Consider the following 87,325-nt stretch of genomic DNA (forward strand, 5'->3'; position numbering starts at 1 on the left):
AGGCGGCTGGGCCTCGCTTGCCATTGCCGCAGTGATCGTGATGACCATGTGGACTTGGATAAGAGGCAGCAGGTATCTATTCGACAAGACGCGCAGGAACCAGATTCCGCTCGATTTCCTTGCGGGCAATCTGTTGAAGAAGAAACCGCAGCTGGTGTCCGGTACGGCCGTGTTCCTGACCAGCGATCCCGCCAGTGCGCCGACCGCGTTGATGCACAGCCTGAAGCACTACAAGGCGCTGCACGAACAGAACGTCATCCTCTCTGTGGTGACGGCGCAGCAGCCCGTGGTGCCCGACAGCGACCGGATCAAGATGGAAACGATCAATGAGCTATTCATGCGCGTGACACTGACCTTCGGCTACATGGAACAGCCTAACATCCCGCGTGCGCTGGCGATCTGCCGCAAGCAGGGTTGGAAGTTCGACATCATGACGACCTCCTTCTTCCTCTCGCGTCGCTCGCTCAAGGCGTCACCCAACTCCGGCATGCCGGTGTGGCAGGACAAGCTGTTCATCGGCTTGGCGCGCACGGCCGCCGACGCGACGGAGTATTTCCAGATCCCGACCGGACGTGTGGTCGAGATCGGAACGCAAGTGGCCGTTTAGGTATGCCCGGTTAAGCAGAATCAATCGGCATTTCGCGAGCCGGTGAATGCCTGACCGGACGGAGGCCACGATGCTTGCGCAAAACTGGGGTCCGGTTCCAGGTCCGAAGCTTCCGGCCCCGAAAGCCGTCCTTTACGCCTGCGATCATTTCCGTTCCGCATTGTCTTGCCGACCCACCAGTCGAGATGCGCTGAAACGACCTCGCCGGCCAGCAACTTATCATTTGAACGTAATCGATGTGCCGCAAGTCCGACCTTCATTCTTCAGTTCACAGGCTAGCGTTGCCAAAATCGGCGTGCCGCCTAACCGGCGCCGCACCGTGACTTGTCAGGATGCTATGCAGGCGCGAGGCAGAAGCTGGCTCGAGGCCGCCGGCCTGGTGCTGGTCCGGCAGCGGCCGGGCTCGGCCAAAGGCTTCATGTTCCTCTGGAGGATGAGACGGGGTGCGGCAAACGTCGTCGTCTGGGTCAAGATCTCTCGAGAAATTCCGGCGCGTGCTTCTTGCTTCGGCCATGCTCGGCGTCCGCGGACGCGTCCGGGGGAAGAGGAGGTGGTGCACCTCTTCACCCACGAGCTGACCGATCTGTCGGCTGGGCTGGCCAGCGTGGGAAACCGCAAGACGCCGTTTCCGTTGCCGCACGGCCGAGGGACGAGGCTCATCACGGCGGATCGGGCATCGATCCGCGCGGCATGCCGAAGGGCGCGACATCGTCGATGCAGTATGACCATATCGACCCTATCAAGTTCAAGACGCGTAACTTCCGGTAGCGCTTCCGGAGGCCACTTCAGCAGCATGTTGTGCACACTTTTGTCGGACCCTGTTAACTGCCGATTGGCAGCAGGTCACCCCGTGCCGGATCCCAAATGTCGTCGCTCTCAAGCGCAACGACTGCCCGCACCTTTTTAAGTCAGCGAGCACCTCCACCGCCGGACGCCGCCACGTTTCCTGAGCCGCGGCGTAACGGGTGTATTTGTGACTGTCCGGCTCAAACCACTTCAACGATTCCAAAGTAGCCATGGCGTCGCCCTTGCGGCTGCGCGTGATGCGAATGATCGTGATCCCATCCTCAGCGCTCGCGTCGAATGGAGACACGCTGCCAACGCTTCATCTGCTCTACCCCATCTTTGTTCCAAGGCGGTCGGATCATCTCAATGAGCCCTGCCTCGGGGTGGCCAAAGCATGCATATTTATCGTTCGGCCCCGCATCGAATTATCATCTGCGATGTGGGACTCGATCTTGGGTTGGCGACGGCTTCGCTCCGGGAGTAGACGTCGGACCACTGATAAGTGCCGGACCTTCTTCACAAATTTCTCGGCGGACTCATCGTGAACGCTCGATTGGACGTAAATGCGGTTCGCGGAAACGCAGGTCTGGCCGGCATTGCGGAACTTCGCCTGGACCGCACCCTTTGTGGAAGGCGCTTAGATCGGAGGGCGTTACGCTAGTCAGGCTCCCTTGGGCGGTCTCGAATACGGATGCGTGCCGTAGATTCCGCGCCGCCAGGCCAGCTCGGCGATCGCATGAGGTTCGCGCTCATTGGCAATGATTTCGGAGAGAAGCTGGGCGCGTATGCGGTCGAAAAGTGCTGGTGTAGCCGGCTGCGGGTCCCGCCACCGAGAATGTCGGCCAGCAGTCGAGCGCCGCGGCCTCGCACCAGGGACCGCCCATGAATGACTCATGCGAGGCGTCTCAAGGCTGTCCGCGATCCAGCGCCAGATCTCCGCCTCGCCCGAGACGCGCAGAGCTGGCCGGTTGTGCAGGAGCCGTAGGCAATATCCGCCTTCCTCGTTCGGATGGGTAACGCTTGCGATACGGAGTCTTGACTTTGGGAGTCGCTCTGTGACATTACCTATATAAAGGTCGAAAGAAGGCGATATGGATCATGCATAGGTCACAGAGACCCGAATGAAGGCAACGTATAAACGCACCTATTCGCGCTACGCGATGGAAGCGCTTGGCCTTTTCGGTAAGACCATCCGGCTTGGCCGGATGCAGCACCGGTTAACCGCACAGGAGTTAGCCGAGAGAATCGGTGTTTCACGCAGCACCCTGCAGCGCATCGAGAAGGGCGATCCCAAAGTCGAAATCGGACTGATGTTCGAAGCTGCTGCCATTGTCGGTGTGAAGCTGTTCGATGCCGACGGCAATGGCATCACAGCCCTCACAGGCCGCATGGACGATCGCATCGCGCTGCTGCCGAAGCACGTCTACAAGGCCGGCAAGCAGATCGTCGATGAGTTCTAAGGTCCCCAAGTACGACGAAGCCTATGTCTGGGTCTGGCTGCCGGGCGAGACCGCGCCGGTTGTCGCCGGGCGGCTATATGCCCATGACGGACTCGTCAGCTTCAACTATGGCAGGAGCTTTCGTGAACTGGGAAGCGCGATCCCGCTTTATCTCCCGGAACTGCCCCTGAAGGCAGGCGAATTGCCTTTGCTTCCTGGCCTAACCATGCCGGGATGCATCCGCGATGCTGCCCCTGATGCCTGGGGACGACGGGTTATCCTAAACCGCAAATTCGGTGTGAAGGGCGATGAAATCGCGCGGCTCGATATTTCAGAACTGACGTTCTTGCTGGAATCAGGCTCGGACCGCATCGGCGCGCTCGATTTTCAGTTTTCGCCCATGCATTACGAGCCGCGCGCACTGGCCAATGCCACTCTCGAAGAGCTTGTCCAATCGGCGGAGCGGGTAGAGAAAGGTATTCCGCTCACCCCCGAATTAGATCAGGCGCTGCATCACGGCAGCTCGATCGGCGGCGCAAGGCCAAAGGCGCTGATCGAGGATGACGCCGTCAAGCATGTCGCGAAATTTTCCTCGTCTGCCGACCTTTACAGCGTCGTCAAAGGAGAATTCATAGCCATGCGGCTTGCCGCCTTGTGCGGCATCAGAGCGGCATCCGTCTCGCTCGTTCGCGCCGCAGGCAACGACGTGTTGCTCGTCGAGCGATTCGACCGGATCAAGGTCACGGGCGGCTGGCAACGCAAATCCATGGTCTCAGCGCTGACGATGCTCGCGCTCGATGAGATGATGGCGCGTTACGCCAGCTACCAGGATTTGGCGGAGATCATTCGCCACCGATTCACCGCGCCGTCGGAAACTCTGCGCGAGTTGTTCAGCCGCATTGTCTTCAACATACTTTGCGGCAACACCGACGATCATGCCCGCAACCATGCGGCATTCTGGGACGGGGCTAAGCTCACCCTCACGCCTGCGTACGATATTTGTCCGCAGGCCCGCAGTGGCCAGGAGGCCAGCCAGGCCATGCTCATCAGCGGCAATAACCGCATGAGCCGGATAGCGTCCTGCCTTGAAGCGGCGCATCACTTCCTGCTCAGCGCGCCGGAAGCTCTTGCGATTGTTGAAGGCCAGCTCCGATGCATTGCGGAGAATTGGCCGCGTGTCAGCGAGGAAGCTACGCTATCCGGCATAGATCGCAATCTGTTCTGGGGCCGACAGTTCCTCAATCCCTACGCTTTTACGGCGCTGGAAGGAAGCGCCGACGTTCTCCGCGCTCTGGCTGACGAACTACGCAACAGTGTTCACGCCTGATCCGGCGCTGGATTTCGGACAAGCTCGGCAAGCGCAAGACGCCACAATATGGACAACCCTTGCCGTGCCAGGACGAAGATTGAACAAACGGCTCTTCAACAGTGACAACGTGCACTGCGGAGAGATGTTGAGCTGACACCGCAAAAGCCCAAGACGCGCGACTTCCCGCGATACAACTCCACATAACTGAGCGTCTACAAGCGGTGCAGCCAGCCAAACATCCAGCCATCAAAGCGATGATCGTCTGATCTTTTGCCGATGACATCACGTCGGGGAAGACTTGTTCGAGCGCTTGCCGCTTCATATCGATACCGGCCTGGGCGTAGCGCATCGTTAGTTCAGCCCGAGTGGCCTGGCCATCGACTGATGGTGGCGATGTCAACACCCGCCTTGACGAGGTGGATGCCGTCGTGTCCCGCAAAGGGCGATGATGGATGCTTTTTTCCCCCAGGGTGGTTCCTTCGCCCGCAGCCATGTGTGCGCAGCAAGTATCGAACCCCGAACCGGGTGAGCAGTGTGGGGCGGTCGTTGCTTTGCTCGGCGGGACAGGGCGATACCAGACGAAGGTCACAATCGAAGATTCAGGATCCCTGAACTCGGGCATCCGTATTGAACATCAGCGAAAACAGAGCGTAATCCCGCTGTCCAGAAGGCGTGCGGCGGTCGATACGCGCCAGGACGCTCTTGATTTCCGGGCTCATCGAGATATTCGACAGGTGCCACCCACGCGCCCTCTTGAAGGGAAGTGTCACCACCAGTTGCAGCGTATCCATATATTCGGGGTGCTCCGAAATCAGGAACCGCGCAAAGGCATGCATCGCCGCCAGCCTTGCATTGCGGGTCGCAACTGCCACGCTCGACCTCAAGTGATGTGAGAAAGCTGCCCATCCTGTCGGTATTGATGTCGGAGACCGCTTCTTTCAAGAATATCTTCCCGCTCTCCCGCGGCATGAGCCCGTGGCATGCTTCGGCCCAATGCTGTGGATTGATGTTTTTTCATGCCACAACCTCGCTGACGAGACCGCCGAAAGCCCCTTCAAAGCGGTCGGTGGCGATCTCTCGCAGCTTTGGAAGGTAGTGCATTGATTTTTCGTGGAATGGGGACCCTGTTTAAAGGGTGATTTTCGTCCAAACGGGACCCTTTAACGATGGGGTCATCAAGATGCCTCCGGCTTGATCGGAGGCATTTGTGTTTTGGATGTTGGTTTTAGAGACGATTGCAAAACGTCGGCTGTCGCTGGTCCAGGGGAAGTCGATCAAGGCGATCTGCCGTGAGCTGAAGATCTCGCGCAAGGTGGTGCGCAAGGTCCTGCGTTCTGAGCAGACGGAGTTCCGCTACGAGCGCAAGCACCAGCCCTATCCCCGCATGGGAGCTCGGCGTGAGACGCGGGACCGGCTGCTGTCGGCGAATGCGGCCAAGCCGCAGCGGGAGCGGCTGCCGGTCGCTTCGACGGCTTCCATTGCATTCCCCCGTCGGTGTCGAAGACCTGCACGGTGCGCTTCGACAACAACAAATACTCGGTGCTGTCGAGTGCCGTCGGTCGGCCCGTCGAGATCCATGCTTATGTCGATCGGATCGCATCCGCCAGAGGATGGCGTGGTCGTGGGAGAACACGTTCGCTCCTTTGGCCGCAACGAGGTCGTCTACGATCCCTGGCACACGGCGCGCGCCGTTCCTTAGCTGGGTCGTGCGGTCGGCAATGGAGAAGGTGCGGCGCAGCTCAAGGCGGTTGATGACGTCGACCGGCAGATGGTGTTGATCCTCACCTGGGTGCTGACCGACGGATTGAGCGCGGTCGAGGCCGCCTGTCAGGAAGCCATCGAGCACGGTGCATCGTCGGCGCCGGTGATCCTCAACATCCTGGCCCGCAGCCGCGATCCGGCGCCGGGCACGATCCTTTCCATTCCCCAAGCGCTGAAGCTAGCTCACGAGCGGTCGCCGACTGCACCCGCTATGACAGTCTCAGGAGGACAAACAGCCATGGAACGCACCGAGGTACTGGAACTGATGGGAGCGCTGAAGCTCTACGGAATGCGCAGAGCCTATGACGAGATCATGGGCGCGTCGCCATCAAGCGACGGCACGAGCCGCCCAGGATTGTCGGTGATCTCTTGCAGGCCGAGATATCGGAGAAGCAGGCCCGCTCCATCAAATACCAGTTCGCTGTCGCCAAGTTGCCGCTGGCCAAGGACATCGACGACTTCGACTTCGCCGACACGCCGGTCACCCCCTGATGCGCGATCTCGCCCGGCCGCGCCTTCGTCGCCGATCAGCGCAACATCGTCCTGGTCGGCCGCCTTCACGGGTCACCCAACTCGCGCGGAAGGTCGACCGCATTGCGACGGGCGCGTGTCGACTTCCCAACAATGTCAGACAGGAGACGCAACGCTATCGGAGCGATCGCATTGCCCGAAACGATTTTCCCAGTTGGCACGACAATTGCGGTCCTATGCGCAAAAGCAAACTAGACCTGAGAGCCGCACCGCATGAATGTAGCCTCCCAATATCTGCCGCTTGTGGCGCATCACGAAGCCGGGCACGCGGTGGCCGCCATCGTTTTGCACCGTCAGACGTTCGACGACGACCGTGAACTCCCTGCTTTCTCAAGTGTTAGTATTTACCCCGACGTCGGTGACGGAGAGTGCGGTGGTGTTGTCGAAGGCGCGGGTTTTTATTCAGCGCAAGGATTCACCTCGAAGCGAAAGCCGATTTTCGAGGACGATATGGATCGATGTTTGGAACGCGATGATGCGATCCGGGAGATAGTTGCGTGTCTGGCAGGTCCTTTTGCAGAATCCGCATTCGAAGGCTATCTGGACCCGCGCGATATGGCGATGAATGCGTCCGATGGGAATGAGGGGAGCAGCGACTACGCGGATGCCAAGCGAATCTATGGTGAGTTGCGGTTCCTGATGCCGCGCCGCCCCGATTGGGGGCGGATCGAAGATTGCACGGCCCGGCTAGTACTCGATCACTGGTCGGCCATCGAAGCATTGGCCGCGCATTTGCTGGTCAAGCATGATCTCCAATTCGATGAGGCTCTGACGATTGTTGCGCCGCATCTTCCGCCCATGCCAGCAGCTACGCCGCCAGAGCGTCATCCGCAGCCTGCTTGATCAGCCATTCGATGTGATTTGACCACATCTGCAACACCTCGCGCTTCTCCTTGACGTTGCTATAGAGATTGTAGATTTCGCCAATGTCTGTCAAGGACGCCCCCTTGTGATTCAGTATGTGCTCGATGACGTGTGGCAATACCTGCCGCCTGCCGAGATTTGTCGCGAGCGTCCTGCGCAGATCGTGAAGGGTCCAGTTCTCCAAAGCCACCCCGTCAGTATTGACCTTGCCGTCTAGAGCCTTCTTGCCCTTCGCGTAGCCTGAGAAGTGGCTTCTTTCGTTGCCCCTCGCAGGGAAAAAAACGTGTCATTGGTCTTCGGTACCGTCTGGGGGACCGACACCGCCAGTGTGGACAGCGGAATAAGCGTAGGCTCTTCGTTCTTCGTGCGGTCACCCGATAGTTCCATGTTCCGGCTTCAAGGTTGAGGACCAACGCATCGCGGCAACTTCCGTACGCCTCTGTCCGGTCAGAATGAGCAGCTTGACGATGGAGCCGAACGAATAGCCGATATCGCCCGGTTCGGGCTCACAGCCCGTTCATATAGCCGCCAGTTCGGCATCGTTCACCACTCGCTTGCGCTTGACGATCGGGGCCGGATCCGGATTTTCCAATCCCTCGCGGGGAAACCGCGGATGAGCCGTTGCGGCGGTTTGCGACACCAGTTGAAAATGCCCGCATACACCAGAAGGCCGTGTTAGCCGCTTGCGGGTGACCCCCGGCGACGATCTTCTTGGTGATGTTAGCAATGTCGGTGTCGATCACATGGTGGATAGAGCGACTCCCGAGGGCAGGCACAAGATACCGGTTCAGGCTGGCCTCGACCAGTGCGGTGTTTTGAGGGTCGTTACTCGGCGGCCTGGAGGTGACCGCCATCGCCGTCCTCGGTATCGTCAGCGCTGATATGCGCCTGATCGGCAAGGAAGGCTGGCAGTTCCGATGGAGCTATGCTGGAATTTGGGTGACGAGGCTGATCAAGCGGCGCTCTGCGGCTTCGTTTCGATGACCTGGATTCCGTCCAGGAACCTGGCACCTGCGATGAGTTTCGGCAACTGATTTTGTCCTTTCAATCGTCGCCACTTCCTGGCCGCGGCCAACAGCTTGAAGACCATCAGCTGGGCGGTTTTCGAGGATAGCGAGCCCTTGGTACGCACCGTGCGATAGCGAACGGTTGCAAAGACGCTTTCGATGGGATTGGACGTTCGCAGATGATCCCAGTGTTGGGCGGGGAAATCGTAGAGCGCCAGCGACGCAATATGATCTTTCGTCAGGCAGTCGACCGCCTTGGCATACGCCTCGGCCTCCATCTCGATCGCATGCGCAAGCAATTTGCGCGCGCCGCTGCGAAGTACATCCGTCAGGGTATCATCGATTTCGTCGGGCTGACGAAGGCGAACAATGTGTTGATAGTCTCGTTCATGGCGTATCACTCTCCTTGAGAGGTACTGGCAGGCTTCATCACCCGCCTCGATACGCCGCTCTCCTCAAGCCGCCATCATCCAGTTTCCGCCATGGCTCCCCCTGATTGATCCGCTTCACCTGTGCAACTGCACAGGCTGCCCTAGCGGGGAGATTGGCCTCCAATGGCGAAAACTTGCCGCAGGAGACCCTCCGATGACCGTGCCTATGGCGCCGCCGCTACGACAACTTGCCGACAAGCAGCGTGCGATCCACTGCCGCGCTACTGCGCCTTCAAGGGACGTCTGGATCGCGACGCAGGAGCCGATGACCGTTACGGAATCAATTCCAGGTCGCGCTGGCCGTCGCTGTGCCCGTTCGACGGTCTGGTGGCAATTTGGGCACATCTTCTGTCGCCGACAGTGGCGATGGCTGACGCTTCAACGAAACGGGGTCTTCGACGTCTGCTGCCTTCGCCGATGCTTTGCGAAGTGGCATAATGTTTCGACGCACGCAGGCGCGGGCAGGGGATGTCAGTCATGAATCTCCTGACTGGCGCGGATCAGGCCGATTGGCGGGATGAAAGATCATACGACTACACCGCTGGCCTGACGCTGCGGGAGTGGGCTTGGGAGTTCTTACGCCGCAATCCAGCGTTCCAGCGCGATCTGACCGCTGCGCGCCAGCATTGCAAGACTTGGTCTCTCCAATCCTTTCTCGATATGGTCGCGTCGGCCGGCGACCTGTCACGCTGGGGTGTTCTGTTTCGCGGAGTCTTGTGGCCGCGCTTCGGTCGTATTCTGGTGTCCGCTCTGGTGCGTCCATGTGCTGCCGGTCATTGCGGAACGGTTGCCTGCCTCGTCGCCGACACCGCCGTTCGAACTCTCGGCATTGCCCTGTCGTGCAACCGTCCTGCTGGCGCCCGACAAGAGCCAGCATGTTCTTCTTCGCAATGCGGACCACGCGCTGCAGCTTGCCGTCTCGGGCGCGAATATCCTCCACCCTGTTTGCCTGCATACGCAAGCCATCTGGCCCGCGGTGCTTTTAAAGCATCGACTGAGGGGACTGGAGTGCCTCAATGCTCTCAGTCTAGGGCAACAGTTGCCCCCCCGCTTGTTTGCGCCGGAAAAGCGCGGCGTCCGTTTGTCCTTCGTTCTTCGTGCGCTCGACGGTTCGCTCGCCGGAGCACCTCATCGCGAGCTCGCCGAAGTTCTCATCGGTCAACGGCGCGTCCATGCCGACTGGGCGGATCCTCGCGATCATCTGCGCGACCGCATCCGTCGGGCCGTCTCGCGTGGCCGCGCGCTCATGAATGGTGGCTACAGAGATTTCCTAATTTGAAAAGCGACAGTCCGCGCTGTGCGTCGGTGGATGAACGTTCGCTCGCAGCTGTACCCGTCACCAACAGTTCGCCCGCCGACAGGACTGAATGGCGCCTTGCAAGTGCGCTCTGGTCTAGCTTGTCGATGCCGAAATGAGATGGGCGAGGGTGGTTCATTATAGGGCCGGCCTCGACCTGGACGCACATCATTGGTCGGAAAGCGGCGTGCACCGCAATGTCGCCATAGCAGCCAAGATCCTTTGAGTCCGGACCTGCAGTCCTGTTGGACCGGCGGGTGCAACAATATGGAGGGATTTGAGGCCTCACACCGTTCCCTGGTCGACAGCTCGGTCAGACATAGCACCCACCGCTTGATTATGGAAATGGTGTGCCTGGAGTGCAGCGAGTAGCGGCTTGCTGCGCACTGTCCTAAGAATAGCAGTCATGACCCGTCTGGGGGTCTGCAACACGACGATTCAACCGCTTGGGCATTGTCGCATATCCCACAATGTAGAATGCGCAACAGGGCAAAAGCTGATCCATCGGCGGTTTATCAATGCTTTTTGGCTTGGCACGGCACATGCAACGCAATCGGCAAAAGGCGCACGAACTGAGTGGCCCATCGGCCCTAGGAGCGCTGACTTATGCCCTCCCAAGGCATGTCCGGCCCGGCAGCGAGCTCAGTCTCCTGCCGGGCATCCGTGTTTCAGGTCAACGGCGTTTGGAACTTCCAATTAGGTGGCGGCATTGACCGCAGGCCGCCCCCCGGTGGGGCGGAGAGACAGTGCAGCAGGTTTCAAATCCCGCCCATGCAAAGATATTTCATTTCCAGATAGTCCTCGAGGCCATGACGGGAACCCTCCCGCCCGATGCCGGATTGTTTGATCCCGCCAAACGGTGCCGCCTCCGAGGACATGCGTCCCGTGTTGATGCCAACCATGCCATATTCCAGAGCCTCTGCCACACGCCAGACCCGCTTCAGGTTTGAGGCATAGAAGTATGCGGCGAGGCCGTAGATCGTGTCATTGGCCTCGCGCACGACCTGATCCGCATCGTTGAAGCGAATGATCGGCGCGAGCGGCCCGAATGTCTCCTCTTGCGCGACTGCCATGACGCTGGAAATCTCGGTGAGGACCGTGGGTTCGAAAAACGTGCCATTCTTGCCGATACGCTGGCCCCCGCATCGTATTGTGCCGCCTTTCGCAATGGCATCTGCGATGTGAGACTCGATCTTGGCCAGAGCATGCTTGTCGATGAGCGGTCCGATGTCCACTCCGGCATCGAATCCGTCGCCAACCGACAAGTGCCGGATTCTTTCCACGAATTTCTTGACGAACTCATCGTGAACGCTCGATTGGACGTAAATGCGGTTCGCGGAAACGCAGGTCTGGCCGGCATTGCGGAACTTCGCCTGGACCGCACCGTCAACAGCACCGTCAATGTCGGCATCATCGAAGATGATGAAAGGTGCATTGCCGCCGAGTTCAAGGCTGACCTTCTTGATCTGGTCAGAGCACTGACGCATCAGCAGCCGTCCGACCTCGGTCGAACCGGTGAAGCTGATCTTTCGAATCTTGGAATTGGTGCAGAGTTCACGGCCCACGCGATCACCTTCGGACGCATAGATCAGGTTGACCACGCCATCGGGAAAGCCGGCCTGATGGGCGAGGGCGAACATTGCGCCAGCCACGAGCGGCGTCTGTTCAGCGGGCTTGAGCACGATTGTGCAGCCCGCAGCCAAGGCCGGCGAGATTTTGCGCGCCACCATGGAGGCCGGGAAATTCCATGGCGTGATCGTGCCAACAACGCCGATGGGCTGCTTGATCACTAGCATTCGGCGGTCTGTCGAGGGTGCCGAGATCGTCTCGCCATAGACGCGATTGGCCTCCTCGGCATACCATTGCAGATACGCCGCCGCATGCGATACCTCTGAAATGGCTTCGGCAAGCGGCTTGCCCATTTCCGCAGTCAGAATCGCGGCGAGATCGCCTGCATGGTCGATGATCAGCTGATGCCATCGCCAAAGAACGTCGCTACGTTCTCGGGCCGTCAACGCGGCCCATCCCGACTGCGCAACATAGGCCTTGTCTACCGCAGCACGTGTCTCCTCCACGCCCATATCGGGAAGCTCTGCCAAAACTTCGCCGGTCGACGGATTGACGACCTCGAACGTCTTATTGCCAACTGGTCTGCCGAGTGCCGGCAGGCGGTCGATGGCTCCAAACAGGTGCGGGGATTTCAGACGGCGGATCATCGGCAGGCACAGGGGCAATACCGGATTCCTCCTCAACGCAGCGAACATCCAGGTCGACAGGCCGTCAGTGTGTATTCTGCACCAGTGGGTTCGTCGTAGGGCCTCGGCAAAGCAGCTGGTAGACCACGCTAGCCCGATGAAAAGACAGCAGTTTCGTTAGTTTGAGTGCCCGCGGTTCGTCAATTGATGGATTAAGCAGTCGGATGTTTGCTTCATCCACCATGCCTGCTGGTGGCATGCGACGGAATTCTGCAAAAAGGCGGCATACATGCTGAGGAGCGCCATTTCGGCGAGAGGCCGCCGGACCGCCAATGCCGCGCAAGGTCGGCGAAAACGACTCCGCGCGTCTGCATGATCTGCTTGGCCCACGGGCCTCCACATTCGCTCTTCCCACGAGAAGCCCCGATGAAGAAGGAAGGTGAGATGAGTTTCTTTACTCATCCTTGCCGCCCAGCGGCGGGCCGACCACCAAAATGGCGGGCTCGGCCGAAAGCAGCTTTTTGGCCGCCGCCTTGACCTGTTTGAGCGTCACCCGACCGATGCTGCGGGCGCGACGCTGGTTGTAGTCGACGTCGGCCTTGTGAATCTGCAAATCCAGGAGCCGGTCTGCAATCGAGCGGGTCGAGCCCAGTTGGTCGATGGCATAGGCGCCGATCAGGTGCTTCTTCGACGCCTTGAGCTCGGCCCCGGTCGGTCCTTGCTGCGCCATCTGCTTTACCACATCTCGCACGATGCTCAGTGTTTGGGCAGCGCAGTCCGAGCGTGTCTCTGTCGTAACCAGAAGCGAGTCAAGGGTTAGTTCAGAGCTGACGTGATAGGCAAGGCCGCGTTTTTGACGTACCTCCTCGTAAAGGCGGGAAGTCAAGTATGAGCCGCCAAGGATGTCGTTCAGCAGCACGGCCGCGTAGAAATCCGGCGCGCTAGGCTTCACGCCAGGCCAGGCCAACGTCAGCGAAGTCTGCGGCAGGTCGTAGTTCTCCTCCACCAGTTGACCGAGTTTCGGCGCGACATCGTAGACGGGGACGAGGGTTTGTTGCTCAGGCAAATCACCAAACAGCTGGTCAAGCCTTTCCCTCAACGTGTTCGCGTCAATGTCACCCACCACGGCAATATGGAGCCCGTCGCGAGCGAAAATGGCCTGGTGGAAGGCGCGGAGGTCGGACGGCGTGATGCCGGGCAGGCTCTCTTTTGTGCCTTCTCCCAGCCTTGAACAAGGATGCGCGCCATAGATCGCGCGCAGCCATTTGCGCTGAGCGATGGCGTTAGGGTCTCGCTCGCTGCCGACGATGCGGGAGACAATCTCGGCGCGGACGCGATCGATCGGCCCCTGGTCGAAGCGCGGCGCGTTCAGCGCGAGCCGAAGCAGGCCGAACGCCGCGTCCTGCTTTTTGGAAAGCATGCACACCGATCCGTAGATGTCGTCGCTTTGCGCGTCCAAACTCATTTCGGCGCCGGCATGGTCGAGCTTCACCTGGAAGGCATCGCTGTCGTAATGGCCAGCGCCTTCGATGAACAGGCCGGCCATCAGTTTGGCCATCCCCTCCTTCCCGACCGGGTCCTGCTTGGTGCCGCCCTTGAAGGCAAAGCCGATGTTGACGATTTCCACTGTGTGGTCCTCCACCAGCCAGGCGATGATGCCCTTTTCGGACTTCACCTCCTGGATGTTCATCGCAGCATGGGGCCGAGCGCCGAGCGTCATCTCTTGATTCTGCGTCTTGGGCAAGAGATAGCCCGTGGTCGAACGGTCGAACGCGAGATAGCGGGCGGCAACTGCTTTGATTTGCTCGGGGGTAACCTTGCGGATGCGATTCGGCCGTTCCTCGACATCCTTCACGGTACCGCCGGTGGCCAGCGTCGAGCCGTAGATGCTGGCGAGCCAGTCCAGGTTGTCTTCCGCAAAGATCATATTGCGCAAATAGTGGTCCTTGGCCTTGCCTAGTTCCTCGTTGCTGACACCATCCTCGGCAATGCGGGCGACTTCGGCAGCGGCCGCCGCTTCGAGATCAGCCAGCTTGGCATCGCCGCGCGGTGCGCCATAGATGGCGAACTTGGTGTCGTCGAGCATAGTGCCCTGGAAATAGACGCGGGCGCTGGAAGCGATACCTTGCTGGACAGCGAGCGCCTGGTAGAGCCGGCCGCGGTTACCGCCGCCGAGAATTTCGGCCAGCAGGTCGAGCGCTTCGGCCTCGCCCGGCTTGGCGGTGTGGTAGGACGGCACCACCCACTGCGTCGAAAAACTGGGCACGCTGACGCGGGCGTCTGAGAGCGTGACGGTGCGCCTGGTGTTCTGCTCGGGCTCAACCGGCCGGATGCGCGGCGGCAGGTCAGGTCCACGCGCCACCTTGCCATAGGTCTTTTCGGCCAGCGCCCGCACCGTGTCCGGTTCGACATCGCCGGCCACGATCAGCACGGAGTTGTTGGGCCAATAGTACTTTTCATAGAAGGCGGTGGCGTCGACGCGGTTCAGCTGCTCGATCTCCTGCATCCAGCCGATGATCGGGATGCGATAGGGCTGGTTCTGCCACAGCGTCGCGTCGATCTCCTCATGGAGCACGTCCTGCGGGTTGGTGTCGGTGCTTGAGCGGCGCTCCTCGATGACCACGTCGCGCTCGGTCTTGACGACATCGTCGGTCAGGATGAGGTTTCGCATTCGGTCGGCCTCGAAGCTCATCATCAGCTCGAGCGCCGACGGCGCCACTGTCTGATAGAAGGCGGTGTAGTCGGAGGAGGTGAAGGCATTTTGCGAGCCGCCGATCTCGAACACTGCGCGGTCGAATTCGCCGGCCGCATGGTTGGTCGTCGCCTTGAACATCAGATGCTCGAAAAAATGGGCAATGCCGGATTTGCCCGGCGGCTCGTCGGCGCTGCCGATCTTGTACCACACCATGTGGGTGACGATCGGCGCCCGGTGGTTGGGAATGACGACCACCTCCATGCCGTTGTCGAGCACGAAATCCCTCGCCTTGCCGTCCTCCCATGCGACGGGGATCGGAGCCGTCCCCGCGCCGACCAACTCGGACGCAACGGACGTCCTGCGAAGCCCATGAGTGCGGGGCTTGCTTGGTAGTTCTGATAGGGAGAGTGGGGTTATGGGCTGCGTTCCTGGCAAAGTGATCTGTTCCTCATTTTGAAGGATCTATGTCTCCCGAACGCCTATTGGGAGAAAGTGGATCGGCACGCGACGCCGAGCCACATGAGCCGTCAGCGTGTTGCTGGGCCTGACGCGAGCCTCATCTTTGGATGCGTCCGGGAAACTTTCGGCATGGTGAGGCCATGGGAAGTCTGCTCGTTATCCATTGGGTGTTTGCGGATACCTGAGCATGCCCCGTGCCAAGTAAGAAAGCCCCGATTCGCAAGGTTTGATCCAACCTTGATACTTGCGATATCCGACATTGTCGGGCATCCGACAGAAAGCGCCTTTCGCCGGCGCGCCGGCTATGACGCTCGCCTCCTCCGGCGTGACGACGATCCTTTGGCGGGCGCCGCGCACACCGATCTGCCCGCCTATCAGCACCGCGACATCGAAGGACAGCGCGATCGTGACTGGATGGGTCTTACGCAAACATGCAGCAGTGCCACCGCGATCAGGACTTCATCCGCCCCACAAAGACCCGAGCGCGAGGGACGACGTGTAAGGCAACATGTCATCCTCGATAATGATGCCGCGCATAAAGAGGTAAGGTCCCTCGTCGTACCGGCGAGCCCCTTCGCTGGGTCTCGCGAGGGTCTGGTTTGCGAACGTCGACCGACAGCATCACGGCATGGGCGGCCCCATCGGTAGGCAAGCATTGACCGTGCCATCAGCGTTGAGGCAGCGCAGAGCCCAATTTCCCGGTGCCAGCCGGTACGTTGGAGCTTCAACTGTGGCCAGCCAAGCGGGCCGAGGCCGTGAAACTCCTGATACCCTGGACCGTCCGGATTGCAACGCACGACGCCTCGGTCTCGCGCCAACGTCCATTGACGCTCAGCGAAGCATCATGCGGACGAGCTGGGAAAGCTTGGCCGGGCCGGCGCCTTCCCAGGCGCATGGGACGCGCGACGACCCATGTGGACCTTGGATTTCACTACGCACTTACGCTGCTTTGGCCTTGTCAGCAGCCTGAGCATAAAGCGTGCTCAGCTTTCAGGGCGAGCCTCTTTCATGTTGATAGCATCTGTCGTCATTCAGGATCGCCCCATTTTCGCATGCCGCTTGCAGCTTTCAGACTGTTGTCAGCCAGGGCCGCCATAAAGGGTCTCGTTTAACGCATTCGGGAGGCTTCATGACTCGACCACATTAATTTCGGGCGGTTCGCCGGCGCTCCGAATGGCACTTAACACCAGATCCTCTCCAAACCCGTGATGATCCAAGAGGAAAACGAAAAATCCCTAAATCAGAAAAAAGCACCGATACGGTCGGCTCCAGGCTGATGAAATTGCGGTCTCACTGGCCACGCACGATACTTGCGATGGCGATGGCCATTGCAAAGGCCGGTCAAGCACCCAAGACGCTGACAAGCACGCCTCCGACCAAAGCTCGATCGTTGGCAGCCTTTCTAGCCGTATACTTGGGGCATTTTGGGACGGCGATCCGGACGCCGATTAAAACCTGCCGGTCGTCTAAATGGAATGGTTGGTCCGGGTCCTTACTGGACCTGCGCCAACCCGATCGGGCCGGCGCACAGGGGCACCCAGACAATTGGACACGTCGCCTTTGCGCGGCGGCTTGCACTTTCTCGGATGGCCTTTTTTCTCCCCGGGCGAAATCGAGCGAGCGGTGAGGCGGAGCCTTCGATTTTGCCGATCATGTCGTGTCGCTTCGATCGAACTGCTCAGACGATGATAGCGGCATTGATTGCCGCGGCCGAAATGCGTTGTGTGAAGTACGATTTCTACGCCGTATACATACTGCCGTACAGTTCGCCCTGTCAGCAGCCTTGCCAGCAATCCGCCCTGTGTCCAACTGTCGTCGAATTCACCGGTGTCATTGAGGAATTCGTATGATCGCCTCGAAACCATCATTGCGACCGCGGGCGGGCGACGCAAGCTCTAGACTGCCACCGATCCGCTGGATAACCATGTTAGCGATATGTAGACCAAGGCCTGAGCCCGCAGCAGGAGTAGCACCACGACTAAATCGCTTTGTAAGCCCTTCGAGGTCGGGGAGGGGCACCACCGGTCCGGCGTTTGCAATAGCGATGGTTCCATCAGTTTGGACGGAAACTGTTGTCGGAACAGTGGGCAGTCCATGTATCAGCGCATTCTCGATCAGGTTACGAAGGAGGATCCCAAACGCATCGACATCCACTTTGCGCATCAAAGTGGTGCAGCCGTCGACGTTAAGATGCAGGCGTCCGGCATATTGCGGCTTTTTCCTCAGGTCGTCGATTTCCAGCCGAACCGATCGGACAAGATCGATCGCGTGATCCGCCATGCCAACCCCCGATTCGGCTTGAGCGAGCTGAAGCACTTTTTCGACAAGGCGGCCAAGGCTCGACAGCGCTTGCTCGATGCCGCGCGCACGCATTTTGGCCGACCCATTGGGAAGCTCGGCCACTAATCTCTGCATCTGAGCGATTGAACCTGCGATCGGCGTGCGCAGTTCATGCGCACTGTTTGCGGCGAACTCGCGTTCGGCCTCGAGAGCCGCCCGCAGACGATCGAGAAGCCGATTGACGGATGCCGCGATTGGAGCCAACTCTGCCGGGAAATCGCCCAAGTCCATTGGTGACAGATTGCCGCCGTCGCGCGATCCGATCTGCTGTCGCAGTACCTCGATTGGCCGCAGCGAGCGCCGGATCACGATCCACCAAACAGCTAAGCTAAAGGGCAGGAGCACGAGTGTCGGAAGGAAGACAAAAAGTGCGCCCTTCGCGATTGTGGTACGGCGGCCATCAAGCGGTTCGGCCAACTGATGATACACGCCGTCTTGGATCTCCTCTGTGTAGACGCGGTAATCAGCGTTTCCCCAAAAGCCGTTACTCAGGGGAGCATCAGGGAAGGGCTGCTGACCCTCTTCCGGTTCAGAAATAAGCACTACCCCGTACTTATTAATAACCTGCTCACGATAGGTCCAGTACTTTTTATAAGTTGGCAAGTGGTTATTGTATTGATCAACGTGTTTTCCATTCAAGACCTTGATCAGCTCTGGTTGTCTGTACTTTGCGTTCGCCTGGAGCAAGTCATCCGAACTTTCGTTTACATTATTGCAAAAAATGAACGCAGCAATGGTTGGGGCGGCGATCCAAACCAGGAGCGTTGCCCCGCCTAACCACGATATCAGCTTTCTCGTCATGCTGTTCGAGTTCGTCATGTGACCACGAGCCTGTATCCGGAGCCACGCACGGTTGCTATTCTATCCCCGCCGATCTTCTTGCGGAGCCGGCTGACATAAACCTCCACTGTGTTGCTCTCGAACTCCGAATTGAATGAATAAAGCGCGTGCTCGATCCTCCCCTTTGAAACGACCGAACCGGGCCGGCGTAGAAGGCAGTCGAGCACCGCCCATTCGCGTCCAGACAGGTGGACCTCCTGCCCGTCGCGGAAGAGGCGTCGCTCGGCTGCCTGTATGGAAAGCGTCCCAACCGAAAATTGCGGCTCCGGAAAATGCCCTTGGCGACGTGCCACTGCACGGATGCGTGCCGAGAGTTCCCCCAGATCGAACGGCTTGACCAAATAGTCGTCGGCGCCAGCGTTGAGCCCCTCGATGCGATGCGAAATCCGATCGCGGGCTGTCAGAATGATGACCGGCGTTGTATCAAGCCCCTTGATCAGCTCCCGCAGATAGTCGATGCCATTGCCGTCCGGCAGGTGAACGTCGAGCAAAATAACGTCGTAGCCGGCCACAGCTGCATGACCGCGCGCTCCGGACAGGCCCTCGGCCCAGTCGACCGCGTGGCCACCAGCCACCAAATGATCGTGCACAGCACTTCTAAGGTCGTCGTCGTCTTCAATGAGCAGTATTCGCATCAGGCTGCCGAGCTCCGGTATGAGGGCAAGGCTCCTGCCTTATTGATCGAAGCTGACAGTAGGCTGAACCGGCGCCAGCGAATATCTGGGGGCTTCAGGCTGCTGTCAGCTACAATTGCAAGAAAGGGGTCGTTAACAAAGCCAAACGAAGAGGCCTTATGAAACCCCTCCTGATCTCGGCACTTTTGCTCAATGTGACCACCGGCGGCTGTACACTGGTTGGCGGGCAATTCGACGTGGCGGTCAACGAATGGCAGCCGCGCCACGCGTCAATGTCCAGGCTTGAAACTGACAGGTGTCTTAAATACGAGGGCACCGTAGCGGGTGCCTCCAGTTATCGAACAGTGCCTAGCAGGTCAGAAGTGCACTTTGACCATAGGGGTCGTCCGTATTTTCGGCGCTCGCGAACAGAGTCGACGGTCAATCGATGCGCCACTGCCAGAGTCTGGAACGGTCAAGTGTTTGTTATCCCCCGTCCGGGCCATATTCTCTGCCGAGGACCAAGAAGGCCCTATTTTCGGTGCCCACGAACAGAGCCAACGGTCAATCGATGCGCCACTGCCAGGGTCTGGAACGGTCAAGTGTTTGTGATCCCCTGTCCCGGCCGTGTTCTCTGCCGAACTCGCCCTTGTAGTCGGCACACCAAAGATCGTTAGGGCGACAGCCGTTTGAAAGTGGTGTCCCCGTCGCCCTGTTGCGCCTGCGCTTGCGGCGCTCGACCATGCCGTGGCGGTCGAGCACGGCATGCACGGTCGAGATCGCGGGCCGGTGCACATCCGGATACAGCCGGGCCAGCCGCTCGCGTATCTTCGGCGCACCCCATGTCGGCTTGTCTTGCTTGAGGCGCACAATCAGCTTCTCGATTTGAAACGGAAGCTGATTGGCGTGGCGATAGGGCCGCCGCGATCGGTCCGTCAGCCCCTCCAGGCCGCTGTCGTTGTAGCGCGTGAGGATCTTGTAGCCGGTCTTGCGCGAGATATCGAACTCCCGGCAAAGCACCGCCATCTTCTCGCCGTCCAGCAGCCGGGCGACGAACTTCAGCCGCTCTTCCATGACGTTACACTCCTTCCAAGGCACCTTGCTCTCCTTGCAAAGGGCCGAAAGTGTAACCCATCTATCCGGAATGAACTGTCACCCATCTCTCGGGAAGGGCAGTCATGGCCAAGGCAACTGGAAGCCGAATTTTCTTTTAGAGTATGAATCAGCGCCGTCTGCCGAAAAGCGCGTCCACGATCTTCCCTTTTGAAACGACCGTGCAGGGCTGGGGCAGACGGTAGTCGAGCACCGCCCATCCGCGTCAAGTCAGGTAGACCTCCTGCCCGTCGCGGAAGAGGCGTCGCTCGGCTGCCTGTATGGAAAGCGTCCCAACCGAAAATTGCGGCTCCGGAAAATGCCCATGGCGACGTGCCACTGCATGGATACGCGCTGAGAGTTCCCCCAGATCGAACGGCTTGACCAAATAGTCGTCGGCTCCAGCGTTGAAGCCCTCGATGCGATGCGAAATCCGATCGCAGGCTGTCAGAATGATGACCGGTGCCGATTCAAGTTCCTTGATCAGCTCCCGCAGATAGTCGATCCCATTGCCGTCCGGCAGGTGAACGTCGAGCAAAATAAGGTCGTAGCCGACCACAGCTCCATAATCGCGCGCTTCGGACAGGTTCTTGGCCCAGTCGACCGCGTGGCCACCAGCCACCAAATGATCGTGCATAGCACTTCCAAGGTCCTTATCGTCTTCAGTGAGCAGTATTCGCATCATGCTGCCGAGCTCCGGTATGAGGGCAAGGCTCCCATCTTATTGGTCGAAGCTGACAATAGGCTGAACCGGCGGCAGCGAATTATTTGGGGAGCTTTCAGGCTGCTGTCAGCTACAACTTGCAAGAAAGGGGTCGTTAACAAAGCCAAACGAAGAGCCCCTATGAAACCCGTCCTGACCTCGGCACTTTTGCTCAATGTGACCCCCGGCGGCTGCATCAGCAAATTGATTTGGGAAACAGGCGCGCCGGTTCTAACGACCGACGCAGGCCGAGGTCTGGAACAGCTGGACCAGCGAACGGCGTCTTCGGTTTTTCAGGCAACAGCCACATGGAAGAATATGATTGGCTCGACCATGCGCCGAGCTTTGTCGAACGGATTGGTCGCGGGCGCACCACCACAGATTATGGCAGGTTTACGCCCTGGCCTTGACACCCGGGGTGATCGTCACCGGCGGAGCCGCGGCGTACTGATCGGATATCCAACGTCGCTGAGTCTCTCGTCGGTGCAGTGGATCTCTCGGCTTAGCCATCATGCAAAAAACGACGGTTCCGCGACACCACTTTTCAGGTCCGTGACACAGGCTTTGTGAGCCGATCTGTTGTTCTTACCCCAGGCTAATGGCTGAACAGCTCTGCCGCCGGCTCGATGCGCCAGATGGCGCGATGTTTTGAACCCTTTCACGAGGCGACGGCAGCAGCCGACCGGCTCTCCTATCGCGGCTCCCGCGATCCACACACCCAACAAGGGAATCTACCATGGTAATGAAGGCACCGGTTGCCGACGCTAGGAATGGGTCGGTAGTAGATCGGCTGGTCGGCATCGACCTCGCTCGGGGCCTGGCTGTCTTCGGGATGTATGCCGCCCATCTCGGTCCCGACCCCGGCGAAGGAGGACTAGTCGGGTTTCTGATGGAACTAACCCATGGGCGGCCGTCGGCCCTGTTTGCCGTATTGGCCGGTTTTTCAATCCTCCTGATTACAGGTCGCAAGGCGCCGAAGTCGGGGATAGCCGGTAGACAGGCCATCGCCAGAGTCGCAATTCGTGCCCTTGTTTTGCTCGCGCTTGGCTCAATCCTGGGCTGCCTCGGTACCCAGGTCGAAGTCATCCTAGAATACTACGGAATTTGCTTCTTGTTGGTATTGCCGCTCCATCGGCTCAGCGCATATCAGCTGGGCTTGATCGCTGCCGCTACGGCATTAGTTCTCCCGCAAGTCCGTTCCTCCCTTCTGTCGGTTGCCCCCAACCTCCTCGACCCGGTCTTCAACCTCATGGTCAACGGCTACTATCCCGCGGTGACCTGGGTTCCTTTCCTCATTGCTGGCATGGCCATCGCGCGCCTTAATCTTAATACGCTAGCAGCGCATTGGCGCCTTGGTCTGGCGGGGGTCGGGCTGGCCGTGTTGGGCCATGGGGGATCCTTGCTCGCGCTGAGTTCCCGCGCTTTGACTGAAACCTCCTTGTGGTGGTCTGACGTTGACGGCGCTTTTGAGCCTTCCAAGTCGTCATTTATAGTCAAGTCGTCATGGATAGCCGCACCTCATAGCGAAACGACGCTTTCGATCGTGGGCAGCACCGGTTGCGCAATGATCATCTTGGCGGCTTGCATGCTCGCTGTGGATGCGCTCCCGCGTCTGCGAAAGCTGGTCTGGCCAATAATCGCAGTCGGCTCGATGTCTTTGACGGCCTATGTGCTGCACATTGCGGGAATAGCCTATCTTATGAAGATAAACATTTTCAAAGACGAGAGCCTGTCCACGCTCTTTGGCTTCGTTGTGGTTATCAGCACTTTTGCGGTGCTTTGGCTGCGCGTCTTCCAGCGAGGACCGATGGAAGTACTGATGGGTAGGGTCGCAGATCTCGCGCGTCACATCCGCTGAGCACCGCCGCGCCCCGGCCTCCCGATCACATTACGGACAAGGTGGGGCTTTGTCCAAAGCTTGTTCGCGGCAGGGGAGGGTACTTCCTCCCACCCTGCCGCCTTGTTGATGGAAGCTAAAACGGTCGCGCAGGCGCTAGAGTTGCATCGGCATAATCAGCTTAAACTCGCGAAGTTAAACCCGCGGTTGGTCTATCTCGGCCCGCCTCACCTGAAAGGCTAAGGTATCCGTTTCGGTCAAGGGTTTTAGGGGCCATTTTCGCTGCGCCTTGAGGAGAGCGTTTGCTAGGATGAGGAGCTTTCGCAACAAGATGATGACCTTTGCGGGTTTGCCTGCCGCCTTTAGCGCCTGGTATTTTGCCTTGAGGTCGGGGTTGAAGCGCAGGGCGAAGGCCGGGCATGTAGAGGGCCTGGCGAACATTGGCCCGGCCGCCCCGGATGAAGGCGCGGCCGCTCCATTTTGCCGAGGCCGGCGAGGCTTGCGGCCTTTGGTTCCGAGTTCCGGCATGTCGATGGTGAGTGTGCAGGCGGTGGCATCCGATGCGCCATATGCTGGTCAGGATTTCGCGGCGCTGGACAGCGTCGGGATCGGCTTTCATGAGGGTAAGCATCGTCTGATCGATATCGCTGAGTTCACGTGGATCTGCTTCCAGCCACTCGTTGTTGTGGCGCCTGAGCAAGGCAAGCGGTCAAGGTCTGGCTCTGGTGCTGGCTGCGGTGCGATCCCCGCACGGGCCAGGTGCCGATCGTGTCGACGATCCACCTCGCCGCAACCAGAGAGCTGCTACTCTCTTCCGCTGTTCATTCTGGCCTCTTCGCAATGAATGTCATAAAATCACCTGTCGCAATTAATGGTTTTTGATTTGGCTCCAACAGCTGGCAGATATCGCCTAGAGTTCCGCAGAGAGCGTCGAAAGTTTTGGCCGCCTTCTTCCGCAGCCGCGCCTTGAGTTTTGAGCAGACCTGTCTTGATCGGGTTGAGATCGGGCGAGCATGGCGGCAGGATCAGGAGCCAGTGCCCCTTTGGCCAACCAGTGGGCGGCGCGTACCTTGCCGACAATCTGGGGTTCCGAACCCGACAGTTGGTTTTCAACCCGACAGTGGCCCGCCTCAGAGCAGGCTACCGCCCTTCGGAGCAGGCAGAAGCTAATCGAGGTTCGCGGGTTCCGGTTTGAATGTGCAGGTCGCTGCGCGCCTGATCTTTCGGTCTGGCGGCACATGACAAAAACCCTCATTTTGGCCGACGATACCCGGTCAGGAGCGGGTATCGCAGTCGAGAAGCGACCCGAGCACGTCCACAAGATGGGCCGAGTTTGCAAGGTGTGTCATTGTTTCTGTCAACGTTCGAGCGACAGCGCACGACGAAACGTCTGGCATACGCCTCGTCTGGCACGCGCCTCGCATATGTTGCAGTTGCTGCTGGAGATCAGGCGATCGAGTGGGCCTTGCAATTTTCCGATTTTGCTGCGCCTAAAGTCTCGTGTACAAATCAGGCTGGCGTGAATGGCCTGCCTAAGTTGCGACTTATTACAAAGGAATGGATATGGCGACTGGAACGGTGAAGTGGTTCAACAGCACGAAGGGTTTTGGTTTTATTCAGCCTGACAACGGCGGTCAGGATGTCTTTGTCCACATTTCCGCTGTTGAACGAGCGGGCCTGTCGACCCTTAATGAGGGCCAGAAGATCAACTACGAGGTGGAACAGGATCGCCGCACGGGAAAGTCCTCTGCAGGCAGCCTCAGCAAGGCTGGCTAACGGTCCGGGAAAGCCTTGGCAAGGTTCGTCATCGCCGGAACGCATTGACGGCTCGAAACCCGGGCCGGAGCATGCAAGTTAATGCCGCGGCAGGGATTGCTGGAGCCATCATGAATTACTCTGGAAATGAGGCTCTTGGACGGGAAAGGCGGGGCTCATCCCCGCCCTTTGATTCCGCGCAGATTGGGCCTACGGCTGCTGCGCGTCCGAACGACTGTTGATACGGATTTAGGCTGCGACCTTCTTGCGGGTCCGTTTCGCCGGCGCCGTGGCTGGGGCTTCCGGCTCTTTCGGTTTGCGGCCGAGTCCCATGGTCTTGGCCAAGGCGGAGCGCGCAGCGGCGTAATTCGGCGCCACCATGGGATAATCCGACGGCAGACCCCATTTGGCGCGATATTCGTCTGGGGTCAGACCATAGTGCGTCGCCAGATGGCGCTTTAGCGATTTGAATTTCTTGCCGTCTTCAAGGCTAATGATGTAGTCCGGTTCGATCGACTTTTTGATCGGGACAGCAGGTTTTTTTACAGGCACAGGCTCTTCTGCCGGTATGAGTCCAGCCGTGCCGTTTAGAGCCCCGTGCACTTGGGCGATCAGGGCAGGAAGCTCCCCCGCCGGGACGGGGTTGTTGGAGACGTAGGCTGATACAACATCGGCAGTGAGCTCGATGAGGATGTCGGTCTTGTGGGGTTCTTCTGTCATAAACTTCTCCGGGCAGCTTGAAACACAGTTGGGCGAAGTGTCGCTACATAGTGGCGGTTGCCGCTGAAAGCAAATGGATCGACGGGTGCGCTGCTCCTCCACCATTGAAGTCTCGGCGACGCATCCCGTCATCGTCCATCGCTAAAGGCAGCGTATTGAATTATGGGAGCGGTCGCGCCCGCCCCACCATAGCGATACAGCAAGACAATCAAAAAAGCCGGTCTTTGCTTGGCCCCAAATCTTTTCTCCTTTCGTGAACGCTGAGCTGCCAAGCTGCTACAGTTCACCTCGCGGGGCAACCGTGCACAACACAGGAGTCGCCCGAGCGATACATTCTTCACTTGCCGCTTATCAGCGCTGGTGATTGCACTTTGCAGCCTGCATCCGGACCCGCAGCGCTCACGCTGTTGGTTTTGCGCCTGCAGGCGTCGGAAGTCGGATCGCCGCAGCTAATTTCCTCAGGCGGACGAATTCAACAAATCGATTGTTTGGATCGAAGGCATCCACACCATCGATGCCTCTAGAATAGGATCCAGCTACAATCACCGTGCTGTAATGGCAGGGACGGCCAGCACAAGCGCGACACGATCCGGCGGGTCCATCGCTGCGTTACGTATTCATGGCTACTGCATCGGGCGCCCGGTCGACCGCCTTAAGCCAGGTCGCCGCATTGCGAGACGGTGACCGGCGAGGGAGAGGGCGCTCTGGCAACGAAGCGAGGCGGGTGGCCTTGCGGGTGGCCGCGTGATGTCATCCGGCTCTCCTGCCGATCTCTGCCGGCCAGATCTGGAGCAACTGTTTTGCATAGATATGGCTCTCTTCAGGGGGCCATCTATGATGGGAGCCGAGCGCGTGTTCGAGCCGGGGAACAGGCTGCGCATGCACTGTGCCCACCTATTGCGATCGTGCTAACCTTGGTTGTTCGGACTTGCCGTTAAAGGCAAGCGACAGATTGAAGTTATGCTGCACCATCTGATTGCCTGGCTCGTTTTCGAGAGCTCGCCGATACAGGGCCTGTGCCGCGTCATGCCGCCCCTCAATGTCCAAAATCACGCCCTTCGCATTCAATGCACGTACGTTTCCTGGGGCTGCAACCAAGACGCTGTCGAGCACCTCAACCGCTTCGTGCGGGCGCTTCTGGCCCACCAAGGCATTTGTAAGTCGTATCGCCGCATCAACATTGTCCGGGTGCTGCTTCACCTCATCCCGCAAAGCCCGCTCTTGAACATCCTGACCAACTTCGCGCAAAATGCGTTCGCGCATAGCCGGATCGATTTGATCGGCGCTGAGCAACTCGGGGGAAGATGTCTCCTGCACGGAAAGAGCCGGCTTTTGCCAGCTGGCGCAACCGCCCAAAGGCAGAATGGCGAGTACGGCAAAAAGAAGTGAGTTCCGGCGCAGAAACATAGGCGATGGAGAAACTGTATTACTATTCATGTTATCTCTCAGTTATCGGGGAGGCGCGTGGCGTTCAGTTAGGAAAGGTGGGACTACTCTAACAATCCGCTGTTCGATCCGTGCGGGAGTGTGACGGATCCTGCGGGGCGAATTGTAAAGTCGGAGGCGAGGTCTTGATAAGACAGCACGGCGAGATCAACCCCGTTTCGCGTCAGAAAGCCGCGGACGAAACGTCGGACATCCATTGACGTCAACAGAATAGGGCGGGTTTGACCCGGTTCTGCGTTCGAAAGGACCTGACGTATCTGTGATAGCATCGCTTCGCTTTGCCGATCCTCCAGTGCGAGATAGGGGCCTGCATCCGAATCTCGAACCGCGCCACGCATCACATCCTCGCTCTCGCGCTCGACGACCAAGGCGGACACGATGCCCTCCGTGTTGGCATGGCGGTGGCAGATCTGTCGCTTCAAACCAGAACGGACATATTCCGTCAGCAGGGCAACGTTTTGCTCACGCTCGCTCCATTCGGCCAATGCCTCCAACACGAGACGGGTGTGGCGGATTGGGATACCTTCCTCCAGGAGGCGGCGCAGAACATCGGCAATCCGAGGAATCGGCGTCGTGCGTAGCACCTCTTTCACAAGCTCAGAATATTCCTGCTCCATTCGGCCCAGGAAATGTCGGGTCTCTTGGATGCCCACCAATCGCGGTGCGTAGCGGGTCAACGCTGCATGGGCGCGCAAGGCGAGGAGTTCGCCGGGAGCCCTATGCTCCGTGCCGGCGCCCGTAAGGGCCTTTGCAGGGGTATGTTCAACCGGGAGTCTGTCCGTTTTCGGCTCACGTCTAAGGGGGACACCGCTCGAGTCGACGTGCGCTACATCGGCTCGGAGCGTCATCTGGTTTGGATCTAAGGCGTCCTGTTCGACTGGCACGCCCTCGACATCAATCCGGAATTGCGATGCAGGCAGCTGCTCGTCAACCAAGACAGGGATGCGAGGAACGATAATGCCCAGATCGGCTGTGACCAGGAGCGAAACGCGCCCAATATGTTTTTGCAATTCGGCTTGATCGACCGCCTGCATAAGATCTGGCGCTAGAAAAAATGCGATCGGGAATTCCTTCGCAGGCGCGGCTTGCTTAGGCTCCGCTGCAGTTCCACCTTTCGCATCGGCAGTGCCGGCGCCCAGCACATCAGCCTTGACAATGCTTACCGCAGCGAACACTGCGGCCAGCATCAGAAAGACGGGGAGGGGAAACCCAGGAACGAACCCCATTACAACCAGGACGCCGGCCGCCAGTCGCAAGGCTCGAGTGCTGGCCGTGAGCTGACTGACCATTTCGGTACCGAGGTTGATCCTCGCCGTCCCAGTCACACGGGTGACGATGGTCGCCGCAGTAATGGAGAGCAGAAGGGCCGGAATCTGCGATATCAATGCATCGCCTATCGTCAGCAGAGTATAGTGATGCAGTACCTCGCCGAAGGACATGCCCTTGGAGAGCAGGCCGATCGAAATTCCACCCAGCATGTTGATGCAGATAACCACCAGCCCGGCGATGGAATCGCCCTTCACAAATTTCATCGCGCCGTCCATCGCGCCATAGAGTTGGCTTTCCTTCTCCAATTCGGCGCGCCGCCGGCGGGATTCGTTGGCATCGATGTGGCCGTTGCGTAGCTCTGCGTCGACCGCCATTTGCTTGCCCGGCAGAGCATCCAGCGTGAAACGCGCCGCCACTTCTGCCACCCGTTCGGCACCCTTCGCGAGGACCATGAATTGCACCATGGTGACGACCAGAAATATGACGAAACCCACCACGATATTGCCTGAAATGACGAAATCGCCAAAAGTATGAATAATGCTGCCGGCCTCCCCCTCGGCCAGGATCAGTCGCGTCGTTGCGACCGTGAGCGCGAGACGGAATACAGTGGAAATCAAAATAACGCCGGGCAAAGAGGAAAAATCAAGTGGAGTACTGACATACAGGGCAACCATCATCAGCAGTATGGCCAACCCCATATTGAATCCTATCAGGGCGTCGACCACCACGACCGGGATAGGCATGACCATCATCGCGACAGCCAGAAGCAGCATCAACGCAACCATTAAATCCGGGCTGGCCGGCGCACGCTTGATGAAGTCACGCAGGACGTTGGCCATCGAGACACCTTTGCAATCGGTTGAGACTTACTCTGCTGTTACGCCATGAAACGTGGCTTTCGAACTCCGAAGGCGCCTCAGCCTTGGCCAGCGCGTGACCCTGCATGAGAGCCACAAGCAGGCGCGAAATGGCTGGGCAGCAAATGTTTCCAACGCAGCCAGCTTGTCAGCACCGAGCGCGACAGGATGTTTGGCTGGCCATAGAGTGCTGCTTGATGGGGCCTGCGAGCTTTCAATATTGGAGAGCAGCAATGCGGCCATTCCTGCTCAGCAGCACACGGCTGTCCTCAATACGATCGACCACCCATCCATCAGCCAAAATGGCGCCGACAAAATACTTCTCGCTGTCGATGACAATATATGGTTGGACCCCATGCCACACAGCTTCGACCGCGATTGCGGATGGCGCCTTCTCCTCTTTGATGAGCACTCCGTTCACCAGTGTTAGAGTACCCTTGGTGCGACGATCGAACGATTGCTGAAGCTTCTGCCAGCTGATGACCGATTCAGACGTGACGGTGCCTTCGGCGGTCACAACACCCTTTGCCGACCCAATCTTGACGTCGAGAAGACCCGCTCGATCGACTTCCTCCTGCAGCTCTTGGGCCGCTGCCTCCGTAAGTTCATTGTCAGCGCGGTGACTGATCGTTCTGGACGCGACTTCAGCCCGAAGTGAATTGGGGCTCGATCCACTTGCATCGCCAAGATAGGAGATCGTGCCTGAAAGCGCGCCGATCCCGAGTGAGCTGATTATGACCATGGCGAGCACACCGATCGGTAGGCGCGGTATGCCGGTCGAACCAGGCGGCTCTGCATCCTGCACGGACAAAGCAATGGACATCTCGCCTACGAGCAGGACGACAGGAAGGGGCACAACAACGGACTGGCCTGCGGCGATATTCCGGTTGCCCTCGATACTGAGTCCGGGTGCAAGCGCCTCGAGTTCGATCGACTTGCCAAGAAGAGTTACACGAAGATGATGCGGTGCCAGTCCTTGCTCGACAAAGACCAAATCGGCATCGAAGCCGCTGCCGATTAAACACGTTTGAAGATCCGTCTTGCCGGTCAGTCCGCAATAGAGCCCCGAAAGCACTTCGAAACGGAGGGAAACGGCGTCATCCACAGAGCATCTCTCAAACAGGATAGAAGCCGCATGGCAATTGCCATGCGGCTCATTTCGGGACTACGTCGCGTCAATAAGGAGACGCGCTAGGGGCAGTCTAAAAGCCGCTTCCGACATTACGAAACGCGTTCGTCGGCGGCCTTCTTGATGGTCTGGAGATTGGTCGTTAGAGTGCGCAACTGGACACTCCTTTTCGTCGCCTCCAAGCTAACATTGGTTAGTTCCTGCACTTGCGCCTGAAAAGCAGTAGCATCAGCTCCGCTTGTATTGCCGGGAGTGCCACTGTTAGTTTTATCGGTATTGCCGGCGCTACTGGTATTGGTATTGCCTGATTTTTTATTATTATCAACTGCAGCCATGATCATTCCTTTTTCTGTTGGAGTTGTGCCGTCAATAACGGCCTGTATGACCTCACGCCGGATTTTCCCGCGTCAGGCATCTTCTGTGTCATCCAAAGCTTCATCGGCCTCAGCCATCGCATCGTTCGCGAATTGGAACGCGAACGATCGCAGGATACTTTGGAAGGCTTCACTTTGTGCTGCAGACTGTGAGTTGTCTTGAAGTTGATCATTTGAAACGGTCCGGTTATCCGCCCGATCGTTCCCGCCAGCTGGCTTGCCATCATTCCCACCAGCTGGCTTGCCATCATTGCCACCAGCCGGCTTGCCATCACCAGAATGCTCGGATTTCGAATCCCCATGGCCCTTTCGGATCAAGGAAGTCCCGAGGTTGCCAACTCCACTCCCAATTGCTGCTATCATCAGGTACTCCGGCATTTGCCATTGGCGGCGACGTGTTAAAGGTTAACCTCGATCAAGCTAAGGGCGGGAGCTTTCGAGAACCTGACGGCTTTTGACAAAAACCGGCCAGCGCAAAAACGTATGCTCTGCAGGATGTTGCTCTCGCATCGAACAGTCGACCACGATCTCGGCTGTTCGGCCAATCCCGCCGTCCACGCATGCCGCGACCGAATGGCAGCCGCAGCAGCTCGTTTGAATCCTCGATGCTGTGGTGTCGAACAGGAGACACGGTCCACGTGCTGCATGACCGCAATGACCGTATTCTTGCTGGCTCCACGGGCGCACGCAACGAGCAGGAACTCGGTCTTTGCATCACCATTCTCTCGCCTGCACATCACGGCCCGGCGCGGTGAGCTCATTGGCTTCGAGAAGGTCGGCGACCGTACGAACATGGGATGGTCTGCCGGCTTTGGGAGGCCGGTGCGGATCCTCTTCTCACCATATCGAAAGCTTGAAGCGGTCGGATTTTCTTGCCCTGTTCGTGAGAACTCCCATCGTCAGCTAATCGTCAGCCAAGCGGTCTATCTAGGCCGGCCGTGCCTGACCTTCGGATCCAAAGGTCCCGTCTCGACACTTTTTGTAACTATAGATCGAAATGGTTTCCCGCGCGATACGCAACGCACACGCTTCTCTGAAGCAAATGTGTGACTTTGTCGGTGGCGAACGAGAGGAGTGACGCCTCAATAAAATCGTCAGGCACGTGTCTAGGAAGGGGAGCTAGCCGAGTTGGTCTGATTTCATTCGCTGTTCCTGGAAATCGGCGGACTGAAGCGCTGATAATCTCAGGACATCGATGGCAACGTTGCGAAAGTCCTGTGAGCTCGGGCCAATCTTGGCCTGCTACTGAGAAGCACTTTGGCGGGAACATTACGCCGTCGCGGGTCTGGCTGACCGTGACGTTAACCGAAAGATGCCGCTGGTCTCGTCAGCCGCCAGCACAATAGCAGCACATTCTCGCCTACTACGGAGACGCAATATGAAGGGCATTGGCCGACCACGGAAATCGCAGGCTGAAACTGGAGCCAGCCGCGCGGGGCGGGCGAGCAGTTCCCTTTCGCAATCAAGTCTTGCTGCGGGAGAAGGTGGACAGTCATTCGATTCCGTTGTGGAGCAGATGCGCTCTGGGGACGCCGATAGGAGGCCCTCCTCCCTTCCAGTTGCGCGCGGTCCAGGCGATGCCCGCGAAAGTCTGCCAGGCGCCTCGATTGGCGAAGATCAAATCCTGAACGCACCGCCACGTGGAGCCGCTGCGCCACCACGCGGAACCGTAGCGCCACGTGGCGCAGCCGCAAGGCGGCGCGGTTCTCCCTCCATGTCTGAGGGCGAAGCCATGGCGCCGGTCGGTAGCCAACTATCAACCGCGCAGGTGGAAGGCACCAGCTCATCGTCAAATCAAGATATCAGTCCGACACAGCTCAGAATGAACAGTCTTGTTCAACAACTGACTGATTGCGAGGCTGCGGCCAGGAAAACCGACGTCCCCGAGGAGGCGGTGGAGCTGATCAGTCGGGTCGTCGATGCAGCCTCAGCAATTCTGGAGTACCGCGCTAGCCTGCCTGCGGCTGAGGCGCAGACAATTATGCCAGACGACAAGGTGCGTAGATGTTGCCAGATCGTGTGCGACGCCGCGAATGAAGTAGACAAACTTGGCCTGTCGACGATCACGAAATTGGACAAAAAGACCAAGAAAGCGGCAGGTATGGTCGATAAACTCTACTCCTACTCCCAGGCGGACCGGCAGGAGCTGTTGATTTTAAATGTGGAGAACCACCATACGGCGGCAATTAAGTGGTGGGAAAAAAAGGCATGGCGCTCCGAACGGCAGCGATCCGCCTGCGCTGCCACCGCTAGCCTATCCAGTGGAACGCCCGTGATGCGGGAAGCCGAGCGGTGCGCACTGCGGCTGCGTGCCGGCTCGGTACTGAGTGTCAGGATCTGGCTGGTCCGTGAGCGGATCGGTCTTGCGCGGGCCAAGATTGAACTGCGGGCGAGCAGGTTCGAGCCAGATTTGAAGGAACTCCTCGTCGGTCGAAATGGAGTGGTGCAGCTGATGGCAAGCGCCGTTCAAGAAGCTCTTCGCGCCCTCTCTTTGGCGAAGGGCATAATGGATGATGGCAAAGCACTCAACGCTCATGATTGCGCGGTTGTAGAAAAAATCATGGAGCGGCTTTCGGATTTTGGATTGGCGTTGCACGAGGTGCATACCAAGCTAAGCCATACCTACCCAGATGCCGGCCTCCCATTGAAACTGTTCGAACGGATCGTGGACGATGCATGGATCACTGCGCACGATGCCATGCACTTGTTGAACCTGCAGTCTCCGCCGTCAGCCATCATGGCGCCACAGGCCCAGGCGGGCGCTGCGATGCCGGCCAGGGCAGGCGCTGCGATACCGGCTGACACTGCTGGTACGGCTGCAGTGTCAGAAGGCACTACAGCGCGAAGGAAAGGGAAGTCAAAGCATAAGTCGGCAGCTCGCGCCGGGACTTCTGCCGCCGGGCAGCCATCAACACCAGTCGCTGCGAACGCCGGCACAGTGCCAGCAGCCAAGGTTCTCGCGCGCTCGGATCAAGTTGCGAGTACACAGGTGAGAGCGCAAGAGGTGGCTGCGAGTTCGTCGGGGGCAGGCTCGACAATCGGGGGCGCCGCGTTGTCAATGGAGGTATTGACGGAGCGGCTCAAACGATTGGACGAACTTTTGCAGTTCGATCTGGCCGGTCAGCAAAGCGTCGTCTCCCAAGTGCGCCAGATGAAGCCTGAGGAGGCCGGTAAGGTCGTGGACGATGTGGCCCAGTACCTGCGAGCCCAGGCCATTGAGATGCAAACCTGTCTCGCCGGGTTGCAGGGGCGTAATGTACGCCTGCTACTCACCTCCACCCAGCTACCCAAAGTGCACGAACGCACAGACCAGCTCAAAGGGTTGCTGAACATGGTGCTGGGACAGGCCAACGCATTGAATGAAGGAAAAGCCGGCATTACGACTGATTGCATGAAGACCTACGCATTTCCGGCGCAAAAATACCTGGAACATTTGTGCAATGCCGACGAATTGATGCCGCCGGAGGCACCGGTCGCGCTGCGTGGCGAGCCAGGAAAGCTGTTTGAGATGAAGCTGCAGCCCAAGATGCTGGTCAATGGTGCGATGCCGAGCCCGATGTGGGTGCACATCCACACGAGTCGCCCCGTCATGGCCAGAAACTTGGAAGGGCTGGCTGATTCCGAATTCACCGCTTGCCACGTTAAATCCAACGAACAGCGCGGCTACAATCGAGAGCGAGAGGAAGCCGATGCTAGGTCCGGTCGCGAGAAGGTCATAATTCATCGCGGCAAACTCACCCCCGCTTTCTGTAAGTCCTTGTTGACCTCGGGGCTTGGCCGCCAACCACGCCATTCGCGTGCCGAGCTCCCGTCGGCGCAGGCTGCATGACAGGGCACGTACTTTGGGGTCTAGGGCAGAATGCGGCCGGCCACGCTGTGAGTCAGCGAGCATTTCTCCTGGCCAAACCGCGAATGCCGCTGCGCGAGTTGCGGTCCGGCGATTGGAGTCGATCGGCTACCGTCAGGGCCGATTTGCGATGTCGCGTTACCTGCTGTTGACGTGGCGGCGTATCTTGCCTCCCATCCAACTTATCGCCGAGATCGCGCCGCCAAGATCGAGGCGGAAGGTCTTCCTGCGAGCGCGGAGCAGGCATAGCCGATCCGATCGGGATCGGCGCATCGCAACGACCCAACGGTGTGGTGGAGAAAATTGGATTCGGGAGAGCTCGTATCCAAGAGGCGGAGTTCCGGCCCGAATACAATCCGCTCGCAAGCACCCACGATGCGCATCCGCAGTTTATTGTCTGGGAGATGGGCTGGATTGCTCGGCGGCGCTGGCGCTAAGGCGGGGCTGTCGCCGGACAATTAGCATTCACTGCCAACAGCCTTGCAACCGTCACCAGTTGCAAGGCTCGGCGGCGGGTCGACAAATCACATGAAATCGTCGTCGGACCCGCTATCGCTGCTGTCGCTGTCCTCGGTTTTGTGGAGATAGAGTGGAGGTTTGCCTGCACGCTGCCACTCACCGGCACTGTTCTTCGTCCATTTGTCGGGATGCTGCGTAGGGTCAAGCACCAGGTCGCCATGATCCACTTCAACAAACCCCATCGTCTGCGCGCGCGCTTGTGCTTCCGGATTAGCCGCACGCCAATTCAGCAACGGTCGGTCGCCGTCTATCCGAAGTTGATGCTCCAGCAGAATATCGCCCGCATTTTCGACGAGCGGATGGGCGACTTGAAGATCCACTATGGAAGTGACCTCAGTTCGACCAGGAAATTGTTCCCGCCAACTTTCCGATTCGAACTCGTTCATGCTGAATCCGCCTTCCATTCTCAGCAGTCCGGCACTCCGGTCTCCCAATTGGTAACTGAAATATCGCGCGTGCTCCGTATCTCGACGGATGCCATATTGCTGAGCAACGTCCGCGGTGCGCCTGGCTCGTGACGATACGAACTCCGAATACTCTTGAGGATTGTCGGCGATGTGCGTGATTTCATCACCATGAAATTGCCTCACCTGTCTCCTGAAGGAAGTCCTGTTGATCTCCACCACAGGAGGTCGGGAATTGAGGGAGTATGCTTGGGGAGCCGCCGATGATGAGGCGCCGCTACCTTCCGATCCGGATAAGTGCATTCGGGCAAATGTGTCCGCGAACCCTTCGCTTCCTGCATCCGATTGCTCGCCGGCATTGTGCGCGCGGTAACTATCGGATGAGCCACCAATTCGACCATACATGACGATTCGTACTCCTATGTTTCGCAACCGAGCTCAAGTTAGCACGGCTGTTCAACATAGGGCGCTTAGTTGACGACTAGCTGACGAGGGCATTCCAACGGCTGCACCAATCAAATCCGCACTGCCGGCCTCAAAACCTCGGACTGCGCCACGCACCGGCCAGCAGAGGCTGAAAGGTCATGCCCGGAGGACTTGCCGTAGTTGCTGGGTGGCAGATCCGAGGGGAGTGATTGCCCCAGGCCCGCGGTTGCGCGGTTGGCCTGACAGAGACACTGGGGCACGGATGGCCAGCCGACATTTGCCACTAGCATGGAGCCAGGTCAGTTTTGAACTGGGCAGTCGTGGACTTCCAATGACTAGGCCAAGCCTGCGGCAAAGAATGCTTTCGCGACAGGCTGGAAATATTGCATAGGAACCGCGTGGCCGAGTTTTGTAGTGCTTATCAGCTGACGCGCTAAGACATGGTCATGGACGATCGTCAGGCGTAGTGCCCGCGCCTCACTCAACACATGTGAAACGCGCTCACCTTCGGCACGGCAAACTAAGAACGGCACCCCGGTTTCACCGCGAACGTAACGCAGACCGATCAGGACCGCCCTTCCTGTTAAGACCAGCGTGGCGCGATGCACGCCAAGCGCAGGCTCGTCGGCCGCCTCCTCGCGGATGCGACGCTGTTCACCTTTCAACTCTGGCGCTCCTTGCTGATCCTTCGACTCGCGCGTCACTTCGGTATTGGTCATGCGCATTTCGCGCAGATACAACGCGCGCTGGAGCAGGAGATCGATCAGTCCGCCGACCAGCAGTGCGCCGGCGCCAATTCCCATCAGCAATTTTGTCTCCATAAAGATGAGGCCAACACAGCCCATGCCGCAGATCGGCAGAGGGACCATTGTCTTCCACATCCCGAGAAGGACAATGGAAAAGGTTGCGCTGAGAACCAATACCTTGAACATGGTCTTGCAGACTTCGACCATGGAACGAGCAGACCCCAAGCGCTTCAGCCCTTCAAAGGGGTCAATTTTCTTAAAGCTGAGCTTCATCGGCTCCAGAGAGAAGACAAATCCACCATTGGCTAGCAGGCTGGCCAAAATCACCGCGGCGACGAGGGTTCCAAGCAGCGGGCCAACAGCCGCGACGGTGAGTTGGACGAGCACAACCAATGCCTGCGGCACCGCGGTATCGAAAGGTAGGCTCTGCAACTTGGTGGCTAATAGGAGCGCTTCCCGGCATTTGTCCTCGATCACGCTGCCTCTTAGCCAAAGGTAGCCGAGCCCAGCGCAAGTCCCGACCGCGCGGACGAAATCGGAGCTACGTGGCAGCTGTCCTTTTTTGCGCGCTTCACTTAACTTCTTCGGGCTGGCGGCGTGTGTCTTCTCTTCACTTGTGTCGCTCATGGCAGCAATTTGTCGAACCACTCCAGCACGCCGTTGGCACGTGTGACCTCCAGTTTCATGCTCTCCACCAGATAGGCAGCGTAGGTGACCATGAGAACTGGAAAGACAATGTTCTTGATTGCCGGAGACAGTTGGCTCGCCTTAAATTGCGGGGCAAAGCGACGCAGCAGCATCATCGATATATCAATCAGTATCAGGAAGAACACGACAGGCCCCGATACCAATAATGCCGTGCGCATTATGCTGTCGAGAAGCCCCAACAACTCCATTGCTCCTGGCCCGCTCAGTGTCGGGTGAAACTGATACACCGGCCAAATCAAGTAGCTGCGGTACAGGACACTGATCAAAGTTTCCAGGCCTCCTGATCCGACGAATATGGCAATCGCAGTGATCCCCAGAAAAACGCCCATCGCGGAAGCCTGACTGTTCGTCGCGGGATCGGCCGAAGCGGTCGGGCTGCTGATGCCGCGTTGGTTGTCGATAAGCTCCCCGGCAGCCTGAAGGCCCCAAAGCGGAATGCCAAGAAAAGTGCCAAGGAGTACACCGACAAAAACTTCCTTGAATCCGAGCAGGGTTAGCTGGATCAGGCGTGTATCAGGATCCAGCGCCGGCAATCCGCCGCTGACGTGTGCCAGGCATGGTAGTGCGAAGCCAACAGCCAAACAGCCCCGGATCAGCCCACTGATCTGCGAGCGTGTGAATACGGGAAAGATCAGCATGATGCCCATCGCGCGGGCTGCCCCAAGACCTGCCGCAACGACGAGTTCGAGAGCCGTCTGGATCAGAATTTGAATATCGGCCGATAGCGCGTCCATGGGAGGACTAGTAGCTAAGTGTCATTGCGGGAAACTCGGTGAAGATCTGATCGGCTAGCTCTATGAGCGGGGCGCTTAGCACAGGAGCAAACAGCCCAATCACCGCGACAACGACCAGAAGCTTCACGGTGAGCGGCAAGCTTTCATCCTGGATCTGCGTCGCCGCCTGGAGGATGCCGATAACGAGGCCGACAACCACTGATGCAATGAGCGGCGGTAGAATCCAGATCATGAAAACCACCAGTGATTGGCTCATAAGAGTAATGATGCTGGATTCAGTGATGATCAGCCTCCCGGTAACGTATAACTCAGCACAAGCCCATGCATCAATTTTGACCAACCATCAATGGCAACAAACAAAAAGATCTTGAACGGGACAGATATAACAGTTGGTGAGACCATCGACATACCCATTGCCATCAAGATAGTTGTCACTATCAGATCTATAACAATAAAAGGCAGATAAAGTAGAAATCCCATCTCAAATCCGCGCTTCAATTCTGATAGCAAGAAAGATGGTACAAGTATTGCAAAGTCATCAGGTGTGGCTGCAGCGTGCATTTCCTCTGGCCAGACCTTTTCTGTCGAAGATAGGAAAAATCGCCGCTGCTCTTCATTTGTGAATTTCTTGAGATGCTCGCGCAAGGGCTCACTTCCGGCTTTAGCGGCGCTTACCCAGTCGTCGAATGTCTGATAGTGGAGCTTGGGATCCGACATGCGGTCATAGGTCTGCTCAGCAACGGGCGCACTAACGAACATAGTGAGGATCATCGCCGCGGCGTACAGCACCACATTGGGTGGTATGGTCTGGGTCCCGAGCGCATTGCGGACGAGGAAAAGAACAATTGATACCTTTACAAAGGCCGTTGTCGTGGCAACTGCTAAAACCAGCAGACCGAGTCCGGCGGTAACCGCAAGAAGCGCCAGGATTGTCGGCTGAGCTTCACTCATTGCATGCAAACCCGCCACGCAGCCTGATGCCCAGCTCTTCTCCGATGCGGACAATGTCGCCACGCCCGATACGCTGACCATTGGCCACTATGTCGACCGGGCCGTCGATCGGCCATCCAAGTTCAAAAATATGCCCTTCGCCGGCACTTCTTAATTCCCCAAGAGAAAAAGGCCAGCGGCCGCATTCAAAGACAAGCACGATCTCGACATCGTCGAGATCCTTAGTAAGCTCCAGTTGCGATCCGGGTTGTGTCATATGCGCACTCTCCAAAGGACACGGTCGCGGGCGGAAAGGCCCCCGCAAGATTAATTCATCGCCGTCAAGATCCGCCTCGGCGCACAACTGGCCGACAGCTAGGGTGATCTGGCCGCGGCCGAACGGCGCAATATCGGGCAACAATGCATCACCGACACATGCGCTTCGAAGAAGCGCCGCAGGAAGGCGAAGCGTGCCGACCTCTCCTGCAACAATGAGCGGGAGCTCTGGAGGCAGCCCGCCCAGCTGCCGCGGCAACTGGGCAAGCAGTTCGCCTAGCGCGCGAAACGCAGGCGGTACTAAGCCGTCAAGAGGCGTGAACAGGAATAGACGGCCCTTGCCCTTGACCGCGCCGAAAATGATGTCGAGTTCAAGATGAGGAGCCAGCATCGTGGCTTCGCATACCCGCACGAGTTGCACGTTCAGACGCGTCGTCTCCTCCAGTCGAGTGACAAGCGGCTCCAGAGCGAGTTCGAGAATTAGCGAAGCAGTTGGCTCGGAAGGGAAGGCCAAGCCGTTCTGCACTGTCGTGATGAACTCCTCTACGAGCGGGCGCGACAGTGACAAGATGACCGTTTCGGCTCCCACTCTCCAGACGCAGTCAAGCATCGGAATGGCAGCAGGTTCCTGCTGCCAGACAAGCCCTGCCGTTCGCACCGATAGCGGCACCTCGTTGATCCGGCTTTGAAACGGCGTGCGCGGCGCTCCTGTATCATTGAGCCACGAGACAACCGTGCGGGACAGTTTCAGAACTGGTTCGAACATGGCGGGTGTGACCGCAGCGCCTATCAAAGACTGCACGGTCGTGTCATTCGGACGACCTCTTGCGACCGTCGGATCCGGTTGCGCGGCATTTAGGCAAGCGACCCCCTCGCATATTTCAGCAGTATCTCATCGTCGGCCTCGATCTCGGCTGCGGCCTCCGAATGAGTCTCGACGGCGCGCCGCACGTCGTCCTCGATTTGTTGCCATTTGTCCCTTGCCGCCGAACATATGACCCATAGCTCCCTCGTCCTGGACGCCGCCATCTCAGCCTCCTCTTGAGCGATTTGGGTATCATCAAGCATCTGCCGTCTGGAATTGATCTCAGCGGCAAGCTGTTCAGTGTGAAGGCGGTGACGGTCGAGCGCTGCGCTAGACAAGTTGTCGAGTGACATCAGATGCTGATAGAGCGCTGCTTCTTTTCTTGAACAATGTTGCTGTATCATTGCAAGCTCCCTAGAGGCATTTTGTACGGCTGAGGCGGCCACATCGCGCTGGGCTTCCTTCTTGGACAGCTCGCCAAGGGCACGACGCTCTTGCATTTCCTTCAGAAGCCGTAACCTCGAAGACTGAACCCAGTTCACGCGGTCAGACGCGACATCCATGCGACCGTCTCCTCGAAATCTGACGCGTCATCTTCGCTCTGGCGCAGAAACTCCCTCAGTTCGTCGATTGACGCGACGGCCCGGTCAGTCAGGGGATCTCCACCTGGCTTGTATTCGCCAACATTGATCAAGAACTCGGTCTCGGCATAGCGCGATAGGAGCTCGCGGAAAATGGATGCTGCCTTGCGATGTGTCCCCGAAACGACTGCATCCATGACGCGGCTGCGACTCTGCAGCACATCAATAGCGGGGAAATGCGATCGCGCCGCAATAGCGCGTGAGAGGATGACATGGCCATCGAGAATACCACGCGATTCCTCGGCGATTGGATCACCCGTGCCATCACCCTCTACAAGCACCGTATAGAAGGCCGTGATTGAGCCCCGCTCACCCATGCCGGCGCGCTCGAGCAGGCCTGGCAGCATGCCAAAAACGGAAGGAGGAAAGCCCCGTCGCGTCGGCGGCTCACCCGCAGCAAGGCCTATTTCGCGCATAGCGCGGCAGAAGCGCGTCAGCGAATCCAGCATGAGAGCAACGCGTAGGCCCTGATCGCGAAAATATTCCGCGAGCGCAGTCGCCATTGGAGCGCATTGCGCACGCTCCACCGCCGAGCGGTCGGAGGTTTCAACCACGACGACCGTACGGAGAAGGCCCTCTTCACCAAGATTCCTTTCGATGAATTCACGAACTTCCCGTCCACGTTCGCCTATGAGCGCCACTATGACGACGTCAGCGGCGGCACCCTTTACGATCTGTGACAACAGCGTCGACTTGCCACCACCTGGCTCGCCATAAATCCCGATCCGCTGGCCCTCGCCGCACGTCAGCAGACCATCGAGGACACGGACCCCAAGCGGGAATGGCCGCTCAATCATGCGCCTCGTCATCGGATTGGGGGCTCTGCCATGCAGGGGCCGAGTTTCGACGGTCTTGATTTCGCCTTTGCCGTCCAATGGGCGGCAACGACTGTCGATCACGCGACCGAGCAAATCGCCGCCGACGGGCACCTCACGCATTCGGCCAGTGGCCACGACCTCTGCGCGGCTGGATAGGCCCACCAAGTCCCCGATCGGTGTCAGCAATACACCATCACCCGACAGGCCGATCACCTCGGCCTCGAGCGACAGCCCGGTTCGCGGGTCCTCTAGGAGGCAAAGTTCCCCAATACGAGTATCTGGCAAGACGGCATGAACCAGTGTGCCGATAGCCCGCGTGATCCGACCGCGCACCGCACGCGTGTCAATTCGCTTGGCCGCAGCCCTCAAAGACGAGATTGCTGGAACGAGAGCTCGAGTGTCGGCGTCAGCGTTATGTTCTGGGACGGGCTTTCTCATAGCTCGCCTTTTTCACATAGCGTCCCGAAACCAAGGCGCAGCGCGCGCATCTGGGCGTCAAGTCCCAGGTCGACATTGCCGTACTCGCTCCACAGCACGCACCGTTGCGGCGACAACGTCGGGTCGGGCTCGATCCGCACCCTTGGTCGACCATCCTGGCCGTCGCATCGAGCAAACTCTCGTGCAAGCATGTCGACTTGCATGGGAGAAACATGAAGGCAAACTTCGGCGCCGCTGTATTGACACTCTATGGCGTGACGAACAGCCCTCACCAGTAGCTCGCCCGGATCGAAAGCGCCGATAAGATCGCTCAATATTTCCATCACGAGCTGCGGCAATTCCTGCTCCAGAGCCGCCTTTCGTCGCGCGATTTCGGAGATTGTCTCCGCAATCAGCCCTGCCATCTCCTCGGTGCCTGCATTCGAGCCCTCCATGTGGCCGCGCACCCACGCCCGCTGGTAAACGGCGCGTGCCCAGTTTCGAACGCGCTGCCGATGCCGTTCTGCCGCGGCAAGCGCTTGCGCGGCGCTGTGCCAGGTTTCGAGCTCGCTCGCGGGTATCAGTGGTCCGATTGGACGCATCTGCGGCGCTATTGGCCCCTCGGAAAGTTCGGCTGTCATTTCACCGGGGTCTCTGTCTCAAAATGAGCTAGTACAAGTGAAAGCAATTGGCCGGCGGCGGTCCAATGCTCAGGTGCTGGAGTCTCCGCGGCAGTCCCCTCGGGCAACCGAAGAAGCACGCGGTTACGCTCGGTCGCTGAACTGTCCTGGAGCCAAGCCCCAAGACATGCATGTCCATCGTATTCGATTTGCTGAGCGAGTTTTTCTGGGTCCGCGATCAGTCTGTTCTCAACGGCATGCAGCAGGTGTCGGATTCCGAATGCGTGTGCATCCACGCCGATGCGTTTAACAAGGATGGCAAGCTCAGGCTGAGAGACAAACGCGACCAGCGAACGGGCATGCCAGATACTACCAGCAAGAAGGGCAGCTCGATATGGATCGTGCCCGCGTAGAAGGTCCGGCCTGCAGCCGATGTGGTTCAGATCCACGTCATAGTTGCCCAGCAATTCTGCCAGCCTTGGATGCAGTCTGGAACACTTCTGCAACTTCACTAACGTTTCTGCCGATAACGCTGGATCAAGACGCGCCGCTAGACGGGTCGGATGGGCCGAAGCCGCAAGCTCGCTCGCGCCCGGAAAACGCAATTGGTGCGGACCATCAGGTCGGGCGGTCTGTATAGGCATTGGCAATGAGATGTCACCCACGTCCAATTGCAGGCATTCTTTTGCGAATGGCCTCGACAGCAGAAGCATCCCGGCGCCCCTCGACCTTGGAAACGCCGGTTGATTGCTTGCGCCGACGCGTAGCAACGCTGCCCAAGAGATAACAGGCCACTGCGAATACGGCTGCGGCAAACCCTGTCACGGTCGCCAGAATTGGCGCAGGAAGAGGTGTTGATGCTTGTGGCAAAACAGCAGTCGGATCGGGCCGTTGCTCGTGTGCGGACCGTTCTACCGGCACCAAAACCACTTCCACCTTATCGTAGGACAAGCCTTCGATGCTGTCGGCTACCAGCATCTTTATCTTTGGCAGCAGAGCCGCGACATTTGTTTTGGCGTCGTGCCTGATAAACACCGCGGCCGAGGATGGCGTGGCGCCGGCTCGCACAAGGTCGTTATGCGGCAGCACGACGTGAACACGTACAGAAAAAACGCCATCGATATCGCTGATCGTCCGCGACAACTCTTCGCTCAGGGCATACACGTAACGGGCACGCTCCTCGGTCGGCGAGGCAATCAGGCCTGATCCTTGGAATATCTCACCGAGGTTCTTGAAGGATTGGCGCGGCAACCCCTTGGCGTTCAGAAGGTTGATTGAGAAGGCGAGCAGCTTTTCGTCAACCTGGATCGTGCTGGTTCCATCCTTGGCGACCACCCGGATCGCGGCGACCCCGTTGTCTTCAAGAAGTGCGAGCATTTCATTTGCCTCACGCTCTTGCAATTGCGTGTAGAGGTCGGCTTTGCAAGCAGTGAGGGCGACGAGAACTGGCAGCATGACAAGTCTAACCGACCGCCACCCTGACAGGCCACGCATGATTTCGCCCTCGGCCAAGCCAATCATGCGCGCGGTTCAGCCTTCCTTCAAAAGTTTATTCACGGATGATGTGACGCCGCTGACGCCTTTGGAGATAAGTGCCACCTGGGTGACGCCGTTGTAAACATCCCGAAGACCAGCCATCATCATTTCGAAGTCTTGCCCTTGTTGAGGAATGCCCGAGATTCCGGTTCCCGCCTCACCTGGGACGGGAAGCTTCTGCGCCGGTCCCGGTAGAGCGCCCTTCGAAAGGGCTATGTCATGGTCGAGCGCGGGGAAGGAAACAGTATTGTGTGGATATAGGGAGGAAATCGTCTGCAACACGCGATCGCCCATGCCGCTCGTCGGCGCAGCCGCGCGCTGAACATCCATCGCCGCAGCAACTGGCGCCGCACTCGCTGGCCCCGCGGCGGCATCGTTTTTCAGCGAGTCGGCTGCATGCCCTAAGGCGCGCTCAAACTGGGCCTGCTCGACAATCGACGGTGATCCGACCCTGGGGAGGCCAGCCGTTAGAGTGGCAGAGATCGACGTGACAGGCATCATCATGTAAGGACTCGGTTGCTCTCTCTGACCGGGCGAGCCCCGCCCATTCATCACCCGGTGTCGGCGCAACACTCCTAGGGGGGCAAGCTGACAACAAGCTGACTAACGGCGGCGTCATTTCGACAATCTAAAATCTCTTCGGCAATTTAGTCACTTGTGATGATTTCAGCGTTTGGTTTATCAGTGCGACATGCCGAGAACGCTTATCCAACCCGTCACCCTGCATGTTTTGAGACTTCTTTGTGCCGGGTTTTTTCTGTCCACCGGGATTCAACCGGCGCACGCAGTCCCGCTGTCCCTTCCGGCGACACCCTATAGATACACGGTTCTGGATCAGGAACTCGCTGCAGCGTTGCAGGAATTCGGCAACAACCTGAATATCAGGGTCAACATCAGTCCTGCGGTGAAGGGGCGAATTCGCGGACGTATGCCTGATTTGCCACCGCGCGCGTTCCTCGACCGCTTGACGAACCTTTACGGTCTCCAATGGTACTATGACGGCCTTGTACTCTATGTGTCTGCTGCACAAGAATCGCAAACTCGAATGCTTTTGATGACGTCGATTCGCTTCGATGCGTTCAAGGGGGCTCTCGACAAGCTTGATATCTCTGACGAGCGCTATGTGGTCAAACCCGTGCCAGGCAATGGCCTCGTCTTCGTTTCCGGTCCACCGCGCTTCGTCGCACTCGTGGAGCAGACCTTTAACGGCTTGGTGGCGGAGGCGCAGGCGCAGACTCACATAGCGGCCACGCCAAAGGAATCAGTGCTGATCTTGTTTCGTGGCTCCTCCACTACGGTCGTTCGCGACGGACGACCGGATGCTTCTTATTCTTCTGACATTCCACAACAGGATAGCGTTGGCGGGAAGCCTGAGCTGGGCAAGAAATGAACATTGAGGATTTCCCGCAGCTCTGAAGAACATGACTGCGGCTACCCCTTTGTGAACTCTTCGCAAACTCGTCAGTTTCTCGAAAGCTAATCCGCTCATGATGAGTCCCGGCAGCTCTCGCGGTGACTCCGGCCATTGTGTTGGACCGAACCTTGGAGCCGGCCCGGAACACAGCAATTGAAGGCAGGGCAGGCGCATTCGTGACCTGCCGACGCTTGGAATTGTCGAATTTTGTGAAACGCAAGGGATCTTCTGTCGGGGTCTCTTGTGGGGATTTCAACGTCACGTCTGAGGATGCATAATGTCGGCCAGCAATCTTTCAACTTTCTACCGCTCAAATTCGCTACAGTCCGCAAGGGGTTGGCCGGGCCTGAAAGTTTCCCATTTTGCGACCCAGCATCAGCAAAGTGCATCGTGCTTCGAAGCGATGCTGTCCACTTGTGTGCTGGCAGACAAGCCCGGCTCTTTCGCGCAAGGGGATCTGCCAGCGTCGAATCTTGATTCGACAATGGATAACTTGCGGCAGGACCCTTTGGGCCATCTGGCACCGGATGTCGAATTGACATTGAAGGGCTTGGAGCAACACCCACTGGATCTGCTGCCGCCAAATATGAGGGCGGCTCTCAAGGAGGACCAATCGCAACGCTCCAAGGCGACTGAAGCCCAACATCTGCTCCGCGTCACCCCGAAGATCGAGCCGGCTCCCAGGCCGAGCCCCGGAATCACGTGGAACGGTGGGTCGCTGACCACGGCTGAGTTGCAGATTGTTGCGGTACTCAACCGTCACAAGGACCAATGCCCGCTTACTTGGAAGTCGTTGACCGACAAAGCCAATGATCCCTCTACGCCACCGGATCTGAAAGCGGCGATCCAGGGACTGCAGCAGGATTCGGGACTTTTTTATGCGATTGGCTCGCAGGGCGACGGCCGCTGTGGAGGCAAGATCAACGCCAAGGACTTGGCCGGATTTTCAAACCACCACCCACAAGTTGCTGCATTTCAGGAAGCCCAAGCGCAAAGCTACGAGCAGAACTACATACCATCCGACGGCAGCGGAGGTTTGCAGCCTTCGGTCATGACTTTGAGCGATGCCTTGCGGGAGTTTTACCGGTACTCCGAAAATCTGTCCAAGGACCTGAGTCTGGATGAGTTCAAGAAAATGGTCGGCGGCGAATCGAAAAACGGCAAATTTCCGCCCCAGGTCATTGCGGCGGCGCAATATTTCCTCGATCACCCCGATGCTTGGAACCAGTTGTGCGGTGGCTCGAAAGGGAAGATGCACAAAGAGGATTTCCTGCAAGTCGCCTCATCGTCGATGAGCCTCACGCAAACTGAGCTGAATACGGTCGAGATGATCAAGGACCATCAGGACACGTTCTTTGGAAGCGGTGTTCTGACTCGCGACAAACTGGCGAAAATGAAAGACGACAAGAGCCTTGATCCGAAAGTGCGGGAAGCAGCCTCTCAGCTCCTTTCAGATCCTCTTTTGTTTGGCCTCCTGAACAATTCGATCACGGGCTATAAGACCCATCATAAATTCTTCGACTTTGGCGGCGGGCATACGGTTGATTCCGGCAATATCAGCAAAAAAGACTTTGCCCATTTTTGCACAAACATGTCGTCTGCGAACCGCAACGTTCAGCAGCCAATCACCCACGGCGCCCAAACCGCAGAAGAGCAGAATGCCGTCGCGGACATGAAGATGGGCCTGATGGACCAGCCTGACATTAAGTCAGCCAAAAAGAACGGCGGGGCCGTCATGCACGTCGTCGACTCCGTGCTCAAAATCGAGACGAAAGTGCTCGACTTGGCGGCAACGGCGGTGGGACTGCTCAGCTTCATTCCGGGCCTCGGACAAGTAGCCGATCTTGCCTCGATGGTTCTCGAGGCTGAGTCGCAAGCAGCCAATCTCCTGCGTACGGCCATTAACGGAGGCGATATGAAGCGAGCGCTGGAGGAAGCTGGCCTCAATATGGCCGCGCAGGCGATCGGCCTTATCGCAGGCCCCGAGGTCAAGCTGGCCATTCGAAATGGGCTCGTAAAGCACCTGATGGAAGAGGCCTTGGCGGCAGGCATTGATCTTTCGGTCTCGACGGCGCAGGACTACGCAGAAGGCTATGTGAATAACCTCAAAGCGCGCCTTGCAGGCGGCCCTGAGCAAAACCTAGGCCTGCCGAGCATGCCATCATTCCAGAGTGTGGCAAGCAATGTGCCCTTCGTCGGCATTGCCTTATCCTAGCCGTCGCCTTGCGCGGAAGCTTTGGCTCGCGCGCTGACATAAGGGTCATTGTGGCACAAGCAGGGGTTCATCCGCATCAACGCAAGCGGTGTTCCTGACGCCATCTGGATCGGACTGTGAGGGGGATGTCCGAAGTCTGTGAAGGCTTCGGTATATGACGACTTCAGAGTTACGCTGAGCCCAGCCATCTCGAGCCGGTGCGCCGGGTCGAGGTTTTCACGGGCGCCGGCCGGCAGCGGGAATGGTCTCCGGAAGGCACGGCGCGGATGGTGGCGGAGCGGCGCAGCCGAAGGAACGGCTGTCGCGCGCCCAGGGCGGCCTCCCGAACAGCCAGACGATGATCTCCTGCCTTGGGCCTATATCCTTGTGCCCACGCTCAAGGCAGTCGGCTGAAAACAGCGCTGATTTAAAACAGCATTATCCTGCACTGCACCCTCGATCCTTGCGCTCACCGATCGCTCGTCGACACGCACGCGGTCAAGTCGTTATCGGCGCTATGCCGATGGGCTTCGAGAGCAAGGTGGACGCTGAGCGGTGCGTCAGCCTCAGGGCGCGGCTGGCCAGCTTTGCGTCTCACGCTCTATGACGGCAACACCCGGCTGATCCACTTGGCCTGTTCGCGGGCTCCCGGCAGCGGCGCGGAAGCCACGGTCCGCCTTCCTCGGCTTCAGGCCAAAGACACCGCAGCATGCTCCAGAGCTATGTCTGCCGCCTTCGCCCCATCGTCGCTGGTCATGTGGAAAGGACAAGTAGGCTACGCACCCCATAATCCCGTCGGGCAGGATTCGGCAGTCGACGGCGAGACATTCGCCAAACCTCATTCTTGATTCTCAGCAACGTTAAAAAAAATTCACATAATGTTCGTGAGCGTAGTCTCCTGTCAGGTGGTACATTCGCCACAATATCTGGCGTCTTAGTCGTAGAAAGGACTGTGATCCATCTTCCATTAGCATCCATACCAGCGGATTTACAGCAAATGACGAGAGAGGTCTCATGCGGATTGATGGGGATAGAAGGGCTAGCGGCTTGCTGCATCCCGTCCGGGTTGATGCCAACCAATGTTGACACTGGTAAATCGCCTAAGGACGGCAGCGCATCTTGATCGTCTTCGAATCCTGGGCCTTTGCGCGCATGCGGATCTAACCGTCGGCGAGCTGGCCGATATTACCAGTCTGCCTCGCGAGCAGGTTCGACGCCACGTCCGGCGGCTGGTCAGAGCCAACTTTCTTTGCTGCAACGAACAACGTCCGCAGTCTTCGTACCATATGCAAGCAGGAGGCAAGGATGGCGGGCTGGCTCAATTGGTGGTCGATCTCCTGCCCCACGATGATGGCCACCATAAAAGAGACCTACAACGCCTAGAAGCAATACAAGACGCGCGGTTGAAGGGACCGCCTGCTTGATCGTGAAATAGATCAGTCCAAATGGAGCGCGACTACCATGGATAACTCCGCCGGCGGCGCCATCGCGCAGCCCGACACTTACGGGCGGCCTCACTTAGCCGCCGCCGACTCCCGCGTTCACGAACTGCTTCTAAGACAGGAGCGCCAGGAGCGGACAACTCTCAAACTGATCGCCTCTGAGAACTTTGCCTCCTCGGCGGTGTTGGAAGCCACCGGGTCGATTTTCACCAACAAGTATGCCGAGGGATACCCCGGTGCGCGCTACTACGCCGGAAACGAGATCGTCGATGAGCTTGAGACCCTCGCGATCGAGCGCCTGAAAGCGCTATTTGGCAGTGAACACGCCAACGTCCAGCCTTATTCAGGCTCGCCAGCCAACCAGGCTGTCTATCGCGCGCTTTTGAGCCCCCGTGACAAAGTCATGGGCTTGCCTTTACCCGAAGGCGGCCATCTGACTCACGGTTGGTCCGTCAATTTTTCCGGCAGCGATTATCAGCGCGTCCCGTACAGGCTGCACGAAAAGACACAGCAAATTGACTATGACCACTTGCGCGAGACCGCCAAGGGGGAACGCCCGAAGCTAATTTGGGTCGGCGGAACTGCTTATCCGCGTATTTTTGACTACGCGGCAATGGCCGAAATTGCTTCGGAGGTGAACTCGTATCTGGTGGCTGACATCGCCCACATCTGCGGCCTGGTTGTCGCAGGAGTGCATCCGAACCCCGTGTCCCATTGCGATGTGGTCACCAGCACCTCTCACAAGTCGATCCGCGGTCCCCGGGGTGGCTTCATTTTATCAAGGAATGAAGACCGTTATCAGCCCCTCCATCATCCGAAGAGCAAACACAATCTGGCCAAACGTATAGACCGCGCCGTGTTCCCTCTTCTGCAAGGCGGACCGCATATGAATACTATCGCCGCGCTTGCCGTCGCTTTGCAGGAAGCAGCGAACTCGTCCTTTCGTGTCTACGGTCAGCAGATCGTCCACAACGCCAAGGCTCTGGCCCAGGCGCTTCTGGAGCGAGGTTATGAACTCGTCACCGGGGGCACTGACAATCACATGCTGATCCTTGATCTTCGGGACCGGCCGCTGTCAGGCAAAGCCTATGCAGAGCGCTTATCGCGTGCAGGCATCATTGCGAATTTCAATATGGTCCCGGGCGACCGACGGCATCCGGCGCTGACAAGCGGCATCCGCTTAGGGACACCAGCGGTGACGTCCATGGGCATGCGCGAAACGGAGATGGTGCAGATCGCCGCTTTCATCGACTCGGTCTGCCGCCAGCCCGATGACCAGGAAGTTCATGCGAGCGTACGAAGAGACGTTGCCGACTTCTGCACTGCGTTCGATGTTCCCGGCATCACCGACCGATAAGCCACCCCAATCCAGAAACTCCTCACTAACTCCAGCACTTGAAGCGAGGGCATTTTTATGACCAGGCAGTTCGTGTTCTCTTCCGAATCCGTCGGCGCGGGACACCCCGATAAGATGGCAGACAACATCTCCGATGCCATTCTCGATGCGGTCCTGCGCACCGATCCGAAGGCGCGCGTCGCCTGTGAAGTGTTGGTGAAGACGGGGATGGTCGTTGTGGCTGGCGAGATCACCAGCCATGCACACATCGATTACAGCCAAGTCGCCCGCGATACGATACTCGATATTGGCTACGACGATGATGCGATTGGCTTTGATGGTCGACGTTGCGCCGTCGTTCTGGCCCTCACCGAGCAGTCGCCCGACATAAGCCAGGGCGTTGATGAAGGACGAGGGCAGGATCTCGGGCAAGGGGCAGGGGATCAGGGCATCATGTTTGGATTCGCATGCAACGAGACGGATACATTGATGCCCCTGCCGATCCAACTCGCTCACCATTTGACGAAAAGACAGGCCGAGGTCCGGAAAGCGGGACAGCTTGGCTGGCTGCGTCCGGACGTGAAATCTCAAGTGTCCGTACGCTACGAAGGGCTCCGCCCGGTGGCGCTGGATACCATAGTCCTGTCAACGCAGCATGACGAAGCGGTCTCACAAGCCACGGTCCGCGAAGGCGTCATTGAGGAGATCATAAAACCGGTCCTGCCGGCCCACCTGGATACTTCGGGGATCAGATTTCTGGTCAACCCAACAGGGCGGTTCGTGGTCGGTGGGCCTGCCGGCGACTGCGGCCTCACAGGACGGAAGATCATCGTCGATTCCTACGGTGGGACCGGGCGTCACGGCGGCGGTGCCTTTTCGGGCAAGGACCCATCCAAGGTTGACCGCTCGGCGGCCTATGCCGCCCGGTATGTCGCGAAGAACATCGTTGCCAGCGGCCTTGCGGAGGTCTGCGAGGTTCAGCTTGCCTACGCGATCGGCGTGGCCAGTCCGGTTTCTGTCATGGTCAATACCTTCGGAACCGCAAGGATCGAGGAAAAAAGGATCGAGCGCCTTGTTCTCGAGGTTTTCAATCTCCGACCGAAAGGCATCATCAAGATGCTTGATCTCTTACGGCCGATATACCGCAAGACGGCGACATACGGACACTTCGGGCGTGAAGAGCCTGAGTTCACTTGGGAGAAGACGGACAAAGCTGACGATTTGCTGCGTGAAGCCGGACCGGCAGCTGCGTGAGGGCGGCTGGATCAAGCGCATGCGGCAACCCATTTCAACTCGCGAGACCACGCCCGGCCGGCGTGGCAAGAAGCCGGCTCGGGTTATGGCGGAGATTTTGATGCCGGATTATGACGTGCTTTGCATCGGCAATGCCATTGTCGACATCATCGCCCAGTGCGACGAGGAATTCCTCGAGACGAACGGCATCATCAAGGGCGCGATGAACCTCATCGACACACAACGCGCCGAGTTGCTCTACAGCCGCATGGGCCCGGCGATCGAGGCCTCCGGCGGCAGCGCCGGCAACACGGCGGCCGGCGTCGCCAGCTTTGGCGGCCGCGCCGCCTTCTTCGGCAAGGTCTCCAACGATGCGCTGGGCGAAATCTACGCCCACGACATCCATGCGCAGGGCGTCGCCTTCGACACCACGTCGCTCAAGGGTGAGCCGCCGACGGCGCGCTCGATGATCTTCGTCACGCCCGACGGCGAGCGCTCGATGAACACCTATCTCGGCGCCTGCGTCGAGCTTGGCCCTGAGGATGTCGAAGCCGACAAGGCGTCTGGCGCCAAGGTCACCTATTTCGAAGGCTATCTGTGGGACCCGCCGCGCGCCAAGGAGGCAATCCGCCAGACGGCGAAGCTGGCGCACGCGGCAGGCCGCGAAGTGTCGATGACGCTATCGGATTCGTTCTGCGTCGACCGCTACCGCGACGAATTCCTCGACCTGATGCGCTCGGGCACGGTCGACATCGTCTTTGCCAACAGCCACGAGATCAAGTCGCTCTACCAGACATCGTCGTTCGACGAGGCGCTGGCCCAGATCCGCAAGGATTGCCGGATCGCCGCCGTGACACGCTCTGAAAAGGGCTCCGTCATCGTGCGCGGCGACGAGACCGTGGTGATCAAGGCGACCGCCATCAAGGAACTGGTCGACACGACGGGCGCCGGCGATCTCTATGCCGCCGGCTTCCTGCATGGCTACACGCAAGGCCGCGACCTGCAGACTTGCGGCGACCTTGGCTCACTGGCAGCCGGATTGGTGATCCAGCAGATCGGCCCCAGGCCCCGTCAGAATTTGCGCCGCGAGGCCGAGCAGGCGGGGCTGACCATTCCGGACGTTCAAACGAGTTAGTGGCCTACCTTCCCGTTGTGCAGGCTATCTCGCCAGAAGCGCAATCACGGAATAGGGAAATCCTGATGTCGAACATGATGAAGGCGCTTGTGAAGGCCAAGGCCGAACCGGGCATCTGGATGGAAGAGGTGCCGGTGCCGGAAATCGGCCCCAACGACGTGCTGATCAAGATCAAGAAGACGGCGATCTGCGGCACCGACGTGCACATCTACAATTGGGACCAGTGGGCGCAGAAGACCGTGCCGGTGCCGATGGTGACGGGCCATGAATTCGTCGGCACCGTTGCCGATTTCGGCGCAGCGGTCACCGAATACAAGGTCGGCCAGCGTGTATCGGGCGAAGGCCACATCGTCTGCGGCCATTGCCGCAACTGTCGCGCCGGGCGAGGGCATCTGTGCCGCAACACACTCGGCGTCGGCGTCAACCGTCCGGGCGCGTTCGGCGAGTATCTGGCGATCCCGCAGCACAATGTCGTGCCGATCCCCGACGATGTGCCCGATGAGATTGCCGCGATCTTCGATCCCTTGGGCAATGCCGTGCACACCGCATTGTCCTTCGATCTGGTCGGCGAGGACGTGCTGGTGACTGGCGCCGGGCCGATCGGCATCATGGGCGCGCTCGTCGCGCAATGCGTCGGTGCGCGCAAAGTGGTCATCACTGACATCAACCCGGTGCGGCTGGCGCTAGCCAAGAAACTCGGCGTCCAGCATGTCGTCGACGCCTCGAAGGAAAAGCTGCGCGACGTCATGCCGGTGCTCGGCATGACCGAGGGGTTCGACGTCGGGCTCGAAATGTCGGGCGCCGCCCCCGCTTTCCGCGACATGATCGACACCATGAACAATGGCGGCAAGATCGCCATTCTGGGCATCGCGCCGACCGGCTTCGAGATCGACTGGAACAAGGTCATCTTCAAGATGCTGCATCTCAAAGGCATCTACGGCCGCGAGATGTTCGAAACCTGGTACAAGATGATCGCGCTGGTGCAGGGTCCTCTCGACGTGTCGGGCCTGATCACACACCGCATCGGGGTCGATGACTACCTCGACGGTTTCGAGGCGATGAAGAGCGGCAATTCGGGGAAGGTGGTGATGGATTGGTAGGGATCGCCTTGGCCGCTCTTCAGGAAAAGCTGACGGGACAGCGCCCCTCTGGTCCGCCGGACATCTTCCAACGAGGGGAACATGGCTGGGTGGAGAGCTATGGCTCCGCTAGGTGCGCCCCCTAATCATGATACGGCGACGTATCGCGGCCCATCCGATAACGGTCGATGGTGGCAATTCGCCTCAGCCGATGACGGAAATCCGGTGAACGGATGCTCACAGGCCCCCACGCGATCGTCTATTTCCTAAGATCTGCGATTGAGGTCGAGGTGTTGCCGCCGTTTCAGCGGGTAAGATGCGTTAGACGACTTCCGGTACCTTTCCGGTCAGCGAATTAAGGAAGGCAACGAGCCGCATTGGACAGGTCGTGCCATTCCGGTTCGGGGGAAGTATGGCGCGGCTCAGCATGGCGACACGGTCGGAACTGAAGCGGCGATCGTGGAGCGTTATCGCGGCGTTGACAAGCGGCGCATTCTGAATGAGTTCGGGGCGGTAATCGGCTATTATCGCAAGCGCGCGCGATCCGTCTTATGAACCGTCGTGAGCAGAGGCCGTCTGCGGGCAAGAGCCGCAGCCGCTGTTACGGCAGCGATGTCCGCGAGGCGCTCATCGTGTTGTGGGAGGCTTCGGAGCGGCTGAGGTCCGCATCGTCGCTCGCGGCGGCCAGCGCCGCCGGGCAGGAATGAGTTCGAAAGTTCGCCGCTCGGTGCAAGCCCGCACCTTCGGCGATTGGAAAGATCCGCCGCCCGGCTTGGTTGAGCGCATTCGGGCACGTCTTGGTCGGGGAGCTTCGTGCAGACGATGGTGCTGACCGAAATTGCCACCGGCTGGACCGAATGCATTCCGGTCCGCACGCGCAACAGCGGCAATGTGATCATGGCGATCAAGCAGGCCCGCTCGCGGTTTCCCTGACCCTGTGCTGCTGTTTGCCGGCATCCGCCCGCACAGGAAGAGCTTGGAAAGCGGTCGATCGTCGTGGCCTGAATGCGGAAATCGAGGACGTTGGTCGTCGATCTCCAGCCTGAACGCGGTCGTTTCCTGGTGCCGCAAATCGGCTGTTGCATACACATCCCTGTCAGACGTCAGTTTTCCTCGCCCATTTTGGTGTCGAGACGCGAAGTGCTCTTTTGGACCAGCAAGGCTTTTTGGAAATCTGAGAGCGGCTTTCCGCGGGGCGCTCCATTTTTGAGCATCAAGCTACCACAGCCAATGACGCGCAGGTTCCACCAGACTCGCCAGCCTTGAAGGACAGCGAAAAAAGCAGAGCACGACAGACACAAGAATCCATCAGGACGCCGCAGTCGTTGAAGATGCGGCGCTGCATCCATACCGTGGATGCATTTGATCCAAATAATCGATTTGTTCAATCAGTTTCTCGAAAGCTAACCCTACCCTCTGTGGGAATCGGGCTCTGAGCCGCGACGCTGCCTTGCGAGCGTAGGGGCTGCACGTAGGAGAGATGATGCAACGAGAAATCGCACGCGGGTTGCTGGCGTCGTGGGTTCGCCGACCGGCGTATTTGAGCCCGCCAGTTGGTCCTCACCCGCGCCTATTGCCACCGAGCGACTTGCATGTCCCTCCGACTCGGACCAGTTCCGAGAGCTGCGACGAGTTGCGCGCCGTGTGCTCCGATCAGATGGCCGCCGGTGACGCGTTCGATGGGCCGTCCCTCTTCGATAGGAGATGAAATGCGAACGCTGCTCGTGGATCATCATGCGGATCTTGCGCGCGCCATGCGACTTGCGCTCGGGGATGGCGGCTTCGTCGTTGATGTCGTTGGTACTCTGGAACTGGCCTCGAGTGCATTTTCTTGCGCCAGCTATGAAATTCTCCTGCTGGAATTGGCTCTGCCAGATGGCGATGGCTTGGGTTGGCTGAGGCAGTTGAGGACCCACGGGCATTCAGTTCCTGCCGTCATTATGAGCAGCCTCAACGATCTCGATAAGCGAATTGCGATCTTCAACGGTGGTGCGGACGACTTTCTGCTCAAACCCGTCTCTACCGATGAGCTTATCGCCAGAATGAGAGCCATTCTGCGCCGGGCGACACAAATGACCGACCTGAGGCTCGTATTTGGCAATCTCAACTTCGATCCGGTCGCCCGACAGGTTTTCGTTGCTGGGCACCCAATGATGATCGCACGTCGCGAACTCTGTATTCTAGAGCATCTGCTTAACCGGGCAGGCCGCATCGTGCCCCGTGCGCAGTTGGAAGATCACCTCTATTCGTTCAACGACGACGTGTCTGCCAACGCGCTTGAAGTCGGAATCTATCGTTTACGTGGACATCTGACCAGATCAGGTGCAACGCCACGGATCAAGACCATCCGTGGCATTGGTTACATTCTAGAATTGACTGACGCGTCATCCGCATAGTTTGTCGAATCGAAAGAAGATCTATTTTGCTGATCCTTCAACATCCTTGCCCTGCGCTCAATTGGCGGGCGATCGCCATCAAGGTTCCTAGACCTGCAGTGCCCCGTTACCTGGGCCATCTCCTCTGTGCGCTTATTGTGACTTTCCCACTTGGTGTCGCGGCGCAAAACAAGCAGGACAAAGGCGCGCCGCGTGCGGCTTCGAATAGCATCAACGCCACGCTGACCCTTTCCTCTTCGCTCGGGGAGACCGTTCATCTGCCCGCGCCAGCCACGACCATCTTTGTTGCTGACCCCACGATCGCGGATTTTCAGGCACCATCGAGCAAAACAATCTTCGTCTTTGGCAAGAAATCGGGGCGGACCAGCCTATTCGCCTTGGATGGCAACGGCGAGCCTCTCGCCGAATTGCGTATCGTTGTCACGCAACCGATCGGGGATTTACGCGCCATGTTGCGGGAGCAGGTCGGCGACTATCCCATCCGCGTCAACTATACGCCGCGCGGCGCAATCCTTAGCGGGACAGCGCCCGACGCAGAGGTCGCCGACACCGCAAAAAGAGTCACTGAGCAATATCTGGGCGACGGAGCGCAAGTCGTCAACAACATCAAGGTCACTGGATCCCTGCAAGTTAACCTCAGCGTGCGCGTAGCCGAAGTCTCACGCAGCGCCATGAAGTCACTCGGCGTCAACCTGTCCGCCTTCGGTCAAATCGGCAATTTCAAAGTGGGCGTTCTAAGCGGAAGCGGTGCAAGCGCTGGGTCTGGTTCAACCCAGGGTGGCGGTACAGCAGAAATCGGATTCGACAACGGTGCCGTCAACGTCAGCGCGGTTCTCGACGCGCTCGCCAAGGAGCATATAGCTTCCGTCCTGGCTGAGCCGAACCTCACCGCCATGTCGGGTGAAAAAGCCAGCTTTCTCGCTGGCGGCGAATTTCCCATTCCTGTCCTGCAGGAAAACAGGCAGGTATCGGTTGAATTCCGTCACTTCGGCGTCAGTCTGGAATTTGTGCCGACAGTTCTCAGCAACAATCAAATCAACATTCACGTAACGCCCGAAGTCAGTGAACTGTCGACGCAAGGTGCCGTGCAAATCAACGGAATTTCCGTGCCGGCAGTTTCCACGCGCCGAGCCGATACGGTCGTCGAACTCGCCAGTGGGCAGAGCTTCGCAATCGGCGGTCTAATCAGGCGGAACGTCAACAATGATGTCAGGGCCTTTCCCTGGCTCGGAGAAATGCCGATCCTGGGACCGCTTTTTCGCTCGTCCTCGTTTCAAAAAGAGGAGTCAGAACTGGTCATTCTAGTTACGCCTTACATTGTAAGACCAGGCTCCAACCCAAACCAGATGAGCGCACCTACCGAGCGGGCGGCACCGGCTTTGAACGGAGGGGGCGCTCCGACGAATTCCGTGGCAAGTCCCCCGCGAGACCGCGCTGCTATCCGTGCGGGCGCGCCAAGCGCCCAGGGCGGTCTCGGCTTCATCATCGAATAGTGTCGTCCAATGATGTTGCGTTTTATAATCCTCTTTGTCGCTCTGGCACCAAGCGTAAGTGGCTGCACCAGCACTACGCCAGTTGATGTCGAACCATCGGCACCAATGCTTGTCCGAGAGGAGACCACCGTCCTGACGTTGCAAAGCCTGCGCGCTTCCGAACGGCAGCGTTTGCGTGTTTTCCTAGACAAGGCCAGTCGCGGCCGGTTCGATGCCCTCCACCTCCTGATCAGCGGTTCGCCCCAGCTCAGCGCACGGGTAGCCCATCAGGCCAGGCAGTTGGCAATCGAAGCAGACAACATTCAATTGCTCGATCAACACGACGCCGGCTCAGTGCGAATTGAGGCGATTGTCTATCACGCCCGTCCGCCGGTCTGTCCCTCATATGGTGCTTTACCCAATGAAGAATCCTTCAAACAGCCGCTTGGTTGTTCGACAGGATATAACCTGGCCGTGATGGTCAACGATCCGCGCGATCTGCTCGACAATCAGGCCGTCAAGTCCGGCGATGGCGATCGTGCTTCTATACCAGTTGCCACTTACAGAACATTCGGGACGGATAAAGGTGGCTAATACCGTCCCTTATCTTGGCAGCACTCCTACCGGGGATTGAAAGCTCCAATCTCGCCCTGATCTAAAATCAAAGGAACCGCTGGATGCAATATAGGCGCGATATCGAGGGCCTTAGGGCTGTTGCTGTACTTCCGGTCGTACTCTTTCATTTCGGAATTTCGGCGATCCCGGGTGGCTTTAGCGGGGTCGATATCTTCTTCGTCATCTCCGGCTACCTAATCAGCGGAAGCCTCTTGGATGACCTTGAACGCGGCCAATTTTCGATCGTCAACTTCTACTGGCGCCGTGCCCGGCGCATTCTGCCGGCTCTCGTCTTTGTGATGCTTCTCACCTGCATTGCGGCATTGTTCATTCTTCTGCCATCGGATCTGCGCGAATTCAGTCTTAGCATCATAGCTGCCTCGACTTTCTGGTCGAACGTTTTTTTCTGGAAAACGTCAAGTTACTTCTCGATCGATGCCGCGCTTCGACCACTGTTGCACACCTGGTCGCTTTCCGTAGAGGAGCAGTACTACATCTTCGCCCCAATCCTGATGTTCCTAATCTATCGCTACATCGGGAAGCGCTGGCTGACGACACTTCTTCCGATAATTCTCTGCAGCTTCGTAGTGGCGGTGATGGCGACATCGCTGGCGCCCACCGCCGGATTCTATCTGCTGCCGACCCGAATCTGGGAACTCATGTTGGGCGCCCTGCTCATGCTCAAACGCCCCCCGCCGTTGGGCAACCGATTCCTGATGGAGTCGGTGGGGTTGGCCGGATTTGGCCTTCTCGCCATCGGGTTCTTCGCGATTTCGGAGAGTGATCCGTTCCCAGGCTACAACGCCTTGTATCCATGCATCGGAACGGCCCTTCTGATCTATGTTGGCCAAAATTCCCCCTCGACGGTCGCCAGCCGCATGCTCGAAGTCCGGCCGCTGGTCTGGATTGGGCTCATCTCGTATTCGTTGTATCTTGTTCACTGGCCGCTCAATGCGTTCGCGCATTATCTTTCGTTCCAAAAACTCGATCCGTTGATGACCGGTGCGATGTTGGTGGCAAGCCTCGCATTGGCTGCATTCTCCTGGAAGTTTGTAGAGCAGCCGTTTCGACAGAAGAGGACCTTCACCGCCCCGGGGCCTATCTTCGCCTTTTCAGCGCTCGCGATCGTTGTTCTTTGTGCCGGCGGAGCGGCGGGGGCGCTCGGCAACGGCTTTCCGCAACGGTTTCCGGACTATGTCCAGCGGCGCATTTCCGTCGGGGACTGGAGGAATGGCATCTGTTTCAACGAGGGCACCAGCCGGATCGAAAGCTGGAATATGGAGGATTGCACGCGCACTCGCGGTTTTCCAACAACGGTTTTTTTGTGGGGCGACTCCTTCGCCGCGCACTATGTTTCCGGCCTGGGTGCTAACATAAATCGGTTGCAGGCGAACATCGTGGAATATACGTACGCCGGCTGCCCGCCGATACTCTCTTACTACTCTTACGCTCGTCTTGATTGTGTCCGGTTCAATCGCAAGGCCTTGGACATCATCTTGGAAGCGGACATCAAGACGGTTATCCTCAGCGGTAAATGGAGTGACTATGAGGTCAGAGGCTTCGACGGTCTTCAGCAAACAATCGATACGCTTCGTGCCCTGGGCGTGCGCGTGTTTGTCATCGGCCAGTCTCCGCAGTTCCCAACTGACGTCCGGAAAATTGCGTTCTTCGCCAAGCGCCAAAATCTGGACGATACGTCCTGGCCGATGGCGATGGACCCCGGCATCAACGAACGTGTGCGCTCATTTACCAAAGGCGCCACATTCATCGATCCGCTGAAATTCCTGTGCAGCGCAGGACGCTGCCCCTATTCCGACAGAGGAGAGTTTATGTATTTCGACTATGGTCATTTCTCTTCAGCCGGCGCCACACTGGCAATCTCGAAATACTGGCCGGCTTTTGGCAAAGACAATGCTCTTCCTAAGACGAAGTAGCGGGTCAGACGGCTGACAAGCACCAGTGCGGGTCCCTGTGATTGCTCCTGCTTCGGCAGCAGCCGCGACGATGGAGCTGTTCAGGTTTAAGGCCACCCGATAGCGACCTAGGATGGGTGCTGCCACGCGGATCGGACTAAGCGTGCATTATCACGTAAATGTTAAGAGAATGAATGGCGCCGCGAAGGGCAATTCCAGCCATCCACAGCGACAGGCGTGTCGCGGTCCCGACATAGCAGTGGCACTTACCTGACACGGCCTCACACTGCCCTCTAAACGGCCCCGAATTTGAACTGACCACCCCTGGCCGGTTCATTGGGCAGGTCAAGGGCTAGGCTGTATTACACAGGGCTCACCCCTTTCAGTCTCAAGTTGGTACGATGGGCCGTGGACGGTCGATGCAGACTTCAAGGATGGCGAAAGAAGCTCTCCATACGTGCGTTGTCGAGGCAAGTGCCTTTGCCAGAGATGCTCGCGGCTGGAGAGATTTCAAAATGAGCGTTGGAGGCGGAGAATGCCGCCGACGCTGTTCGGCTTGCTCGTGCCCTTGACGGTCGTAGGGTCGGCAGGGCCGACGCCAAAGTTGCCGTAGTGGTCGTAATCGACCTCGGCTGTGACCGTGAGGCCAGGAACGACCATATAGACGACGTTTGCAGCCACACCAGAGTCCTTGAGCTGATCACCCGAGACCTGAAGGTTGAACGAAGTTTTCTCGTCAAACTCGTAGGTGGCGCCCGCCCAGAAAGCCCACTGGCCGTTCCAGATTTTGTACGAGCCGCGCCCATGATTGGCGATTGCGCCGTTTGAGTCCTCGTTGAGACTGCCATTGGAACCGTAGCCGAACAGTCCAAACAGCGACAGCTGGTTTGTGACAGCGACGTCGACACGGATCTTGCCGGCCAAAGCTTCGTAGTTGCTGTCATAAGCCGCGACGCCGGTGATCGAGCCCCAGCCTTGCGTGTATTTCAAGCCGGCGACAACGTGCGGAATATAGCTGTCGATAGTACCGGCTGAGCCCGATCCTTGTTCGAGCGAAATCACGGTCGAAATGCCGTTGCCGGCGTCGAAGTAGGACTGAGCCACATTGGTGTCGAAGCCGGCCGACCGAACGAGCATACTATCGAGAACGTTGCCAGCGTAGCTTACAAACGTATCGAAGGCCGACCCGTCCTTGCCAACTCGCAGGCCCCCCAGCTCGACCCAGGCAGAAGCCAGTGCGAGGCCGCTGTTGAAATCATAGTTCTGAGGACTGTCACGCGAGTTAGCGCTATTGCCAAAATTCACGTGGGTTTCGGTATAGGTCGTCAACGCGCCGAGCTCGGTCTGCTGGCCGCTCCAAGTTTTGAACGTGAAGCGTGTGTTGTTTCGCCAAGTGCCTTGGTCCTCGCCAGTTCTCACATCCGAGGTTCTTGCGCTGTCATAGGATCGGACATCACCCAGGCCGATATCATAACGGACATAGCCGCCGATGCGCAGGCAGGTGTCGGTGTTGGGAATATAGAAATACCCCGAGCCGAGGACGTCGCAGATCTTGATGTACTCGGCCGGTTCCCGCTCGGCGCCAGCTGCTCGAACGACGGAGGCGGCGATCAGAGCAGTTAAGCCGAGAAGACGATTCTTGATGTACATGTCTAGATCTCCATGAAGGAATAAAAAGGATAGAGGCGTAAGAGAAAGCTTTACTCTAAATTTTGTGCGTGTTGTCTCCAATTTGTGGACGTAAAAGCGCTTGACATGGGAGGTTATCCAGCGTAGAAGCCACATGTACTTAGAATAGTGTTTTCTGCTAGGAGATTCATTATCGTTTATATGTGAAACACTCCGGTCAGACCGCTGCAGCCTCAGAATAGAGCAGCAAGCGACATGCCAACCTGAAGCGTAGATGCGGCCGACACCAAAATTGGGCCGACGCGCCTTCGTCTCGCTGGAATCACTTTTTTTGAGGGTCACTGCGAAAAGCAATGTGCGACACGGTTCGCCATGTTCGATATGTGACAGTCTCGTTTAACAGCGACGGCTTCCCGTCTGACCGCAACGGAGGCCGCTTCATGCGCTACCGAGAAGGATTACTGCGCGCGTGCGGTCCGCAAGGGCTGCGCCAGGAACAGAGGGCGTCCACGTCCGATGTGTCGCATGGTGGCCGAAGCACCTTTTCGCCGCTGTAAGTTCGCCGTGCAGGTACATTGCGCGGCCGATAGCGAGAAGGGATCGCACCCTGAAACGGTTGCCTACGGCTCGCCTCGAGTAATTGGCGATGAACAGCATTCTCGAGAACTTAGTCTCGACGGAAAGAGCAACGAAAGGAAGCCGCTTGGACGAGCACGATCCGAAGGAAGAACTGATCGAGACCATTTTCCGCAACGGCACAATCACTGCCGTGGGTATCCTGCTTGCCTTTTCGCTCGGCTTCCTCACTCATTGGGCGGCGAACCCCTTGCCATGGCAACTCTACGATCTGTTCGCCGTAGTGCCGATCCTGCTCGGCATCGCACTGCAGATGAGAGCGCTGTCCATGCTGCTCGACATGAGTTCCTTGCGCCGCCCCATCTACGAACGCGCCAATCGCATTTTCATGGTCGGCCTCATCCAGACCGCGTGTGGCGTCGGGATGGCGATCTTGGTCGATCTTTTCGGGATATCGGTAGGGGGCACGCTGCCCGGCGCTTGACGACAAGCCACACCGCCGCTCATCGCTCGAAGCGACGTCAAGCTGGGGAGCCTTGTGCACCCCCTAGCGGCGCCTTCCTTTCATCAAATGAGCGGACGTCAGCTTTAGAGCGTCTCGGTGGCTAAAGCCGGTATGGTTTTTCGGCCGGCAGGGAAGGCCGCTGGCTGGACCTGGATGGCGTCTGAACGAGGCTTGACAGGTGCGTTGCGACGTTTGGCGTCGGACATGAATTTCGCATTGCAAAGTTCTTCCGCAGACGCCTCAAGCACACTGCATCGGCGTCACGTACTCAAACGTTGAATGCGGCACCGCACCATCACCTCAGGCGGACCATGGCACGCGCGCTCGGTTGATACCGTCCTGTCCAAGCGAGACTGCGACATCGCCGCCTCCGCCTTGAAAACGCGGAGAAAGCGGGACGCACTGACTTAGGTCAGAGACAGGACGAGCGCGCAACGAAACAATGATGGATCAGCGACGTGGGACGACAGCTCCTTGCACACCTCAATCCTGACAAAGTACCGGGACCCCCGGCCGCCTTGGTATACCATCTATCCGACTGTGCCAGACTTCTCTGCGGCGGTTGGTGCTGACGATTATGAGGAATGGCTGAGGGGCCTCCCGGCCGACGAATCGGTGTCGCTCTATTTCCACATTCCGTTTTGCCGATCCATGTGCTGGTATTGCGGCTTCCCTACCGCGGTCACCCGTCGCAACGGCCCGATCCTTAATTATTTGGCGGTGCTGCGTCAGGAGATCAGTTTGGTGTCGGAGCAAGCGCGGCAAGGGCTGCCGGTGAGCGATGTGCATTTCGGCGGCGGAACGCCTCACCTTATCGGGCCAGCCGAGTACTTGGCGCTGATGGAATTTCTACGCCGCCACTTCGCTTTCAGCAAAACTGCTGCGATCGCCGTGGAGATCGATCCCCGAACGTTCACACCGGAAATGGCCGAAGCCTTGGCAGCTACCGGTGTCAACCGCGCGAGCATCGGCGTGCAGAGCTTTGATCCCGATGTGCAAAAGGCGATCAATCGGATCCAGAGTAAGGTGCAGACGGCCGCTGCCGTCGAAAATCTCCGCCGGCATGGCGTTGGCCATATCAACTTCGATCTCATCTTCGGTCTCCCGAAACAGACTGTGCAGTCCTGCATCCAGACCGCGATGGCTGCGGTCGCCATGCGCCCCAACCGGTTTGCGGTGTTCGGCTACGCGCATATTCCTTCCGTGATAAAGAATCAGCGCCTAATCGAGCAGGCAGGTCTACCGGACGGCGATGTTCGCGCCGAACAGGCTGCAGCTGTCGCCGAGACACTGGTTGGCGCCGGCTACCGGGAGATCGGGCTCGATCATTTCGCTTTGCCGGACGACGAACTCGCGCTAGCGCAGAAGACCGGGCGCCTGCGGCGTAATTCGCTGGGATACTCGGCCGATACTTGCAAGACCGTGATCGGCTTCGGCGCGTCGGCTATTGGCCGAGTCGGCGAGGGGTACGTTCAGAACGAAGTAACACGGGATTCTTACGCCCGGCACATCGCAAGTGGACGTCTGGCGACATCAAAGGGCCACCGTCTGACCGACGATGACCGGGTGCGCGCAGCAATCATCGAGCGACTGATGTGCGATTTGGAGGCCGACGTGCCGACCATCTGTGCCGCCCACGAAATCGAACCAGCTCGTTTTCTCGATTCAGTTGAGCGTTTGGTGACGCTGGCTGAGGAGGGGATCGTGGACGTCGAAAACGGCTTCATCCGCGTGCGGCCGGAGCACCGCTTTGTTGTTCGCGCCGTTGCTGCTGCATTCGATGCTTTTCTCGCGAATCGATGAGTTGAGGCCACGACTCGGAAGGCATCAGACCTTGTTTGGCGCTCGTCGGCATGGGCTCTCGCAGAAGACTCCGCAAGCGCATGCAGGGGACTTCCACTTGACGCCGCGTTTCCCATCATCTCGCCTGGGTGCGCTCGAAAGCGCACAACTCGGAGCACGCTGCTCTCGGTGTGAGGCTGTGCTCTGCAAAGCACCGGTGATCCACCCTGTCCTTGGATAGCAGCTTGCTGGCGTCATCTTGGAGGACGAGAAAAGATTGTCGAGGTACGGGTACGAATTGCCTCGGTCGTTCGTTCAATCGAAAGCACTGTCTGCGGAGGCAGCTCTCCTTCATGCAGTGACAGGAGATGCTGGCCGACTTCCTTATCTGCTGCGGTGAGTCGATGATTTAGGCGGAGAAAGTCCATCCAGGTGGGGGTGCGGAATGTCTCCGTCCAAAGTGACGGTGTTTGCAGATTTCGCTGGAGCGTCCAGTTTCGTGCACCGGCACGGCTCTGGACGTGTCGCCGCGTGCGCATGTAGCCCAGAAAGGCCTCGATATTTTCCTCCGATATCAAATACTCGACCTTGGCCACGATAGGGCCACTTCTGGGTTTCAGATCGAGAGCCACGTCCGGCGGATGAAAAACTGAACTTTCTTGATCCGTTTCTTCCCAGGGACGGACCGGCAACACGATCCCCGCTGCTGCAACCAGCAACAGAGCGCCCGCGGCGCCCTCCAATGCTGAGGTCAAGGAATAGTTTTGCGCGACAGAACCCCAGATCCAGCTGCCAGCAGCCATACCGCCTGCGCTCAAGGCGTAGTAAATGGAGAGCGTGCGGCCTACAACCCACCTTGGGCTTGCCAACTGCACCGACACGTCAATGCCCGTCCAGGTGATAAGCCAACCCGCTCCGCCGAGCGCCAGCGAAATGGCCGCCACAGGAACCGACGATGTCAGGGCAAGGGAGAGGCAACAGACTGCACAAGCCACAGAGGCGAAGGCCACCAGCCTGTTTTGAGACGTGACCTTCCTCAAGAAGCCGTTGCCCATGCCCGCTATGAAAGCACCCATGCCGAAGCCGGCCAATAAGATACCGTAGACAATTGGCCCACTCTTCAACTGATCCCGGACGACGAGAGGGAGCAACGCCAGAATGGAGATGCTTGCCAATCCGAAAAGAGCTGCTCGGGCGGTCGCTGCCCTGATCTCCAAAGACATCGCCGTAAAGCGCACTCCGTCATGAATTGCCGTCGTCATTCTCTCACGAGGGAGAGGCGAAGAGCGGACCTCCCATTTGGTGCGCCATATCGCGCTTATAGGCGCCAGATCACTCACCGCAGCCAAGGCGAAAGCGGCCAGCGGCCCAAAGACGGCCAGGATCACGCCCCCCAAGGCCGGACCAACGCTGCGCACAATGTTGTATCCGACGGACATAAGCGTCACTGCGGCCGGAATGTCGCGTTTGTGAAGGATATCGCCGACCGAAGCGTGCCAGGCCGGATCATTCAAGGCAAAGCCGCAGCCGGCCAGGAAACCTAACCCGAGAATCAGCCAAGGACTGACAAATCCCAGACCCACAGAAATCATCAGCGTCGTCGACGCCGAAGCTATCAGGCAGTGTCCCGCAAACATCACCCACCGGCGGCTGAAGTTGTCGGCAATGGCTCCGGCGAAAACTGAGAGGAAGAACACCGGCAATGTAGATGCGGCCTGGACGAGTGCAACCATAAGGTCGGACGCAGAAATCGTTGCCATAAGCCAGCTGATGGCGACCGTTTGCACTAGCCAACCCAGGCTGGAAATCTGGGTGGCCGTCCAAATTGAGCGAAACACCTTGTTTCGAAATGGAGCCAGCGTCTTTGAAACGGGCGGTTGAGGATTTTCGCTCTGCATGAGGTTTTGCTGGCCTTCGATGAGCGCTGCGATTTGAGCAAGCGGTTCGGTACTTAGACATCGCGGAGCACCGCACGGAACCAGCTCTATGGAGCTTGCCGGCGACTATTTACGTATTGAGCCATTCTCATAGTCTCATTCATGAGCAGTCCTGTGCGCAAGCGTCGCTTTACTAAATTCCCACGACAAGCGCGCCGCCGCTGAGACCCGCACCCGCTGCCGCCAAGAGGACTTTCTCGCCAGGCCGAAACGGCTGCGCCCGATGGGCGAGCGACAATGAGAGCGGGATCGTCGCGGCGGAAGAGTTGCCATACTCGGCGATCGTCTTGACGATCGAGTGATCTGCGATGCCGAGATTCCCGCCGACCGCCTCGAAAATGCGAGCATTGGCCTGATGCGGCACGAAACGATCGAGGTCTTGCGGCCTCAGTCGGGCAGCAGTGAGCGCATCTCTCGAGCAGGCGGTCATCATCTCCACGGCCTTGCTGAACACTTCACGGCCGTCAGTGATCGTCATCCGTGTCTGCTCGAGGTCGAGGTCGCCATGGAACGGGGTGTTGCTTCCGCCGGCGGGAATCTGGATCAGCCCGTAGCCCGAACCGTCGGAATCCACCGAAGCGCCAAGAATGCCCCGGTCAGTGTCGTCGCACGAGCCGATCACCACGGCGCCGGCGGCATCGGCAAACAGCACGGCGCTGGCGCGCTCGGCCGGATTGATGCGGCGGCTGAGGATGTTGGCGGCAATGACAAGGGCCGCCCTGCCGTGCAGGCGGGTGAAGCCGTCGGCGAACATCAGCGCATAGATGAAGCCGGCGCAGGCGCCGGTCAGGTCGATCGCGCCGGCGCGACCTAGTCCCAGCCGATGTGCGACCAGGGGCGCGCTTGGCGGCAGAAGATGATCGGGTGTGGAGGTAGCGAGCAACAGCAGGCCGATGTCGCCGCGGTCGATACCGGCATTGGTCAGCGCCATGTCGCCGGCGTGCGCGGCAAGGGCCGACAGCGTGTCTTCGTCCGCTGCCCAGAAGCGCGACCGTATCCCGGTGCGCCGCTCGATCCAGCCGGGTTCAAGCCCGAGACGATCTTCGATTTCCGGATTCTCCACCTTGCGCGCGGGCGCATGATGGCCAAGCCCGAGAATGCGCGATGATCGGCTCATGGCTTTGAGCCGAAGCGTTCGCCGGCCTCCTCGATGGCGTCATAGAGCCCATCCAACTCGTTGCCGGTAATGCAATAGGGCGGCAGAAGGTACAGGACATTGCCGAGCGGGCGCACGAGCAGGCCGCGCTCAAGAAAAAAAGCGCGCAGTTTTGGCCCGATCTCGGCCAGATAACCGGCTGAGCCGGTGCGTAGGTCGATTGCCGCGATGGTGCCGGTTGTCCGGCAATCGGTGAAGCGAGGGTTGTCGCGAAAGCGTCGAAGCCCGGCGGCCTGTCGCTCGCTCAAGGCCGCGATCCGCTCGGCCACCGGCTCGTCGTGCCAGATCTCGACATTGGCAAGTGCCGCCGCGCATGCAATCGGATTGGCGGTGTAGGAGCTCGAATGGAAAAACGTCTTCTTGCGATCCTCGGAATAGTGAGCCTGGAAGATGGCATCGGTGGCGATCGTGGCGGCCAGCGGGATGGTACCACCGGTCAGACCTTTCGAGGTGCACAGGATGTCCGGCGAGACGGACGCCTGTTCGCAGGCGAACATGGTTCCGGTGCGCCCCCAGCCGGTCATCACTTCATCGGCGATCAGCAGCGTGCCGGCGGCCTCAGTGATCCTCTTCAATTCGGTCAGAACCCAGGCCGGATACATGAGCATGCCGCCGGCGCCGAGCACGAGCGGCTCGACGATCAGCGCGGCGGCGCGCCGGTCGCGGGAGAGTGCCTCGAACCGATCCAGCGTTTCCTGCTCGCGCCCGGCGGCCGGGAAGGGGATGGTGTCGACCTCGAACAGCAAGGGCTCGTAGGCGGCGTTGAACACGCCACGGGCGCCGACGCTCATCGCCCCAATCGTGTCACCATGATAGCTGTGCTCCATGACGACGATGCGCGAACGCGGCGCGCCGATGTTGCGGAAATAGCCGAGCGCCATCTTCAGCGCGACTTCGATGGAGGTCGAGCCACTGTCGGAATAGAACACCCGGTCAAGGCCGGCGCGTGCGAGGCCGACAAGCGCCTCGGCCAGGCGCTCGGCCGGCTCGTGGGTGAAGCCTGCGAAGATGATCTGGTCGAGGCTCGACGCGGTCGTCTCGATGGCCTTCATGATGCGGGGGTGGCGGTGGCCATGAGTGACGACCCACCAGGAAGAAATCGCATCCAGGATGCGGGAGCCGTCGGCCTTGTGGAGATAGGCGCCTTCAGTCAGCACGATTTCAGGGATCGAGGGCTCTAGCGCGTGCTGCGTGAACGGATGCCAGACTCGAGACTGCGCCATCAGTCGCCTCCGGCAATCATGGCCAGGTCGAAGCCGGAAATCATTGCATCTCTCAACGTTTCACCCGTCAGCGGACCGAGGTGCGGCAGCCTGCCCAGCTGCGGCACGCCGCCGAATTCCACGATTGTCCTTTGTGTATCGGCCACCTCTTCGCCAATGAAGGCAATGCCGATGAGCGGGATGGAGCGGGCTCTCAGGGCCTCGATCGACAACAGCGTATGATTGATGGTGCCAAGCGCGGTGCGGGCGCACAGTATGACCGGCAGCCGCCATTGTTCGAATATGTCAATGAACCTTGTCTGTCGATTGAGCGGCACCATCAGCCCGCCGGCGCCTTCGATGACGAGCGGTGTCGGCAGGACCGGAAATGAAAGATCGTCGGCCTCGATCGCGACGCCGTCGATTTCGGCTGATCGATGCGGCGACAGCGGCATCGTCAGTCGATAGACTTCGGGCAGCACGCGTCCGTCGGGCAAGCCGGAAAGCCGGGCGACGACCTCGCTGTCGGTCTCCTCGTCGAGGCCCGATTGCACCGGCTTCCAGTAGAAGCCGTCGAGCAGCCCGGCAAGTCCGGCCGAAAACACTGTCTTGCCAATTCCAGTGTCTGTTCCGGTGACGACGATGCGTTTGGTCATGCTGTGGCCAACACTCCGACGAGAGCCTCGACCATGGCGGAAATGTCGGCTTCGTCGACGTTGAGAGTCAGCGAAATGCGCAGGCGCGACGTACCCTCAGGCACTGTCGGCGGGCGAATGCCGCGTATGTCGAAGCCGCGTGCCTGCAGTCCTGCCGCCACCGCCATGGTGCGGCTGTTATCGCCGATCACAAGCGGCTGGATCTGCGAGCCGCTGGGCATCACGCCGCAGCGTTCGGCCAATTGCCGGCTCGCGAAAGCGACACGCTCGTGCAACTGAGCACGACGCATAGGCTCGTCAGACAGAATAGTCAGCGCCTCACGTGCCGCGACTGCCATCAGCGGCGATGGTGCGGTCGCATAGATGAATGGCCGGCACCGGTTGATAAGATAGTCGCACAGTGTTCGCGGTCCGGTAACGAGCGCGCCGGATGCGCCAAGCGCCTTGCCGCATGTGTGGAGCGTGACGATGTTGTCGCGGCCTTCATACGCGGCGGCCAGTCCCCGGCCGTCCGGTCCCCAGACGCCGGTGGCATGCGCTTCATCGACGACGATGAATGCCTGGTACCGATCAGCCAGCGCGACCAGGCTCTCCATCGGCGCACGGTCGCCATCCATGCTGTAAAGGCTTTCGAAGGCGATCCACACCCGCCCCATGCCGCCTTCGGCGCGCCAGCGGGTGATTGCGTCCTCGACAGCGTCGACGTCGTTGTGCGCGGCCAGCTTGAACTCAGCGCGCCCGGCCTGGGCACCCTCATGCATGCTGGCATGAGCGAGCTCGTCGAGGACCAGCAGGTCGCCTTTCTGCGGCAGGGCCGTCAGCAGAGCGAAGTTGGCGATATAGCCGCTGCCGAAGAACAGTGCACGCTCGGCTCCGAAAAATGCCGCTGCGTCCGCCTCCAGTTGCTCATGTTCCGGTGCATTGCCGCGCAACAGCCGCGATCCGGTGGCGCCCACTGGCGTGCCCCGCGCAATCGCCGTCGAAACCGCATCGCCCAGTCTTTTGGAGGCGGCAAGTCCGATATAGTCGTTCGACGAGAAGTCGAGCCCGGCGCGCGGTGCGAGCGTCCGCAACCGGTCCTTGCGCCCCAGTCCCCGCAAGGTTGCGTCATAGCGGGCAAGAATTGCCTCCTTCATTGCGTGGCGAGTTCCATAGGCTCAATGCCGAGGCGCCGGAACAGAAGGGTATCCTTGTCCTCGCCGGGATTTCCCGCCGTCAGCAGCGTGTCGCCGACAAAGATCGAATTGGCGCCGGCAAAGAAGCACAGCGCCTGCGTTTCGTCGCTCATCGCCGTCCTGCCGGCGGACAGCCTTACAAAGGATTTCGGCATCATCACCCGCGCGAGCGCAACGATGCGGACGAAATCGATCGGATCGATGGCGTCGGCCGCGGCAAGCGGCGTGCCTTCGATGGGAATAAGCATGTTGATCGGCACGCTTTCCGGCGGCTCGGGCAGGTTCGCGAGCGTGACCAGCATGTCGATGCGATCGGTCTTTTCTTCTCCCATCCCGACAATGCCGCCGCAGCAGACTTTCATCCCAACCGCGCGCACGTGCCCAAGCGTTTCCAGCCGGTCGGCAAAAGTCCTGGTTGAAATAACCTCGCCATAGTAGCGCTCAGAGGTATCGATGTTGTGGTTATAGTAGTCGAGACCGGCCTGCTTCAGGCGAGCAGCTAGCTCAAGATCGAGCATGCCGAGTGTCATGCAGGTCTCCATGCCGAGCGCCTTGACGCCCTCGATCATGGCGACCACGACGTCCATGTCGCGCTCCTTGGGACTTCGCCACGCCGCGCCCATGCAATAGCGCGTTGCGCCGCCATCACGCGCCTTGGCCGCTTCGTCGATGACATGCTTGGCGTCCACCAGCTTCGACGCCTTCACCCCGGTTTCGTAATGCGCAGACTGGCTGCAATAGCCGCAATCTTCGGGGCAGCCGCCGGTCTTGATGTTAAGGAGCCGCGACAGCTGCACTCGGTTTCGATCGAAGTTCTGGCGGTGGATCGTCTGAGCTAGGAACAGCAGATCGTTGAACGGCATGCCGTAGATGGCCTCGGCCTCTTTGCGGTTCCATCGCGGAGGCGTTCCATCGAGCGATTGCATGGTCTGGTTCACGTCGAACTCCGAGTTCATTCCAATCGTCATCGTCAAACCTTTTGTTGCTAGTCCGGTACGCCTTAAGGAGTCTGTCGACCGGCAAACCCGGTCCGACTTGGCTTTGGAGCGCACTCGCTAAAGGCGAGCTGCGGCACGTCTTTCCAGCACCTCCTACGTCTGCCGAGCTGATGTTGCTCCTCACGCCGTAATCCTCAGTTCAAGTGCTTGCAGATGTTCTGGTGGTCCGGCATGTCCAGGCCGATGTCGAGGATCGGGGCGCTGTGCGTCAGCCAACCCATGGAGATGAGATCGACACCGGTCGCCGCAATCGCCGCCGCCGTTTTCGGCATCACCCGACCGGACGCCTCGGTGATCGTACGGCCATCCACTATAGAAACCGCGCGGGCAAGATCCTCGACCGACATATTGTCGAGCAGCACCGCGTCAACACCAATCGCGAGCGCTGCATCGAGCTGCTTCAGCGTGTCGACCTCGACCTCGACCTTCACCATATGCCCTGCTGCGGCGCGCGCCCGCTCTATTGCTGTGCGGATATCGCCGGCGATCGCGATGTGGTTGTCCTTTATGAGCACGCCGTCATCGAGGCCGAACCGGTGATTGGCACCGCCGCCGACGCGCACGGCGTATTTCTCCAATGCCCGCAGCCCGGGCGTCGTCTTTCGCGTCGATACAATCCTCGCCTTGTGACCGCGCACGGCCTCAACCATGGCCGCTGTGGCAGTGGCAATGCCGCTCAGCCGGCATAAGAAATTGAGGGCCGTGCGTTCGGCCGTGAGCAGGCCTCGTGCGGGTCCGGACAATCTTGCAATGGTTTCCCCGGCCCCAACCTCGCTGCCATCAGGGCGCCAGATCTGGATGTTGATCGCCGGTTCCACGAGAAGGAAGGCATACGAGACCAGATCGAGCCCGGCAACGACGCCCGCCTGCCTCGCTTTGAGCACCAACGTGGCAGTGCAATCATACGGGATAACCGCATCGGTGGTCAGGTCGCCGGATCTGCCCAGGTCTTCGAGGAGCGCAACGCGCACAATCGGTTCGATCAGGGTCGCGGGGAGGGGGGAGAATGAAGTCATATCAAGTGCTCCGTATGGTAGCCCGGCAATCGAGTGCGGCCGCGGCCCGCATTGCGCTGTGCAGTGTCAGCCGTGATGGGCGCACGTTGGCATCGTGGAGCGGGAAATCGGACCGACAGTGCGCGCCTCGACTCTCTTCCCGCCTCAGGGCCGCCGCGGCGATCATCAGTGAGACCAAAGCCGGACCAGAGGCAGCGACACTATTGGCTGCGATCGGCAGCAGGGTCGCCACCGCTTCGCGCATTGCCTCGCCGTCGCGGATGATACCCAGGGCGGCGGAGACAATCGGGAGGACCACGGAAGCGTCTGGTCGTGGAGGGACGAATGTGGAGCATCTGCGCGGTCGCCGGGTATACGACGTGCCGGCAACGCTTTCGGCAACCCAGCTCGCGGTGACCGCCGCTTCGGTGAGCGAGTTGCTGGCCAGGCGGTTGGCGCCGTGCAGGCCGGTACAGGCCACCTCACCGCAGGCCCACAATCCCTCGATGGAGCTGCGGCCGGCGCTGTCTACGGCGACGCCGCCCATGTGATAATGTGCCGCCGGGCGCACCGGGATCAGGTCGGTCGCGGGGTCGATTCCTGCGCTCCGGCACAATTCGGCGATGCCTGGAAAACGCTTGCCAAATCTCGGGCCGAGACTTTGCCGTGCGTCCAGGAATACGCGGCGTCCAACGGCAAGCTGGTGCCAAATGGCGCGCGCTACGACGTCGCGAGGCGCAAGTTCACCGCCAGGTGTGTCGGCGAGGAAGCGCTCTCCTCGCTCATCGATGAGCACCGCGCCTTCGCCACGCACGGCTTCGCTCACCAGCGGCATCGGCCGGCGCGGACCGTCGAGCGCAGTTGGATGGAACTGTATGAATTCCAAGTCGGCGAGTTCCGCCCCCGCCCATGCGGCGAGCGCCAGCCCGTGACCCCATGAGCCAGCGGGGTTTGTCGTGTCGCAAAACAGCCCGCCGACGCCGCCGGTCGCCAGCACCGCGCGACGCGTGGGCAGAGCGAGCGCGCCGGCTCGTCCTGCGGCGACCACGGCGATGACCGACCCGTCCTGCACGACCAGCCGGCGGACCTCCACATTTTCGATAGTGGTGATCGAGGCTGTACGCCGAACCGCGGCGATGAGCACGCGCACCAACTCGCGACCGGTGGCGTCGCCAGCTGCATGCACAATCCGCCGTCGCGAGTGTGCCGCCTCGAGCCCAAGTCGCAACGCGCGGTCAGGGTGCTGGTCGAAGTCGACGCCGAACCTTTGGATCGTCCTAATCGCTTCGGGTGCAGCTCGTACCACTCGCCGCACCGTGGCCTCATCGCAGAGTCCGTCGCCGGCAGCTATCGTGTCGCAAAGGTGAAAATCTGGGCCGTCGTCGCCCCCGAGACTTGCCGCAAGACCGCCCTGGGCAAGTTCACTGCAGGCTCCGGTTCCAAGCGGCGCGTTGGTCAAAAGCACGACCGGTTCCGGCGCCAGATGAAGCGCCGTCATCAGGCCGGCAATGCCGCCGCCGATGACGACCGGCGCCCCGGCGATGTCGCGAACCTCCAGACTCATAGGGAAAGCATGCGCTCGACCGCGCGGCGGGCGGGGCCGGCAATTTCGGGATCAATCCGGACCTCATGCCGGTTCTGCTCGAGTGCGGCGCGAATGTTGGCCAGGTTGATGCGCTTCATGTGCGGGCACAGATTGCATGGGCGAACGAACTCGACGTCGGGATGCGCGACCGCGACGTTGTCGCTCATCGAACATTCGGTCAGAAGGACGACACGCGTCGGTTTCTCACGCTCGACATAATCCGACATCGCCGCGGTCGAGCCGGAGAACTCCGCCTCCGCGACAACGTCTGGTGGGCATTCTGGATGGGCCAGCACGATGACGCCTGGATGGGCATCGCGCAGTTCCCGGATGTCTGCTGCGGTGAAGCGCTCATGCACCTCGCAATGGCCTTTCCAGGCGATGATCTCGACGTCTGTATCGGCTGCCACGTTCCTCGCCAGATATTCGTCCGGGAGCATCAGCACACGCGCCACGCCAAGCGATTCCACCACCGCCTTGGCGTTGCCGGACGTGCAGCAGATGTCGGACTCCGCTTTTACGGCGGCGGAAGTGTTGACGTAAGTAACAACGGGGACCCCCGGATACCGCAGCCGCATTAGCCGCACGTCGTTTGCCGTGATCGATTCGGCCAGCGAGCAGCCGGCGCGGAGATCCGGGATGAGCACGGTCTTGTTCGGATTGAGCAGTTTTGCCGTCTCGGCCATGAAATGAACGCCGGCAACCACGATGATGTCAGCGTCGACCGTCACCGCCTTGTGGGCCAACGCCAGGCTGTCGCCGACGATGTCTGCCACGCAATGAAAAATTTCGGGCGTCTGGTAATTGTGCGCCAGCACCACCGCATTGCGCTCACGCTTCAGCGCTAAGATGGCTTCAATATCGCCGGCGAACGCGGGCCATTCAACGGGTGGGATCACCCGCCGGACACGCTCATACAGGGACGCAGCCATAGGTAACGCCCCAGTCATTGGCGCCTCGATTATATTCGGTTTGACAATAAGGGAATATATCTACCTTGACTATAAGTATGTCAAGCCCGCGCCAGCGGTAATTTTGTCCCGGCGATAGCCCTGTCGTCGAGGACGGCATGCCGGAAGCGATAAAGCTTCGCCGGTCGGCCGCCCGTGTCGAGGGAGGTCTCCCCGGTCTCCTCAACAAGTTCCTGCTGCTCGACCAATCTCCGGAAGTTCGGCTTGTTGATCAGCCTGCCAGCCAGAGCTTCCACGGTTCGCTGCAGTTGCAGCAGCGTGAAGGAAGGCCGCATAAGCTCGAACACGACCGGCCGGTATTTGATCTTCGAACGCAGCCGCGCGATACCGGTTGCCAGAATACGACGGTGGTCAGCGACCATTGGTTTGCCAGCCGCGGCCGCAATCGCGTCCCTGCCGCCACCGGCCTCCTCAATCAGAGCAGCTTCATAGAGCAACTCGTAGCGTTGGAGCGTGAGTTCCTCGTTCCAATGGCGGTCGTCGAAGCCGAAGGCTATCGCAGCGCGCTGCCGGCGCTCGCGTTGAGTGGTCGGCTCGCTGGCGCCGCCGGCCCACTCAATCAGGCGGGGCCGCAATCTATCGAGCAGCACAGGCGGCGTGCCGAAGCGGTGGTCCTCCCAGGGAAAATATTCGTACCAACTTTGCCAGCCGCACGCGGCCGAGTTCGTTGCCTGTTCCTTCCTGGTCAATGCGAGATAGCTGATTGAGATGACGCGCTGGTGGCGCTCAGTGCCGATGCGATCGCGATCGGCGAAGGTGTAGAGTTGCTCGATGTATCCAAGTGCATGGCCAGTCTGCTGCTCCACCCACCCCCTCAAACCCGACTGCAGTGATCGATGCTCAAGGGCAAAAGGTCCAGAAGGGAGGGTGTCCGCATGACCGACTGTGAGGACACAGGGCTCACTGTCGTTTACGGCGACCACGACGGCAGTCAGGTCCACTTTGGCTTCGTCAGCTTTGACGGCGGCTTTGCCTTTCTTGGTTCTTCTTGTCTGAGGATCCATGTTTGCGAAAGTGGGTTGGCCCAACGGAGCGCCTTAATCGATTGAATGTAACCTTGGCAGCCAGCACGTCAACACCGTACTACTCAAGCACTGTTTTTAGCTCTTCGCAGTCGCACAAAAATATGCCAAACGCGACACCCGCTGTTGGTAACGTAAGGGAAGGGGCCTCGGTTGAGCGCGGCTGGTGAGATAAAAGGGATGACTCCTCCAGATATTCGATCGCGAAAAGGCCAGACGCCACTTGTATGCTTGACGGCCTACACCACGCCGGTCGCGAGGCTGCTCGATCGCCACTGCGACATCGTTCTTGTCGGCGACAGCGTCGGCATGGTGCTGCACGGCCTGTCGTCGACGCTGGGGGTCACGCTCGACATGATGATCATGCACGGACAGGCCGTTCGCCGCGGCCTTGAACACGCGCTGATGGTCGTCGACCTGCCCTTCGGTTCCTACGAGGAAAGCCCAGAGCACGCTTTCGGCAACGCTGCGCGCGTGATGGGTGAGACCGGTTGTTCAGCGGTGAAGCTCGAGGGCGGCGAGACCATCGCGGAAACCATCCGCTTCCTTACCGCGCGCGGCGTACCTGTCATGGCCCATGTGGGGCTGACGCCGCAGGCGGTAAACACGTTCGGAGGCTATCGTGTGCAGGGCCGGGGAGCCGATGCAGAGCGGATCAGGCGCGACTCCAGGGCGGTAACCGAGGCGGGCGCCTTCTCCTTGGTGCTCGAAAAGATACCGGAGCAGCTTGCACGGCAGATAACCGCCGATATCGACATACCCACCATCGGCATCGGTGCCTCGCCAGCTTGCGACGGCCAGATTCTGGTGAGCGACGATATGCTCGGGCTCTTCACCTCATTTCGGCCGAAGTTCGTCAAACGCTATGCCGAGCTCGGTGAGCAGGCTGAGGCGGCAATCGCCGCTTACGCCACCGATGTGCGGAACCGGCACTTTCCGGCGGTCGAACATCTCTATGTCAACGCCTTGAAGGCCGGAGACTTCACATGAGCGTGCCGATCGCTCGAACCGTGAGCGAGCTGCGCGCCGTCGTTGCGCAATGGCGTCGCTCGGGTGCCACGATCGGTATTGTGCCGACCATGGGAGCCTTGCACGACGGGCATCTGAGCCTTGTGCGGAAGGCGCTTGAAAGGGCCGAGCGGGTGATCGTGACGCTGTTCGTAAACCCCAAGCAGTTCAACAGCCCCGCCGACCTGATTGCCTATCCTCGGACGGAAAGCGAAGATGCTGCCAAGCTCGCGCCGCTGGGCACGCATCTGCTCTATGTGCCGGACGCAGAGGAAATGTACCCGGTGGGCTTCGCCACGGCCGTTTCAGTGTCCGGCATCAGCGAATGCCTTTGCGGCGCATTCCGGCCCGGCCATTTCAGTGGCGTGGCGACGGTCGTGGCCAAGCTCTTCCTGCAGGCCGGCGCTGACTTCGCCTTTTTTGGCGAAAAGGATTTTCAGCAACTTCAGCTTGTCAGGCGCTTGGTCCGGGACCTCGACATTCCGATCACTATTGTGCCCTGTCCGACAGTCCGCGAAGCCGATGGTCTTGCGCTATCGTCGCGTAACGTGCGGCTCTCCCCAGCCCAACGCGCCATTGCCCCAAAACTAGCATCGGTCCTGCTCGATACGGCCGAGCGGCTTGCACGCGGCTCTCCCATCCTGCCTACGCTTGATGAAGCGCGTGCAACAATTCTGGCTGCCGGCTATCGCGAGCTCGAATACCTGGAGCTTCGCGGAGAAACAGACCTGCAATCGTTAGCAAGCCTTGACCGACCGGCACGCTTGCTTGCTGCGGCTTGGCTTGGCGACACGCGGCTCATCGATAACGTCGCAATATCACCCATCGGTAGTTGGTCAGGTGCGCGGAGCTCTCTCCAATCGGAAGCAGCACAGCAATTGCGGTGATGACGGCGGCGCGTCGTACGCCCTGCAGGGACAGGCCATCATTTAGAACCACGTCTCCGCCCGGCTTCCAGCAACCTCCGCGAGGTACGCAAAGCGCAGATGCATCGCGTATTTGAAACCTTGGTCGAGCAACTCTCTGCAAGCGTCGATGCCGTCGATCTCCATGAGGCAATGGCGTCCGCCGCAGCCGGGTTCGACTTTCCGTTCTTCGCTTATTTCACCTACCCATCCGCTTCCGGCGACACGCCGCGATTGATCTCGAATTATCCATCATCATGGACATCACATTACCTGCAACTGCGCTACCACAGCGTGGATCCCGTGATCCTGCGGGGACTGCGAGGCTGGGATACCTTCGACTGGGGTGTGGACCGCGATCACCGTTATTTGCCGACCTCGCAGCAGGAAGTCCTGGAAAAAGCAGCTGAGTTCGGCATTCGCGGCGGACTGACCATGTCGATGCATGATCATCGCGGCCGGTTCGCCGCACTGACCTTCGCCTCCAACGAGGCGCATCCGCCACTTTTGAGGTCGCTGACGCGCTACGAAAAAGCAATGCAGTTGGTTGCGATCAACGTTCATATCCATGCCCGGCGCAGGCTCGCCGAAGATTGCGTGGTAGATGGCATAACGCTCACCCCGCGGGAGTTCGAGTGCCTGAAATGGGCGGCGTGCGGCAAGTCGGCCTGGGATATCAGCCAGATTCTCGGTGTCTCGAAACGCACCGTGACCTTCCATCAGGAAAACGCCAAGGCGAAGCTTGGCGTGCGAACCATCAACCAGGCCATAGTGCGGATGGCTGCTCGGGCGAGATCCTGATCCTCTCCAAGGCTAGCTGTAAAGGTCTACAGGCTGCATTCATGACGGCTTTGCCCTTCGATTGCGTGGACACATCCCGCACGGAGACGACAATGATGCAGCTGATAACACCCGACTGCTACGCCGAGTTCGCGAGCGAACTCAGGGAAATGCACGGGCTTAGGTATCGGGTTTTCAAGAAGCGGCTCGATTGGGAAGTGCAGACCGAAGGCGAAATGGAAACGGACCCGTTTGACAGCCTGAACCCCGTCTACCTACTTCTCAAGGGGTCCGATTGGCGAACTTGCGGCTGCGTCCGCCTTTTGCCGACCACCGGACCGACTATGTTGCGCGATACGTTTCCGGCGCTGCTGGATGAGATGGTGGTCCCTGCGAGTGCCGATATCTGGGAGAGTAGTCGTTTCGCGCTCGATCTCCCTGCGACAGCGCCGAAGGCTGCTGGCGGCCTGGCACAAGCAACCTACGAGCTCTTCGCGGGCATCATCGAATTCGGCTTGGCCAACAATCTCTCCGGGATCGTAACTGTGACAGATACGCGCATCGAAAGGATCCTTCGTCTCGCGACCTGGCCGTTGTCACGTATCGGACAGCCCCAGCAGGTCGGCAACACCGAGGCAGTCGCCGGCTTCCTCGAGATTTCCTACGCCAGTCTCTTGCGCATCCGCTGGAGGGGACGCCTGAACGGGCCGGTGTTGTGGCAACCAGTTCTCATCCAATCGGCATAGCGCCTGCGGATGCTCAGCCGTGACCTGGGTTAAGTCTGCTCACGGCCGCCACCGCCCGCCGTCAAGCTGAGCGGACCCGGCCCCACGAGCATTCGACTGTTCCGGTCGATCGACTCGCGCGGCCGGACTTCGGATTTCCGTAGGCGCAACCCGCAGTCCAGCGTGAGCACGCCAAAATGGCGCCCGTCCGCTTGGAAAGAAGCCAATGTGGCTTCTGAGGTCGCCTTGGAATATTGGACCGGCCGCCGTGAGCGATCCCAACCTCAAACCTTTGCCGGTATGCCGGTTTGGCCGGACCGTCGGCCAGTCGGCGCAGTCCCCCGATAAGGACCCGAGCTGACGCGCGATCCAACAGCGCCCAAGCCTATGCTATGTGCATTACCGTTCGGTTGGCCATATCGTCCAAGACCGCATGAAGAAGGCTTCCAACCTCCTGCGCAGCGAACTCTGGCGCAATTCCTACATCGGACAATTGAATGAGCATTTTCTTGGCAGCACAGCGCCAGAACGCACTCGCCGCCTCGCCGTTCTTGGTCTCGAGGGCCTGGGCGATACTTTCGACCAATGTGCGTCGCCGATGCAGCGGAAATACGCAAATGTTTGAGTGATGCATCAATCACCTCACAGTTTCAGTTCCACAAAGAAAACACCGGCGTCTTCAAAAGCGCCGCGCTAGCGCGGTGACGGTTCGCGGCGACATGACGAGTTCCACTTCCCCTCGACAAGCCATTGGGCGATGAGCCGCCGGACCGCACATCCGGACCGCACATAAGGTGAACCACCATTGCTGATCCGGCTGCGTTTCCTGTGCCGTTCCGCGACGAGGCGTTCCAGCCCGAATTGACGTCCAATGACTTGATTTCTGAAAGGGCAGGGCGGTACGAATCACCCGACTGTTCCGCCGCTTACATTCCTGCGAGCTTGTGTAGGAATGATTAAAGCGTGCCCGAGCCGTTCTTGGTGGCCGCAGAAGGGAATCATTGCCATCCGCGCCTATCGTAAGGCCGCGCGACTTCTAGCATGGCTGCACTGCCCCGACAGGGCTTTGCAATCGCGCGTTTCGAAGCCTATGCTTGGCATCGGCCGTCAGTTACTTCGGATGCAGCCGACAGTAAGAGGTACGCGCTCTTGCCCGCATGGGAGAGAGCCTTGCCCGAATCCCTTTTTCGCAACCAGGTGCTGAAATCCCTTTCGCCGGAGGACTTCGCGCTGTTGCGACCATCGCTGCATCGCGTTCAGTTGGAGATCGCGCATCAGCCGATCAGGAATGGATATTTTCCCGAGAGGGGCATCGCCTCGGTGGTCGCCACCATGACCGGCGGACGGCAATGTGAAGTCGGCATTATCGGATATGACGGGATGACAGGAATTGCCGTCATTCTCGGACAGGACAGCTCTTCCAACGAGACCTATATCCAGGTCGCAGGCAATGGCTGGCGCCTGCCGGTTGAAATCCTTCGTCCTGCGGTTGCGGAAAGCCCGTCGCTGCGCACGTCAGTGCTGGACTATGCCCACGCGTTCCTTGTCCAGTCGTCCCGGACGGCACTGGTCAATGGCCACTCCAAAATCGAGGAACGGCTGGCCCGCTGGTTGCTGATGATCCATGACCGCTCTGACGGAGACAAGATCTACCTGACGCATGAATTTCTGGCGACCATGCTCGGCGCCCGCCGTCCCGGGGTCACCACGGCCCTGCAAATGCTTGAATATCGAGGACTTGTCCGTGCCAAGCGCGGCGAGGTCACGATTATCGACCGCGTCGGATTGATGGAACTCACGCATGGCGCTTACGGCGAGGAGGAGCAACGTTATTTCGGCCTGGCCACCGCTGCCTGATTGTCCGGTATCGGACATAGGCTTGAAGGCTGCCGAACTCCCGTCCTAGATCGTGTCAGTCAGAGTTTCAGGGAGGCGGGTGAAAAGCCGCCGAAGCCTATGTTCTGTCCAGAGGCAAGGCCCGGTTCCTCTCCACCGCCCAGGCGATCCGCGCCATTCGAACGCTTATGCCGGCGTGCAAAGCGACCGATCGCGAGTTGAGGAATTGGTGGCGGCGACGTCCATCGTTCACGGTGTGCCCGTCGCCTTCGACGCAAGGACAACCGATGGAGTAGAACCACGGCTGCATTCCTAGGAGGGCATGCCGCGCCGTCCAGACTGTCAGATCGGGCATTCGTCAGATGGTTGTCCGCTAACTTAACTGGCAGAGTCTACAGGACGCAATTGCGAACTCACCGATCGCTTGGCGGCCAAAGCTGCCGGCAAGCGATCGCCTCATCCAGCCGTCTGCACCATCTCATCACAGACATCATCGGCGATGCTACCTGCCCAGCATATGTCCAGCATTTCGCAGGGCGGCCAGAAGGAGCCTCGCATAGCCTGTGACATCGATCTGGGCCTGCATGGACAGGGGCATGCTGGTCCAGTTCTCCAACGGTGCAATGAAAGGTGAGAAGGTGCCATTGACAAGGCAACAGCAGCTAACAAGGCCCTCTCGGTCCAATGCCACCACACCGATCTTGTCGCCTGGATATCCAATGGCTGCGACTCGCTGGACCTCCAGGTCACCGTCAACCCGCACGTCGAAAAGAAGGCTACCACGGCTCCTCGTGGCTATCTCAGCCGCCTTCTCATCAAAGCTTGAAGAGAGCAAGCGGACGCTTTCCACCGCCATCTGGAAAATCACCAAATCCAGTTCATTCACGGCCATATGGGCAATTGCGCGCAATGGGTGGTGATTGCAATGACACACACTGCTTGTTCACAGATGTCGGTCACGAACGATCATTCGTCGGGTTCCGGTTCCGACCAACGGTGTGGCCCACCTGATCGTGCTGCGGTTCGAACATTCCTAACGCGAGCCGAGCGCGCTGTTGATGAGGATGGAGTCTAGGTCTCGGGCCCTGCCTCGCGGCTTCCTCATCCTTGGCAGACCCCTTGCAACGCCGCCGCGATGGCGCAAACGCCAGATGAAGCTGATCCATCGCTTGATCGTGAACTGAGCTTCTGAACACCCTTGGTGGGACAGCAGGGTGGAAGGGCTTGACCAACGCTGCCCCCGTTTTCGAAGAGGGCCCGTCCTCGATTGAATCTTTGGAGCCCCGTGCGGCGCGCAGGCAAATGTTGACCATCTGGACGCAGGTCCCAGACCCCAAGGCAAACAGGAAACCTTCCAGCCAGCCAAGCTGCGCCGAAGCAAAGAGCGACCTTTGGAATTCCCAAGAACTGACCCTTCCATAGTTGACTGGCAACCGCAGCGCGAGTGCGGGAGAGCGATTTCCCCTCTTTGCTATTTGGCACATCGCTTGCGCAGAAGGGGGCGCAGCGTTCGACCGGAGCACTGCATGGGAGAAGGAGGAGCCCCACCCCGATCCGGTCAAGGAGAGAAACGGTGTTGGTTCCACAAGTCCCCATAGCGAACGCAGCGGCCCGCAAGCGCCATTTTGCCCGAGCCTACGTGCAGGTGCTTGCCGCCATAATCCTGGGTGCCGCAATCGGCTATTTCCATTTGGAGACCGGCCAGAGCCTGAAGCCGCTCGGCGATGCCTTCGTCGATGTCGTCAAGATAATCACCGTACCTGTCATCTTCCTGACAATTGCGACCGCCATTGCCGGCATGAGCGATCTGCAGAAGGTCGGCCGAGTTGCCGCCAAGGCGATGGTTTATTTCCTCACCTTCTCGACACTTGCACTCGTTGTCGGACTGATTGTCGCGAATATCGTTCAGCCTGGCGCCGGCCTCAACATCGATCCGGCCTCGCTCGATGTCCAAGCCGTTAAGGGCTATGTGGCCACGGCTCACGAGCAGTCCGTGACCAGCTTCCTGATGAACATCATCCCATCAACCATTGCCAGTGCCTTCGCGGAAGGCGACATCCTGCAAGTCTTGTTCTTCTCGGTCCTGTTCGGCGCGGTCTGCCGCTACAACGGCCGCTCGNATCAACCATTGCCAGTGCCTTCGCGGAAGGCGACATCCTGCAAGTCTTGTTCTTCTCGGTCCTGTTCGGCGCGGTCTGCCGCTACAACGGCCGCTCGATCTTCTCTCTCGTCCGATACATCAAGGACGAGCTGCTGCTCGCAACGTCCTCCTCGGAGGCCGCGCTGCCCTCGCTCATGGAGAAGATGGAAAAGGCCGGCGCCACGCATTCGGTCGTGGGTCTCATTCCATTCAATCTGGACGGCACGAATATGATGCTCGCCGCCCTCTTCATCGCCCAGACGACGAAAACTGATCTGCCGATCGGCTGCCGGATCCTCATGCTGTTCGTCGCATTGTTCCCTTCGAACGGAACAACCCGCATTACCGGTGCAGGCCTCGTCACAATGGCTGCAACGCTCTTTCTTGTTCCGGCCGCACCGGTCACCTCCGTGGGTCTTATTCTTGGCGTCGATCAGCTTATGTCCGAATGCCACGCGCTGACGATTTTTCTCCGCAGCGTAGCGGCAACGCTGGCTGTCGCCCGGTCTGGGGCGAGCGGGATAAACGACGATTCGGGGAGCGCCTCACTAGCGGACCGTTCAGCGCTCTGGCGGTGGACGGTCAAGTCGCCCGGCGTGGTGAACGCAGTTCCCCGCGCGAACGACGCTCAGCTATTGGGGTGGGCCCGATGGCGCAAAGCCGTATTTGAGAAACCGCCAGATCGCACCGGCACCTGTGCGCCTGTAGCAACTGCGGGGCACGATCCAAAGCGACCCACTTTACACCAAAAAGGCGGGCCGTTGCTGCCAGGCCGTCCATGGATTTGAGCCTCATGTCTAAGACAACTGCCACCACTCTCGCGGTTCTCCTTTTTCTCCTCGCCGTGCTGCTTTCGGTGCTGGTGAGCCATAATAGCGCGCACCCACACCGGCGGGAAAGGCCGCCCCCGACCATGCAGTCGTGCCAATGGACAGTCAAAAGTGGAGCGGCGCACTCGTCAACGACCCCGCTTCGCCAAATCGCCGGCAACCCGGAACGTCCGGGGACCCTTCAGCGCTCTGCCGGGCGGACGGTCAGTCGCCCGGCGTGGTGAATGGCGGTCGCGGTTGCCCAGCCCGCGCGAACGACGCTCAGCTGGTGGGGTGGGCCCGATGGGGCAAGGCCATCTTTCCAGAAACCGCCAGAGCGCACCGGCATCGATAGCTGTGCGCCCTCGCGACTGCGCCCTGTGGCAAGTGCGGGGCTCGATCAAAAGCATTTTACACCAAAAGGCGGGCCGTTGCTGCCACGCCGTCCATGGATTGGAGACTCATGTCTAAGCCGACTGCCATCACTGTCGCAGCTCTTCTTTTACTCCTCGCCGTGCTGGCGAGGCAATATAGCGCGAACCTGCACCGGCAGGCGTGGTCGATCGACTGGCAAAAGTGGAGCGGCGCATTCGACAACGACCCCCTTCGCCAATCGCCGGCAACCCGCAAGGCGGTGCCGTTCTGGTCATATTCAATCACTACCACACCTGTCCGCATTGCAGACTGGCAGATCTCAACTACCAAAAAGCCTTCAAGAATGATCCCAATCTGAAGCTTGTGATCAAACAGTTCCCGGTCCTGAGACCGGATTCCCAATTCCCAGCCTTCGCCGCACTCGCCTCCAGAAAACAGGGAAAGTATGACGAATTCCGCCGCGCCCTTATGAGTTTCCCAAGTCGGATTAACGAAATCAGTCTCATGATCGCAGCACGTGTGGGCCTCGACGTTGAGCAGCTCAAGCGGGACATGCAACATCCGGCCATCGCAGATGAATTTGCTCGCACCCGGGCACTCGCGAAAGGTCTGCACATCCTCGGTACGCCCGCGTTGCTGGTCGGCGATAAAGTGATCGCCGACCTGGTTGACATGGCCAGCTTGCAACGCTTGCTCGCCGATGCGCGCTCAAGCGTGCTGGCTCTCGTGCGGGGCAGCATCTGTAGATCGGCCACGCTGTTGTTGCCCGAGCGTGCCGTTTGTGGCAGCTGGCTTTGCTATTGCTCCTCGGCATCTTGTTGCGGTCATCCAGCTGCCGTGGGCGCCAACAACAATCCTGAGCGCCCGCGCCTCAAGGCGCTGGCCGGGTGCTCGTGAACCGAGCCCGCTTTTCTTCGCCAGGCTCAGGCGGTCTCGGCCCTGCGGCTTCGCCCCCTGGCGCGGGGCAGCCTTCGGCTGCTGACGGTCGCCGGCCTGTCGGCCGGCGTCGTTTTTATCGTGGCCTTCCCCGGTGGCGCAGGGCGGGCAGCACTCCCTTCTAGGCCCGCCGCGGCGTCCCGCAACCCTTCGCTTTCGCTTCGGGTCCTCCACTCCGTTCCGGTCCTGCGGATGCAGTCCGCCTCCGACGTCGGGCCTTTCCGGTCGCTTTCGCCGCCCACCCCGCTTCTGGGGAGGGCGCGCGATTGAAGAGCGGAGGACATCACGATGCGTGCAAACAACAAACGTTGCGGCAGCCGACAGGCTGGCGCAGAGAGTGGCGGGCGCACCGGCGCCAGCCTTTATCAGGAAATCACCGACCGCATCATTGCCGAACTGGAGCGCGGCACCGTGCCATGGGTCAAGCCGTGGGGCAGGGCAAGGGCAGGCCTCGGCCTGCCGCGGAATGCGGCCACCCAGCGCCGATATTCCGGCATCAATATCCTGATCCTGTGGGGCGGGGTCATCGATCGCGGTTTCCCCAGCCAGAACTGGCTCACCTTCCGGCAGGCGCTTTCCCTAGGTGGCAATGTCAGGAAGGGTGAGCACGGCACCACCATCGTTCACGCTGACCGCTTTGTTCCCAAGAACGAAAAGCAACGCGCCGACACCGATGGCGACGAACCGCAGGCGGTGCCCTTCCTGAAGCGCTTTAGCGTCTTCAATGTCGCGCAGTGCGATAATCTGCCCGAATATCTTTACGCCGCCGGCGAGCCTCTGCCTGAGCGCGAGATGGTCCCGCAGGCCGAGGCGCTCATTCATGCAACCGGCGCTGATTTTCGCATCGGCGGCGAGCGCGCCTTCTACATGCCCGGCAGCGACACCATACAGGTGCCGCCGCAGCCGGCTTTCTTCCACCAGATCGACTATTACCGGACCTGCTTTCACGAGCTTGGCCACTGGACCGGCCACCCGACGCGACTCGCGCGCGACCTGTCCGGCTCCTTCGGGTCCAACACCTATGCGCGTGAGGAACTGGTCGCCGAAATCGCATCAGCCTTCATCTGCAGCAGTCTCGGCATCGAGCCGACCGTGCGCCATGCCGACTACATCGGCTCATGGCTGACGGTTTTGCGCGAGGACAACCGCGCCATCTTCCGCGCCGCAAGCCATGCCTCGAAAGCCGCCGATTTCCTGCTTGGCCTCAATGCCGATGTCGAAGGCGAGGCACATGCCGAAACCGCCCATGGGAGCGCGCAATCCTCACACGCGACCGCCTTGCGCCTCTGATGACGCAAAAGTCGCCCGCAATCAACTCGACAGTTCTTTTGAGGTTGCGCTAACGCCGATGGCCGGCGTTGGCGCCGATCGTTTATCGGACCGAGGTTCGCAAAAAAAGGGCGGCATTGCTGCCGCCCTCTCGTTGCGAAAGCCGCCAGAGCTGGATTAGAAATCCATACCGCCCATGCCGCCCATGCCGCCGCCACCCATGCCGCCAGGCATGCCGCCGCCGCCAGCCGACTCCTTTTTCGGAGCCTCCGCGATCATGGCTTCGGTGGTGACCAGCAGGCCGGCGACCGAGGCCGCATCCTGGAGAGCCGTGCGCACG

The 87,325-nt window shown here is 59.3% G+C and carries 70 protein-coding genes and 9 pseudogenes; 33 read left to right on the forward strand and 46 right to left on the reverse strand.

The features are described from left to right. On the forward strand, positions 1-607 hold a 607-nt coding region (locus CIT25_RS18730), incomplete at its 5' end, for a KUP/HAK/KT family potassium transporter (RefSeq protein WP_206072961.1). Between the two features lie 20 nt (positions 608-627). On the opposite strand, the gene CIT25_RS37155 is transcribed toward CIT25_RS18730, so the two are convergent. Further along, positions 628-867, reverse strand: coding sequence for a hypothetical protein (locus CIT25_RS37155; protein ID WP_206072962.1), 240 nt, complete (start codon positions 865-867; stop codon positions 628-630). A 1,025-nt stretch (positions 868-1,892) separates the two neighbouring features. Continuing rightward, a pseudogene (locus CIT25_RS38480) lies at positions 1,893-2,015 on the reverse strand (aldehyde dehydrogenase family protein); the annotation flags it as partial. A gap of 499 nt (positions 2,016-2,514) precedes the next feature. On the opposite strand from CIT25_RS38480, the gene CIT25_RS18745 reads away from it, so the two are divergent. Further along, a complete protein-coding gene (locus CIT25_RS18745; protein WP_063169282.1) occupies positions 2,515-2,853 on the forward strand; it encodes a helix-turn-helix transcriptional regulator in 339 nt (112 codons plus the stop codon). After that, complete coding sequence (locus CIT25_RS18750) at positions 2,843-4,159, forward strand: type II toxin-antitoxin system HipA family toxin (RefSeq protein ID WP_095486040.1); 1,317 nt, start codon at positions 2,843-2,845, stop codon at positions 4,157-4,159. The genes CIT25_RS18745 and CIT25_RS18750 overlap by 11 nt, the downstream gene beginning before the upstream one ends. 581 nt (positions 4,160-4,740) lie before the next feature. Here CIT25_RS18750 and CIT25_RS18755 read toward each other — a convergent pair. Beyond that, positions 4,741-5,013: a hypothetical protein gene (locus CIT25_RS18755; RefSeq protein WP_095486041.1), complete on the reverse strand. Its 273-nt coding sequence runs from the start codon at positions 5,011-5,013 to the stop codon at positions 4,741-4,743. A gap of 583 nt (positions 5,014-5,596) precedes the next feature. Here CIT25_RS18755 and CIT25_RS37540 point away from each other — a divergent pair. From CIT25_RS37540 to CIT25_RS18770, 3 genes and pseudogenes are all read left to right on the forward strand, one after another. After that, positions 5,597-6,208, forward strand: a pseudogene (locus CIT25_RS37540) (Mu transposase domain-containing protein); the annotation flags it as partial. Beyond that, positions 6,141-6,454, forward strand: a pseudogene (locus CIT25_RS37545) (ATP-binding protein); the annotation flags it as partial. The pseudogenes CIT25_RS37540 and CIT25_RS37545, both read left to right, overlap by 68 nt. Positions 6,455-6,646: 192 nt before the next feature. After that, a complete protein-coding gene (locus CIT25_RS18770; protein ID WP_095486042.1) occupies positions 6,647-7,276 on the forward strand; it encodes a hypothetical protein in 630 nt (209 codons plus the stop codon). On the opposite strand, the gene CIT25_RS38115 is transcribed toward CIT25_RS18770, so the two are convergent. The 4 genes and pseudogenes from CIT25_RS38115 to CIT25_RS18780 form a co-directional block, all read right to left on the reverse strand. Next, positions 7,242-7,370 carry a hypothetical protein gene (locus CIT25_RS38115; RefSeq protein ID WP_135907184.1) on the reverse strand — a complete coding sequence of 43 codons (129 nt, stop codon included), beginning with the start codon at positions 7,368-7,370 and terminating at the stop codon, positions 7,242-7,244. The two genes, CIT25_RS18770 and CIT25_RS38115, sit on opposite strands and share 35 nt — an antisense overlap. Before the next feature lie 3 nt (positions 7,371-7,373). Further along, positions 7,374-7,490, reverse strand: a pseudogene (locus CIT25_RS38485) (hypothetical protein); the annotation flags it as partial. A gap of 313 nt (positions 7,491-7,803) precedes the next feature. Continuing rightward, positions 7,804-8,151 carry a hypothetical protein gene (locus tag CIT25_RS36325; RefSeq protein WP_158302591.1) on the reverse strand — a complete coding sequence of 116 codons (348 nt, stop codon included), beginning with the start codon at positions 8,149-8,151 and terminating at the stop codon, positions 7,804-7,806. A 98-nt stretch (positions 8,152-8,249) separates the two neighbouring features. Continuing rightward, positions 8,250-8,621 (reverse strand): annotated as a pseudogene (locus tag CIT25_RS18780) (transposase); the annotation flags it as partial. 591 nt (positions 8,622-9,212) lie between these two features. Between CIT25_RS18780 and CIT25_RS38490 the strand changes: the two are divergent. Together CIT25_RS38490 and CIT25_RS18785 are read left to right on the forward strand one after the other, a co-directional pair. Continuing rightward, a pseudogene (locus CIT25_RS38490) lies at positions 9,213-9,383 on the forward strand (transcriptional regulator domain-containing protein); the annotation flags it as partial. 115 nt (positions 9,384-9,498) lie between these two features. After that, positions 9,499-10,014, forward strand: a complete 516-nt coding sequence (locus tag CIT25_RS18785) for a DUF2285 domain-containing protein (RefSeq protein ID WP_245329899.1) — start codon at positions 9,499-9,501, stop codon at positions 10,012-10,014. 776 nt (positions 10,015-10,790) lie between these two features. Here the strand turns inward: CIT25_RS18785 and CIT25_RS18790 are convergent. The 7 genes and pseudogenes from CIT25_RS18790 to CIT25_RS18825 all read right to left on the reverse strand — a co-directional run bounded on the left by CIT25_RS18790 (position 10,791) and on the right by CIT25_RS18825 (position 20,949). After that, on the reverse strand, positions 10,791-12,266 hold the full coding sequence (locus CIT25_RS18790; protein ID WP_095486045.1) for an NAD-dependent succinate-semialdehyde dehydrogenase: 1,476 nt from the start codon (positions 12,264-12,266) through the stop codon (positions 10,791-10,793). A gap of 415 nt (positions 12,267-12,681) precedes the next feature. Continuing rightward, entirely contained in the window at positions 12,682-13,947 is a 1,266-nt protein-coding gene (locus CIT25_RS18795) for a M16 family metallopeptidase (RefSeq protein WP_245329903.1), read from the reverse strand. Positions 13,948-13,953: 6 nt separating this feature from the next. Further along, positions 13,954-15,261: pseudogene (locus CIT25_RS18800) on the reverse strand (M16 family metallopeptidase); the annotation flags it as partial. 1,950 nt (positions 15,262-17,211) lie between these two features. Further along, positions 17,212-18,540: a sensor histidine kinase gene (locus CIT25_RS18810; RefSeq protein WP_095486046.1), complete on the reverse strand. Its 1,329-nt coding sequence runs from the start codon at positions 18,538-18,540 to the stop codon at positions 17,212-17,214. Next, positions 18,537-19,196 (reverse strand): response regulator transcription factor, encoded by a 660-nt coding sequence (locus CIT25_RS18815; RefSeq protein ID WP_024505389.1) that lies wholly within the window; start codon positions 19,194-19,196, stop codon positions 18,537-18,539. The genes CIT25_RS18810 and CIT25_RS18815 overlap by 4 nt, the downstream gene beginning before the upstream one ends. Positions 19,197-19,814: 618 nt before the next feature. Continuing rightward, a pseudogene (locus tag CIT25_RS18820) lies at positions 19,815-20,273 on the reverse strand (helix-turn-helix domain-containing protein); the annotation flags it as partial. Positions 20,274-20,493: 220 nt separating this feature from the next. Continuing rightward, on the reverse strand, positions 20,494-20,949 hold the full coding sequence (locus tag CIT25_RS18825; protein ID WP_245329900.1) for a response regulator transcription factor: 456 nt from the start codon (positions 20,947-20,949) through the stop codon (positions 20,494-20,496). A 757-nt stretch (positions 20,950-21,706) separates the two neighbouring features. Here CIT25_RS18825 and CIT25_RS18830 point away from each other — a divergent pair. Both CIT25_RS18830 and CIT25_RS18840 read left to right on the forward strand, forming a co-directional pair. Then, on the forward strand, positions 21,707-22,828 hold the full coding sequence (locus CIT25_RS18830; RefSeq protein WP_095486047.1) for a DUF418 domain-containing protein: 1,122 nt from the start codon (positions 21,707-21,709) through the stop codon (positions 22,826-22,828). A gap of 1,542 nt (positions 22,829-24,370) precedes the next feature. After that, on the forward strand, positions 24,371-24,583 hold the full coding sequence (locus CIT25_RS18840) for a cold-shock protein (RefSeq protein ID WP_008874821.1): 213 nt from the start codon (positions 24,371-24,373) through the stop codon (positions 24,581-24,583). Between the two features lie 228 nt (positions 24,584-24,811). Here the strand turns inward: CIT25_RS18840 and CIT25_RS18845 are convergent, their stop codons facing one another. From CIT25_RS18845 to CIT25_RS36335, 6 genes are all read right to left on the reverse strand, one after another. Next, a complete protein-coding gene (locus CIT25_RS18845; RefSeq protein WP_024505385.1) occupies positions 24,812-25,282 on the reverse strand; it encodes a Ros/MucR family transcriptional regulator in 471 nt (156 codons plus the stop codon). A gap of 894 nt (positions 25,283-26,176) precedes the next feature. After that, entirely contained in the window at positions 26,177-26,719 is a 543-nt protein-coding gene (locus tag CIT25_RS18850; protein WP_082826568.1) for a tetratricopeptide repeat protein, read from the reverse strand. A 53-nt stretch (positions 26,720-26,772) separates the two neighbouring features. After that, positions 26,773-28,836 (reverse strand): type III secretion system export apparatus subunit SctV, encoded by a 2,064-nt coding sequence (gene sctV / locus CIT25_RS18855; RefSeq protein ID WP_095486050.1) that lies wholly within the window; start codon positions 28,834-28,836, stop codon positions 26,773-26,775. Between the two features lie 232 nt (positions 28,837-29,068). Beyond that, on the reverse strand, positions 29,069-29,959 hold the full coding sequence (locus tag CIT25_RS18860) for a SctD/MshK family protein (RefSeq protein ID WP_095486051.1): 891 nt from the start codon (positions 29,957-29,959) through the stop codon (positions 29,069-29,071). Positions 29,960-30,075: 116 nt separating this feature from the next. Beyond that, entirely contained in the window at positions 30,076-30,318 is a 243-nt protein-coding gene (locus CIT25_RS37550) for a nodulation protein NopA (RefSeq protein ID WP_224570034.1), read from the reverse strand. Positions 30,319-30,390: 72 nt separating this feature from the next. Then, complete coding sequence (locus tag CIT25_RS36335) at positions 30,391-30,720, reverse strand: hypothetical protein (RefSeq protein ID WP_091595908.1); 330 nt, start codon at positions 30,718-30,720, stop codon at positions 30,391-30,393. Between the two features lie 1,351 nt (positions 30,721-32,071). Between CIT25_RS36335 and CIT25_RS18875 the strand changes: the two genes are divergently transcribed. Then, positions 32,072-34,186 carry a hypothetical protein gene (locus tag CIT25_RS18875; RefSeq protein ID WP_245329901.1) on the forward strand — a complete coding sequence of 705 codons (2,115 nt, stop codon included), beginning with the start codon at positions 32,072-32,074 and terminating at the stop codon, positions 34,184-34,186. 542 nt (positions 34,187-34,728) lie between these two features. On the opposite strand, the gene CIT25_RS18880 is transcribed toward CIT25_RS18875, so the two are convergent. The 12 genes from CIT25_RS18880 to CIT25_RS18935 form a co-directional block, all read right to left on the reverse strand. Continuing rightward, positions 34,729-35,532 carry a hypothetical protein gene (locus tag CIT25_RS18880; protein ID WP_024505378.1) on the reverse strand — a complete coding sequence of 268 codons (804 nt, stop codon included), beginning with the start codon at positions 35,530-35,532 and terminating at the stop codon, positions 34,729-34,731. Positions 35,533-35,888: 356 nt separating this feature from the next. Further along, complete coding sequence (locus CIT25_RS18885) at positions 35,889-36,926, reverse strand: EscU/YscU/HrcU family type III secretion system export apparatus switch protein (RefSeq protein WP_029354843.1); 1,038 nt, start codon at positions 36,924-36,926, stop codon at positions 35,889-35,891. After that, positions 36,923-37,741: a type III secretion system export apparatus subunit SctT gene (gene sctT, locus CIT25_RS18890; protein ID WP_095486052.1), complete on the reverse strand. Its 819-nt coding sequence runs from the start codon at positions 37,739-37,741 to the stop codon at positions 36,923-36,925. The genes CIT25_RS18885 and sctT overlap by 4 nt, the downstream gene beginning before the upstream one ends. 7 nt (positions 37,742-37,748) lie before the next feature. Beyond that, a complete protein-coding gene (locus tag CIT25_RS18895; RefSeq protein WP_081714428.1) occupies positions 37,749-37,997 on the reverse strand; it encodes an EscS/YscS/HrcS family type III secretion system export apparatus protein in 249 nt (82 codons plus the stop codon). A 29-nt stretch (positions 37,998-38,026) separates the two neighbouring features. After that, positions 38,027-38,692, reverse strand: coding sequence for a type III secretion system export apparatus subunit SctR (sctR, locus tag CIT25_RS18900; protein ID WP_095486053.1), 666 nt, complete (start codon positions 38,690-38,692; stop codon positions 38,027-38,029). Then, a complete protein-coding gene (gene sctQ, locus CIT25_RS18905) occupies positions 38,685-39,713 on the reverse strand; it encodes a type III secretion system cytoplasmic ring protein SctQ (RefSeq protein WP_095486054.1) in 1,029 nt (342 codons plus the stop codon). The genes sctR and sctQ overlap by 8 nt, the downstream gene beginning before the upstream one ends. Before the next feature lie 89 nt (positions 39,714-39,802). Next, a complete protein-coding gene (locus CIT25_RS18910) occupies positions 39,803-40,315 on the reverse strand; it encodes a hypothetical protein (RefSeq protein WP_095486055.1) in 513 nt (170 codons plus the stop codon). Next, complete coding sequence (gene sctN, locus CIT25_RS18915) at positions 40,291-41,649, reverse strand: type III secretion system ATPase SctN (RefSeq protein ID WP_024505372.1); 1,359 nt, start codon at positions 41,647-41,649, stop codon at positions 40,291-40,293. The genes CIT25_RS18910 and sctN overlap by 25 nt, the downstream gene beginning before the upstream one ends. Next, the gene (gene sctL / locus CIT25_RS18920) at positions 41,646-42,269 is read right to left on the reverse strand and encodes a type III secretion system stator protein SctL (RefSeq protein ID WP_091595841.1); all 624 of its coding nucleotides are present in this window, start codon (positions 42,267-42,269) and stop codon (positions 41,646-41,648) included. Before sctL ends, sctN begins: the two co-directional genes overlap by 4 nt. Further along, positions 42,266-42,961 (reverse strand): nodulation protein NolU, encoded by a 696-nt coding sequence (locus CIT25_RS18925; protein ID WP_268931536.1) that lies wholly within the window; start codon positions 42,959-42,961, stop codon positions 42,266-42,268. The genes sctL and CIT25_RS18925 overlap by 4 nt, the downstream gene beginning before the upstream one ends. Further along, a complete protein-coding gene (gene sctJ, locus CIT25_RS18930) occupies positions 42,906-43,742 on the reverse strand; it encodes a type III secretion system inner membrane ring lipoprotein SctJ (RefSeq protein WP_280953371.1) in 837 nt (278 codons plus the stop codon). Before sctJ ends, CIT25_RS18925 begins: the two co-directional genes overlap by 56 nt. A 36-nt stretch (positions 43,743-43,778) precedes the next feature. Beyond that, entirely contained in the window at positions 43,779-44,288 is a 510-nt protein-coding gene (locus CIT25_RS18935) for a nodulation protein NolB (RefSeq protein ID WP_095486057.1), read from the reverse strand. Positions 44,289-44,475: 187 nt separating this feature from the next. On the opposite strand from CIT25_RS18935, the gene CIT25_RS18940 reads away from it, so the two are divergent. The 7 genes from CIT25_RS18940 to tdh all read left to right on the forward strand — a co-directional run bounded on the left by CIT25_RS18940 (position 44,476) and on the right by tdh (position 53,638). Further along, positions 44,476-45,174, forward strand: a complete 699-nt coding sequence (locus CIT25_RS18940) for a secretin N-terminal domain-containing protein (RefSeq protein ID WP_095486058.1) — start codon at positions 44,476-44,478, stop codon at positions 45,172-45,174. 301 nt (positions 45,175-45,475) lie between these two features. Beyond that, positions 45,476-47,413 carry an HrpF/NolX family T3SS translocon protein gene (locus CIT25_RS18945; protein WP_095486059.1) on the forward strand — a complete coding sequence of 646 codons (1,938 nt, stop codon included), beginning with the start codon at positions 45,476-45,478 and terminating at the stop codon, positions 47,411-47,413. 1,058 nt (positions 47,414-48,471) lie between these two features. Further along, complete coding sequence (locus CIT25_RS18950; RefSeq protein ID WP_084831489.1) at positions 48,472-48,816, forward strand: helix-turn-helix domain-containing protein; 345 nt, start codon at positions 48,472-48,474, stop codon at positions 48,814-48,816. 37 nt (positions 48,817-48,853) lie between these two features. Next, complete coding sequence (locus tag CIT25_RS18955) at positions 48,854-50,191, forward strand: serine hydroxymethyltransferase (protein ID WP_095486060.1); 1,338 nt, start codon at positions 48,854-48,856, stop codon at positions 50,189-50,191. Positions 50,192-50,248: 57 nt separating this feature from the next. Next, entirely contained in the window at positions 50,249-51,424 is a 1,176-nt protein-coding gene (metK, locus tag CIT25_RS18960; protein ID WP_063169265.1) for a methionine adenosyltransferase, read from the forward strand. Between the two features lie 100 nt (positions 51,425-51,524). Beyond that, on the forward strand, positions 51,525-52,538 hold the full coding sequence (locus CIT25_RS18965) for an adenosine kinase (RefSeq protein WP_095486081.1): 1,014 nt from the start codon (positions 51,525-51,527) through the stop codon (positions 52,536-52,538). Between the two features lie 65 nt (positions 52,539-52,603). After that, entirely contained in the window at positions 52,604-53,638 is a 1,035-nt protein-coding gene (tdh, locus tag CIT25_RS18970; RefSeq protein ID WP_095486061.1) for an L-threonine 3-dehydrogenase, read from the forward strand. A gap of 1,082 nt (positions 53,639-54,720) precedes the next feature. Here tdh and CIT25_RS36340 read toward each other — a convergent pair. Next, positions 54,721-55,005: a hypothetical protein gene (locus tag CIT25_RS36340; RefSeq protein WP_126105043.1), complete on the reverse strand. Its 285-nt coding sequence runs from the start codon at positions 55,003-55,005 to the stop codon at positions 54,721-54,723. A gap of 321 nt (positions 55,006-55,326) precedes the next feature. On the opposite strand from CIT25_RS36340, the gene CIT25_RS18980 reads away from it, so the two are divergent. The 4 genes from CIT25_RS18980 (at position 55,327) to CIT25_RS18995 (ending at position 60,034) form a co-directional block, all read left to right on the forward strand. Further along, a complete protein-coding gene (locus CIT25_RS18980) occupies positions 55,327-56,013 on the forward strand; it encodes a response regulator (protein ID WP_095486062.1) in 687 nt (228 codons plus the stop codon). Positions 56,014-56,084: 71 nt separating this feature from the next. Then, positions 56,085-57,506 (forward strand): type II and III secretion system protein family protein, encoded by a 1,422-nt coding sequence (locus CIT25_RS18985; RefSeq protein WP_245329905.1) that lies wholly within the window; start codon positions 56,085-56,087, stop codon positions 57,504-57,506. Between the two features lie 9 nt (positions 57,507-57,515). Further along, positions 57,516-58,079: a CpaD family pilus assembly lipoprotein gene (locus CIT25_RS18990; RefSeq protein ID WP_095486064.1), complete on the forward strand. Its 564-nt coding sequence runs from the start codon at positions 57,516-57,518 to the stop codon at positions 58,077-58,079. Positions 58,080-58,162: 83 nt separating this feature from the next. After that, positions 58,163-60,034 (forward strand): acyltransferase family protein, encoded by a 1,872-nt coding sequence (locus CIT25_RS18995; protein WP_095486065.1) that lies wholly within the window; start codon positions 58,163-58,165, stop codon positions 60,032-60,034. Positions 60,035-60,523: 489 nt separating this feature from the next. Here CIT25_RS18995 and CIT25_RS19000 read toward each other — a convergent pair whose 3' ends face one another. Continuing rightward, positions 60,524-61,663, reverse strand: a complete 1,140-nt coding sequence (locus tag CIT25_RS19000) for a porin (RefSeq protein WP_095486066.1) — start codon at positions 61,661-61,663, stop codon at positions 60,524-60,526. A gap of 682 nt (positions 61,664-62,345) precedes the next feature. On the opposite strand from CIT25_RS19000, the gene CIT25_RS19005 reads away from it, so the two are divergent. Then, positions 62,346-62,702, forward strand: a complete 357-nt coding sequence (locus CIT25_RS19005) for a hypothetical protein (RefSeq protein ID WP_091595902.1) — start codon at positions 62,346-62,348, stop codon at positions 62,700-62,702. Positions 62,703-63,197: 495 nt separating this feature from the next. Then, positions 63,198-64,526 carry an oxygen-independent coproporphyrinogen III oxidase gene (gene hemN / locus CIT25_RS19010; RefSeq protein ID WP_095486067.1) on the forward strand — a complete coding sequence of 443 codons (1,329 nt, stop codon included), beginning with the start codon at positions 63,198-63,200 and terminating at the stop codon, positions 64,524-64,526. A 233-nt stretch (positions 64,527-64,759) separates the two neighbouring features. On the opposite strand, the gene CIT25_RS19015 is transcribed toward hemN, so the two are convergent. From CIT25_RS19015 to CIT25_RS19060, 10 genes are all read right to left on the reverse strand, one after another. Beyond that, entirely contained in the window at positions 64,760-66,403 is a 1,644-nt protein-coding gene (locus CIT25_RS19015; protein WP_095486068.1) for an MFS transporter, read from the reverse strand. A 172-nt stretch (positions 66,404-66,575) separates the two neighbouring features. Further along, positions 66,576-67,559: a beta-ketoacyl-ACP synthase III gene (locus CIT25_RS19020; protein ID WP_095486069.1), complete on the reverse strand. Its 984-nt coding sequence runs from the start codon at positions 67,557-67,559 to the stop codon at positions 66,576-66,578. Further along, on the reverse strand, positions 67,556-68,821 hold the full coding sequence (locus tag CIT25_RS19025) for an adenosylmethionine--8-amino-7-oxononanoate transaminase (RefSeq protein ID WP_095486070.1): 1,266 nt from the start codon (positions 68,819-68,821) through the stop codon (positions 67,556-67,558). Before CIT25_RS19025 ends, CIT25_RS19020 begins: the two co-directional genes overlap by 4 nt. Further along, on the reverse strand, positions 68,821-69,456 hold the full coding sequence (bioD, locus tag CIT25_RS19030) for a dethiobiotin synthase (RefSeq protein ID WP_095486071.1): 636 nt from the start codon (positions 69,454-69,456) through the stop codon (positions 68,821-68,823). Before bioD ends, CIT25_RS19025 begins: the two co-directional genes overlap by 1 nt. After that, positions 69,453-70,592 carry an 8-amino-7-oxononanoate synthase gene (locus tag CIT25_RS19035; RefSeq protein ID WP_024505572.1) on the reverse strand — a complete coding sequence of 380 codons (1,140 nt, stop codon included), beginning with the start codon at positions 70,590-70,592 and terminating at the stop codon, positions 69,453-69,455. The genes bioD and CIT25_RS19035 overlap by 4 nt, the downstream gene beginning before the upstream one ends. Next, positions 70,589-71,557, reverse strand: coding sequence for a biotin synthase BioB (gene bioB / locus CIT25_RS19040; protein WP_245329906.1), 969 nt, complete (start codon positions 71,555-71,557; stop codon positions 70,589-70,591). The genes CIT25_RS19035 and bioB overlap by 4 nt, the downstream gene beginning before the upstream one ends. Positions 71,558-71,763: 206 nt before the next feature. After that, positions 71,764-72,645, reverse strand: coding sequence for a carboxylating nicotinate-nucleotide diphosphorylase (gene nadC / locus CIT25_RS19045; protein ID WP_024505570.1), 882 nt, complete (start codon positions 72,643-72,645; stop codon positions 71,764-71,766). 1 nt (position 72,646) lies between these two features. Then, positions 72,647-74,188, reverse strand: a complete 1,542-nt coding sequence (locus CIT25_RS19050) for an L-aspartate oxidase (protein WP_095486073.1) — start codon at positions 74,186-74,188, stop codon at positions 72,647-72,649. Continuing rightward, positions 74,185-75,159 (reverse strand): quinolinate synthase NadA, encoded by a 975-nt coding sequence (gene nadA / locus CIT25_RS19055; protein WP_095486074.1) that lies wholly within the window; start codon positions 75,157-75,159, stop codon positions 74,185-74,187. Before nadA ends, CIT25_RS19050 begins: the two co-directional genes overlap by 4 nt. A gap of 62 nt (positions 75,160-75,221) precedes the next feature. Next, on the reverse strand, positions 75,222-76,184 hold the full coding sequence (locus CIT25_RS19060; protein WP_024505567.1) for an NUDIX hydrolase: 963 nt from the start codon (positions 76,182-76,184) through the stop codon (positions 75,222-75,224). Between the two features lie 171 nt (positions 76,185-76,355). Between CIT25_RS19060 and panB the strand changes: the two genes are divergently transcribed. From panB to CIT25_RS19080, 4 genes are all read left to right on the forward strand, one after another. Beyond that, on the forward strand, positions 76,356-77,192 hold the full coding sequence (gene panB / locus CIT25_RS19065; protein WP_095486075.1) for a 3-methyl-2-oxobutanoate hydroxymethyltransferase: 837 nt from the start codon (positions 76,356-76,358) through the stop codon (positions 77,190-77,192). Next, a complete protein-coding gene (gene panC / locus CIT25_RS19070; protein ID WP_095486076.1) occupies positions 77,189-78,097 on the forward strand; it encodes a pantoate--beta-alanine ligase in 909 nt (302 codons plus the stop codon). The genes panB and panC overlap by 4 nt, the downstream gene beginning before the upstream one ends. 99 nt (positions 78,098-78,196) lie before the next feature. Further along, positions 78,197-78,916, forward strand: a complete 720-nt coding sequence (locus tag CIT25_RS19075) for a LuxR family transcriptional regulator (protein WP_029354898.1) — start codon at positions 78,197-78,199, stop codon at positions 78,914-78,916. 92 nt (positions 78,917-79,008) lie between these two features. Continuing rightward, complete coding sequence (locus tag CIT25_RS19080) at positions 79,009-79,641, forward strand: acyl-homoserine-lactone synthase (RefSeq protein WP_095486082.1); 633 nt, start codon at positions 79,009-79,011, stop codon at positions 79,639-79,641. 364 nt (positions 79,642-80,005) lie between these two features. On the opposite strand, the gene CIT25_RS37555 is transcribed toward CIT25_RS19080, so the two are convergent. Then, positions 80,006-80,254: a DUF6074 family protein gene (locus CIT25_RS37555; protein ID WP_095486077.1), complete on the reverse strand. Its 249-nt coding sequence runs from the start codon at positions 80,252-80,254 to the stop codon at positions 80,006-80,008. A gap of 536 nt (positions 80,255-80,790) precedes the next feature. Between CIT25_RS37555 and CIT25_RS19090 the strand changes: the two genes are divergently transcribed. Next, complete coding sequence (locus tag CIT25_RS19090; protein WP_095486083.1) at positions 80,791-81,477, forward strand: Crp/Fnr family transcriptional regulator; 687 nt, start codon at positions 80,791-80,793, stop codon at positions 81,475-81,477. 481 nt (positions 81,478-81,958) lie between these two features. On the opposite strand, the gene CIT25_RS19100 is transcribed toward CIT25_RS19090, so the two are convergent. After that, positions 81,959-82,348 carry a hypothetical protein gene (locus CIT25_RS19100; protein ID WP_029354905.1) on the reverse strand — a complete coding sequence of 130 codons (390 nt, stop codon included), beginning with the start codon at positions 82,346-82,348 and terminating at the stop codon, positions 81,959-81,961. Positions 82,349-83,029: 681 nt separating this feature from the next. Between CIT25_RS19100 and CIT25_RS37560 the strand changes: the two genes are divergently transcribed. The 4 genes and pseudogenes from CIT25_RS37560 to CIT25_RS19115 form a co-directional block, all read left to right on the forward strand. Further along, the coding region (locus CIT25_RS37560) for a cation:dicarboxylate symporter family transporter (RefSeq protein ID WP_245329902.1) at positions 83,030-83,575 on the forward strand (546 nt) is incomplete at its 3' end. A 1-nt stretch (position 83,576) separates the two neighbouring features. After that, positions 83,577-84,266 (forward strand): annotated as a pseudogene (locus CIT25_RS37565) (cation:dicarboxylate symporter family transporter); the annotation flags it as partial. Between the two features lie 694 nt (positions 84,267-84,960). Further along, positions 84,961-85,677 carry a DsbA family protein gene (locus CIT25_RS19110; protein WP_095486078.1) on the forward strand — a complete coding sequence of 239 codons (717 nt, stop codon included), beginning with the start codon at positions 84,961-84,963 and terminating at the stop codon, positions 85,675-85,677. 327 nt (positions 85,678-86,004) lie between these two features. Next, a complete protein-coding gene (locus CIT25_RS19115; RefSeq protein WP_095486079.1) occupies positions 86,005-87,006 on the forward strand; it encodes an ArdC family protein in 1,002 nt (333 codons plus the stop codon). The last annotated feature ends 319 nt before the right edge of the window (positions 87,007-87,325 follow it).

The organism is Mesorhizobium mediterraneum (genome assembly GCF_002284565.1).
Lineage (GTDB): Bacteria > Pseudomonadota > Alphaproteobacteria > Rhizobiales > Rhizobiaceae > Mesorhizobium > Mesorhizobium mediterraneum.

Coding starts and splice junctions, on each gene's coding strand:
- sctT (WP_095486052.1), bottom strand. CDS start 37,741: ATGGACGCGCTATCGGCCGATATTCAAATTCTGATCCAGACGGCTCTC.
- CIT25_RS18965 (WP_095486081.1), top strand. CDS start 51,525: ATGCCGGATTATGACGTGCTTTGCATCGGCAATGCCATTGTCGACATC.
- bioB (WP_245329906.1), bottom strand. CDS start 71,557: ATGCAATCGCTCGATGGAACGCCTCCGCGATGGAACCGCAAAGAGGCC.
- CIT25_RS36335 (WP_091595908.1), bottom strand. CDS start 30,720: ATGATAGCAGCAATTGGGAGTGGAGTTGGCAACCTCGGGACTTCCTTG.
- tdh (WP_095486061.1), top strand. CDS start 52,604: ATGTCGAACATGATGAAGGCGCTTGTGAAGGCCAAGGCCGAACCGGGC.
- CIT25_RS18810 (WP_095486046.1), bottom strand. CDS start 18,540: ATGACGAACTCGAACAGCATGACGAGAAAGCTGATATCGTGGTTAGGC.
- CIT25_RS19000 (WP_095486066.1), bottom strand. CDS start 61,663: ATGTACATCAAGAATCGTCTTCTCGGCTTAACTGCTCTGATCGCCGCC.
- panC (WP_095486076.1), top strand. CDS start 77,189: ATGAGCGTGCCGATCGCTCGAACCGTGAGCGAGCTGCGCGCCGTCGTT.
- CIT25_RS18770 (WP_095486042.1), top strand. CDS start 6,647: ATGAATGTAGCCTCCCAATATCTGCCGCTTGTGGCGCATCACGAAGCC.
- CIT25_RS19075 (WP_029354898.1), top strand. CDS start 78,197: ATGCATCGCGTATTTGAAACCTTGGTCGAGCAACTCTCTGCAAGCGTC.
- CIT25_RS18815 (WP_024505389.1), bottom strand. CDS start 19,196: ATGCGAATACTGCTCATTGAAGACGACGACGACCTTAGAAGTGCTGTG.
- CIT25_RS18840 (WP_008874821.1), top strand. CDS start 24,371: ATGGCGACTGGAACGGTGAAGTGGTTCAACAGCACGAAGGGTTTTGGT.
- sctV (WP_095486050.1), bottom strand. CDS start 28,836: ATGGCCAACGTCCTGCGTGACTTCATCAAGCGTGCGCCGGCCAGCCCG.
- CIT25_RS19060 (WP_024505567.1), bottom strand. CDS start 76,184: ATGGATCCTCAGACAAGAAGAACCAAGAAAGGCAAAGCCGCCGTCAAA.
- CIT25_RS18880 (WP_024505378.1), bottom strand. CDS start 35,532: ATGTATGGTCGAATTGGTGGCTCATCCGATAGTTACCGCGCGCACAAT.
- CIT25_RS18925 (WP_268931536.1), bottom strand. CDS start 42,961: ATGCTTCTGCTGTCGAGGCCATTCGCAAAAGAATGCCTGCAATTGGAC.
- nadC (WP_024505570.1), bottom strand. CDS start 72,645: ATGACTTCATTCTCCCCCCTCCCCGCGACCCTGATCGAACCGATTGTG.
- CIT25_RS18895 (WP_081714428.1), bottom strand. CDS start 37,997: ATGAGCCAATCACTGGTGGTTTTCATGATCTGGATTCTACCGCCGCTC.
- CIT25_RS19100 (WP_029354905.1), bottom strand. CDS start 82,348: ATGGCCGTGAATGAACTGGATTTGGTGATTTTCCAGATGGCGGTGGAA.
- CIT25_RS18845 (WP_024505385.1), bottom strand. CDS start 25,282: ATGACAGAAGAACCCCACAAGACCGACATCCTCATCGAGCTCACTGCC.
- CIT25_RS18825 (WP_245329900.1), bottom strand. CDS start 20,949: ATGCGAATACTGCTCACTGAAGACGATAAGGACCTTGGAAGTGCTATG.
- bioD (WP_095486071.1), bottom strand. CDS start 69,456: ATGACCAAACGCATCGTCGTCACCGGAACAGACACTGGAATTGGCAAG.
- CIT25_RS18745 (WP_063169282.1), top strand. CDS start 2,515: ATGAAGGCAACGTATAAACGCACCTATTCGCGCTACGCGATGGAAGCG.
- CIT25_RS37555 (WP_095486077.1), bottom strand. CDS start 80,254: ATGCATCACTCAAACATTTGCGTATTTCCGCTGCATCGGCGACGCACA.
- CIT25_RS18990 (WP_095486064.1), top strand. CDS start 57,516: ATGATGTTGCGTTTTATAATCCTCTTTGTCGCTCTGGCACCAAGCGTA.
- CIT25_RS37155 (WP_206072962.1), bottom strand. CDS start 867: ATGAAGGTCGGACTTGCGGCACATCGATTACGTTCAAATGATAAGTTG.
- CIT25_RS18885 (WP_029354843.1), bottom strand. CDS start 36,926: ATGAGCGACACAAGTGAAGAGAAGACACACGCCGCCAGCCCGAAGAAG.
- CIT25_RS18910 (WP_095486055.1), bottom strand. CDS start 40,315: ATGGATGTCGCGTCTGACCGCGTGAACTGGGTTCAGTCTTCGAGGTTA.
- sctQ (WP_095486054.1), bottom strand. CDS start 39,713: ATGTTCGAACCAGTTCTGAAACTGTCCCGCACGGTTGTCTCGTGGCTC.
- CIT25_RS18980 (WP_095486062.1), top strand. CDS start 55,327: ATGCGAACGCTGCTCGTGGATCATCATGCGGATCTTGCGCGCGCCATG.
- nadA (WP_095486074.1), bottom strand. CDS start 75,159: ATGACTGGGGCGTTACCTATGGCTGCGTCCCTGTATGAGCGTGTCCGG.
- CIT25_RS18955 (WP_095486060.1), top strand. CDS start 48,854: ATGGATAACTCCGCCGGCGGCGCCATCGCGCAGCCCGACACTTACGGG.
- CIT25_RS19080 (WP_095486082.1), top strand. CDS start 79,009: ATGATGCAGCTGATAACACCCGACTGCTACGCCGAGTTCGCGAGCGAA.
- CIT25_RS18935 (WP_095486057.1), bottom strand. CDS start 44,288: ATGATGATGCCTGTCACGTCGATCTCTGCCACTCTAACGGCTGGCCTC.
- CIT25_RS18945 (WP_095486059.1), top strand. CDS start 45,476: ATGTCGGCCAGCAATCTTTCAACTTTCTACCGCTCAAATTCGCTACAG.
- CIT25_RS18750 (WP_095486040.1), top strand. CDS start 2,843: ATGAGTTCTAAGGTCCCCAAGTACGACGAAGCCTATGTCTGGGTCTGG.
- sctL (WP_091595841.1), bottom strand. CDS start 42,269: ATGACAGCCGAACTTTCCGAGGGGCCAATAGCGCCGCAGATGCGTCCA.
- CIT25_RS18995 (WP_095486065.1), top strand. CDS start 58,163: ATGCAATATAGGCGCGATATCGAGGGCCTTAGGGCTGTTGCTGTACTT.
- CIT25_RS19025 (WP_095486070.1), bottom strand. CDS start 68,821: ATGGCGCAGTCTCGAGTCTGGCATCCGTTCACGCAGCACGCGCTAGAG.
- CIT25_RS18795 (WP_245329903.1), bottom strand. CDS start 13,947: ATGACGCTCGGCGCTCGGCCCCATGCTGCGATGAACATCCAGGAGGTG.
- CIT25_RS18875 (WP_245329901.1), top strand. CDS start 32,072: ATGTCTGAGGGCGAAGCCATGGCGCCGGTCGGTAGCCAACTATCAACC.
- metK (WP_063169265.1), top strand. CDS start 50,249: ATGACCAGGCAGTTCGTGTTCTCTTCCGAATCCGTCGGCGCGGGACAC.
- CIT25_RS18950 (WP_084831489.1), top strand. CDS start 48,472: ATGTTGACACTGGTAAATCGCCTAAGGACGGCAGCGCATCTTGATCGT.
- CIT25_RS18940 (WP_095486058.1), top strand. CDS start 44,476: ATGCCGAGAACGCTTATCCAACCCGTCACCCTGCATGTTTTGAGACTT.
- CIT25_RS19015 (WP_095486068.1), bottom strand. CDS start 66,403: ATGCAGAGCGAAAATCCTCAACCGCCCGTTTCAAAGACGCTGGCTCCA.
- CIT25_RS19115 (WP_095486079.1), top strand. CDS start 86,005: ATGCGTGCAAACAACAAACGTTGCGGCAGCCGACAGGCTGGCGCAGAG.
- CIT25_RS36325 (WP_158302591.1), bottom strand. CDS start 8,151: ATGGCGGTCACCTCCAGGCCGCCGAGTAACGACCCTCAAAACACCGCA.
- CIT25_RS19050 (WP_095486073.1), bottom strand. CDS start 74,188: ATGAGTCTGGAGGTTCGCGACATCGCCGGGGCGCCGGTCGTCATCGGC.
- CIT25_RS19020 (WP_095486069.1), bottom strand. CDS start 67,559: ATGAGCCGATCATCGCGCATTCTCGGGCTTGGCCATCATGCGCCCGCG.
- CIT25_RS18830 (WP_095486047.1), top strand. CDS start 21,707: ATGGTAATGAAGGCACCGGTTGCCGACGCTAGGAATGGGTCGGTAGTA.
- sctJ (WP_280953371.1), bottom strand. CDS start 43,742: ATGCGTGGCCTGTCAGGGTGGCGGTCGGTTAGACTTGTCATGCTGCCA.
- CIT25_RS18850 (WP_082826568.1), bottom strand. CDS start 26,719: ATGAATAGTAATACAGTTTCTCCATCGCCTATGTTTCTGCGCCGGAAC.
- sctR (WP_095486053.1), bottom strand. CDS start 38,692: ATGAGTGAAGCTCAGCCGACAATCCTGGCGCTTCTTGCGGTTACCGCC.
- sctN (WP_024505372.1), bottom strand. CDS start 41,649: ATGAGAAAGCCCGTCCCAGAACATAACGCTGACGCCGACACTCGAGCT.
- CIT25_RS19035 (WP_024505572.1), bottom strand. CDS start 70,592: ATGAAGGAGGCAATTCTTGCCCGCTATGACGCAACCTTGCGGGGACTG.
- CIT25_RS37550 (WP_224570034.1), bottom strand. CDS start 30,318: ATGGCTGCAGTTGATAATAATAAAAAATCAGGCAATACCAATACCAGT.